Origin of the sequence: Fibrobacter sp. UWH4, assembly GCF_900142475.1 — a bacterium.
GTDB lineage: Bacteria > Fibrobacterota > Fibrobacteria > Fibrobacterales > Fibrobacteraceae > Fibrobacter.
In genome coordinates, this window is the sequence record NZ_FRAY01000005.1 from 1 (window position 1) to 115,343 (window position 115,343).

Consider the following 115,343-nt stretch of genomic DNA (forward strand, 5'->3'; position numbering starts at 1 on the left):
CAATCCCGAAGCGTAACTCAGCGGAATCAATAACTTTGACGGAGAAATTCCGAGTTTCCTCGACCATATTTTTACGACATCGTTTGTATTCTCAAATTTACAACTTTTGGGGAGGTTTGCAACCGAGACCCTTATTGACAAATCGTCAACGGCGCTTGGATTTTTTGTCCATGGGAAAAAAATTCGGGGTGTTTTTTCAGCTTTTTTTCAAGGTATCTTTATATCGGTGTTGGAAAAAGGAGTCACAATGAAAACGATGTTCTTTAAGAATTTGGCAAGGGGCTTTGTGATAGCGGGTGCTGTCATGGCCTTAGTGAGCTGCGACAGTTCTACTGCTGCGAACGACAATCAGAATACTGCAAATCCGACAGCGGCTTCCCCCGCGACGGATAATCCTGCCAATCCCGGCAATCCTACGAATCCGACCGATCCTGCAACGGATCCGGCCCAGGGTGGTGCTGGCGATCCGGCTTTGAATCCGGCCGATCCCGCTCAGCAGGGAACGGATTCTCTCGTTAATCCAGATGATCCTTGGGCGGACCCTTGTGTGGCCTCTAGCTTGCCGAACGCTTGTGGCGATGAACCCGTTCATGGTATGATAGATACGATTTTGACGCCGGTTTCCAGCAGCTCCGAAGGCATCGCTGATCCTGTTCCGCTTTCCAGTTCCAGCGCTAGCGAAATTCCGGCAAGCTCGGCGGCCGAAGTTTCTTCTTCCAGCGAAGAAGCGAAGCCCGCCGTGCCTAAAATTTTCCTCGCGAACGACAAGGAAGAAGAAAAGAACTATGTGGAAGTCGAGTACAAGACGAATACCGGCTGGGATGGGGAAGGAATCCTTGCGTACCCCAAGCGCTTGACCGACAATCCGGACCAGAAACACGCCGTCGTGGTATGGGGCCCCGGTGGTGGTACAAAACCGAGTGCTTACGAAGGCATGATTCGTAGACTCGCTTCCCACGGCTTTGTGGTGGTTGCCCTCAAGGAATCTCCGGGTAATGCGACCCAGGCTATCAAGGCTCTCGACTGGCTGGATGGGCTGAACAAGGATTCGAATAGTCCGTTGTTTGGCAAACTCGACATGAATACGGTCGGTTGCTCGGGCCACTCTATGGGTGGTCTTGAATCCGAACAGGCCCTCATCAAGGACAGGCGCGTGCTTACCGCATTCCTCAACAACAGCGGAGACTGGGACGGTGTCGGAGCCATGAAGGTGGCGACCGACCGGACTATAGCTATCCTCTACGGTGAAGGCGGCATGGAACGCGGCAACGCCGAGAACGATTACAACAACGCAAATGTCAAGGCGCCTGCATGCCTTATCCAGATGACGGGTGGCAAGGGTACCGAATGCTACGAAGTCGCTCCTGGCCGCAGGGAATGCGGTTACGGTCACGGTTCCGGTTCCTGGGACGGCATGGCCGCTACGGTTGCCTGGATGCGCTGGCACCTCGGTGGCGAGGAATGGCGCAAGGCGGACTTTGTCGGCACGAGCGGCAAGTACATCAACGGAAACATCGCCGGCCACGATGGCAAGTGGAAAGGCCAGTGTAAGAATTTTTAAGAAACTCCACACTCACTCCTTACACCCCGTCCGAATGGGCGGGGTGTTTTCTTTAAGAATGCCTTGCCATCCTTTTTGCTTTTTTTATAATTATTGATGAAAACAAACCACTCTTTACTCCTAACCGACTACTATTATGAACGCTGCAATTTTGACGAACGAATTCCCGCCTGAAATTTATGGCGGTGCCGGTATCCACGTGAAGTTCCTGACGCAGGAACTTGCAAAGCTTTGCCACATCGAGGCGCGCTGCTTTGGAGTTCAGAACGTGGACGAAAACAATATCCACGCGCTCGGCTTTTCGCGCAAGCTCGGGCTCAACCCCGAAGACGACCGCTTCCAGAAAATTTTCAAGCCGCTTGATATCGACCTCCAGTGGGCGGCTTCGCTCAAGGATATCGACGTGATTCATTGCCATACGTGGTACAGCCACTTTGGCGGCGTGCTCGCTAGCCGTCTTCTGCAGTGCCCGTTGATTTTGACGACGCATTCGCTGGAACCGCACCGTCCGTGGAAGGCGGAGCAGCTGGGTGACGGCGGTTACGCCATGAGTTGCTGGATTGAACGCACCGCTTACGAAGCTGCCGATGGCGTGATTGCCGTGAGTGAGGGCATGAAGCGCGACGTGATGAAGCTTTACGGCGTTCCCGAAGACCGCGTCAAGGTAATCTACAACGGTATCGATCCGGATTTCTATGCGCCGACTTTCGACGAAAAAATCCTTACCAAGTGGGGTGTAGACCCGAAGCGTCCTTATGTGCTGTTCGTGGGTCGCATTACGCGCCAGAAGGGCATCAGCCAGCTGATCCAGGCGATTCCGCAGATCGACAAGAGTGCCCAGGTGGTGCTCTGCGCCGGTGCCCCCGATACCATTGAACTTGCCGACGAATGTAAGGCCCTCATCGAAGAGGTACAGAAGACTCGCGACGGCGTGGTGTGGATTCAGGAAGCCGTTCCGCATGAAGAACTCCGCGTGCTTTACAGCCATGCGACCGTGTTCGCGACACCTTCCCTTTACGAACCGTTCGGCATCATCAACCTCGAAGCCATGAGCTGCGGTACTCCGGTGGTGGGTTCTGCGGTGGGCGGCATTCCCGAAATCATCGTGGACGGCGAAACCGGATTCCTGGTGCCGCTCAAGGCGAAGTCTGAAACCGACTTTGAACCGGCCGACCCGAAGGCTTTCCAGACTGATTTTGCGAACAAGCTTAACAAGATTCTCGAAAACCCAGAACTTGCGAAGAAGATGGGCGAAGTCAGCCGCAAGCGCGCCATCGACGTGTTCAGCTGGAAGTCAATCGCCCAGCAGACCTTCGACTTCTACCAGGAATGCATTGACCGCTATAAACGCGAAGGCAAGCGGTAGTTACTTTCCTACAATTTTCTCCACAATCGCTGCTGTCGTGAGCAATTCCGGCAGCACGATTTGTTTTGTGGCATCACCTGCGGGGTAGATGGCATAAGCGGGCACGCCCGATTTTCCCATGCTTTTAAGGAGCGCGTTCACCTCGGGGGTTTCGCGGGTCCAGTCGGCTTTCACGAGGGCGACACCGAGGCTGTCCATGGCATGGCGGAATTCGTCACGGTTGAGGACTGCGGCTTCGTTCGTCTTGCAGGTGAGGCACCAGTCGGCGGTCGCATCGATGAACACGGTGCGTTTCGCCTTCGCGAATTCTTCGATGAGCGCGGGGCTGTAACGGTACCAACCGTCGGCTGTCATCTGTTCCTGCATACGGGCGTTAAAGTGTTCCGTAGCGGCTGCATCGTATTGCGGGGCGATGACTGCAAACCAGACGGCCGCAATAACAACGATGCTTCCTCCGAGGGTTATGAGTTCGCGTTTAAAGGCTGCTCCCGGCGGCGCGAATTTTCCGACAATAATGCTCCCTCCGATGCTTGCCGCCACGACAACGGCGAACATCCCGACGCCTGCCATTCCCGCCTGTTCGTTTACAAGCCAAAGAAGCCATGCGACGGTCGCGAGGAGCAATACGCCCATCACCTTTTGCAGGCGAACCATCCACGCTCCCGGTTTCGGGAATACCTTGAGGATTTTCGGGAAGGCGCTCACGAGTATGTAGGGGAGGGCGAGCCCGAGACCCGCCGCCGTAAAGAAAAGGAACAGCACCGGGGTGCTGGCGGTGAAGGCGAATCCCATGGCGGTGCCGAGGAAGGGCGCCGAACAGGGCGTACTTAAAAGAACGAGCAGTGCGCCGGTAAAGAAGGCTCCAGCGAGTCCTGCCTTGTGTCCCGCGGCATCCATCCTGGTGGTGGCGTTCCACGGAAGCCAGATTTCAAAGATGCCGAAGAAGCTCATGGCAAATGCGGTCAGAATCACCACCATGAAGGCGATGAAACCTGCGCTCTGGAATTGCATGCCCCAGCCCGCGGACCCGCCGCCGGCCTTGACGGCGGCGACGACGGCGGCCAGCACCCAAAAACTCACGAGGATGCCCGCCGTCGTGGCTCCTCCCAAGGCGAGGAGCCGTCCGCGACTTTCACCAGCCTGCTTAATCAGGCTGAACAACTTAAGAGAAAGCACCGGCAGCACGCACGGCATCAGGTTCAGGATAATTCCGCCGATAAAAGCGAAGAACAACAGCGCCAATACCCCGGCGCGGTTCTCCGACGCAACACTGCCGCGGTCCCCCGACGCAAAACCGTCAAGGTCCCCCGACGCATTCCCCTCTACTTCAGGGTCGTTTTTTTTTGTGGTTCCGTCCAGAGAACTGTTGTCGGTCGCGTTCTCGATGGTAAACTTGCTGGCCGATTTCGCGGCGGTCCCGTTCCCGGCAGATTTCCCGTCAAGCCGGATCGTCTTGCTTGCCGGTGCCAAACAAATCGAATTGTCGCACGCCTGGTAGTGGAACGTCACCTCGGTTCCGAGGCTGTCGTAGCCCGCTTCCGAACCGTCGCCGTTCTTCGCGACGCCCTTTACCGGGATTTCGACGGTGAACGTCCCGCGGAATGTCAGGATTTCAAGTTCCAGCGCCTCGTTGTATTCCCGGATGGGGGCAGGCCACACGGCATCGCCGAATTCTATTCCTTCCGCCTTGACTTCAATCGAGGAGGGTTTCAGGAATTCGTCGGTCACCTCGTTCGCGTTCACGTGCCACTTGTCCGGCACGGTAATGCTTACGGTTATTTTTCCCCCGTCCTTCAGTGCTCCGGCGCTATATTCCATGAGCATGTCCGGAGGCGGCATCGAGTTCATGTTGAACTCTTCCGCTTGCACGGATTGCGGATAAATTATGCTAAAAAGGAACAAAATAAAAAAAGTGGCGGATTCTTGCAAACAGTTGTTTGCAAAATGACGATTTTTCTTTTTTATATCTTTTATTTTCATAAATTTATTCTTAACTGAAAGATTGCTGTCGAAATTCCGGTTTGTGAAATGTCCAAATCAAGAATTTTAACAGAACAGCCTCCCAATTGGGTAGAAAAGGTGTGGCGCAAGAACGCTACTCAAATTTACAAACTCTGCTGCGCCCGGAGTAAGGATACCGACCACGCAAAGGATCTTTTTCAAGAGGTAGCCCTTCGATTCTGCCGATCGGCGAATGTCCTCGATCATGAAAAACCCATTTTTCCCTGGTTTATGACGGTTATCCGGAATACGCATCGCGATCTCCACCGCAAGAACCGCCGAATAGTCCGCCTTACGGATGTTATGGAATCGGGGGCAAAGTATTCTGCAGGGAAAATCGAGCGTGAAATATGCGAGAACCGTCGCTTCCTTTTTGTGCGTAACCAGCTAGACAAGTTGATGAAGCCTCTCACCGCAGCCGAGAAAATGGCGGTGGAGTTCTCGAGCATTGGCGGAATACGTGCCGAGGAGGCGAGTCTCTTTTGCGGCACGGACAAGGGTACATTCTTCAAGCGGAAGGCGTCGGCATTCAAAAAAATGCGCGAGAAGCGCGATATCTACCTGTCGTTATTGAAAAAGAGCGATTCTGCAAGCCCAAAATTAGATGACTTGCTCGCGCGTGCGAGTGAATTTTCGTAATTTTAAAGGGTGAAGTTTTCGCTAATTGCAATCGTGCTTATATTTACGGTTCAGCTGTTCGCCGCTGACCGTTGGGGAGCCTTTTCCGACCCGTTCCCCATTTATGATGTTGTTCCCTATGGTGACAACGGAATCATGCTCGCGACCGACGGGGGACTCCGTTTTCGCACCTTGGAGGGCGACCGTGTTTTTCTCTCGCACGACGGCTTGGAAACGTCGGCGTTCTATTCTGTCGTTTCCTCTCCGCTAGGGACATTCGCCGTTTCCGAATATGGTATCGTGGTGGCCATCAATGGCGATGGCAACACATGGCGGGTCCTCAACCGATCCTATGTCAAGAATAATGTCCGCGCGGTTCCCCGCGGGGCCGTTCTGGGGAAGAACATCCTGGTTATCGCGTTCGAAGACCGTCTTGCCTTTTTTGACCTTTTCAAGTCGACATCGCTCCTGACCGTCGAACGGATCGGTAACTATCCGCTGCAGATGAACCCGCTACGGCAACTGGCTGTACACGGGGACACTCTTTATGTCAAGACGGAACGGGCATCCTATTCCCGCGTCATGGACTGGGATAATCTGGCCTCGGACATTCACCTTAGCGATGCCGCTTCCTGGAACCTGCTCGCAGCGGAAAATGCAGTTCCCGAGTTCGCACCGTGGGATTCTACCAAGGTTGTTGCGGGTGAAGAGATTCTGACGGAATCGTTCCTGTTCGACAACAACGGTTGCCGTGTCCGCTGGACCGTGCGCTCGAAGGACGGGTACTTCCTGGTGGGGCCTTACACGATTTTGTTCTTGCATGACCAGGGAACTCCGAGAATTGTGGAGTTGCCTTACGAGCGCTACACCTTGGGCGAGGCCTACGAACTTCAGGCTATGCCTATGGGCGGAATCCTTGCCGCTTCTGTTGACGGAAAGATTGGCTATGCCAAAACGACGGGCTGGCGTGAGCCCGAATATGTCTTTGGCGGGCTGGGGAACGGCTTTAATGCCTATTCGGCTAGGATGAAGGTTTTGTCGGTTCTTCCGGACGGGACGGTGTTCAACCATATATGGGGCTTTGTTTACCAGATTTTTTCCCATTGGGGAACGGAGCTGGAGTATTCCTTTAAACCGACAGACGGGTACTGTTTTGATAACTATCTCGAGAACTTCCCCATTTCCCAGTTTGTGGTTCCCGCTCCCGACAATTCGGGATTCCTGACGGCGACGGGGAGCAACTCCGGTTACAGCATCGTTTACTTTACCAAGAATGGCGATGTCCGCTGCGCGAAGAATATCGGTAAGGAGCCGGTGCCCGGTCCGATGTACGCGACGGTCGACGAGAACGGTTCCTGGGTCATCTACGTGGCAAGCAAGCAAGGGACTGCTCTTGCCGACTTGGGCGGCGTGGATATGTACGTGTTTCCTGCCCCAAGGTCGAATGGTGGGGAACTTTCGAATGGGACTTCCAAGACTTTCAGGGGAATTAATCCTGCTCCCCTGGACATGGTTTACAACTCGGTCAAAAAACGCCTCTGGATAGTTTCTATGTCGAACCTGGCGTATCTTGATACCGATCGCGATAGCTTGATCGTTCCGTCTTCTACAAACGGTCTTCGCGGTGTCGAGTATACGTCGATCGATGCGGATGTCCACGGGAATATCTGGGTGGGCACTACGGGCCACGGGGTGTACCGCTTGACGCAAAAGAAGTCGTCTCCGGACACGCTTTCGGTTGTCAATTATAATTCCCGTAACGGCTTGCTCAGCGACAATGTTTCCGACGTGGCGATCGATGCCGTCGATGGTATCGCCTGGTTTGCGCACGAAAGGGGAATCAGTTACTACCAGCGCAACGACCTCAAGGATGCGAGTGCGAACTTGACGGATTCGACTCGGGTTCTGTTCCGGGCTTATCCGGTTCCCTTCAGGCCCAAGGAACACGCCTTCTTCATTATCGAGGGCTTTACGGAAAATGCAGTCGTGAGCATCTATAACCGCGGCGGTGCGCTCATCCGGACCTTTAAGGGCGACGATGTCCTGGGAGGTCGCCTTGAGTGGAACGGTAGGGACAAGAGCGGCAAGCTCGTGGCTCCGGGCGTCTACTATTATGTTGTCAATAACGGCCCCAAAAAGAAGAAGGGCAAGTTCATCATCGTTCATTAGGTTTGAAGAGGTCTTTCATGAATCGTCTTGTATTGTGGATGTCCGTTGCCGCTGTTGCCGCGGTAGCGACTTTGGTCGGCTGCGCGGGTGAACGCCAGGGGCTTGTTTGCGACGAGATGGAATACCGTCTGAATACCATGACCTATTCGCCGGACCAGCGCGCCTACGCCGAAGAGGAATTGCGTGTCTGCCGCGAGCAGGAAGCCGAGAAAAAGGCGGCGGGTGCCGCGACGCGCCAGAGCATCTATGACCGCTTCGCCGCATCGGATTCTTCAAAATCCAAGTCCGCTGCCGCAGACAATTCGAACGGTTCAGCTTCCGAAAAGGCATCCGGTGCAAGCGATGACGTCTCCGTCTCCGAGGCGCTCAAGGATTCCTCGGGCGAAAAGACGGTGAGCATCTATGACCGTTACAAGAACGTAGAACCTTCTGCGGAAAACGCCCCGGCTGAAAGCCCTGCTGCTGAAACCGCCGCCGATACCTCCGCGGCCGACGTCGGAAACTTTCAGTAAGGTGGATGCTGTAAATGGCAAAAATTCAGACTCTTGCCGGTGAATGGTTCGAACCGGATTTGCCGGGGCGCCTCCTCAAGATTGCAAACGATATCCGCGAAGCGGGTGGTCGCGCCTATTTGGTGGGCGGCTGGGTCCGCGACGCTCTTTTAGGCAAGTCCTGCCGCGATTACGACGTGGAAGTCTACGACATGGCGCAGGACGCGCTGGTCCCGATTCTTTCGAAGTACGGCCGCACGAATCTGGTCGGCAAGGCGTTCGGCGTCATTCACCTCGCCATGAAGGGGCTTTCGCTCGACTTCTCCTTCCCGCGTACCGAAAGCAAGGTCGGCTACGGGCACCGCGGCTTCGTGGTGCATACCGACGAAAAACTCAGCTTCAAGGAAGCGGCCCTCCGCCGCGATTTTACCATCAACGCCATGGGCATGGAACTGCCGGATCTCACGCTCTGCGATCCGTACGGCGGTATCGATGACCTGAAGACGCATACGCTGCGTCATGTGGGGCCTGCCTTTGCCGAAGACTCCCTGCGCATCTTGCGCGGCGTGCAATTTGCAAGCCGCTTCGGTTGCACGCTCGCGCCTTCTACGGTAGAACTATGCCGCACGCTTTCGCTGGACGACCTTTCTGTGGAACGCCTGTTCGAGGAATTCAAGAAGTGGCTTTTAAAGCCGGGCAAGCCTTCTCTTGGCCTAAAGGCTTTTTTGGATATCAAGCTCGACGAATATTTCCCCGAAATCCGTCCGTTCGAAAATTCCTGGGACGCGCTTGGCGCTGTCCTCGACAGCATGGCTTCGCTGCGCGACGCCTGCCTTGCGAGAAATGGCCCCTGCTCCCTTTCGGAAGCGCAGACGATGGAATTCGCCTTCGCGGCGCTTCTTGCGGGTAGCGCCGAAACTTCGCTAAAGTTCCTAGAACGCATCACGAACGAGGTGCATCTCCTGAAGATTGTCCCGCCGCTCCTGAAATCGTTCCGCGAAATCGCCCCTTCGATTGTGGAAGATGCTCCTGCACTCCGCCGCCTCGCGGTAAAGCTCGGCGGCCTGAAGCTCCTTTGCCTGCTGGTCCAATGCGCCCCTCGCGAATTCTTCGCAACCGACTGTGACTTCGCCGAAAAACTGTGGCGCTCCGCCGCCGAATACGACCTGCTCGAAGCAGCCCCGCAGCCCTACCTCACGGGCAAGATGCTCATGGACCTGGGCGTGAAACCGGGAAAGCAGATGGGTGACATCATCAAGGCGAGTTTCGAACTACAACTCGACGGCAAGATTGCGAATGCCGAAGCCGCCCTCGCCTGGGCGAAAGAGATTATTGCCTAGTCATTCTCGATGCTGCCTCCAAATTTACCTATAAAAAGGGGAGAAAAGAGACTTTTATAGGTAAGCGGATTATTCTTTTTTTCTAGGCGTACCTATAAACTTTGAAAAAAATCCTTTTTATAGGTACGTTTTCTTGATTTTGCAAACAAATTAATTTCTTTGTACCTATAAAACAGCTATATTGGACCTCGTTTATAGGTGTCATTATTGCTTCAGCCATTCAATGACGCGACAAGCATTCTTTTTTTGTCTTTTTCATACCTATAAAACGACCGTAAAAGCTTTGTTTATAGGTACAAAACCTCAAAAAGTGCCTTCGCGAGACCCTATTTCAGAAAAAAACGTTTGATTACTTCCACCTGAACATGCCCGTAATGCCTGCCGGCACGGCGAACACAATCATCGGAATCTGGATGATTTCGGTGGGCAAGAACGCAAGCATCTTGCGCTTGGAATGCAACTTCCAAGAAGCGATCATCAGGAACACAAAGTCCACGACCACCTTCGGCAAGATGCTGAATACGCACCACTGCCACGGGCAATCCAAAAAGAGCACGCACCAGGGGCTAATGAACATCCAGATGTAGTAGGTGTAAATCAGCGTGAGCATCAGGATGTATGCCTTGCTTTCGTAGTTGGTGCCGTTGCTGCTCCAGCGGGCGCGTTGGTTAAAGAGCTGCTTCCAGGTGTGTACCGGGGCCGTTTCGATCACGGCGTCCTTGTCCAGGTTGTAACAGACCTTGGTGCCGGGGATTTTCATCATCTTGTGGATGAGCATGTCGTCGTCGCCGCTCGAAAGGTTCACCAAGTCGCCGAAACCGCCCACGGCAAAGAACAAATCCTTTTTGTAGGCAAGGCAGGCGGCGCTTGCTACGATGGGGTGTCCCCAGCTGAATCCGGCGGCTTCCATGGCGGTGTAGCCGAGCGTTTCCAGTTTCTGGTAAAGGTGCGGCATCGTACGGCTACCGTTGTTCTGCTTGGGCCCCTGCACAATGCATATACCGTCTACAAAGCGGCCCGCCATCGCGGTAATCCAGCTCTTGCGCGGGATGCAGTCGGCGTCCATGGTCAAAAGCACTTCGTACTTAGCAATCTTGAAAGCGCTTTCCAGCGCACGTTTCTTGGGGCTTGCAATCTGCGGTAAATCCGGCGAAAGGGAAAGCACTTTGAATTTCGGGTGGGTGGCCGCAAACTTTTCGAGAATTTCCTTGGTGGAATCCGTCGAGCGGTCGTCGACGCAAATCACTTCCCACTGGCCCATGTAATCCTGCTCGGCTAGAGCTTCCAACGTGCGCTGCGCGAATTCCTCTTCGTTCCTCATCGGCACCACGACCGTGACACTCGGAGTAGCCTTCGGGCCCCTGTAACGGTGCGTGCGGATAACTCCTATAATAAAGAATAGGAACAACAGCACGTATAATGCGGTAAGGCTCGCGATGATAATACCACCCATGTGCTTAAAGTTAGAAAAATCGGAATTCGGATTTCGGAATTCGGAATTGTATTTTCTAATTTTTAACTCTGAACTCCGAATTCTGAATTCATAAGTATGATCCATCCTTCCGCATTTGTTCATCCGCAGGCCAAAGTCCACGAATCCGCCGTTATTGGCCCTTGGTGTCTGGTCGATGCTGGTGCCGAAATTGCTGAAGGAGTCGTTCTGGAATCCCGCGTACATGTTTACGGAGGGGTTTCCATCGGCAAGAATACGCATGTGTATGACGGTGCAATCCTCGGTGGCCCTCCGCAAGACTTGAAGTATGCGGGCGAACCGACCCGTCTCGAAATTGGCGAAAACTGCACCATCCGCGAATATTGCACGCTAAACCGCGGTACGGTGCAGGGGGGCGGTTGTACCCGTGTGGCTAGCAAAGTGCTTGTGATGGCCTATTCGCATATCGCCCATGACTGTGACATCCGCACGGGCGTCGTTATCGCAAACAGCTGCCAACTGGGCGGCCACGTGCGTATCGGTGAATATGCGACTATCGGTGGCGTTACCGCCATCCAGCAGCGCAATCAGGTGGGCGCCTACGCTTTCGTGGGTGGCACGCACAAGGTGGATCGCGACGTTCCGCCGTGCGCCAAGGCGTCCGGCAACCCCATTCGCTTCGGTGCGCTGAACCTGCATGCCCTGCGGCTGCATCCGGAAAGTTTCCCCGAAGAACGCATTCAGGCGCTTTCCCGCGCCTACCGCGAACTTTACCGCAGCGGGCGCCCCGTTGCCGAGGTCATCGAGGAATTCCGGAACGGCCCGGAGCCCCTTTTCCGAGAATTTTTCGACGAACACTGGGGCGGCACCCTCGTCCGTCCCTAAACGCCAGGGCTGTCTAAATTCGGCAGAATCTTTCCCCTGGAGCCGGCCCTCTCGCTTGCACTTTCGTCATCCTGTCGGCCCCCCTCTCACGCCATCCAGGCAGCCCGTCCTCTTACGTCATCCTGGAGGTCCGCAGGACCGACGGCGGACAGCACTTGGCAACGTGTTGCCTTAGTGTGCGCATGGTTCCCGCATGGGGAGGATCCACGCGCAGTCATCCTGGCAGCCCGTCCCCTCACGTCATCCTGGAGGTCCGCAGGACCGACGGGATCCAGACGGAACATTTCTACTCGAAAACTTGCATCTTTTTGATGTACAAATATTTACATACCCGTGATATATATCACTGGGAACACTTTGAAAACGGAAAATGCCCCGGTGTTTACAGTAAGAAACAGAGTTTTTACAAAAAACGCCTCCTAAATAAAAAATAAGTGATTATTTTTACTAGGCAAGTTTTTATAAGAGGTTTTTATGTCCATAGCAAAGAAAATGACCGGCTTCCTCCTGGCGGCATCCTTGTGCTCGTTCGCGGGTCCGGTGAGCCACTTTGGCAAATTGGTGTCTTGCGGATCTGACATCTGTGGTGAAAAAACGGGTACTTCCACTCCCATTCAGCTCAAGGGACCCAGCCTTTTCTGGTCTACGGGCGATCCGGCTGTCCTTTTTGACCCGATTACGGTGGACTGGTTCACGCTCAATTTCGGAATCAGTGTCATTCGTGCCCCGATGGCTATCAAGTACTATGCCGAAAATTCTCAGCCGATTGCTGCATCCGATGGCGCCGACAAGATGGTGACGAGCTATGGTTACCTCTCTACGCCCGATGGCGGTAGCAACTATAAGCTCTTGACCAAGAATTTAATCAAGAAGATTGTGGATGCCGCTATCGAAAACGACATCTACGTGATTGTGGACTGGCATTCCCATAATGCACATTCTGAAACCTCCGAAGCCGCCAATTTCTTTAAGGAAATGGCCACGGAATACAAGGATGTCCCGAACCTGATTTGGGAAATCTATAACGAACCGGTTAGTGCCTCTGCAAGCCAGATCAATTCCTATGCGGAGACCGTAACGGCGGCTATCCGTGGTACGGGTAACGAAAACCTGGTGATTGTCGGTACGAACTTCTATTCTTCCAAGCCCAATGAACAGGCTGCACAGGGCTTGCACAATAAGTACAAGAATATTGCCTATACGCTGCACTTCTATGCTGCTGCAAACCATAACAGCTATCAGAGTAACAAGGCGTCTGGTGCTCCCACGTTTATTACGGAATGGGGCGCAACCGGTGCCGACGGTAATGGCGGCGTGAGCGATGCTTCTGGATGGCGTTCCTGGATGGACCAGAACAAGGTGAGCGGCTGTATGTGGTTCGCCGGTGCAGATGACCAGACTTCTGCCATGTTCCCGACTGGTGCCAACACGGCAAACCTGGATAACTACCTGAGCAGTTTCTCTGGAACGAGCTCCACGGCAGGCGTCTTTGCTGCCTTTATGGGGACCAACAAGTGGACTTCTTTCGTGCCTTCTTCTCACCCGATGGGTAATACCATCAAGGCTTCCATTGCCGAAGGTGCTTCCAAGACCTTCTCGACAGAACTTGGTATCCGCGGTACGATTTCCGAGGTATCCACGAATTCCGGTACCGTAACCAAGACGGACAACTCCATTACTTTCCAGAGTGCCGAATTCGGTTCTCCTGAAAAGGTTGTTATCAATTATTCTGTGACTTCCGGAGACGTTACGACCAAGGAACGCATCGTGATCACGATCACGGACCGTAAGCCGATTCTCAAGGATACTACGATTGCTGTCAGCTACAAGAAGGCTACTAAGCTCACGCTTGCAAAGCTCGGTGCTGTCAACCCGCTTTCCAAGGGTGCATCTGGTCTTTCTGTGACTGCTGCCGAAGTGACTGCCGGTCAGGCTGCCGTTGTGGGTGATACCATCGTCTTTACTCCGGCTGGCGAAGGTCAAGTGACCTTGACCTATACGGCCAAGAATGCTAAGGGCTCCGCAACGGGTAAGGTCACTCTCATTTGCGGTAACATGGCTCCGACGATTTACGCCAAGGCCAATATGGGCAGCAAACCCAATACCGCTCCTGTCGAAATTACGCTCGTGACGATGCGTGCAAACGATGTCGACGGCGATGCAGTCAAGTTCAGGATCGGTTATCTGGACCCGAACTATCCGGGTACCCTTGCCATGAGCGAAGACAGCACCAAGCTCATTTATACCCCCGATGGCGCTCATACGGGTAGTGTGACTATCCTGTCGATCTTGACCGATGGCGTTGCCGATTCCAAGATTGGTTCTGCAGTGTTCAACTTGACGGGTAGCGGTTCGCCGATTTCTGTGGTGGCCCCGACGACGATTCCTGCCGATGTGTATGTGCCGGTATCGATCAAGCAGGTCGCCGCACCGTCTATCGCTTCCAGCCTCAAGGTCGGTCGCGAAAACGTGACCCTGGGCCTCGTCAAGTCCGGCCGAGTCGTCGTGGATATCTACAGTGTCAATGGCCTCCGCGTCAAGACACTGCTTGACCAGAACCTTTCTGCTGGTGTGCACACCGTCGGTTTCGATGCTTCGAGCATCCCGGCTGGCACCTACATCGTGCGCATGCGTCAGGGTTCGATCACCAAGTCTCAGTGGTTCGTAAACCGCTAATCGGTACCCCTAGAACTTAAGAAGAAGCCCGCACTCGTGCGGGCTTCTCTGTTTATGTTACTCCTTATGTCGTCCAGTCAGCCCGCCCCCCCTCGTCATCCTGGAGGTCCGCAGGACCGACGGGATCCAGGAATGGGATAGAATCGGCGGACAGCTTTGGCAATGTGTTGCCTTAGTGCGCATGGTCCCCGCATGGGGGAGGATCCAGGCATAGTCATCCTCGCAACAAATGGTCTCCCCCCGTCGGAAATCATAAGTACGTCCTTCACTGGATCCCCTCCTTCGCGTCGCTCGGTCGAGGATGACTGAAGTGGGACTCTTATGTGTTTGTCCAGACAATTAGGATGACTTTAGGGAACTTTCCACGCAAAAAAACACCCCGGCGAGCCGGGGTGCATGTATACAAGAAGTTTTTTCTTACTTAAGCAGTGCGTTCAGGGTTTCGGTATCGGCCCAGGTTCCGAGTTCCTTGTCGAAGATTTCGTAGCCGCCCACGTTGGTGAATCCCCAGTAGTTCCAGCTGACGTTATACTGCTTGGCGAGCTTTACGAATTGCTGGACCCACTTGACTCTTGATTTGATTCCGCCGCATTCCGTTGCGCCGAATTCGCCGATGTTGATGGGGAGTCCGCCCGGATAGAGTTCGTCGGCAAGGCTGCGCATCTTTTCGAAGTCTTCCGTCATTTTGGTGATTTCGCTGGTCGTGCCTTCCCATGTTGTAATCGTTTCGGGGCACTGATAGTTTTCGCCCTGCAAGGCGTACTGTGCCGGAACGTAGTAATGCGGTGTAAAGATGATGTTGCCGTCTGCGGGGAGCTGCAGCTTGCGGATACCTGTATAGGCGTTGTAGTCGTTGCAGCCGAACATAACGGTCCTTCCGGGATTCAGCTGCCTAATAATCGGGAACACGGTCGCGATCATCTTGTTATGGGCATCCGGCGTGACGCCTTCTCTCGGTTCGTTGAACAGTTCGAATACCAGCCACTGGTCGCTCACGTCGGCAAAGTAGGTGGCGACCTGTTGCCAGATGCCTGCGATGCGGGCGATGTGCGCATCTTGGTTGGCGGCGTCCGTGTCCGTCAGGAAAGACTGGTGGTGGTGCATGTTGATAATGGCCACGAGTCCTGCGGCGTTGATCCAGCCGACCACTTCCTTCACGCGGGCGAGATATTCGGGTGCGATGGTGTAGGGCGCTTCGTTTTCAGCTTCCAGGTCCCAACGGACCGGGAGGCGGATGGAGTTGAACCCGGCGGCGGCAATCGCCTGCACCTGACTCAGTTCCACGGGACCTGCGCCCCAGCAGCTTTCGCAGGTGGCATCGAAGGTGTTGCCCATGTTGATGCCCTTGCCGATGCGGGCGTTCATCGCTTTGCCCAGGGAGTAGTCGATGGCCTGTTTTTGTGGGGTCTGGGATCCGCTAGAAATACTGCTAGAAGAGTCTTCTTTCGAATCCTTTTGGGCCGCGGTAATGTTGCCATCGCCATCGGAGCCGCCACAGGCGCTAAGCGAGAAAGCGAGCGCCGCCAATAAAGTAAGGGATGTGTTCTTGATATTCATACTCTTAATCTAAATTTATTTTTTTACAAAGGGAATGATTGGCTTTTTTTTGTGGTTTACCTGTGTAAACGCAAATGTGCTAGGCGATGATTATTTGTCGCCTTTAAAAATCTATACTTACCATGGCTAAAAGTGCGGAAATGTGGCTTATTAAAGTAATTTAACACTCGTTTATGAGAAAAATAAATTAAATTTCCGCATGATTGGAGATTTTCTATGCGAATACCATCTTTTGCTATCGCTGCAGTTTTGACATCAGTGTCCATTGCTTCGGCTAGTTTTAGTGATTACCGCGACCGTGACGTGTTGCGCTTTACTCCCAAGGAACCTAAGCCGTTCCAGCAGAATAAGGATGTCGCCTCGATTGTGATGCGCGAAGGCATTCCTCGCGGCGGTGGATACACCTACCAGTATCCCCGTGAAAACCCCGAACCGTTTATGACCGATGCCGCCGGTGCCATGGAAGGCGATCTGGCAATGCAGGTCGAACTTATTGCCAGTGACTATTCCGGCGTGGCTATCTGTATTGCGGGTTCTGTCGACCTGACCCCGTATTTCGAAGATGGTGCCCTGGAATTCTGGATCAAGGGTGCCGAAGGCGGTGAAAACGCCCTGTTTGTGCTTCTGGACGACGGCGTCAAGAGCAACGGCGAATCCCTCCAGGTGAAGCTCCGTTCCAAGAGCTTCGGTGACATTACCAAGGAATGGAAACACTTCAGCATCCCCCTCAAGACCTTCGGCGAGACCGGTGTGTACTGGGATGCCAAGAACACCCGCGAAGTCATGCTCCCGTTCAGCTGGGCAAACTTCAAGGGTTTCCGTATCGAAGTCCGTAAAGACGAAAACACCGCGTTTAAGGTCTGGCTGGATGATATCGTCATCAAGAAGACGATGCCTGAATACATGGGCCCGGCCAACTATCCGTTCCGCAATGAGTTTTAATGAGGATTTTCATGCATAAAAGAATAAGCTGCTTAGCTTTGGGCTTATTGGCCGCTGCTTCATGGGCTGTCGAAACTCCCGAAGAACAACTGGAACGTGTGGATGCCCGCATGGACTCCTTGGCGGAATATGCCGCTTCTACCGTTGTCGGTAAGGACGACCGTCCGGTTGCCATCTCGGGCGACCTGACCATCCGCCTCAAGCATTTCGACTATTACGAATCTTCCGACTTGCAGATGAACGACCGTCAGCGTACGCTCATCCAGTCTGCACTGAACGTGGGTATCGTCGTTTCCCCGTCTTCGTTCTTGACGGTGTTCTCCAACCTCTACCTGCCGTTCGACTTCTCCGGCTACTTCGAGAACAGCAACGCGACTGCTCCGAACTCCGGCGAATTCAACCACGCACAGCGCGTCCCGTTTGACCACTGGACCGACTACTACGGTGTTTCCACCAACGAAAACATGCTGGCCGGTATCGATATCCGTGCAGGCGGCTTTGGTGCGACCCTCCAGGCCGGTGGCGTTATCTGGGCGAATAGTAGCCCCCTTACCATGTGGGAACGCGAAACCATGGCCCGCTTCGCTTCGCAGTACGAAACCTTCGAAGACGAAAAGGTCGTGAGTACCTACTATAAAGAAAAGAACTTCCACCCGGTCAAGGAAGGTGGCCGTGCATTCTGGACCAACCGTTCCTTCGGTGGTATCTTCCTCGATGTGCACACCTTGCCGTACAACATGAAGGCTCAGTTCATGCTGTCCCAGCCGATGGATGCCGACATCGCGACCCGCGACGGTACCAGAATGTTGGGTGGCCAGCCGGGCGAACTGGAAATGGTCGGTACCTACGACTTTGACGGTATGGTCTATCACGGCCGCATCGCCAAGGAAAAGATCCAGGTGGCCGGTGCCGACATGACCGTCGGTGCGAACTATATGGGTGTCGATTTCGAAAATACCGCTATCTACGAACCGGAATACTCCTTCAAGGATGCCGACGGAAACGCCTACGTTGTCGACAACCATGTGGCCTCTATCGACATCAAGGGTAACCTCACTCCCAAGTTCTACTTGATGATGGACCTCGCCTTGAGCTGGGACGATTCCACGAAGTTCAAGCAGATCGAAAGTGACGAAATCTACGCCAAGAACGAAAAGGAATACTACTCCAGCGGCAGTTCCTCTCCGGCTTTCGGCCTCTACATCAAGGCCCAGGACAAGCACTGGGAACCCATCACTCTCGAAGCGGTCTACTTGACTCCGGACTTCTATTCTCCCTTCGGTATGACTGATCCGTCCCGCTACCGCACCTGGCGCCAGGACAAGTTCTATGTCGGCGCGGGTACCTTCCGCTACGGTCCGAACATGGTCGGTGCCAATATCAAGGTGGAACCGCAGATCGAACTCGGCCGTTTCGACGTGCAGTACGGCATTCATCGCCAGATCGAAAAGGGCGACGACATGATCGACTTCAAGTACAACCTGAACGGCCGTGCCATGTGGGAATCCTCCAACTCCTGGACCAAGTTCAAGACCCTTTATACGGCTGACTCCGGTAACGGTAACGACAAGGCCCGTAATGTGGCCCGCGTGGGTGCCAAGTCCACCAACAAGCTCAACAACCTCGAAGGTGGTCTCCGCGGCGGTACCTGGGAACTCTGGGAAGGCTTCGTGCCTTATAACTCCGCCGAAGAAGCTGCTACCGAAGAAGCTCCGCAGCATGTCAAGTGGAACGTCAGCCTGGTTCTCGATGCCGGTTACGAAGTGGGTCACTTCTTCGGTATCCAGCGTAATATCATGATGTCCGTCTATACGGCTCTGTCCGGCGTTTCCACCTCCTTCTCTCCGCTTGCCTACAGCGCAAACCAGAAGGACATGCTCGCTTGGGACTTGTTCATTCAGTCTGAACCGGCTGTGGCCATCACCTCCACGATTCACGGCTTGCTGATCCTCGGCCTCGAAAAGATCTGCGCCCCCAACGCCTATGTTATCCGTACGGTCGACGCCAACCTGCCGAAGCAGGGTTCGACTTACACGGCCGCTTATAAGAACGGCGCCTTCATTTACGAAGAAGCCCCGATTAACATTACACAGACAGCTCTTGGTTTCGGTCTCGACTGGGACTTCACTCCCCGCGCAGGCTTGCATTTCCGCTACAAGTGGATGACCAGCTCCGACGAATTCCTCCCGGAAAACGACTGGAAGGGCCATTACTTCGCTGTTGAAACAAAGATGTGGTTCTAGTAGAGGTTAAGTATGTTACAAAGACTCATTTTTGGTTTGCTCTCTGTTTCCGCAATCGCTTCTGCTACCGCAATTGCCGACAATCAGGCTAAGATAGACAGTACCGTGGACGCCATCGAGTCCCGCAAGGGTGTCGATATCGGCGGTACGGTCCGTGCCGTCTACAACAAGTCCAACGTGGAATCCGACCAGGACGTGAACGGTTTCAACACGCTCCCGGACCGCGAAATTGCTGAATTTGTCCAGTTAGACCTGGATATGCACTTCCGTCCGTGGGATTTTGTGGGGGCGAATATCGTGCTCCGCCTGGGTGCAGGCATGCAGGACTACTTCGCGAACTCCGCTACCATGGTGAATGCCCCCTGGATTAACCTCGAAGGCAACATCGGTAAGAATTTCCACTGGACCGCGGGTGATTTCCGTCAGCAGTATTCTCCGTTGACCGTGTACATGCCCGGCGTCGACATCATGTACGAACCGACGATTTTTGCACGTAACCGCGAGATGGCTCAGAAGGAAGCCTTTATCGAAGGCAACCAGCGCAATCTGCAGGGTCTCAACCTCCAGTTCCGTGCGGACATGGGCCCGACCTTGGGTGAACTCCGTGCTGAAGGTTTCTTTGCCCGCCTCCGCCGCGCCGAACGTCTCGATACGACCGGTGCCGAAGGCAACCTCCTCCCCGGCGAAGATATCTGGGGCGCTTCTCAGGCAGGTACATTTGACAAGTACGCCCTGGCGGCCAACTTGGAACTGTATCCTCTGAACAAGAACCTGATGCTCGGTGTGACCTTCCTGGATGTCTGGGATGACGAAGACTCCAAGGCCTACACCTACTACAAGAACGACCTTTACAAGGCTAACGGTGGTTCTGACTCCAGGTATACCTATATCAGGAAGCCGATCAACTTCCATGACTCCCTGCCTCAGTCCACCCAGGTGATTGCTGGCCGTATCGGTGCCGACATTGCCGGACTCATGGGCAACAAGAGCTTGATCGCCGACTTGACCGGTGAAGTCGCCTACTCGATGGACAAGATTTACACCGAAGCTTCGGCGGTTGCCGTTGGCATGGTGCCTCAGTATGACGAATACAACTTGCCCGTTCTCGATGAAGCGGGTAATCCCGCTATGGCCGAAGGTCCCATTGTTTTCAGGGATGAAGCCGGAAACATCTACGATACGCTCCGTACCATTACCTCCGAAGACGAAATCGAGAAGGGCCTCGCCATTAACGCGAACCTGAATGTCGGTTACAAGACGGATAGCTGGATGGCCAAGGTCTCCGTGGATTACATCCGCAACGACTCTAGCTGGTACAACTCTCTTGCTCAGTCCCCGTCTTTCATCGCGACTCGCGTCATGAACTCCGACAAGGATGCCGACTTGACCAAGTACGGTCCGTACGCTCCGCTGTATTCCACCTTCGACGCTCTCTACTTCTTTACGCCGAAGCATTCTCCCGTTTCCCAGTACCTGACGAACGATGACGCCGGTATGGAAAATGGCCAGACCAAGAGCTACAACATTGCTCCGTACTCCAAGACCTCATACACCACGGCGACCTACACCCGCAAGGAACTCGCCCTGATCGACGAACTCTCTGACGCCAACATCCAGATGGCCTTGCCCAACGGTCTTGCGACCACGAACCGTACCGGTGTCCGCGCAAACCTGGTGGCAGGTTACGGTAAGGATAACTTGGTTGAAGTTCAGGGCTTGTTCACCAAGATGGACCAGGTTGCCGGTATGGGCGGCCTCGATGCTGCCTCTTACACGGAATTCGGCGGTGGTGCCAAGATCGATGTTCTTGGCCTGCTCGGATTTAGCTTGCCGCTGGAATTGAGCGGTAGCTACAAGCATGCCGAACGTTCCATTTCCAGTGCCGAGTTCAAGACGGACTTCATCAATGCCGGTCTCTATGCCCGCTACTGGAAGCGCCTCGGTATTTCTGCCGGCTTCCAGATGATCAACGCCGAACTCAATGCGGCTGGTGCCCTGATGCAGGAACTGGCTATGAGCAACCTCAAGGTTTCCGTGGCTCCTGTGATGACGGGTAAGCAGATGCAGTGGATGGTCGGTCTCGACTACACGCTTGCTCCGCATGCCTGGTTGGCCATCAATTACGGACAGGCTACCGTCAAGAATACCTACTCGGTCGTGGGCCTGGGTGGAACCTTGCTGGGTGGCGAGTACAGTGCCAGCGACAACAGCTTTGTGCCGGCAACAGAGACGAACCTTCCTGACTATGTCGCTATCGAGAACCGCGAATCTCAGGCGACCGAACTTGAACATGAATTCACCCGTAGCATCCTTCAGGCTACAATCAACGTAGAGTTCTAAGGGAGGCAAACAATGAATAAAGATTTGAAGCTTATGGGTTATAAATCGGTCCTCCTTTCTTCGATGCTTGCTGCTTCTGTAGCTTTCGCTCAGGAAGAAGCCAAGGATACCACTTCTGTCGAAGGTCGCCAGCTGAGCCTGCTCGAAAAGCTGACGAACTTTGAGGCCAATGCGCTCGGCTTTGCCATCAACGGTAATGCCAAGGCGGGTTACCTGCACTCGACGATTTCTTCGGACGACTTGACTAAGGACTCTCAGTTGGACGAAGCGTCTGCCTACACACGCATGAACATGGTGTTCTCCGTTCGCCCCAGCTCCGAAAGCGTAGCGAAGTTCAACCTGCGCTTCCACAAGGACTGGCAGAACGCTCACCGCGAAGGCAACAACTCTCCCATTACGACTTGGTGGTCTTATGACGGCTATAGCCTCAATAAGCACATGAAGTTCAACTTGGGTCACATGCGCGTGGGTTACACTCCGTTGACCGTTTACCAGCCGATGCCGGATCTGATTTTTGAACCGACGATCCTTGCTGAACACCGTGCCGAAGTCATGGCCGACAAGAATCTGGACGGCTCGAACGACCGTCTGATGCAGGGTGCGAATGTCGAGGTGACCACGGGACAGCTCGGTGCCTTTGATGACGTGAAACTTCACGGTACCTTGGCCCGTATCCGCAACGTGGCCAAGAAAAAGGACCAGGTCTTCTTCGACTTTGACCAGTCTGACCGCTATATGACGGCCATTGCCGGTAGCGTGGACCTGAGCGGCGTTACGCTCGGCGTGAACGAAGTCTACACCTTCGACCGCGTCCGTAGCTCCCGTTCGGTCAACATGTATACCGCACTCGATACTCTTTACTACGATCTGAACAACGTGCTCAGCTTCGAACTCGGCTTTGATTCCAAGCGCCTGATGCCGGGTGATTTCCACTTCGGTATCGATGTGGAATACGCCCTGTCCTACTGGAGCGTCTACCAGGATGCATACAAGGTGACCGAGAAGAAGGCGATGTTTGTCGATACTGCCGCTGTCGTGAATCCCGATGGTTCGGTCAATGCGGACCGTGGCTACTTCAGCTACAGGACAACGACCGAAATCAAGGCTAGCATGGACCAGATTGCTACGGCTCAGAACAAGGGCGCCTTGAGGGTGAACCTCTATGCCGACGCTTCTATGGGCTCCATTGATTTCGATGCCAAGGCGAACGTGATCAAGGTCGACAAGGATTTCCAGGCTGAACTCGCCATGACTCCTGCCGTGCTGTCGAACATCCCGGTGCTCAACAGCGATGCAAGCTTCTCGACTCCCATGGCCGACGAACTGCTTTCCGGTGTCCGTTCGGGTTCTCTCGAAAACCTCTACTTCACCATGTACGAATCGGTTCCGCTGAACTCCTCGAACATGATGGTGAAGGATCCGACCATTTACGAATCCGAATACAACCGCCTCTACAACAACTTCAAGTACGCTCAGTACTATCGTAACGGATACAACAACATGACCTTGAAGCGTACCGACCTGCTCGCTACGACAACGGTGCTTGATCCGTCTACGAACATCGCGATGCCCTACGGTTACGCTACTCCGAACCGTACCGGTGGCGATATCGACCTGAACGGCAAGTGGAACGACGCTGTCGCGTTCCGCGTGGTCTTCGGCCTCTATATGGCCGACTCGGTCAACCTCCTGGAAAATCCGACTGATTTCGCTACTGGCACGCAGTATATGCGTGTAGGCGGTGGCCTCAATGTCGACGTGGCCCGCCTCGCGAACCTTTCCAAGGATCTTGGCGTCAAGCTGGGCGGTTCCTACGAGATGGCTAACGAAAAGGATGGCCTGGAACGTTCTAGCTCCCGCATCATGGCCGGTCTCGACCTCTCCTGGAAGCAGGTGGCCTTGTTGACCGGTTTCCAGATGCTGAGCCTCGATTTCGGCGTGCCGTACATGGGCGTCCTGGACAAGTCCTCCGAAATGTTGCTCCTGACTGGACTTCGCTACAAGCTGGGTGCCGGTGCCTACGCTACCGTGCAGTACGGCCGCTTGACGAACACCATCGACTATATGAATATGGATATGGCTACCGGTGCAACCAGCTCGGCTAAGCTCGATATTTCCAAGAACATTATCATGGCTGACGTGACGGTCAACTTCTAAGGGGAATTTGAATATGAATAAAAAAGTAAAATTCGCACTGATCGGAACGGCCCTGGTTCTTGGTGCCTGCGCAGATTACTCCGTAGACTCCGGTGATATGGCTGTCAAGACCTCTAACGCCGGTAACGGTGTCCATGACATCGCCTACTACAAGATGCCTTCCGATTTTGACATCGATACTTATCTCGCTTTGAATCCCGATGTCAAGTATTTCCAGATTATCGACAGGCTCCGTAACCAAGACAACAAGCCTCGACTGGATTCCATGGCAAATAACGATACCAAGGCCGAGGCTACGGCGCTCTACAATGCCGACAACGAGGCGTTCCTTGCCGACGAAGCCCTGGTCAAGAAGGCCTTCTTGATGGCCGGATACCCGGAATCCATGTGGGAAGGTGCTGCCGAACTCAACAAGGAACAGAAGGCAATCGTGCTCCGTTTCAACAAGCAGCAGATTGGTGGTGCTCCCAGTGCTGCCGAAGACGTTGCCTATCTTGATAACTTCGTGTACGATCCGGATCTTTACGCAATGCATTATGCCGCGTTCGGAATCCTTGACGGTCGCGCCTACCGTGCCTGTGCTGCCGCCGACATTACGATCCCGGCTGGTAACCCGCAGGCGGGCAAGACGGTCGTTTCGAAGGCTGCCTCGATCGAAAAGCAGGTGGCGACAATCGTGAACCTGGCCGATACCTTGGGTGCAAAGCCCCGAATCATGGACTACAGCTCCTACTACTTCTGCCAGAATGCGGCGGATGGCCAGATTTATCCGATTTGGAATGACGAAGGTGGCGAACGCCTTGTTCGTATCCGCGAAGTTCAGGACAGCCTCCTTGTAGCGAACCCTCCTGAACCCGAACCGACCGAACCCGCTGCAGAAGAGAATCCTGCTGCTGCGGAAACGGCTTCGGAAGAAACCGCTGCGCCCGCTGCGGAAGAACCTTCCACTGAAGAACCTGCTGCAGAAGAATCTGGTGAAACTCCTGCAAATTAAGAAAGGGTGACGATATGTTTAAGAAATTTATTGCAACATTAGGATGCTCCGCTGCGCTGCTTTTTGCAGCTGAATTTCAGGTAGGAACATATTTCCCGAACTGGCTCCAGTATTCCCAGTTTACCCCCGAAGATGTCCGTTACGAATTCCTGACGAACATTCATTACGGCTACTTTATTCCTAGCGAAGACGGCTCCAGCCTTTCTAACTCGGACGAAAACGACAATCCCAACTTCGAAAAGCTTGCTAGCCTTTCCAAGGAAAAGAAGGTAAGCCTCACGGTGAATGTGGGCGGAGTCGGTAACGAAGAGGTCATGAAGGCCGTTGCTTCTAGTGAAGAAGCCCGTGCCGCCCTGGCCGAAGCCGCGAAGTCCCTGGTGGACCAGTACGGCATTGCCGGCATCGAACTGGACTGGATGCCCGCCGAAGAGGAAGAATATGCCTCTTGGGGTGCCATGGTGACAGCCCTTGCCGATGCAGGCGTGACTGTTTCTGCGACGGTGGCCGGTTCTCCGGATGCCGCTAAGCTTTACCCGGCAGAAGCCCTTTCCAAGCTCGCTACGGCGATGGTCATGCTGACCGACCAGATGAGCGAAGAGGAATCCAGTGTCAAGCCCAATTCCGACTTCTCCTATGCGCAGGAAGTCCTGAAGGCATACGCCGAAGCGGGAATTTCCGCTGACAAGGTGGTCCCGGTCGTTCCCATGTACGGAAAGACCTTCCTGGGGGCTACGGGTCTCGGCTCCAGCCATCAGGGTTCCGGAAGCGGTAACGAAGGCTACCTGACCTATAAAGAATTGATGAACGTGTTCGACACTCCTGACTATCAGGTCACGTTCGACGAGGCGACCCAGAGCGAGGTGGCGGTAAGCGCCTCCGAAACGATCGTCTTCAACGGAATTCCTTCAATGAAGTCTCTGGCGACTTTTGTCAAGGACAACGGATTTGGCGGAATGGCGCTCTATGACATTTCGGGTGACCACAAGGCCCCCGTCGTCTCCCTTTTGGTGACGGTAGGTCAGGTCTTGAGGCCCGAAATTAAGTATAACGCTAAGAAAAAGTGATTTTGCCCACAAATAATCCTGTAAAGTTTTTTTTGCGAGACAAATATCCTTTTTTGAATTATATTATAGCCACATAAACAATAAACCCTAACAAAGAGAGAGAATTATGAAAAATCTTGCTATTTTCGGCCTTGCTGCCGCTAGCGCATCTCTGGCCGCAGGTTCCCTGTGGAACATGGATGTTGATGCATACCAGGTCCAGGTCCCGGAAACGGTTGCTTGCGACAAGACTGGTGACGACTACGGTGCAGCTTGCTACGAATCTACCGGTGGTTGGTGGTTCGCCTACGTTGGCGACGAAAAGGACGGCCAGGTGATGTCTTTCGATCCGATCGACACCAACCCGGATGGTACCTACAAGCTCATCACTACCGATCCAACTGATGGTTCCATCATCGCGGGCGGTAACCTCGTTGAAGGCGTTGGTCTCCAGGTGACGATGTCTGCCGCTGGTGGTGCCGCTTCTACTCCGGCTATCGCTGGTATCGGCTTCAACTGGACCAAGGCTGAAACCCCGATCGACATTTCCGCTCACGCCGGTTACTGCGTTGTCTATTCTTGGACTGGCTCTCAGGCTCTCCAGATGGAACTCGGCTGGGACGAAGCTGCTAACGGTTACGACTCCTGGTACACCTCTATGCCTGCTACTACGGGCTCTGCGACCAGCAGCCTCGATCTTCCGTGGGCAAAGTTCAAGCAGGACGGTTGGGACAAGGCTAAGCAGCCGATCACCGTTGCTCAGACCAAGGCTGTCTCTCTGAAGATCCGTCTGAAGAACTCTACTGCTGCCGAAGTGAAGGGTGCCCTCACCATCGCCGAACTCGGTTGGTCCGGTGAATGCGGCACTGGCAAGACTGATGCTATCGGTAGCGTCGCTAAGGCTTCTTCTGTGAAGGCCACCCTCTCTGGTCGCACCCTCTCCTTCTCTGGCGTTAAGGCTGCCAAGGCTGAAGTGCTGAACCTCCAGGGTCAGGTTGTTATGAGCGGTTCTACCGCTTCCGCAATGAACCTCGCTAGCCTCAACGCTGGTGTGTACATGGTTCGCGTTGCCGGTGCAAACCTCACTCAGAAGATCCTCCTCAAGTAATTTCTACTTGAAGTAGACTTTCAGGACCCCGTCTTCGGACGGGGTTCATTTTTTTGTGCCATAAAGTTCCGAGGCCTGGTTGCCGGTGTGCGATTATTCACATCGGTTCCATTTGTGTACATGCAAACGCGTTTTTACTTTATTTTTTTGCTTTTTTTAATTAAATTATAGATTGAGTGTTTTGACTTTTTTTTCGAGGCTATTTATGAAAAAGTATCTTCTGCCGGTATTGGGTGTTACTACGGCTATGCTGATGGCATGTTCCGACGAATCTTCTTCGCCGTCCAACGCGGTTGATCCCGGTATTGCTTCCAGCGCATCTGTTGATCCGGGCCTTCCCGCTGTTTCGAGCGACGCAAATCCCGGACTGGTTTTGTCTAGCGAAAGTTCTGCTCCCGTGGTGGATCCCGGCGCTTCGACTTACTATGCCGTGTTCCCGACACCGAACCAGTTGGCTGTGCAGACGATGTACAACAACTGGATTGCCAAGTTCTACGTGACTTACGAAGAGGAAGTCCCGGCCTCGGAAGAACCTTACCTTGGCGCGATGGTGGAAAAACTGAAGGGTTCCGCCCGTATCAAGTTCGACTCTCCGCTGAACACGGTGTCCGAAGGTATCGGCTACGGTATGCTGATTACCTACTTCATGAAGGACTGGGAAAAGTTCAACAGGTTGTTCAAGTATTACCAGGCGTACCCGGTGAGCGCTGCAGACGGTCTCTTCTTTATGAAGTGGATGGTCAAGGGCGACGAATTCAAGGGAGGATTCTCCGCCGACGCAACGGGTGGCTCTGCTACGGATGCCGACCTGGACGTGATGACGGCCTTGTTCCTTGCCTATGGCGAAACGGGTAATGTTGAATACCTGAATTACGCCAAGGGCATCGCCGGTGCCATTTACAACACCGAAGTCAATGCGACCACGCACCTGTTTATGCCGGGTAACGACGGCCTGCACATGAACGACGGTTATGTCTACAATACCAGCTACTTCTCGCTGATAGCCCTCCGTCTCGCTATTAAGTACGACACGGAACGCAGTGCCGCCTGGCAGCAGGTTCTCGATGCGACTTACGCCTATATGCTCAAGGTTCAGGCTGCTGGTAACGGCCTCTGGCCGGACTGGAGCAATGCGGACGGCATTCCGACGAACCCGGAGAACAACTCTTCGACAGGAAAGCTCTGCGACTACTTTGGTCTCGAAGGCGTGCGTATCCCGCTTCGCATAATGTGGGACTACAACTGGTTTGGTGACGACCGTGCAAAGACCATGGCCGAAACGGCTGCCAACTTTGCCTTTACCTCGACGGGTGGCGATATCACCAAGACTCTGATCAAGTATATCTACCAGGGTGAACAGCCCAAGGCCGGTTTGGGTGGCGCCCATTTCCGCGGTGCATTCTGCTCGCTGTGGACTGTTAACGCGGCTTTGTCTGCCAATACCGCAGCCTGCAACGATGTAATCCTTGCTACTCCGTTCAAGTCGACGAACTCGCTCTACTTCGAACCTTCGATGCAGATGCTCTACACGCTGTTCATCAACGGCTACTTTATCAAGTACTGGAATTATTAATATAAACTATAGGGTAATACAATGGTGTTGAAAAAACTTCTGATGGGTGTGCTTGCGGTGGCGATTGGGGTGATTGCCTCGCCGATTTCGGAACATGGGCAGTTGTCCCTCAAGGGGTTTGATGTGGTCGACAAGAATGGCCAGCCGTATGTTTTGCGCGGCATGAGCTTCTTCTGGGATATGCCGGGATGGGGGGGCGAACCGTTCTTTAATTCGGGTGTGGTAAATACTATTGCGAATGACTGGGGCGGAAATGTTGTTCGAACGCCAATTAGCCAGTTGAATGAATCTCGCGCGAAGGCGATGATCGACTATGCCGCTTCGGCAGGTATCTACATTATTGTGGACTACCATTCCCATTGCGCCCACAAGAATGCTTCTAGTGCGCAGTCGTTCTTTGGCAATATCGCGAGCTACGTGAAGCAGAAAAATTACGTGCACGTCCTTTATGAACTGTACAACGAACCGCTTTATGAAAACTGCAATGGTGAAACCGATACCCAATCTGGTGGAACCCTTACAAGTTGGAACACGATTAAGCAGTATGCCGAATCCGTGATTCCGAAGATCCGTGCAAACGACCCGAACGGTATCATTATCGTGGGTACCCCGAACTACTCCCAGGGTACCGAGGCGGCTCGTGCCAATCCGATTACCGGCCAGAAGAACATCGCCTATACGCTGCATTTCTATGCATCTACCAGTGGTCATGGCTCCTTGCGCTATAACCTGCTGCGTGGCAAGTGCAATGATTTCCCGATCATCATCACCGAATGGGGCGTCTCCGAATCTAGCGGCGACGGCAATTTCACGAAGTCCATGAATGACACTTGGATGTCTTGGATTGAAACCATTGGTGCAAGCTGGGCCAATTGGTCCATTATGAATAAGAGCGAGACATCTTCCGCGTTGATGGGTCATGCTAGCACCAACGGTGGCTGGAGCGACGGTGATCTGACTCCTTCGGGCAAGTATGTCAAGAACCTGATGAAGAACCTGAATGCCGGTAAGGGTCTTTCCAGCGTGGGGCTGAGCCCGGCCAATGTTGATTGCGCTCAACTCGAAGGTGGCGAACAGTATGAGTTTGTTCGAAACGGTGTGGGGAACTTCGGCTATGCAATCCAGGGTGAAAACTACATGGATTCCTCCAACGCAAAGACTGTCGAAACAGATGCCAAGGGCGTGCAGAATGAAATGTACCTGACTTCACAGAATAGCGGATCTGAAGCTTGGGCGGAATATACGTTGATGGATATTCCGGCTGCCGGTTACTATGTGTTCTATGCCAAGGTTGGTGCCAACAGCGATGGCTACCTCCGCTACAGTGTCGATGAAGGCGCAACCGTGGATTCCGTGAAATACACGTCTACGGGTGGCCTCACGACCATCAAGGGCTTCTACAACAAGATTGCTCTGCCGACTGAAGGAACTTCCAACATCCGCGTGTCCTGGAAGGGCGATGTCGCATTGGATGTGTTCTCCGTTGTCGTTGCCGATTCTGCGGATAGCACGGAGCTCGGAATCAAGGCGGGCGAACAGATTGTCTCGATCGGTTCTGCAAAGGCCTCTGTGTCGGACCAGTTCCGTTTTGATGCCAGGAACCGCTCCTTCGTGATTCCGGAAGGCTACGAACGCCTCTCCCTGTTCTCTGTGAAGGGCCGCAAGGTTTACTCGGCCGATGTGACGGGCAAGGCGAATGTGGGCCTGGATCGCTCGGTCAAGAAGGGTGTGTACATGGCTGTCCTGAGCGGAGCGAAGGGACAGACATCCCTGCAGCTTAAGGTGACAGAATAAAGCACCATAACGCGAAAAGATTGAATGCCGGGCTTACCCCCGGCATTTTTTTTCTTACGTCATCCTCTAGCACAAGTGTACCCCCCCCCTTATGTCATCATCCTCGACATCATAAAAGCACATAAGTGTCCCCCTCTTGTCATCCTCTAGCACAAGCCTGCCCCCCTACGTCATCCTCGACAGAGCGAAGCGACGGAGGGGATCCAGAGCAGAAGTCACTCGTCGTCCTCGCCATAGTTGCGCCTCGGTTATGAGCAAGCAAGCTTGCTCACAACTCTCGGCTTTTGTATATTACCCCTCGTATGGAAAATGATTCTTTGAATGTGAATGATGCTGATAGCGTGGCGACCGATAGCGCCGTGGCTGCGCCTGAAATCCAGATGCCTTCGCCCGAGCAACTCGGAATTTCGATTGTCGCGGGACCGCAGGGTGGAATGCCCGCGGTGACCGTGGGCGATACCTTTGAATTCCCCGTGACGGTCTCCTGGAGCGTGCAGGGGAGCGCCCTGCTGGTGGTGCCGACAGGTTCCGCGAACGCGAAGGGCCTCACGCAGGTGGGAATGTCGCAGGAATCGGCCCGTTCCGTCAAGGATGGCAAGGAAATCGCCTCGATTACGTTTACCTACAAGATTGTGGCCGCCGATACAGGTGACCTCCATGTACCTGCGATGCGTTTCGAGATTCCTACGCAAATGGGTCAGCCGCTTGACTTGCGTAGCGAAAGCGTGGATGTGCGCGTGAACGAACCGTTTAATCCGCTCCCGCTTGCGGTGGGCCTGATTGTGGCCGTTTGCGTGCTTTGCGCGGGCTTGTGGCGTGTAAAACGCCGTAACGCCGCCCGAGAGGCTGTCGCTGCCAAGAACGCCGCCGAAAACGCTCTTCGGACGAAAATGCTGGTGCTCAAGCAGCGCGTGAATTCGGCCGACAGTCGCGAATGGCTCCTGGAACTCGAAAGCATCTGCAAAGAATACGTGGCGAATAAGTTCCCCGAGCTTGTCGAAGGGAACGCTTCTGCTGCGGGAAACTCTGCTGGCAAGGTCCCTGAGCCTGCCGAAGGGCTTGCTGCAGGGAATGTATCCGCCGCCTCCGCGGTCAATTTGGATGCCCTTGTGAAGGACGGCAAGCTCGAAGGCTGGGAATCCCTCGTCGAAGAATTTGCGCACGCCCGCTACGGCGGCGGCAAGCGCGACGGCTTCGAAAATAAGGAAACCTGGAAAGGAGCCATGAAGCTCATGGGTATTTCCGAGGACGAAGAGTAACCGGGCCTTCAATGAAGATTGTTCGGGTTTCAAGAGAATGTGAGCGCGCTGGCGTCTACTACGTGCGCATGGCAACGATGATGCGCAAGCACCAGATTCCGCTGGATGCCGAAGTCGATTCCCATGATGGCGTGAACTGCCATTACATTCTTGCTCTGGATGATATTTACCCGGTTGCCACGTGCCGCTGGTTCGAGGTAGGCGATGCTGCTGAAGGCGTTGCCGAAATCGGGCGTGTTGTGGTACTGCCGGAATACCGCGGGCAGCATTTGGGCCGCTCCGTTGTCGCCGAGGCCGAAAAGTGGATGCGCGAAGCAGGCTTCAAGAAGGTCGAGATTTCGAGCCGCGTGAATGTCGCGGACTTCTACGAAAAAATGGGCTACCGCTTCAACGAGAGCGGCAAGGCCCATCATGACACGTTCGAGTGCGTGTATATGGAAAAGGTTCTGTGAACCTAATGGATATCCATCTTCGAAAATAGATTCAACACGGCGACGCCTGAAATAATCAGGACGAGCCCGATAATGGCTCCCAAGTCGGGCATCTGCTTGAAAAAGAAAATGCCGCTGACGGTAATGAGCGCGATGCCCAGTGCCGACCAGGTGGCGTACGCGATGCCGATGGGGATGGTGCGCAGGCAGAGGCTCAACAGGTATAGCGACGCCACGTAGCAGACGAGCGAGGCGATGGACGGGACGAGCTTGGTGAACTGCTCCGACATCTTGAGGAGCGTGGTGCCGGCGGCTTCTGCGACAATAGCGAGGATAAGGAATATGTAGTTGAGCATAGGGAAAATATACAAATTAATAGTACGGCCTGCTATCGACGATGTTTTTGATGCTTGCGCGAGAGGCTTACATACTGAATGTTTGTTTTGTGTTGATTAGTATGTAATTTTTCCCGAAAAAAGTCACTTTTTGGGGCTTTTAGGGAAGAAAAGTTGTCTGAAATAGGGAAAATGCTCTCAAAAAGGGTGTTTTGCGGATTTTTTTACATACTAGAGTGCGAAATTAGAGTTTTTAGTATGTAAGGGTGCGCGGCAAAAGTTTTTTGACCGTGCTTTATTTATATTTAAAAATATGCCGAGTTCTGAAAAATTCCGCGATCATGTTTTGGAACAGTTCAATGGAAAGCTGCTTGAAGGTGGTTTCCGCGTGACGACCCGCAAGATGATGGGCGAGTACGTCCTCTATGCCGACGGGAAAATTTTCGGCGGGATTTACGATGACCGCCTGCTGGTGAAGCCCGTGCCTGCTGCGGTGGCGATGCTCCCCGGCGCAAAAAAGCAGTTGCCCTACGAAGGAGCGAAGCCGATGCTCCGTGTGACTAACGAGCAGATTGAAGATGGCGTTTTGCTGGTTCGCCTGCTCGAAGCCATGTTGCCGGAACTGCCTGCTGCGAAAGTGAAGAAGAAATAAACGGTATACCGTCCTCGGCGCTTTACTTGTCATTCCCGCCGCTTTACTTGTCATGTCCGCGGGCATCTCCTTTTCTGAAGTGAATTTGTCTGTTTTTTTTGACGAAACCCACAAACAAGCAGATGGAATGCGCTCGAATCCCTTTGAAAAAAGGTATCATTGTAGCGTATGAGAATTGCATTCCTCATTATATTGGCGTTCCTGTTGTATGGCTGTTCCGTTCACAAGGCGAATATAACGAAGGGCACATTTGATGTGGATGTTCCCGAACCGTTTTGGGGAACTGGCGTCTGGGTGATGCCGAATACCGTCTACTTTAGGGGAAATATTGCGTATACCGTTGGGGACAAAGAAATAGTTCCACTAGACGGTCTAACAAATGAAGGGTATAGGCGACCTCGTGGTGAATCGCTTCCGGACGAAGATGCGAACATTGAATACCGACTGAAGGACAGTCCCTTTAGCGGTTCTTTGGATGTTTTTGCAAAGACATGGCTTTTCTTGGGAGGGGGCCGGGTCGAGGTTGATCCTTATCCTTCCGTTACTCTTTTTGCGGGGCTTAATTCTCTTGTCGGTGAATTTGGGGTAGGAACTCGCTTGGGCTATTCCAAGGATAAGGCTACTTATTCTGGAAAGTACTTGTACGTAGAAAATGGCAGCTTGGATGATGATGTTCTTTTCAATACCGTCGTCAAGGGAAAATTTGAAGAAACGCATTCTTACAGCAACGCCAATTTCGGATTGTACGCCTATTCAAGTCTCTTTGTGACGGAACATTTTTCGTTGAATTTTTCTACGGGCTATTATCAACCTTGGTTATTCAGGAGTTCGCTCCAATTGGATAATATCGAGGTTCCTGGGGATTACGACATAACCATAGATTTCCCGTATTTTCTCTCGCAATACGCCGGGGCGACCATATCTCTGTTTGATCATGTTCTGTTGTCTGTAGGGGAAACCTATTACTACACTCGTTCTCCCGCCTCGGCCAATAACATCTGGCAAACCCATTTCTCTTTGTCTTACATGTATTAGATGATCATTTTCTGGTAGCCGGGAAAATGATCTGTTTTCTTACCCTGTCGTGTCCGCTGCTACGCTTGTCATTCCGGGCTTGATCCGGAATCTCCTTCTTAGAAGCAAAGAGGTCTATTTTATTTGATAAAGTTTGCGAATTGGCAGATGGAATGAATTCGGGTTTTGCCTAGATATTCTATTTTGTAGATGATGGCTCGCGGAATTTTATGGATTGTGTTGATGGTGTGTGCCCTGCTGCTTGCGGGGTGCTCAAGTCATCCGCCTTCTGCGGCTGCTTTTATGAATATGAAAAATAAAAGTTTTGGCTTTGGTTCTGGAGGAACGCTGCGAACAGGTAATCTTTATGATGGAAAATGCAATAATTATGATCATAATGATTATTTTTGTGTTGAAGAAGCAAGGGATTTAGATCTTGCATTTTTTTATCGCATCCATTATGGTGTGTTCGGTTTATCTCTTGAAAATTTTACTCCCAATTTGCATGCAGGTTTTCTTAGTCAGTATGTCGGATTGCAAGGATGGGCTTGGACTGGGATGGGAGCAGTGGAAGAACGCTATGGACGCGGAGGCTCGTTTTATGGGGGTGTAATGCTAATAGAGGAACTGCCGATAACTGAAAAGTTTAGAATAGGTGCCAGTGAACATATTTCGCGTAATGTCTATAAGGTCGATGAAAATTTGGGTGGTATTAGTTTTTGGTCTGCTGATGCTTTTGGGGAATATGGAGTCGGTGCTTATGTTTCCTTCTGGGGTGCTTCGCTAGAATACCGTTATGGGCGGGAAATAGGGAAATCCAACAATCGTTTTTATTTTACGTTGAATTACTTGTTTGGTTTGAAGGAAAAAACTCCAGAAGAAAAACAACGTCGTCGGGAATTGAAAAGTGCATTGAATCGGTACGAGGCGTTGCGTTCGGAATTGAATGTGCGAAAGGAAAAAGTGAAGTGGCTTATTCGAACAAAGGAGAGTCAGGGGTCTGTTACCGAAGAAGAAATTGAAGAAGAGAAACGGCAGCTTCAGGAATTGAGAAGGGCTGCGGATCAGCAGAAAATGAAAGTTCGAGAATTAAAAAACGCAAAACGCTTTGACTTTTGATTTTTTAAGATTGGGCAAGCACTGCTTGCCCGATTTGGCAATCGTCGCTTGCCAAATTTATGTGTGTTTTAGTGTTTTGCGGGTTACAAAGGACTTGCCTTTGATGTTTTATTTGTATATATTATGGAGAGGAGTGTTTTATGCCTGAACCGATGACTTTAGATACGTATAAGTTGACGAGCATCGAAGAACCTTCGGACGAACTCCTTGCGCAGTTGATGAAGGAGGCTTTTGACGATGCCCGTAAGGCTGATGCAGAGGCAACAGCCCGTTATTTTGATGAAATCAAACGTGCTATAGCAACCATTCGATAATTATGTCACCGACAGAACATCGACCTGTACTAATTGTTATTGCTGGACCGAATGGTTCGGTGATTGGAATTCTCCGGATGCAGTCCTTAAAGCTGTAAAGTATTGTGAAGCGCTTCGTGAGGACTGTCTTAAACAGCAAAAGAGTCTTGTTTTTGAAAGTGTCCTTTCGTCGGATGGAAAAGTTGAATTTATCAAACGCGCTAAAGATTTGGGTTACTTTATTCGTGTTTTCTTTGTTGCAACGAACCATCCTTCTATTAACGCGGCAAGAATTGCCAAACGTGTGATGCAGGGCGGGCACGACGTTCCTATCACAAAAATTATTTCTCGATATCAGAAATCAATCTTCAACTGTAAGTGCATTTCGGAACTTGTCGATAGACTTTATATCTATGATAACTCCGTTGATGGAGTTGATGCTAGGTTGCTATTCCGTAAAGCGGAGGGCAAGCTCATAAAGCAGTATTCAGACGATATTCCCGAATGGGCAAAATTAGTGCTTTGATAGAGTGAACCATTTTCCCGGCGACGGGAAAATGGTTCGTTTTATTTGATGAAGCTTGCGAATTGTTGGATGGAATGAATCCGGGTTTTGCCTGGATATTCTATTTTGTAGATAATGGCTCGCGGAATTTTATGGATTGCTTTGGCGGTGTGCACCCTGCTCTTGGTGGGGTGCAGTGTTGCCATTATTCATCCGCCATCTGCTGCTACGTTTATGGAGAAAAGTGACGGAGATTATGTGATGGGGGCCTCTGCTTCGGCGTTTTTTGGAGATCTTGTCGATGATGAAGCTGGCGTTGATTATGTTGCCGACGGTATCAAGGAAGTAGAAAGGTCAGATGATTGGAATGACGAATGGTACTATAAAAGCAAGGAATGGCCCATAGGTGGCATGTTCTCTCTTCAGAGAAATAAAGGGTATTTCAAGTACGGATTGGGGTTTGATTTTTTGACGCCTTACGTGCAGGCAGGTTTTGTTTCGGATTATTTTGGTGTGATGGGTTGGAGCAATTTATGGCTGTGGCAATTGGAAAAAGTGGAACACAAATATTTTCAATGGGGCGGCGGTATATCACTTATTGAGCAATTGCCTATAGGGGATAATTCCCGGATAGGCATGACTCAGCATTTGTCTAGAAATGGTCGTGAAGCCAATACGGCTCAGCATGGGGCTATGGTTATTGGAATGGGCAGGTCGGCACCTGTCTTTTATGACGAGATTGGTTGTGGTGGTTATGCTTCCTTTATGCCGAATGAATCACTAAGGATAGGTGTAGAATTCCGCTATGGAAGGGACTTGACATATAAACGCAGGGAATATAGCAACTATCCTGAAAAGTACGAAAAATTCTCAAAAATGGACAGGTTTTCTGTAACGATAAGTATTATAAGTACGTTTGAGTCTATGGCTTTTTCAATAAAGAAACAAGAAAAAACGCAAACCGAAATGAAGGCTGCGGAAGAACGCCAAAAGGAAAGGGATTTGGAGTCCTTGGAAGAATACGAGAAAAGACAGAATGGTGCAGAAGAGTGATTGATTGCGGGGGTGTTAGGGGGTGTCCCCCTAGGTGAGGGGGTGGAGGAAGACGCGTAGCGGCTGCAACCAGGGGGAGGCTTCCCCCCTTCCTAACCACCAATCACTAATCACAAACCACTTTCTAGTCTCATTTGCCTTTTTCCGTGGAATTTTGTATCTTAAAATCCGAAAAAAGCTCTCGTCTCTCGTCTCTCGTCTCTCGTCTTGCTGACGAACGATGATATTCGAAAAACGGAGGTCGTTGAAATTTTGTAAAATATACATAGAGGTAAAATCGCATGGATATTCAGGAACTTTCGGAAAAGGTGCGCCAGCAGAGCGCTTTTTGCATGAATTTGCTGCGTGAAGTGGAAGGTACGGTGATTGGCCAGAAGGCGTTGGTCGAAAGCATTCTGACGGGTATTTTGGCGGACGGTCACGTGCTGCTGGAAGGCCTGCCGGGTCTTGCCAAGACGACTGCGGTGAAGGCTTTTGCCGATGCCGTGTCGCTGGATTTTAAGCGTATCCAGTTCACTCCTGACCTGTTGCCGGCTGACTTGCTGGGTACCACGATTTACAACGCCCGCGAGGCGAAGTTTGAAACGCGCAAGGGCCCGCTCTTTACGAACCTGGTGCTTGCCGATGAAATTAACCGTGCTCCGTCGAAGGTGCAGAGCGCCTTGCTCGAAGCCATGCAGGAACGCCACATCACGATTGGTGACGAGACGTTCAAGCTTGACGAACCGTTCCTGGTGCTTGCCACGCAGAACCCCATCGAGCAGGAAGGTACGTATCCGCTGCCCGAAGCTCAGGTGGACCGTTTCCTCTTGAAGGTGAAGGTCAGCTACCCGAACAAGGCTGACGAAATGAAGATCTTGGATGCCGTTGCCGGTGCTGGCCTCCGTCAGCCGCAGGCTGTCGCCACGAAGGAAGACATTTTGGCCGCCCGCCAGCTGGTGAAGCAGGTGTACGTGGACGAACGCGTTCGCGAATACATTGTGAACCTGGTGCTTGCGACCCGCGATCCGGGCAGCATTAAGCGTAGCGACCTGGTGGGCTTTGTGGAAGTGGGCGCCTCGCCGCGTGCATCCATCGGCCTTGCCCAGGCTTCGAAGGCCCATGCGTTTATCCAGGGCCGCGCCTACGTGACGCCCGAAGACGTGAAGGCCGTCGCCATGGAAGTGCTCCGCCACCGTATTATCCTGAGCTACGAGGCCGAAGCGGAAGAAGTCTCCGCCGAAACTGTCGTGCAGAAGATTCTCGACAGCGTCGAAGTGCCGTAACAATTAGATTGCTATGGAGTTAATTTGTTCTAAACATGCTGTAAAAAGGAGACTTGCAGAGAGTCTCCTTTTGCTTATTTTGTGTGCTTGCAGCCATTCGTCTTCGGACCCGTGCGAGAGTTCGATGTATGACGAATGTATGCGACGGACGGATGATACGCTTCTCGCCGATGTCGTCTGTTCCGAATACGCTGTGTCCGAGTGCAGTGATTAAGGGCTGTGGGCTGGGAGCGTCGCAAGTCGCGGGCTGGGAGCGTCGCGGTTCGCTTCTCGAGTGTCATTGCGAGGCCGAAGGCCGCGGCAATCTCTAACCGACATTGTCATCCCGCACTCGTTGCGGGATCTCCACTTACATAAGCCGGGCCTTGAGCTCGGCTTTCACTTTTTCCAAATCGCTGCAAGTGAGAATAGGGATGAGATTGTTGATTTCGTCGATGGGCTTGTCCCACCACTTGAACTTGAGCAGCAGTGCGGTGAGTTCGTCGTCGAATCGCTTGCGGATGAGTTTGGCAGGGTTCCCTGCCACGATGGTATAGGGCGTGACGTCGCTTGCAACGACAGAATTTGCTCCGATGGTGGCACCGTCGCCGATGTGAACGCCTGGGAGAATCGTCGCGTTCTGCCCGATCCATACGTCGTTCCCGATGACGGTATCGCCCTTGAGCGGAAGGTCGCTCTGGGCCGGGGCGGGCTGCTCCCATGTGCCGAAGATATAGAACGGGTAAGTGGTGGCTGCGTTCATCTGGTGGTTCGCCCCATTCATCACGAATTCCACGCCGGCGGCAATCTGGCAAAACTTGCCGATGATGAGCTTGTCGCCGATAAAGTCGTAATGGTGGGTGACGTGCCTCTCAAAGTCCTTGTCGGCAAAGTAGGTGAAATCGCCCACAATGATGTTTTGGTTTTTGACATCGGGCTTGACGAAGGTCAATGCCTCCACGTTGGCGATAGGCTGGATGACGCTTGGGTCGGGAGTCTTTGCAGGCATGGAAGGAATATAGATTAATTTGCGAATTTTATGTTAGCAGCGCCTTGATGTATGCCTGCACCTGCTTGACGGAGAGAGGGGTTGCTGCGCTTTCGAAGGTGGCAATGAGGGTTTTGCCGATGGTGTACCCGCTTGCGGCGTAGTGGGCGAGCTTTTGGACGGCGTTCTCGGCGTAGTCCGGCTCGCCCATCAGGCCGAAGTGTTCCCAGATGACTTCTTCGCGGGTGCTGGGGCGCAGACAGGTGAAGTCCGGGTAGAGCGTGCCCCAGCCCTTGACGCCTGTGGGAAATTCATAGCGGTAAGGGATGCCTGCACGGTCGAGGGCGTCCGCGATGATGACTTCGGATTTCGAACGGACGCGGACGCCGTTTGCGGTGTAAAACTCGGGGGCATTGATTTCGAAGGCCTTGCCCGTGTAGGGCAAGTGCCGCCACGCTTCGATGAACTCGCTATCGGGTTCACGCACCGGTGCGATGAGTGCGCGGCGGCCCGGATGCTGCTTGGTGAAGGCCTGGTCAAGTGCGTTTGGCCGATATGCCTTGAGGAAAGCGTCGATGGCCGCGAGCTGCTTCTTGATGATGGCCTCCACCGCCCTGTTGTAGTCACGCTGCGCAAGGGCCTTTGCCTTGCGGATTTCCTTGCGCGGGAGGTAGGTCCCTTTCGTGTCTCCTTTTTGCGTAACGATGTAATACTGGTAGGATTGTCTGCATTTGTCAACGCGTAGATTTCCGCTGATGTTTTTTGTCTTTCCAATCTGCGTGAGTAAGGAGAGATTTTCTTCTTGCCGCGAAATCAGCATTTCAATAAGAGGGTCGTTTATGGCGTTGTTGTCTTCGAAATGTGTTTGCATAAAATATCCTTTTGCGAAGATGGGTAATATAAAATGTTTTATTTAAAAAAGAGTCAAATGGCGAAAAAAAGTGAATTTTGCTAGCAACTGTTTGCAAAACAGGCTGTTTTCTCGATAGATAATCCCGTTTGTAGATGGATAGAGCGATTAAATGGTTGTTTTTGGGGGACGTGTACCTATAAAGCGCATAGTTGGGTGAAATTTATAGGTATGATTGCGATTGGTTGAAGTGGGGTGTACCTATAAAATGGAGCTGTTGTGCCAGTTATAGGTACCAAAACGCTCCGAATTGGGGTGCCCGCGATCAAATAAATGATAATTTGTTGTAAATTTTGGCGAAATGTACCTATAAAATGAATGAGAAAAGTCTGTTTATAGGTATGGGGCTTGAAACGATCTTCTAAATGTACCTATAAATGTGGGTGAGCGGTGGCTTTTATAGGTACGGGGTATTCAAAGTACTCTTTGGCGACCTATAAATCGGTGCGAATTGGGGAATTTATAGGTGCCTTATTTTGCCGGTGGCGTGAAAAACAAATAGGCTGGGCGTATTTTAAATGGTTTGGGCGTAATCGCTCCGTTTTTTGATTATTTTTGAATTGTGGATAATGTACGCTTCAGATTACTTTCGCTTTGTATGCTGCTGACCGCTTTATTTTGCGGGGCGTGCTCAAATTCTGTTTCGGAAATCGGCGCAGAGCGAGATGATTCAAGCTCCGCGGAAGTTACCCCTGCAGAGGATGCCCCCGTACAGGTGAAGGTCGTTGCGGATTCCGTTCATGAGGGGATGTTGCGTGTGCAGCCAATGGGTGCATCCGTTTTCCTCGGTAGCGATGACGAGCGGGCAAAAGCCTCTGAAAAACCGCAGATGAAGGTGACGCTGGATTACGTTTTTTCGCTGGGGGTTCACGAATTTACTTGCGCCGATTATGAGTTGGCGTCTCAAATGGATGATGGCTTGCTCGCGGATCTAGAATGTGTTGCGGGAAACGTGCCCAAGGTCAACGTGTCGTATTACGATGCGGTTCTTATTGCAAATGCTTATGGAAAGGCGAAGGGGGTAGACACCGCCTATACTTACTTGAATCGGCTGTTCGATCAGAATGGGAATTGCGCCTATTTGGAGGGGCTGACATTCCACCCTGAAGTTGAGGGGTTCCGCTTGCCGACTGAAGCCGAATGGGTCTTGGCGGCGTCCGTCGCCTGGAATCCAGAGCAAAGCTGGAATGTCGCGAATTCCGGTATAGTTCGGCGTGAAGTTTGTGATTTTGTGGATTCCGTCGGTTTTTGCGACATGGCGGGGAATGTGCTGGAATTGACGAATGACTGGCTCGGAAATTTACGGGATACCGCTGTGATGAATTATGTGGGGGCTCCTGTTGGGAATTCGTTGCTAGAAAAAGTAGTCAAGGGCGGATCTATAATTCAGATGGCCGGTGATATGACTTTATATAGCCGAGGAGATGTCTATACGGTGTCGGCGTCGACGACAACGGGGTATATGGGCTTTCGTTTGGCGTTTGGTGCGATTCCCCATGCGTCGTGGATGGCATCGAACGGCCGCGCCGTTGGCGACTTGGCCGTGGTCAAGGCGTCTTCTGCAGATGTCCGCCAGAAAGTTGGAACGACTCGAGTCAAGCTTGCTTTCAGGAATGACCAGACGGGTAATCTCGCTTTCGTAGATTACAAGGACGGCCACGTGAATGTGGTTGAAATTTTTGATACCTTGCCTGTGTTCCATCCGGAAATTTCTCCGGACGGGGTGAAGGTCGCCTTCTGTACGGGAATCGAAGGCGTGTCGGGAAAGTCTGCTCTTTATGTGCGCAACCTGGATGCGGATGGAAGCGGCCTCGTAAAGCTTGACGTTGAAAGTGCCGCTATTCCGCGCTGGTATGTGAATGCATCGGGGGATACATCGATTGTCTATGTGGACGACGCGGGCGACAATAGCGACGATGCGACGTTCTTTACGAAAACGACTTGGAGTGTTCCTTTTTCGCAGGGGCAATTCGGTAAACCGAAAAAGATTTTCTCTGGGGCGTATCATGGTGGCGTGTCCCGTGGTCGCGACGGCATACATCGCGCCGTGTCTGGTTCCAAGCGGCTTCGCGTGAATGTGGATGGAAAGGATGATATTTGGCTTGACGGGGTGCAGGCCTGTAATGCTTCTCTTTCGGGTGATGGCTCCGACAGGACCCTGTTCCTTGATTTTGGCAGCGCGGTAGGTAGGAATTTCGCGGGTAAGAAATATGGGACGCATGAGCGTCTGCTTGTCGCTGACAGCAGCGGAAAACTAGTGCGTGCGATTCCTGCGCCCGACGGCTATACCTTTGATCATTCCGAGTGGACTGACCGCGAAAATTTGGCGGTGGTCACCATCGTCAATTCCGTAGGTGCGCATCGGAAGATTGCGTTGGTGGACGTAGGAGATTCCAGCATTGTTGATCTTGTCGAAGGTGAAGAGTTGTGGCATCCGTGTCTTTGGACGATGTCGAAGAGTGTGGCGGGTAATCTGGAGCTGGACAGCACAGGCGCCTATCGCGATGCCGTATACCAAGAGGGCGAAAAGACGATGTCTGTGAAGATGCGTATGTTCTGGGATAACAAGGATTCTTTTGAATTGATTGCATTAGGAAGTTCTAGGACCGAAAGGGGATTTGCTCCTCTGCAGTTCTCGATACCCTCGTTTAATTTTGGCTCTGTGGGTGGGGACTTGTGGGCTGAACTTTATATGGTGAACAATTACATCTTGCCGCATGCAAAGAATCTCAAGTACCTCGTTATCGAGATATCTCCAGATCTGATGAGTAATAGCCGCAGTGCTAGGATGTTTACTTTATTTGACCAGGCTCCAGGTTATATTTATGACCGCAACCATCAATTTTGGAAAGATGGCGTTCCAGCAGAGTTTGTTCGTATCGTTGACGAGAATAACCGTTATACCGTTGAAGATTCTCTAGAATATGTTAGTACATTGGGCCTGTTGAAGCTTGAGTCGCGTGGTTGGGGGAGCGATGTGGAGGTGAGGCGCGATACGATTCTGTCACAGATGGATGAAAAAATATACAAGAGAGTTGTAGATAGCCTGACGACCTTTATTGATACGACGCAAAATAAAGGCTTTAAAATTATTGGGTTAGTTTATCCGCAATCGCCTCGGTATGCGTCTACGGGAAGCTTTGGCCGTCATGGGACCCAGAGGAGCCTCGCGAAGCAGACTCTTGATCATTTCGATTCCCTGTCTAGGGTGTATCCTCATTTTATTCTGGTGGACGAAAATAAGTTTGGAGCGCACGACTATTCGGACTCGATGGCCTACGATTTTGACCATTTGAGTGCTCAGGGGGCGGAGCGCCTGTCGGCTCGGCTGGATTCCTTGCTGAAAAATGCCCCTTGATTTGTGCAAATCGGCACTTTTGGAAGGTGTGCGATTTGTCACTCTTTGCTATCTTTATGGCGAAAAAGGGCGCAGGGAAGTCCCCTGCGTTTGAATTTCGTCGTTTAACAAGCAATCGACCTGCGGGCTGCCTTTTCGGGTTTCGTTCGCCGGGTCAAAAAAATGAAGGATATATGGCAAATCGTGTTGTAATCGGTTCCCAGTGGGGTGACGAAGGCAAGGCCAAGGTTGTTGATTTTCTGACGCTGGACGCAGACTACATCGTGCGTTTCCAGGGCGGCGCAAATGCCGGCCATACCGTGGAAGTGGGCGACAAGAAGTTCGTGTTCCACCTGATTCCCTCGGGCATTATGCACGACGACAAGATTTGCGTGATCGGTAACGGCGTGGTGCTGGACCCGGTGCAGACCCTGGCAGAAATCGCCGACTTGCATACCAAGGGCATTAATCCCGAAGGTCGCCTGTTCATTGCTGACAACGCCCACGTGGTGCTCCCGTACCATTCTACCCTCGACAAGGCCAAGGAAAAGAAGGCCGGCAAGGGTGCGATCGGTACCACGGGCCGCGGCATTGGCCCCTGCTACAGCGACAAGGTGAACCGTATCGGCGTCCGCGTGGGCGACCTGATGGACGAACGCGAACTGCGCCCCCGCGTCGAAGCGATGGCCAAGGTTCACAACGAAGAATTCAAGGTGATGTACGACGTGCCCGAAATCGACCCGGAACAGGTCATCAAGGACTACCTCGAACTCGGCCAGAAAATCAAGCCGTTTGTGCGCGACGTGAGCGCCATGCTCTATGCCGCCGTGAAGGCCGGCAAGCGTCTGGTGTTCGAAGGCGCCCAGGGTACCATCCTCGACGTGGACCAGGGAACTTACCCGTTCGTGACCTCCAGCAACACGGTCGCTGGCTACGCAAGCTGCGGCGCCGGCATTGGCCCGACTGCCATTGACCAGGTTGTGGGCGTGGTAAAGGCTTACACGACCCGCGTGGGTAACGGTCCGTTCCCGACTGAACTCTTGGACGAAACGGGTGACACGCTCCGCAAGATCGGTAACGAATACGGTGCCACTACGGGCCGCAACCGCCGCTGCGGTTGGTTCGACGCTCCGGTGGTCCGCAAGGCTGCCGTGGTGAACGGCCTCACGCACCTCGCCATCACTAAGCTCGATGTGCTTGATACCTTCGATACCATCAAGATTTGCACTCACTACGAATGCGACGGTGAAAAGATCGAGAACTTCCCGAACCAGCTTTCGAAGGTCGGCCGCTGCGTGCCGGTCTACGAAGAAATGCCGGGCTGGAAGTGTGATACCACCAAGTGCCGCAAGCTCGAAGAATTGCCGGAAAACGCTCGCAAGTACCTGAACCGCATGGCGGAGCTCGTGGGCGTGAAGATTGGCATGATCTCGATCGGTGCCAAGCGCGACCAGAGCATTATCGTAGATTTGGACTAGGATCAAAAGAAGGAGAAGGATATGGACAACAACGATATTTGTGGACTCTTGAAAGGGGTTGACCTTTTCTCTGAATTGACGGAAGAACAACTTGGCTTGCTTGCCAATTTGGTTGTTGTCCAGGACTTCAACCGCGACGAGACTGTGGTGCTCGAAGGCGACTGCTCGATGAAGGCGCTGTACCTGATTGCATCGGGGACGGTGCAGGTCTATATGACCGGCGTCGATGGGCGCGAGACGATCCTCAGTTTCTTGGAACGCGGCGACTTCTTTGGTGAAATGTCGCTCATCGACGGCGAACCGAGGTCCGCCTCGGTGCGCACCGTCACCGATGCGCAGCTGATGATTATTCACAGCGAACCGTTCCTGACGCTGATTCGCCAGACGCCTGAAATTGCGATGTCTCTGTTGTCTGAAATGTGCAAGAGACTGCGTAAGGCGAACAAACAGATCGGTTCCCTGTCGACGATGTCCGTAAGTGGCCGCGTGGCAGGCACGCTCCTGAACCTCATGGAAGAACGTGGCATGCGCATTCACACCGATAACGGCCAGATGGTGACGGTGATCCACAATCGCCCGACCCAGCAACAGTTGGCTGACATGTCGGGTACCACTCGTGAAACGGTGAGCCGCATCTGCTCGATGCTCGTGAAGGCGAATGCGATTGCTATGACCGGCAAGGATATCGTGATTTTCGACGAAAACGCCCTGCAGGAAAAGGCTACTAAAGGGTAGGTAAATTCGGCGTTCGGATTTCGGAATTCAGAATTAGTTATGGATAAAGTAAAGTCGATTTTAAACAAAGTATTGACGTGGTTCAAGACGGCTCCAGTTGTGAAGGCCGTTGGCATTTGGATTGTTCTTTTGATTGTGCTTGCCTTTGCCGTCGACAAGTTAGTGATGCCGATTTTTTCGGGTCATTTCGCCTCGACGGGAGAGGTGCCGAATTTGGAAGGCATGACGCAGGAAGCCGCCGAAAAGGCTTTGGACGAAGCGGGCTTCAAGTACGAATGGCTCGAAGAAGGCCGCTACAGTGCCCAGATTCCGGAAGGTCTTGTGTTGGTGCAGATGCCTGCTGCCGGTCGCATCGCCAAACTCGGACGCACGGTTAAACTGACCAAGAGCATGGGACTTCGCGAAGTGGAAATCCCGGATCTTCGTGGCAAGAGCCAGAAGCAGGCCTCGATTTCCTTGAGTCGCGCGGGCCTCGTGCAGGGCGCGATTGTGAAAGGCGCGCACAAGAGCATTCCCCGCGGGGTCGTAATCCGTACGATTCCTTTTGCTGGCCAGAAGGTCCGCGTGGGTGATACGGTGAAGGTTGTGATCTCGGCCGGAGCGACCCAGGGTAAAACGCTGCTTCCCGATTTTAGCGGAGAACTCATCGATAACGTTTATACGAAGGTTGAAAACCTCGGTTTCAAGGTGGGCAAGATCAAGCGCAAGAAAGATGAAGAAGGTCGCCAGCCGGGAACGGTTATCGAGACGATGCCGAAGCATGGTGACTATCTGCCTCCCGATTCCAAAATTGACTTTGTGATCGCGGACTAGGATTGATGATGAAATCCCGTTTCCTTTCGCTTGCGGTTGTGGTAGCGCTTTCGGTGATGGCGCTGTCGTTTGGCGGTTGCGCCTCGTCTGCGAAAAAAAGCGAAACCCTGACGGCCGATGATTCCGTTGCGATCGCGAAAGCGGTGAATGCGAAACTTGATTCCATCAAGAAGGTTTCCGCCGAAGAACCTGCGTTGCCGCAGAATATCGATGCGGCTCATGAATCGTTTATCCGCGCCCAGGAAATGGAATTGCGTGGGGAACGCGCCCTCGCGAACGTGTTCTGGCAACATGCCGCGGAATCTGATCCGAATAGCCGATACCTGGCTTTTAAGCTTGCCGAAATCATGGCGGCGCAGGGAGCGGATTCTGTTGCGCTGTTGCAGGCCCAGCGTGCAAATCGACTGAAAGGTCGCCCGACGGCATCGCAGCTCGGCTTGCTCGCTCATTTGTACGTGAAGGATGGCCGTGCCGATTCCGCCCGCAAGTATTTCAATGCGGCGCTCGATACCTCCCGTTATCAGGACATGACGCTCCTGTATGACTACAGCCTCTTTTTGGAAGCGGTGCAGGACGGCAAGGAACTTGTGCGCATTTATGACTTGCTCCTGCCGCAGGTAAATTATATGCCGACGCTGTTCCAGCGCCAACTGAAATTGCTGCTCGACCAACATAAGGATTCTGCCGTCGTGGAACTTTTTGCGAAGGGCCACGAGGCGACTGGCGACAAGAAGATGCTTTTGCAGATGGTGCAGGGGCTTGTGTTCCAGAAACGCCTGAAGGAAGTCCGAGCGGTTGTCGATACGCTTACGGAATCCACGCCGGAAGATGAATCGATGGTGGTGCTCCTGATGAGCTCCCTCGCCGAAACGAACCGAGATTCCGCTTACGCGATGCTCAGGAAGAAATATCTGGATGATGGCGTGCGCACTCCGATACTTGCCAATTTCTTGGGACATTACGAACATCTGTTTGGCAACTTGGACAGCGCAAAGGTCCACTTGAAATATGCTGCCGAGAACATTGTGGATCAGCGAGTCTATGTGACGGGCGCCTACCATACGCTTTCTGCGATTGCCTTTAAGGAAAACAAGCCGAAGGATGCTGTGCGTTATGCCGAGAAGGCGGATTCCGTAGCGCTCGGTGGCGACAAGGCGCAGCTGGCCTTGACCTACGGTACCGCGGGAATGTACGGCAAGGCTTACAAAATGCTGGATTCTCTGATTGCGGTGTGGGATAAGTGGACTCCGATGGAGGGCATTGCCGATTCTGCCTCGATGAAACGCATGGCTTATGACGTGGAACGCAACCGTCGCCAGTTCCGTAGCGTGTACGCGCGGATTTTGTGCGTGGAAGCGCAGGAAATTTGGCAGAAGGATATTGGTGATTCAGCAAGGGTCAAGAAGTCGCTTGCCTTGCGTGAACGTGCGGACGTGTTTTATCGGGAATTGGCAGCGAAGGATTCTGCAGATCTCGGAATTCGCGTGTTGATGGCGATGAACCTGGAGCGCATGGAACGCTACGACGAAGCCTTTGCGATGTTCGAGTACATTCTGGGTTTTGCGGAGCCGCAGGTTGATGTTGCCGAAGTCCTGAATTATTATGGCTACACCCTGATTGACTTGAACCGGACTCCCGAGGAATTGGACAAGGGAATTACTTTGGTTGAAAAGGCACTTTTGCAGTCGGCTAAGTACAAGGATTCGGAACCATCGGAGGCCTATGTGGATTCCTGGGCGTGGGGCCTTTACCGCAAGGGTAAGTTTGCCGAGGCGCTTGAAACCATGAAGCAAATCAAGAGTCCGCGTTTCGATGAAGATTTTGTCTATTGGGAACACATGGCGGCCATCCAGGATGCGCTCGGCATGACGGCCGAAGCCAAGGCGTCCTACAAAAAACTGAAAAAATTGCAGCCGCATCACCCGGCGGTGAAGAAATACTTCAAGAAGTAAAATAGAACGCTATAAAAACGGCGGCCCACTTTAAAATAATATATATTACGGATATGGCTTAAGGCTGTGTCCGTTTTTTATTAGGGGGTGTCGATGAAGAAAATTTCTGTGATTACGCGGAATGTCGTGCAGATTGCCGTGCTCGGCATTTTCTTGTTTGCGACGGCTCCGCTCTTTGCGGCGGGTCTCGTGAAACAGTCTATCGATACGACCGACGCGATGGCGACGCTTGACAATTTCGACCGCGGGTTTTATACGCCGCAGGTTCTGCATTTAAAACCTTCGGGCGGGATGCCGATTGAAAAACTATCAGGCAAGCTGTTGCACTTGCGTGCGGAGATTTCGGAATTCAGCAGCAATGCAATGCTTGGCGTTGATACGACAGGCGGAAAGCGCGATACGGTGCGCGGCGTGAGCCAGGACTTGACCGAAGATGCCCTGAACGTTTTGCAACAGACCTTCGACAACATTCGCGACTATGGCGGACACGTAATCGTGCGCATCTGTTACGACCCGTGGTACAATGGCCGCAGCAACGTGACTCCGGCCCACGAGTGGGTACTCAAGCATGTGAAGCAGTTGGCGCCCGTGCTTTCGAAAAACACCGATGTGATTGTGGCGCTCGAGATGGGCATGCACGGTGCCTACGGCGAGATGCACAGCGATACAAGTATTACCTACGACCGCGTAGCCGAAGCGGTGAACTTGATGCTTCGCAATACTCCGCCGGAACTGAAAATCCTCACGCGCACAGGGAACTATTCGGCAAAGGTTTTGGGCTTTGACAACTGGGGAGTCGACTTCCACATCGACGGCGAGACGTTTGCGGAGATTGCGAAGGCGAAGGGTGACACCATGTACCGCGTGGGAATGTTCAACGACGGCTATCTCGGAACGCAGTACGATTACGGCACCTGGGGCGCGGACTGCAAGACTTCTATCTGCCGCGAAGAAGGCGTAGCCTGGCTCGAAAAGTACAGCATCAACACTCCTTATGGTGGCGAGGCGCTTACGACGGCGGATGGCTACCAGGTCATCAATACGCCGGAATTCTTGGCGTACGAGGGTTTCCGTACGCATACGAGCTACCTGAATATCCAGTGGAACAACAACCTGATTAATAGCTGGAAAAAGACGCTGTTCAAGCAGAAAGATTTTGATTATGACCCGGCGCGTGTCGATTCGCTTTCGGGTTTCAAGTACATCAACGACCACCTGGGTTACCGCTTCGTGCTGCGCGAATCGTGGCTGAGCGATACGGTGGGCGCCGACGGAATTTTACGTGCGAAACTCCGCATCCAGAACGTGGGCTTTGGAAATTTGACGTGGAACGCTCCGGTAAGGCTCGCCGTTTTAGAGGATTTGGAAGGGAGCAATTTGGCCATGTGCCCGATGCCGACTTATTATGAGCTGCCGGACGTTGATTCCCGCAACATCCATAGCCGCACCATCTCTATTGCGGGCGGTGATACCGTGATGACGTTTGACGGAAACAATGAAATTGAAATTTCAACCAAATTAAATAAACGGGGCAAAGGACGTTACCAAGTGTACTTGAAAATCGGTGAAATCGAATTTGCCAACCGCGTACCTACTGGCATAGGGTCTTGCGGCGAAGAACAGCCTGCCGTGTATTTGGGCAAGGTCTATTTTGATGAAAGCGTGAAAACTTCCATTCGTCCGCACGCCTTCCCGGCTGCGGTACAAAAGAAAAACGCCCCCTTCGTTCAGAGGGAGCGCAATAGCGTGGTTATCCGTGACAGCGAAAAGCGTTATAAAGCAAATGGAGCTACGCTTAGGTAGATTTTTTTTCGATGGCGCTTAACGGCGTTCGTCTATTTGGTAGGCTCCTACCTTGACTGCGAATTCGTGGCAAACGGCTTCGGGATCGCTCTTGCCGAAGATGGCGGAACCGACCACAAAGATATTTGCGCCGGCTTCTTTGCAGGCGAGGATATTGTCGAGCTTGACGCCGCCGTCGATCTGGATGTTGAGTTCCGGCTTCATGGCGCGCAGTTCGCGAATCTTGTCGAGGCAATAGGGGATGAGACTCTGGCCGCCGAATCCCGGGTTCACCGACATCACCAAAACCATGTCCACGATGTCGAGCACGTACTTAATGCTTTCGAGCGGAGTTGCCGGGTTGATGGCCACGGCGGGCTTGACGCCGAGTTCTGCAATCTGGTGCAGCAGACGGTCGAGGTGGTTCGTAGTTTCGGCGTGCACGCTGATGATGCTTGCGCCGGCTTTTGCAAATTCGCCCACGTAGTTCTCGGGGTTTTCAATCATCAGGTGGCAATCGAGCGGGAGCTTGGTTCCCTTGCCCACGCAGGCAGAGATTCCCGGGCCGAAGCTGATGTTTGGGACAAAGTGTCCGTCCATGATGTCGAGGTGAACGAGGCCTGCACCACCGTTTTCGATGGCCTTGAGGCCGTTACCGAGTTCGAGGAAGTTTGCGTTTAAAACGCTAGGGGCGATAATTTGCTTGAGCATGGCCCAAATATAGAAAACCTTCATCACCCAAAATTGCAGGTTGGTCGGGAAAGTAAACTTTTATTAGACAAAATATTTTTTTTTTGCTATCTTTGCGCGCAAAAACAATGCAAGGAGATAAATATGTCCAAAGGAACAAAGACTGTTGTAGCTAAGTCCGCTACCAAGAAGGCTGCCCCGAAGGCCGCTCCTAAGGCTGCCGCAACGCCCGCCGAAAAGAAGGCCCCGGCCAAGAAGGCTGTTGCTGCTAAGCCGGCCGCTGAAAAGAAAGTTGCTGTAGCCAAGCCGGCTGCTAAGAAGGCCGCTCCTAAGGCTGTCGCTAAGCCCGCCGCTCCGAAGGCTGCCGCTAAGGCTCCCAAGAAGGTGACGGTTGTGTTCGAAGCCAACTGCCCGCTTGCAACGACCGTGTCCGTTGCCGGTTCCTTCAACAACTGGGCTGTTGACAAGGACATGCTCAAGAAGGACAAGAAGACCGGTCTTTGGACTGGCAAGATCACTCTCGATGCTGGCGATTACGAATACAAGTTCGTTTGCGACGGTCAGTACTGGGATGAAGGCGACAATAAGGTCAAGCACGTCTAATCGCTTTTATCGCAATTGAAATGATGCCGGGCTGATCGCTCGGCATTTTTCATTTTGTGTAAAGTCAGCACAAATCCCACGCCATCCATTTCTCTTTCCCCAAAGCGAAGCGACCTCAAAGCGCGTCAGTGCGACCTCATACCTCATAGCCATTTTCTAAATTTTCTCCGTATGACAAATTATTCCATCCCTCAAGAAGTTTTTGTGAAGGCTGCCGAACAGTACGGCACGCCGCTCTGGATTTATGACCGCGCCACGATTGAAAAGTGCGTGAAGGATGTCCAGGTTTTCGACACCGTTCGCTTTGCCCAGAAGGCATGCCCGAACCTTTCTGTGGTTTCGCTCATCCGCAAGCTCGGCTGTGTGGTCGACGCTGTTTCGGCCGGCGAAATCGTCCGCGCCCTTAAGGCCGGATTTAAGGGTGGTCAGCAGAAGGGCAAGGCTCCCGAAATTGTCTACACCGCAGATATCTTCGACAAGGATGCTCTTGAACTCGTCAAGGAACACAACATCGCCGTGAATGTGGGTTCGCCGGACATGATCCAGCAGCTGGCCGATTTCGGCGTGAAGTCCGAACTCACTATCCGCGTGAACCCGGGTTTTGGCCACGGTCATTCTCGTAAGACCAACACCGGTGGCGACCTCAGCAAGCACGGCATCTGGCACGAACAGATCAAGGACTGCATCAAGCTCGCGCAGGCGAACGGCATGTGGATTACGGGACTGCACATGCATATCGGTTCCGGCACGGACTTTGAACACCTCGCTCAGGTGTGCGACGCCATGGTCGACGCGAGCCGTCGCCTGGGCTCTCATTTGCGCACCATCAGTGCAGGGGGCGGCCTCCCGATTCCCTACCACGAAGAAGACAAGGGCAACCGCATCGACGTGAACGCCTACTACAAGCTGTGGGACGATGCCCGCAAACGTATTCAGCAGAGCATCGGCCACGAGGTACACCTTGAAGTGGAACCCGGTCGCTACCTGGTGGCCGAAAGCGGTTACCTGATGGCTGAAATCCGCGCCGTCAAGAAGCAGGGCGACAACTTGTTCTACCTGGTAGACGCCGGCTTTACCGATCTCGTTCGTCCGAGTTTTTACGGTAGCTATCATGCCATTTCGATTATCGCCCGTGACGGCCGCGAACTCAACGAAACGGTCGATGCCGTTGTCGCTGGCCCGCTCTGCGAATCCGGTGACGTGTTCACGCAGGAAGAAGGCGGCTTCGTGGTGACCCGCAAGCTCCCGAAGGCAAAGGTCGGCGACCTTTTGATTCTCCATGATGCAGGCGCCTACGGTGCTGCCATGAGCAGCAACTACAACAGCCGCCGCTACGCCGCCGAAACCATGTACACGAACGGCGAACTCAAGGTCATCCGCGAACGCCAGACGTTCGAGCAGCTTCTGCAGAACGACAGGATTATTGATTTATAAACGGCGCATTACGGCGTTTCCCCAAAGGGGATAACTCTCACTAAGAGGCTACGCCTCAAGTGTCGTATAGCTCGCTCCCTCACGTATGTTTTAGTACGCTACGGGAGCTCGCGCCTTGTCCTGCTTGTTTCTAAATCAATATCAAAATGTGAGCATCATTTTATTTTTAAGGCTTTCGTCAAATAATGGCGAAAGTCTTTTTTTTGAAAAGTCGCCTATTGTAAGACAGCCTTGAATTCGGGTATTGAATTATTCTATATTTGCCCATACCAAATGGTTCAACCCTCAAATCAAGGCTACAAAATGTCAGATCGTTTTATCGTGACCGGTAACTTCACCGACGATCCGTTCGCCATCGACATGGCGCAGTACATCGGACTCCGTGAAGATATTTCCGACATGGTCTCCCTGAAGACCTTCGCTAACTCCGAATTCTGCCCCCGCTACATGCTGGACGTGGACGATATGGAACATATCGGCCGCCGCCTGGAAGGCAAGATCGTGCTGATTTGCTCGGTTTCGAACCATGAACGCAGCCGTAACGACTACGCCATGCGTAACTGCATTTTGGCCCGTGCCGCCAAGGACAACGGTGCTGAACAGGTCGTCCTGGTTGAACCGGACCTTTTCTACAGCGCCCAGGATCGCGGTCCGCACCGCATCGGTGAACTCGAGAAGGATCGCCCGGACATCGACTTGAAGAAGTTTGACGGTCAGGCCTTCACGAGCCTTCTTTATGCCGAACTTTTGAAGAAGTCCGGAGTCGATGCCGTGGTCACGGTGCACAACCACAGCATCAAGGTGCAGAACCTGTTTGCCGAAATCTTCGGCAAGGACAATTTCCATAACCTGATTCCGACGGACGTCTACGCCCACTACATCAAGAACAGCAACTTTGTTCAGACTGGCAAGGACGGCAACAACCTCGTAATCGTTTCTCCGGACAAGGGCGCACGCCCGTTCATGAACGCCGTTTACGAAGCGCTCGACCTGCCCGAATGCAAGCGTGTGGTGATGGACAAGGTGCGTACCGGCGAACGCGAAATCAGCATGACCTTCAACCCAGAACTTTCCGACATCAGCATCGAGGAAATCGAGGGCAAGGACGTGATCGTGTTCGACGACATGGTGCGTACGGGTACCACCATCGTGCAGTGCTGCGAACACATCAAGAAGGGTAACCCCAACCGCGTGTGCTTCGGCGTGACGCACTTCCACACGAGCCCCGAAGCCCGTGAAAAGCTCAACAGCCACGCTATCGACGAAATCCTCACGACATCGACTCTCCCGGATATCATGAACCGTGACTGCCAGGGCCGCCTCCGCAAGAAGCTCACCGTGATGAAGCTCGGCAAGTGGATCGCACGCCACGTGATGCAGATGTACGGCTTGGATGACGGTCGCTTTGAGAAGGACTTCTACAAGATCGACATGAGTTCCAAGAACCCGCGTTGGCCCCCTCAGTTTTTCTAATAAGATTTAAGTGACGATTTAAAATCCCCTGGTGAATGCCGGGGGATTAATTTGTATACGAATGTTTGCAAAAATATCGCTTGCAAAAAAATGTTGTTTTGTGATACAACAAAAGTCAATTTTTTGTTAGAAAAAAGTCCCTTTTTTTAAAAAAAAAGATTTATATTAGGAACAACCTAATTAATTACAAGGAGACAAAATGTTTACTAAAAAAGTGATTCTTCCTGTTGCTGCTCTTGCTATGACCGCTCTCGTGGGTTGCGGTGACGATAGTTCTTCTAGCCCGTCTTCTAAGGAAGCTCCGGCTACCCTTAAACAATTTTATAACACAAAGGATGTCGCTTGCTCCGCAACGGACAATATGTGTGCCAAGATTTATATTGAAGAAGACTTGAAGGACACCGTCCAGTGCAATGGTACTTCTTGGGAAATGATGCTTTTCGGTAAGCCGGTTGCTGGTTGCGAAAATGCTGCTCCGGCTGCTGAAACCCCGGCTGATCCTGCCGCAGAAACTCCGGCAGACCCTGCCGCAGAAACTCCGGCTGATCCTGCTACTGGTACGGTCGGCTGCATGAAGGCTGGTATTTGTTCTGAAGGTCCTGCAGCTATGGCTTCTGAATGCACTGCCGAAGAAGGCGAAGAGCTTCTTGCTGCTTGCCCGGCTGGTGGCGAGGCCTGTGATATTGGCGAAGAAGGCATCACGATGTATTTCTACGCAGACGCACCAATGTCTTGTGCTGACTATAAGGCGATGATCGCGGCTTTCTCCAATATGGGTCAGTAATTCCCTAGCGAAAGCTAAAGGTAATTCAGCGAAGGGCTCCCCGAAAAGGGGAGCCTTTGCTGTTTCTAGGTGGAGTACTTTTAAAGGTTTAAAGACCGTTCGGCTATTCGTTTCGCCTACATCGCCTGTAGCAGGAGTATGGCGAGCACTTGTCCGCTCAGGATTCGTAGCAGCATGGTGAGCGGGTAGACCGAGGCGTAGCCGATGTTCACTGCTTCGCTGTCAGCCTGGCTGTTCGCGAAGGCGAGGGCGGGCGGGTCGGTGGTGGCGCCCGCGAGTACGCCGCAGAGCGAAAGGAAGTTGACTTTGAAGACCAGGTGGCCGACGGTAGCCATGATGGCGAGCGGGACGAAGGTGATGATTGCGGCGAGTCCCATGTAGTAGAGTCCGTCGCCGTTCAGGAGCACGTCGAAGAACTTGATGCCTGCGTTCAGGCCGACGCAGCTGAGGAAGAGCGTGAGGCCGAATTCGCGGAGCATGAGGTTTGCGCTGTTCGCCATGAAGAAGTTCAGCGGGCCAATCTTGCGTTTGCGGCTGAGGAGGATGGCCACGATCAGCGGGCCTCCGGCGAGACCGAGCTTCAGCGGTGTCGGCATTCCGGGGAGGGCGAGCGGGATGCTTCCGACGATGACTCCGAGGAAGATTCCCAGGAACGCGGGCAGTATTTCGGGGTGGTCGAGCGCGGTGAGCGAGTTGCCTAGTTCCTTCTCGACGGCTTCGATGCCTTCGGCGGTACCGACGACTCTTAATTTGTCTGCGAACTTGATGCGTAGATCGAGGCGCCCCGTGAACTTGAATCCGCTGCGGACCACGCGGCTGATGTTGACTCCGTAGCGTTCCGCGAGTGCGAGCGATTCAATGGTGCGGCCGAGAATTTTCTTGTTGGTGACGAGGATCGTCTTGACGACTATCGGCTTGTCGGCGTTGCTCGTTACATGCGTGATGGGCTTTTCGAGGCGGTGTCCGATAATCTTTTCCATGGCGGCGACCGCTTCGGGCATGCCCACGATATGCAGCTTGTCGCCTTCCACGATGACGGTATTTCCGTTCGGGGTAGTGATGTTCCCGTTGCGCAGGAGGCGCGTGACCACGACTCCGCTCGAAATCAGGTCGGGGATATCCTTGAGCGTCACTCCGAACAGGTTGGGATTGTCAACCGTAAGGCTGCAGGATTCGATTTCCTTGGCGTTCGCCGCGATTTCCTTGGCGTAGTTTTCGGCAGCCTTGGCCGGATTCTGCCTAAAGATGACGCGCATCAGGATCATTACTAGAATGATGCCGATGACGCCGAACGGATATGCAACAGCGTACCCGATACCCGTAAGGGATGTGTCCACCCCGGCCGCGGCAAAGGCTGAGTTAGCGGCTCCAAGGGAGGGCGTATTCGTGACGGCGCCACAGAGCATTCCGATGAGCACGGGTACGTTGTTATGCATATCAGTAAAGAAATACAGGCAGAGCGTCGTGATGACGCCGAGGAGAACGATACCTGTCGAAAGGACGTTCAGCACCAGGCCGTGGCGGCGTATGGAATCCATAAAGCCGGGGCCTACCTGCATGCCGATGGTGTAAACGAAGAGGATGAGGCCGAATTCCTGGATAAAGTGGAGAACGTTGCCTTCAACGCGGAGGCCGAGGTGTCCGAGCAGGATGCCTACGAAGAGAGCTCCTGCGCCCCCGAGGCTGATTCCCTTGACCTTGATCTTGCCGACCATGAGGCCGATGGATGCCGTGAGGGCGATGGCGATAACTTGCTGGGCGACGGAGGGCTTTGTGAATAAGTCGATGAGCCAGGTCATTATTTCCTCTTTCCGAATGTTTTGAAATAATATTACTTTATTTCATCTAATTCTGATTCTTGAATTCCGAATTATTTCTTAATGCAGCGGACAGAGGCGAAGATATTCTTGTTGTAATGTTCGAAAGTCGTGCGGGTGTCGGTGACGCGTGCAAGATAAGCCCTGGAATCGTCATACTTGTCGCTGGTCCAGAAACTTGCGCTGGCATCCTTGTCGGCGAATTTGCCGTCGTAGTACTTGAATCCGGCGAACTGGAGATTGAATCCGGCGGCGTCCTTGAGGGCATCGGCGTTCTTGTCGGCGAAAGCGGCCTTGTAGTCTTCGAGGGTCGGGAGCGTCCAGCCGGTGGGGCAGAGGTTGTTATTGGCGGCGTTCCAGGTGTAGAGTCGGCCGGTCGACTCGCAGTTTGCGTGGTTGTTGTCGTAGCAGGAGCTGGAATCGGGAACGTAGACGGCCATGTTTTCGGCGGTCCAGATCTTGTTGGCTATCTTGACGGTTTTGTAGACCTTGTCGGGGCACGAAAGCGTGTTGGAAGTTTCGTCGTAGTTGCAGGTGTTGGCCTGTTCGCAGGCGGTAAAGGTGGCTACGGCGCACAGGGTGGCGGCGATGGTCGTGATGGTCTTGAAAATCTTTTTCATAAGTACTCCTTTGTTTTCGCGAGCAAATTTAGAACTGTCGATTCATATTGTCTAATAGATTATTTATATTTAATTCATCAATAAAATTGATGAATTCTTCTTGGTAATAAAATCGTATGGAACTGACGCATCTCAAGTATTTTCTGGAAGTCGCCCGTACCGAGCACGTGACGCAGAGCGCCAAAACCCTTTGCATTGTGCAGCCTGCGCTTACGCACGCCCTCCACAAGCTTGAAGAGGAACTTGGCGTAAAGCTTTTCAAGACGCAGGGGCGAAACATCAAGCTGACCGAAATCGGGGAATATTTTTATAAGAAAGTCAATCCCCTTTACGAGGATATTGAATCGCTTCCGGCACAGCTCCGTGCCATGGAAAACGAACAGTCCGCGACGGTCAACTTGAATGTGCTTGCGGCGTCTTCTTTCGTGACGAACGCGGTGATTCTTTACAAGCGGAACGATCCTGATTTGCGTTTTAACCTGGTGCAGAACGAAGAAACGACACTGTACGATATCTGCGTGCGCACCTACGCCAATTACAAGGCTTCTGTTCGCCACTACGGTGGTGAAGATTCCGAAGAGGAAAATTTCGTCTGCACCGAGAATATCTACCTGGCGGTGCCGAATACGGCCCAGTACCGAAAGCGCGACAGTATCAGCCTCAAGGAATTGCAGGAGACTAATTTTATCGGCCTTTACGGTTCCAAGCAGCTGCGCAGTATTTTTAACGAGTATTGCGAACGTATCGGATTCAAGACGCACATCACCTTCGAAAGCGACAATGCGCTTGCCGTGAAGGATGCCATCGCGAGCGGCATCGGTGTGGGGTTCTGGCCGGAGTTTTCGTGGGGGCGCGTCAATAACCGCCGCATTCGTCTCCTGAAGATTACGGATGCCGAATTCAAGCGCGACATCGTGATTACGCTGCGTAAGAACAAACAGGATAATTCCCGCAGCGAACGCTTTTACCAGTTTTTGACGGGGCTGTTAAGGCGCGCCTCCAGCCGCAGGCGCGGTTAGGCGGAGCGTCGGTATTTGCTATCTTTGCCGATATGGATAGAGCACGTCGCCGTAAGTTTGGTCAGAATTTCTTGGATGTTCCTACCGCGCAGATGATTGCGGGTGATTTGCCTGCGCAGGCGGGCGAGGCCGTGCTGGAGATCGGCCCTGGGCACGGCGCGCTGACGGAACACTTGCTCGACCGCGCCGTGCAACTCACTGCTGTCGAAATCGACGAGCAGTGTGTCGAATTTTTGGAACAAAAATTCCAGGGCCGCGAGAATTTCCGCATCGAGAACATTGACTTTCTCAAGTTCGACCTCCAGGCATTCCTCGAGGCGCACGAAAAACCGTGGGTGACGGGGAACCTCCCGTACAATGTGTCGACCGCCATTATCGCGGGGCTTATGCCGAAACTGCATCTGACCAAGGGTTTTATGGGAATGGTGCAGCTCGAAGTCGCCGAACGCATCTGTGCCGCTACGTGCAGCAGTAACTACGGCAGTTTGTCTGTACTCGTATCCGCTTACGCCGACACGCAGATTTTGAGGAAGATTGGCCCCGAACATTTTACGCCGCGCCCGAATGTCGATAGCGCCACCATGCTGCTTACGCCCAAGGCGGATGCGCTGCAGGCCCCCGAAGGCTTCTTCGACTTTGTCCGCGCCGCGTTTACGCAGAAACGCAAGACGCTCGCCAATTCGTTCGGCCGCGCCTACGACAAGAAAAAAATCCAGGAAGCCATCGAGCTGCTGGATTATCCGACGACGGTCCGCGCCGAGGAACTTTCCCCCGCGCAGTTTTTGGAATTCTATAGGGTAATAGGAGACAAAGAAAAATGACAATGTCAAAATATCTCGCGAGTGCCGCATTGGTATTCGCTTTTACTTCTGACGCTTTTGCGCAGTATGGCGGAGCGCCTGTATACACCACCCAGCAGGTCCCGTATACGCCGGCGCCCACGGTAGAACGCGAATCCAAGGTGTCGCTGTTCATGGGTGCCGATCTCGGCTACAATATGACATGGCAGAGCTATGACGAGGATAGTGATTACGGGGATGGCGAAGGAAGGATTGTCCAGTCGTCTGAATTTGAAGGCAGCGGTTTTTTCGGTGAATTTTCTTTAGGCATCTTGATTAAGGATGTCGTGGGTGCCCGTGGATTTTTAAATATTGGAAGTCAGTCGGGTGAAAGTTCCTATAAGGGCGATGAAATTGATTCCGTTTGCAAAGGCGTAAATACGGATGTAACGGATATCCGTTTCGGTATCAAGGGGACGTTCTTCCCTCTGAACGGTTCGGACTCCCCGCTGTATAATTCGTATATAGAAGTCTCGGCTGGCGTCGGCCTGCATTACTACGATGATAACTACGCTTCTTTGGTGGATCACGAATTTTCGGGGCCGTTGTTCCTGAAGTTTGAAATGGGAAAACTGTTCCCCATCGGCAAGACATGGAATGTCGGCGTGGGTGTTGCCTGGTCGATGGATATCGAAGGGCAGTGGGAATCGTCCGATACCCAGGATGTCAGCAAGTCCGATATTGCCAATACGTTGTGGTTTGGCGTGAAATTTGCCCGCAAGAAGAATAAATTCTAGCCAAGAAGAATAAATTCTAGCGAGTTGTCAAGCGGACCTGTCATGGGACGCCCAGATTTTATTATTTTCTTTGTATGAAAAATTTATCCTTAATTTGCGCGTTAGGTTTTTCCTTCTTCCTGTTCGCTTGCGGTGGGCACAGCGGCTCGACCGGTAGTGACGAGGTCGATTTGTCCAGTTCTTCGGTTGACGACTTCAATGTCGATGACTATCTGGATACCGCCGCTATCGGAAAAGGATTCGTTTCGGGAATGGGAACCTCGACAATCGTCAGGGGCGTGCTGAACGATATCAGAACCGGAAGGGATTACAAGACAATCCAGTTCGGTCCGTATGTATGGATGGCCGAAAACATGGATAACGGAAGCCGTTCGTCCTTTGGTGATTGCTATGACAGGGACTCGGTTTATTGCGAAAGTTACGGCGTGCTGTACAAGGAAGAACACATTGCCGGTGTCTGCCCGCGGGGTTATGACTTGCCTATGGAAGATGACTACAAGTACATGGTCCGGTTTGCGGGATCGCTTACGGATCCGGAATTCGGATTCAATCCGCAGATGGGTGGAAGCTGCGTCGAAGAGAAGGGAGAGTTTGTCTGCTCCAACCTGGGCTTGTCCGCGGACTTGATTACGGGTGATTACAGCTATATCCGAATCAAGAAGAATGCGGGTGCGATTTTTGGTAAGGTCAATCCGAAAGGCTACTATTCTCTACGTTGCATGAAGTTCACGTATTTTGTGGAGACCAAGAATCTTTTGCCGGATTGCGATTCCTCGGCTTACAGGTTTGGCGATATTTTTGTGGCGAGCGAAGGAAGCAATTTCCGTTGCAAGGACGGCAAGTGGGTGGATGTCGTGGATTCCTATTGCCCGAGTTCTGAACGGGGACAGCGTTATTACTACAATGACATCCTGTATGTTTGCGACGATTCCTGGAAAGAAGCGTCCATGAACGATCTTGACGAAAAGTGCGATAGCACGAACGAGTGGACCGTCAAGAAACTGAACGGGAAAAGCTATATCTGCGAAAACAAGGAATGGCGCCTGCCGACATCTATCGAAGACACCCTTGGCCTCTGCACTCCGGAACGCCTCGGTAAGATCGATTCCCTGGTGAGTTCGGATACGGTTCTGTACTTCTGCAGTGTGAATGGCTGGCGAAAGGCTCAAGTGACGGACTTTATCGGCGAGTGCGACAGTACCCGCTATTACAAGGTGGACAACTACAGGGGCCGCCGTTATACCTGCCGCACGACGGATAAATGGGGGCTTCTGGATTCGAAGGAAGATAGCCTAGGCGTGTGTTCTCCCAAGATTGCAGGGAAGATGGATACACTCAAGATGAAATTCGACACGACTCTCTACTATTGTGATACGACGTCCTGGCGAGAGGCGACTCTGGTTGATGTGCACGGCGAATGTGATAGCACCAAGTCTTACAAGGAAGCGGAGTTCATGGGAAGCTCCTATGTCTGCCGCAAGAATGGCCGCTGGGAATCGCTGACCACGACCGAAAAGGATATCGGCGTATGTACGCCTAGCCGATTGGGAAAGATTGACACGACGACCTCCAAGACCGATTACTACTGCGATACGACCGGATGGCGCTCGACGGTTGTCGAGGACTACTTCGGCGAATGCACCGAGAAGCAGAAATACACGACGCTTTATTTCAAGGGAAGCGACTATGGCTGCGAAAAGGGCCCGAAGTGGACGCGCCTCAGTTTCCCCGAGAGCGATCTCGGCTACTGCATCCCCTCTATCAAGGGCGAAATCAGGATCGACCGGTATGCGAAGGATTACATCTGCGATTCCGTATGGCGCGCCGCGACGCAGGCCGAGGTGCTCGGAACATGTACTGAAGCCCGCGACGGCGAGAAAAAGTACTTCGGGACAACGAAATACATCTGCGCGTTCGAGGAATGGCGCAAGTCGACGGTTTTGGATGATTCGCTCGGAGTCTGTACCAAAAAAACTTTGAAGAAGATGGGAACGTACAATTCGAAGGAATATATTTGTATGAAAGAGGGGTGGGTCATCCCGACATTGATTGCGGTGCATGATTCTTGTACCGCGGCGCGCGAATACGAAGTCGTCGAGTTCAATGGTGATAAATATGGTTGCCGGAATAAGACGTGGTACCGACTGTCGGGGATAGCTGCGAAGGCGGGTTACTGCACTCCGGAAAGGGAGGGCGAATTTTACCTTGATCACGATGAATATGGTTACAAATGTGAGAAGGGGTCGTGGAACTCGGCCGCAGCGAGGGATTTCCTCGGTTCATGTGAATCTTCGAACTATGGGGAAAAGAAGATTCTCCAGGGAGTAACTTTCTTCTGCTCGAGATCTGGTTTGTGGCAGAGATTTACCGAATTGGAAGAAAAGTATGGGGAGTGCTATTCTGCGGTTCGCGGAGAAATTGTAACGCATAACGGTAAAAAGTATGGATGCTCGCCTTACCGCTGGAGAGAAGTGACTACACTCGACGAAGCCCTGGGCTTCTGCGATGGTTATGGCTTTACGTGGAAAGAATATGCTGGCCGTGATTATGTCTGTGGCGATGGCTTCAAGACTTGGACGAACTCTTCGGATTGGGCGATGTATGGTTCTTGTGATGATCGCTACAAATGGAAATATGGGCTTATCGTTGGTTACGAGGGAAAACGTCTCTATTGTGACAACGACTTCTCTCTTTCTAATACGACGACTGCTTGGCATACGATTTCTCCGATAGATAGCGCCGCAGCAAAGGGGAAGAAATCCATTGTTGACGGAATTTGCAAGGGAGCCCATGTCGGCGATACCGTATCTTATCAGGACACGCAATATTATTGCGGTTTGAATAAGAACAATGTGTATGTGTGGATTGCTGCGACTCGGCCGGATCAGTATCTTGGTAAATGCGATGCCACAAATGCAGGTGCCGTGGGCAAGTTCCAGGGCTATAATATGGAATGTTATGATGGTAACTGGCGCAGGAGTCCGTCTGATTACGGAAGCTTGACGGATTCCAGGGACGGGACGAAGTACAAGACAATTAAAATCGGAGAACGGACGTGGATGGCGGAAAACCTGAAACTTGAAGTTTCAGGTAGCTGGTGCGCAGGAACCCAGAACGGTTGTTCGGAATACGGTCGCCTTTACAACTGGCATACGGCCATGAACCTTCCGGCGAGTGCCAATACGACTGTGATTGATATGAAGGATTCGGCATCGTATCAGGGCCTGTGTCCCGACGGGTGGAGACTGCCGCTGCAGTCGGAATGGAATGAACTTTTTGGAGAATGCATTGTTGGCGGGTTGAGCAAGAAGATGACGGGGTACGATACCCTGCATACGGATGCTTGCGGTTTCTCGTCGATGCCGGTAGGCTATATCAAGATTTTCTACAGGAACGGAATAGACTATACTGAAGAACTCAACATGGAACTTACGGGATATTGGACCACGGTGCAGCCTGCCGATACTACGGCCGAAGCATTCATCTTCTGGGAAAATGGTAGCGGAAAGAAGAGGGTAGAGGCGAAGAAGAACGGCTATCTTGTCCGTTGCCTCAAGAAATAGCTACTCTAGGGGCATTGGCGCCACCTAGGGCCTGTTGAGTTTTTTTAGGGCCAAATGGCGCTTTGGGTGGCAGGAGGCTCGAAACAGTAGCCCACGATTTCGTTTACAGTGCTTGCGAAGTGCTGGAGAGCGACCTCGGCGTCGGATGTGCGACGGATATAGCTCAACCTATTGTGGTGTCCGAAAATGTTGTAGCGGGGGCCGCCCTTGCCGTGGTTGATTTCGAAACGGATGGAGGTGTCGGTCGGAATGCCCGCGATGTTGACGGTGTGCCGCAGGATGGTCTTGTCGTCGGTCTTGACGATGTTGATCAGGTTGCTTGTATCGATGTCGCTATGGCTTGCGGAAAACATGTAGGCGCAGGTGGTTGACGAACGGAGCGATTCCACGATTTCTTCTTCGCTAAGGTTCTTTTCTTTGCCGAATTGGGTGTTGGTTGCTTGATTTTTCATATGACGTTTCCTTCTTTGTTACGTCTATATATCGATACGAGTGGGAAAATTGTCAAATGATTCAGGAAATTGTTTTCTGCGGCTTCGATTGCGCTTGCCGCTTCCATGGCACTTGTCGCCTGCGGCGACGATTCCTCGTCTGCGAGTCCCGATGAAACACCGGTTTCGTCAAGTGAAGAAACTGTCTTGTCCAGTTCCTCGAATGCTGCCGAAGAGGAATCAGACCGAATTGAGGCTCAGTGCACCCATGAAGATACGAAAATCGGCGATGTTTGCAGTATCGTTTCTGGCGGAGACGTGTCTGCCGGGATAATGCCCAACATTCTGAATTGCTATGTCTATACCGAAGAGGAATGGGTTTCGAAGGCTAGCGGCAGTCCCTATGGATCGTCTTGTGAGGAACTCGTGAATGCTCCGGCGGATTCTACGGAAACACCTGCGGATTCTACTGCCGCGGAAGATTAGAATTAGCCATAAAATGAGAATCTTTTTTTTTAATTATTTTTAAAAAACTGCCTAAATTCGCTCAAAAAGGCCATTTCTGTTTTTAAAATAGTATTGCGCTACGTGGCGCGTTTTTTTATTTTTATTATCATGCAGCCTGTTACCGAATACAAAGATTATCGTGAATATTTGTTGGATTATTATCGCGAACGAAAGCGCAGTTCCGCGTTTACGTGGCGCGAATTTGCAAAATTGGCGGGTTTTGCTTCGGGGGCTCATTTGAAACTTGTTTGTGATGGCAAGATGCGGCTTCGCGAAGAAGGGGCGAAGAAAACCGCACAGGCAATGAACTTATCCGCGTTTGAGCAGGAATATTTTGTCTTGATGGTGCGTTACGAACGGGCGAAAACGGATCTCGAGAAGAAGAAATGTTTTGAAGAAATGCAAGCGCTCTGTGAAGCCAATCGTGTGAAAATTCTCGGAAGCGAACTTTATTCCTACTATGAAACATGGAAACATTCTGTCGTCCGTGAGCTTGCTGTAGCGATGCCGGGGGCAAAGCCGAGCGAAATCGCCAAAGCATGCAAGCCTCCGATTTCTGCTGCAGATGTCAGCGAAAGTTTGTATTTCCTGGTGAAGTCTGGGCTTTTGACGCGCGATATCAAGGGGAACTATCACCAGACAAATCAATCTCTCTCGTCTGGACGCATGAACGTTGTCGCTGTGGCGGTTCACTCGCTATTGCGCCAGATGGGCGAATTTGCTCTCGAGGCATTGGATAAATTGCCTATTTCGGAACGAAACTTTAGCGGTATTACCATGGGCGTGTCTGCGGAAGGTTATGCTAAAATTGTTGAAGAACTTGCCCAGTGTCGCAAACGCATTGTCTCGATTGTCACAGAAGACAAGAACGTGGAAAAAGTTTGTCGTTTGAACATGCAGCTTTTCCCACTGACGGAAAATATTTGCAAAGGCACTTCTGTAAGAGGCCCAAAAATAAATTGATTTTAAACGAGCGAGTGAGAATATGAAATATTTGTTTTTATTTTCAATTATAGCTTTATTTTTTGCCTGCTCCGAAAACAATACCGCCGGCGGGACGAGCGAAGAAGCTGAAGGCATTGTTGCGATTAAGAACCGTGAAATTACGGGTGTAACGCAGAAGGGGCCTTTCTTGGTGGGGTCCTCGGTGGCGATTCAGGAACTTGATGGCGAAACCTTGGTTCAGACAGGTAGGAGTTTCAAGACTAGTGTAAAAAGTGATCTTGGCGATTTTTCTGTCAAGAATGTGAATCTTGCATCGCAGTATGCTTTGCTTGAAGTAACCGGCTATTTTTATAACGAAGTTACTGGAAAAAAATCTGAGGGAATGATTTCTTTAAACGCCCTTACGGATTTGACGAATCGTAACAATGTCAATGTTAATGTGCTTACGCATTTAGAGGCCGATCGTGTTCTTAACCTCGTTCAGAAGCAGGGGCTGTCTTTTGCTGAAGCGAAAAAACAGGCCGAGTCAGAAATTTTTTCGTCATTCGGTTTCACGAGTGTTTTGGAATCTCCAGAAGATATGGATATTTTTTCTGAAGGAGATTATGGTTCAGACGCGTTGTTTGCTTTGAGTGTGCTGATGCTGGGGAATGGCTCTGTTGCGGACTTTTCTGAACGCCTCGCTTTGGCAGCACGTTCTTTTGCAGAACGTGGTGAATGGCACGGCCCAGAAAAGGGCGAAGTTGCGGATTGGGCTTATCAACTTGAAAGTGAAGAATATAAGGAAGATGTAGAGCATACAATATTGTCAAAAATCTATGATAATGTGGATTCGTGGAATTTACGTGATGAACCGCCATACTTGTACGCTCCTTATATAAATGGTCTTCTTTATGTATTTTGGACAAAGGAATACGATCTTGGGCCGTGTGATAGAAATCATTCTGGAGATATGAAAAAAGTTACCAATATTCATAGCAAATACTATAATAAAGAGTTTGTATGCTACTTTAATAATGATTACAGATGTACTGATGATGGTATCGGATGCCGATGGTATCTTGCGGAGGATCCGGTTAAATATGTGGAAGAAAATCGCGAAAATCTTCCTGATATGGAGATTGGGGATGTTTTTTGGGCGACCGAAAATCTAAAATACGATTTTCATGATACCGTTAATGCTAAAAATGCATGCTATCGCGATGTGCCTAGATATTGCGAAATGTATGGAACGCTCTATGATTATAGAACAGCTTTGAAAGCGTGTCCGGACGGATATCGTTTGCCTAAATATGGTGAGGTTGAAAATCTTTTGCAATATTATGGTGGCGCGGGCAAGAATGCCGCCGATTCTCTGCTTGTGATGAACGATTATGAACGTGGTATTTCTGGTTTTCAGGCTTTGCTTGGGGGGCATGGCGAATATGAAGGCTTGAACGAAAATACGGCGTTGTGGATTTCTTCGGACGATTCTATTGGTACAAGATATGTTTTATGGATTGATTCATCTACGGCAGAAATTAGGCCGTATTCCTCTGAATTAGCTTATGTTCGCTGTGTTTTTGATGTCGATAGCCTTGCGGCTATACAAGAATATGACGTTATGAGTGATTCACGAGATGATCAATTGTATCACTATACTAATGTTTCATTTGACTATATCGATAATGAAATGGTGACTACCCGTATGCGGCGAATTTATGTCCTTGTTGAAAATGTGCATTATGACGGTGATTCGCTCTATTCTTGGAACGATGCTGTGGAAGTTGCTTGTCCTGAAGGATGGCGACTGCCTAATATTTATGAATGGATAAGTATTTTCAGGTCGCACGGGGATGATCCTTCTTTCGTTCTTTCTGAGGATAGTTTGCAGACCGTGGTGTATTATAATGTTGGCAGAACGGATTATCCATATTACCAATTGTTTGGGAAAGACAAAAAAAATACTTATTGGACAAGTACTGAGGGTGTCATTGTAAATTCATTGGGGGAGAATGTCTCAGCCGGACAAGTGGTGAACATGAATACTGCAGAGCATAATAGATATGACGTGAGAATGCTTTTGGATGATAAGTTGGAAAAACATTCTGTTCGTTGTGTTAAAGATGCGGATTTGTACAACTATTAAGGAGCGCTAAGAAAATGTGTTACAAAAAATTTATTGTGTCTAGATTGATTCTTCTTGTTGGAACATTCTTTTGGGCATGTTCGTCCGAAAGTGCTTCTGGCGGTAACGAGCCCTTTGAGGGCTCAATTAACGGTGTTTCTCAGAAGGGACCTTTCTTGGAGGGTTCGTCGGTCGTGATGCAGGAACTTGAGGGGAAAACGCTTGCCCAGACAGGTAAAAGCTTTAGAGGGAAAGTGATAAATGACAGGGGCGATTTTTCTATTGAAAATATTGCCTTGGATTATCCTTATGTTTTGCTTGAAGTGAACGGTTATTACCGTAATGAGGTTACTGGGAAAAAGTCAAAAGGCTCAATATTCATGAAGGCTATTGCTGATGTAAGTGGCCAGTCAAAAGTGAATATAAACTTGCTTACGCATCTTGAATATGAACGAGTTCAGACTTTAGTGGAACAAAATAATATGTCCATTGAAGAAGCAAAACGACAGGCGGATCGCGAAATTTTTGCAGCTTTTTATGCTGATGTCGATTATGATAAGGTAGAGCACTTGAGCATCTTTGGAAATGGCGATGGGGATGCTGCGCTCTTAGCAATCAACGTTCTTTTACTTGGAAACGAATCGGAAGCTGATTTCATGGCGCGTTTTGCTACGATGGGCCAAGATTTTGCTGCAGATGGCGTTTGGAATGATTCCTTGCTCAAGATTAAAATTGCGGATTTCGCTTGCGAAGCGAGCCGTTCGGGAAAGCTTGCGGAGATTCGTCAAAATATTGAATCGTGGAAAATTGCCGATGTCCCGCCATTTGAGACCTATGTGAATCGCTTTTGGGTGAACCAGTATGGCCTCGGTGAATGCAATACGTCAAATCTTGGAATGAGGAAGTTATTTGTTGATGGTACAGAGAGTTCAGTTTTTCGTGATTCTGCGTTTAAATGTACTGAAAACGGATGGGCTCCTTATTCAAATAATGAAGTCTATTCTAAATCAGTTGAGGATGAATGTACTGCAGAAAATGAGGGTGAGGTCAAGGTTGTATGGGTGGGGAACCCCAAATACGGATACGATACTTACAATAGGTGTGAAAGCGGCTTGTGGGTTCGTGGGAATATTAGCCTTACTTGCGATACCACTGGCGTGCAGGTGGGGGACCTTTGCCGAAAAACTGGAACGATAAACATATTTCAAGCTGGTATGAATGCCGCATTGCCTGAATATGTGTTTGTATATGCTGGCAATGGTATTTGGGAGGATTTTGACGGTTTGGCCAAAATGACCAAGCAGTGTACTGCCGAAAACGAAGACGATATGGAAAAAATCGTTTATGGCCGTGGTGACAATACATTGACTGTGTTTTATAAATGTACAGGCGGTGCGTGGACCTGAATAGACGAGCCTGCTTTTTACAACTGTGCGGATTCCATCTCTACCGGTGGAACCTGCTCATTTGAAGTAGATGGAAAAATGGTGTACTATAAATACAATGATGAAGAATTCTGGGTTAATGGCAAGATGGTGGATAGCGGCTGGGTGAAAGCCAGCTACGATCCTGAATTAGGTTTTTGTCCAATGTACTATTCTTTGTCTTCCTCATATAATCTGCCAAAATTGCTCGATTCCGGTTATTACTATTGCTGGGCCGGGCAATGGGAAAAAGTAAATCTTGTACCGAAGCAATATACGGACCCTCGAAAAGAAGGCTTGACAGACGAGGAATACGATGTCCTGGATTTGCCCAAGGATGCCAAGGTAGGCGACCGTGCCGGTGGTTTGCTGGAAAAATGCGAGTATAATCAGGATTTATATACGGTAAATGGTTGGGAAGTGTATGATTATTGCATATCTCAAAATTATTACCGCTATCATGAAGATGGTTCTTGGGCAATAGAAACGACGGATGAATTTTTTGACGATATAAATTCCTCTAGTTTTGAATGTAACGCAGAAACAGAAGGCCAACAGAGGATTAGAATGCCGGACGAAGATCAACCAGGTGTAGTTTTGCAATGTGTTGCCGTTGATAATGGGACTATTGTTGATAATGGGACTATTGAATATGAAGAAGTAATTGTTGAATACATCTTTAACCAGTACGAAAAGAAATGAATCCCCCTCTTTTAAGGGCTTTGAACATCGGGATGGCTGACCGCCATCCCTTTTTCTTGCTATCTTTACCCCCGAAAAATTATAGAGCTATGAGGTATGGGCTCGGCGACCTCAAACCTCATACCTTGCAGCTCCTACTAGAGGTATAAAAAATGGCTAAGTACAATCCGCAAGAGATCGAAACCAAGTGGCAGGCCTACTGGGAAGAACATCAGACTTTCAAGACGGGCACCGATAAGTCCAAGCCCAAGTATTACTGCCTGGACATGTTCCCGTACCCGAGTGGCGCTGGCCTCCATGTGGGCCACCCCGAAGGTTACACCGCTACCGATATCATCTGCCGTTACAAGCGCAGCCGCGGTTTCAACGTGCTCCACCCGATGGGTTGGGACGCTTTCGGCCTCCCTGCTGAACAGTACGCTATTCAGACCGGTACGCATCCGGCCATTACTACCAAGAAGAACTGCGACAATTTCCGCCGCCAGATCAAGCGCCTCGGCCTCTCTTATGACTGGAACAAGGAAGTCAACACCACCGACCCGAAGTATTACAAGTGGACGCAGTGGATTTTCAAGCGCCTTTACGGCACCTGGTTCGATGAAGACCAGCAGAAGGGCCGCCCCATCGAAGAACTCCCGATTCCTGCCGACGTGGAAGCCAAGGGCAAGGAAGAAGTCCGCAAGTACAAGGATTCTAAGCGCCTCGCTTACTACGCCGACGCACAGGTGTGGTGGTGCAAGCACTGCAAGATTGTTTGCGCAAACGAAGAAGTCTTGAACGACGGCTCTCACGAAAAGTGCGGCACCAAGGAAGTGGAACGCCGTAACCTCAAGCAGTGGCTCATGCGCATCCCGCTGTATGGCGACCGCCTGCTGAAGGGCCTCGACAAGCTCGACTGGCCGCAGGGCGTGAAGGACATGCAGAAGAACTGGATTGGCAAGAGCTACGGTGCCGAAGTGGATTTTGCCATTGCCGATGCTGAAGGCAAGCCGACCGAAAAGAAGCTCCGCGTTTACACAACCCGTTGCGATACGTTGTTTGGTGCCACCTACATGGTGGTGGCTCCGGAACATGCGATGGTGCCGGAGCTCACGACTGCCGAACAGAAGGCAGCCGTGGAAGAATACGTGCACGCCGCTGCCTTGAAGAGCGACCTCGACCGTACCGAACTTGCGAAGGAAAAGACCGGCGTGTTCACCGGTAGCTACGCCGTGAACCCGCTCACCGGCACCAAGATTCCGGTGTGGGTCGCCGACTACGTTCTGACCGGCTACGGCACCGGCGCCATCATGGCTGTGCCCGCTCACGATACCCGCGACTTCGATTTCGCGAAGAAGTTTAATTTGCCCGTCATCTGCATCATGGAACCCGATGCTAGCTGCCCCGAAGACGTTCGCCCGAAGGTTCTCGCAGGGGAAGCCTGCTGGGCAGCCGACGGCACCTACATCAACAGCGAAAATGCAACGCTCTGCCTGAACGGTCTCAACAAAAAGCAAGGTATCGCCAAGGTCATCGAATGGCTCGAAGCGAACAAGATCGGCAAGGCCACCGTGAACTACAAGCTCCGCGACTGGCTCTTCAGCCGCCAGCGCTACTGGGGCGAACCGTTCCCGATTATCCACTGGGAAGATGGCGAAATCTCTACGGTGGACGACGCTGAACTTCCGGTGCTCTTGCCGGAACTCAAGGACTACAAGCCGGGTGACGGCGGACAGTCTCCGCTCGCAAACGCCACCGAATGGCTCCAGGTCACGGACAAGAACGGCCGCAAGGGTATCCGCGAAACGAACACCATGCCGCAGTGGGCAGGTTCTTGCTGGTATTACCTGCGCTACATCGACGCTTGCAATGGCGATGCATTTGTGGCAAAGGAACTCGAAAAGTACTGGATGCCTGTGGACCTCTACGTGGGCGGTGCCGAACACGCCGTGCTCCACCTGCTCTACAGCCGTTTCTGGCACAAGGTCTTGTTTGACCTCGGTCTCGTCTCTACCGACGAACCGTTCCAGAAGCTCTTCAACCAGGGCATGATTCTCGCCTTCGCTTACGAAGATGCCGCTGGCTCCAAGGTCCCGACCGACGAAGTCGAAGAGAAGAACGGAAAGTTCTTCAAGAAGGGAACCGACATCGAGCTCAAGCAGATCGTGGCGAAGATGAGTAAGTCTTTGAAGAACGTGGTGAACCCGGATGACGTCGTCCGCGACTACGGTGCTGACAGTCTTCGTTTGTACGAAATGTTCATGGGCCCGCTGGATGCCGTGAAGCCGTGGCAGACCAAGGGCATCGAAGGCATGAACCGCTTCCTCGGCCGCGCCTGGCGTTCTGTTGTCGGCGACAGCGATGAAGCCCCGGTCTTTGTGGACGAAACTGCTCCCGAAGCTATCGAGAAGGTGATGCACCAGACCGTCATCAAGGTCACGAGCGACATCGAGAACATGAGCTTCAACACCGCGATTAGCCAGCTGATGATCTTCAACAACGAAATGATGAAGATGGACAAGCGCTACCGCGAACCGTGCGAAACCTTCGTCAAGCTGTTGCACCCGTTTGCCCCGCACATCGCCGAAGAAATGTGGAGCATCCTCGGACACAACGAATCACTCACGAATGTTGCTTGGCCCGAAGCCGACCACTCCAAGGCTGTGGAAAACACCGTCGAGGTCGTGTTCCAGGTGAACGGCAAGGTCCGCGCGAAGGCATCTGTCGCGAAGGACATGGACAAGGCCGCCCTGGAAAAACTCGCCATGGACAACGACCGCGTAAAGGAATTTACCAAGGGCATGACTGTCGTCAAGTCGATTGTTGTGCCGGGTAAGTTGGTCAACATCGTCGTCAAGCCGGCATAATATTGAGCCTGCCCCGGACTTGTTCCGGGGTGGTTCCCGGCAAGCTCGTGAACATCGTGGTGAAGTAATAGTGGTTAGTGGCTAGTGGTTGGTGGTTAGGACTGCCGCCACAGTGTCATCCTGAGCCCATTCGACAAGCTTAGGGTAAACTCCGCAACGAAGTTGCGAAGTCGAAGGATCTAGACCCGAATGTCATCCTGGAGCGTCCGTGAGGATGCGATTGGATCCATAGAAATTCAGACCGTAGCCTAACCGCTGCGGTCTTTTTTAGAAAATACAATCAAGAATCTCTTTGCAAGATTCAATTGTCGCTTCAAATGGAACATCTTTTGCAAACGAAGTTTTTTTCGCGTAATTCTTCCAGCGGGTTTGAAGAATATCGCTCTTTGAAATTTCATCTAGAATCGAAAGAGATTCTTCTTTTTCGAAGGGAGTCTTGCGGTATTGGCAAGTTGTTACAAAAGCTTTCTTCAAGTCGGGAATGCTGATATTCTTCCGTTGCAATTGATTGATGATATAGATGTCGTAATAATCTTTACAACGGCTATTGAGCATGCCTCGGGAAAGAATGGTTTGAAGTTTTTCTGCAACGACCGTTTCCAGGTTATATGCTCGGAACGCGATGGTTTCGTTGCTGATGAGGCTTTGGTAGGAATACTCAATATCTGTCGGAGTGATTGGGTCGCCCGTAGCGACATCGACATGGAAACTTTGTCTGACATTCTCTAAGTGCCCTGTCAGAAGGATGGAAAAACCGCCGTAGGCATCTTCGTCGCGTATTGGAGAGATATCGGCTATTTCGAAAGTTATTGAATCATCGGCATTGGTTGCAATGATGTCGGAGAAAATTTCTCTCAATCTATTCTCGGCCATGGATTCCTTTCTCAGAAGGAAATCTATGTCGGCAGTATAACGGTTCTTTACGCCGAGCAATGTGGCAAGATAGAAACCACCCTTGAAAACGAATTTGTCTGCGTATATTGACTTGGCTAATCTAGAAATGAACGCATCGAAGAAGAATGATACCAGCAAGACGTTGGCATGGACGTTCAATTCTTTGGAGAGGTTGTTGATTCTCGCTTGCAGAGAGTTCTTGTTAATCTTCATTCATTACCACCGTCATAAGTTCCGCAGCTTTATTCTCTATTTTCAAAACCTGCGCATAGTGGAGCAGGTTGCGAATGCTCTTGCCTTTTGACTTTGCGTATAGTCTGAGCGCCTTGCCGAAAATTTCGGCATCGATTTTTCGGCTGTTCTTGATGATGTCGCAAAGTGTTCGTTCCATGTTGTAGCATTCCACCAGATGCCCAAGCGAAGTCTTGATTTTGCAAACCCCAAGTCTGTAGGATTCGTCGTGGGAATCCGTATGGATGGTGACGGAAGGCTTCGGAGAAAAAGGTCGATAGTTCTTGGGGCCGGTCACTTCGAAGTAATCCGGAAGTTGGTCCGTCAGTCCATGCAAAAAGAGTGCGGAAACATGCGAAAAGATGAATTTGGGATATTTGTATTGAAACACAAGATAATCGTCCCGAGTCCATTGTTCTTGGGCGTAGAACCCCTTGTCTATCTTGACAAGACGTTGCTTTCTCACGAAATCGGTCAAGAACCACGAGGGAATCCCGTGGCTATCAACTTGCTTCCGCGTGATATAGCCTCCGTTCGCGTTCAGTATTTTTTCCAGTTTTTTCTCGTTTGTTTCTTGCATTTCAAACCAAATATATAATAAAATGGTTGAAAAGGCAAGTTCTTGTTTCTTTTTACCCGCTACAGAACATTAAAGACGCGAAAATCCCCACGAAAATCAGGAACGGCAACACTTTCAACAGCAAGGTAATGGCGCAGGCGTCTCCTGCGTCGCCAGCCCCGAAAAGGGCCAAAATCCCCAAAACTATAAGGAAAGTTGTCAGCATAGAACCTCGTCCTTACAAATATACAAACGCAAAATGTCATATTTTGTCGCTGCAATGGATGTATATTTTATGGTGATACGGAAAACATCGAAGGCAGGGCATATATGGAAAACGACATCTTAAAAACCAGCTACCCTAACGGAAATCCGAAACTTGAATGTCCAATAGTAGATGGCAAAAGAAATGGACTCTGCATTCTCTACTATGAAAATGGGAATATTTGCCGCAAGGCGATGTTTAAGGATGATTTGCTTGATGGAGTTGAAGAAACTTACCACGATAACGGAATGCTACGCTGCAAAATTTTATTTCAACAAGGTCGCCCCGTAAATGGAAACGTTGTTGTTTTTGATGAAAAAGGGAAACCTGCTTTAACTGAATTTTGGTCAAATTGTCGATGCAAAGCGTTTGATTCTCAAGATAGATTAATTCTTGAATACGGGCTTTTCAGCACTAGCTATGAAGGCTTATACAAAAGTTATTTCCCAAATGGCAACATCAAGGTTTCTTGCGAATACAGCCAAGGCAAAATAGAAGGCTCATATAAGTCTTTTTATGAAAATGGATGCGTTCGAGAAGAAGTGTTTTTTAGGAACGGTATGCGGGATGGTTTAGAAAAGAGATTTTATGACACAGGCGATATAATGTTTGAAACGCCATATACGAACGACAAAATCGAAGGAATACAAAAGAAATACAACAGAAACGGGCATCTTATTTACGAATGTCCTTACAAGAACAACGAGAAACATGGTACAGAAAAATTCTTCTATGATAACGGAAGAATTCGGATTGAAACACAACTAAAAAACGGAAGGCCTGAAGGATTTGAACGAGAATACTACGAAAGTGGCGCACTAAATTGGACTTCCTCTTTCAAATACGGACATAGGGATGGATTACAAAACGAGTTTTACGAAAGTGGAGCCTTAAAACGGAGTCGTTTTTTCAAAAACGGTTTAATGTATGGCCACGAATACACCTATACAGAAAGTGGGACCACTATTCTCGATTGTACTTATTATGCAGGTGCGTTAATTGGAGACGAAAAGCAGTTTTATGAAAACGGGCAACTCCGGACATGCCGTCCATACAACTACGGTGTCGTTGCTGATGGAATTGTCGAGGTTTATAGCGAGAATGGAAACGTCCTAGAACAGGAACATTGGGAAAATGGTCTTTGCTCGGTCTTTTTTGAAAATGGGAGCTTAAAAAAAATATTCGGCCTGAAAAATGGTGTTTATGCGGGAGTTTTCAAAGGATACTTTGAAAGTGGACAACTTGCTCGCGAGTGTTTCTTTAAGGGAGGCTCTCTTGAAGGAGAACGGAAGGACTACTTTGAAAACGGGAATTTAGCATTTGAATGCACATTCAAGGACGGCAAAAAACATGGTCTGCTGCATGTCTATTACGAAAAAGGAGGCCTTAAGGAAGAAAGCCTGTTTTTAGACGATCTTATTCTTGGCCCGTCAAAAACATATTATGAGGACGGAACACTGGCGCAAGAAACTTTCTTTGGCAAATATGGTCTTGAGGACGGCGCAGAACATTCTTATTATAGAAGCGGAACCATGCGAAGCGAGACCTTTTATATTCACGGAAAAAAGGATGGCATTGAAAAATATTTCTTTGAATCCGGAGCCATGATGAGCGAAACTCCTTATCGTAATGGTGTTCCAGAAGGTATTGCGAAAGAATATAAAGAAGACGGGACTCTAGAAAAAGAGATCCCTTATGAAAATGGCGTCAAGCAAGGCTTTGAAAAGACTTTCTCTGCCAACGGAGCTGTCGTAAGATCAACAATGTATATTGACGGTGATGCTTGTGGCTCTCATATTACACAGTATTACGATGACGGCTCTGTATGTCGCGAAGTTGACATGAATGGTTTCTTACCTGACGGGATGGAGTTCGTCTATCACGAAAACGGAGCATTACAATCCAAATCACAATATAAGAATGGACAAATCGTAGATGGCAAATATGAAATTTTTGACGAAAACGGAATTCTTCTAGAATCATTCATTTGCAAAAATGGAATAGCCAAATTTTATCATGAAAATGGCTGTATAAAAAGGCAGATGTATATATTTAGAGACCAATTTAACGGTTTATGCCAAGAATTTGATACCGAAGGGAATGAAATTTGCTGCTCCTATTATTGCGATGGCGTAGAGTGCGAGTCGGAAGAAGACTTTTTAGACGGCACATTCGAGGAATTGGCCGATTCAGTCTTCTTTTATTATGATAGACAAAGACCAGATTTGGATGAAACATCGTTAAAAATATTCTTCCGAGAAATTTACGAATGGGTAATGTCCCTCCCCGAAGCACAAAAGGAATACAACGATTACACTGAAATTCTGGAAAAACTCACCGATGAGGAAATCCCTTTGGAGCTATTTGTCAGGCGTCTCGTTAGGGAATTCATATTGCGCCTGAGATTGCCGAATGAGCCGTTGATTGAAGCGGAATTGGTCGCCAAGTTGATCAAATATTTGAAGGACGAACAAAACCCTAGAATTTGAATGTTTTTATTTACCACAAGCGGTTATCATCTAAATTCAATTTTTTCGATAATTTCTTTCTTCTGGTAATGAGGATCTTCCCAAAACTTTTTGGGAAGTTTATGATAATTCGGAACATCATTTTCAAGATTAAAAACAAAAATGAGTTCATATCTTTCTCCATTTGCTTTTGCGAATTTCATTTCATCAGGGGACACAAAAAAAGATTGAGAATCACCTGTTTTCACTTCCACATAAAATTCGTTTCCTGCTGAATCTTTGTAAGAAATATCATAATCGCCTGAAATGGCCTGTCCAGGCTTTAAAATATCTAAATCAACATAAGCCTCCGATCGGGGGAAAACGTTTTCTTTCCCATAATTTTGGCAAAGTAAGTTATATACCAACAACTCACCTTTGTTTCCCGCAATCTTTTGGTTTCTTTCCTTTCTGTCCTTACCCTTATTCGTTACAGAGCCTTGTCCCTTTTTCCCATTTTTGGATTCCGTAAACAAAGTTCCTTCTCTATAGCCAATCTCGGTTTCTTCTGGAGTAACACTTCTTAGTTTCGCGTATATATCGTTCTTTTTTTGTTCTGTTTGAGATAGTTCTCGTTCTTTTGAATTCATCCATTCGTTAAACTCATCAATTTTATTGAAATAAATCATTGTTTGCGCTATTGCGCTAGACGAAATATCATCCCCAAATTTATTTTCAGGATTCAATTTCCCGTAATTTGCAGAATATTCATCATCCGCATTCAGAAGAACTTCTAAGCAATCCCAGTCGCCAAATTCTTCTTTTATCTTTGCTCGCACATCAAAAGAAGTACTATTGGGGATTTCTTTAATAACAAACGATTCGAATTTTCGAACTTTATCAATAAATTTATTTTTTAACTCCTCTACCGAACATTTCTGCGATCCTTCATTTTTTATTGTTGTGAATAAATAGTTCTTGTATTTTCTTGATTCGTCTTGAATCAGTTTTCTTGACAATGTTTTGTAATATGGTATTAAATCGATAGAATAGACAAATCCTTCTCTTTGAAATTCTTCAACATTTTTTCCCAGTACCTTTAGAACTTGAATCATTTTTTCAGCATTTAGCACACTTTCAAAGTGTTCGAAATCTATATCTAACGCATCAACATCGTATTTAGAGTCTATTTTATTTACAGTCTGAATAAAATTATTCCTTATTTCTATTTCATAGTTCGTATCATCTATGACATCTAAGGAACCAAATTCCTTTTCAATCAAGAATTCTCGTCCTAATTTATCAGATTCTCTAAACAGTTCACCGATTTTTCCAGATTCAAATTGAGCAGTATTCGCAATATTCTCATAAATTTTTTCAATTGCAATTGAAAGTTTTTTGTTGTCAAAATTTTCCTCAAAGCATGTCACATACCAACAAGATACAGTCTTACGAACAGGCGTATATTCTTCATCAATTGTTGCGTGGTCTCCTCCAATTAGGATTTCTACTTGATTTGCCAATTGTATCGTAAGCTTAGGCCCGTTTTTCGCGATTTTATTGTTTCTAATTGAATACGCTTGTGCATACTTTTTAAATTCTTTAAAAAACTCTTGAAATTTATCATCGCAAACAGCAGGCGTTACTTTTTCTATCTCATAAGATTTGTCATATTCTTTACATCCAAAAAGGCATTTGAAATTTTCATTGCCTGTTCGTTGCCCCTTTACAACTATCGGCAAATTATGCGTATTTACAATTTTAGAACTAGGCAAAAAAGCCTCTTTTGCATCATAAAACTGAAGGATTCCCTTGTATCTTACAAGGATTTTTCCCTTTTCTTGGTAGTTCTTGAAATTTTGAGAATTCTCATATTTTCTATTGAATTCTGACCGTTCAATAATTCCGTATATTGTACGTGACAACGCCTCCGCCTCACCCATATTCAAAGATGGTATTTTGAGCATCAATCCGTAAAATTGATCTGACGGTAATTCTGTTGGATTTTCACACAAATCGAATTTGTTGAATATTTCACCGACAACATCAAATTTAAGATTAAGTTCTTCTGCGATTTTTGATACATATTCAGAATCAATGATTGGTAGGAGTTTTGAAAATTTAGAATTAATTCTAGAACCACTATTTTTCAGCACTTCTCTCGGAGAATAGCGATTATTCCCGATTTGAATCCATGGGATTTCATTGAATGTTTCCAAAATATAGTTTCGTACGGAGCATTTTAAATCACGAAAATTCTTTTTTAGAGCAAATTTGTATTGAACTCTAGCTTCAGATTCATTATAAAGGGAATTACTTACATAGGCTAATAAATTACGGTCTTTTGCTATCCATTCTATCACATTAATAGTTTTTATTCTCTTTAAAATTTCATCTAATCGTTCAATAAAAGGTACCTCATACGCACACGAAACATAATCCTTCGATTGAAGCCCTTCTTTCTTTCTCACTACGTCTTGATAATAGCTATCAAATTTTTGTGTTGCCGAATAAAGCGTTTTCTTTGCGATAATAGGAAAGAAGACTACTCCGAATTTGTGTAGAAATTCAGTAAAATCAGCCTCACCATCTTGCTTTATGTCAAATTCAGATGCGTTTGGAAGCCGTCTATAAGAATCATCAAAAAGTAATTCTGCTAAACCATTTCCATAATCATCTCCAAAATAAATTTTTTGAGGAGATTCTATTTGTTGCTTACCATTATTATTGGCCGCAGGGAAACGGAAACTGACGTTATCAGGAGGTTGCCATCCGTTATCATTATATTTTTTCCAAAGCCATTTAACAAATAAAATCGCCGTCTCATACGAATCAACAGATGAATTCACAAGGCTGATAACAGTACTTCTGTCAATATAATGAAATGACAAACAAGGGAATACTACATTTTGTGCTATAACACGGTGAGTCGGTTGTTTATCAGCTCCATTTATTTTGGCAGAGATTTGAGGCAGTAATTCAGCCTGTAAAAGAAGTTCTTCCTGATAATCTTTATTCAAGGCAGGGATTTTTGACCATTTTGGAATAAGGTTTTCATCGATGTCACCCACCAAAAAATAACAGTCTTGCTTATATTTCAACCATTTATTTTCACCATCTTTCAATAAATTAGGTAATGACGCATATCGCTTTTCATTCCACCAAATAAAAACATTTACTTGATCAGAAATCCCCCAATATTCACTTTGCTTATTTATTACTTCTAATAATTCAGAATCAGAAATATCAAATTTGGTTTTATACTTGTCAGAATACCTTTTTATTAATTCTAAAATATTTTGATTTTCAATAGGCTCTATAAGCGATTCAAAACCCGGTCCTTTGAATTTTTTCGGATATTCGCCTTTAATAATTTTAGGTTTATCCTCCAAGGAAACCAACAAACCATTTACAGTTCTAAAAATCTTTGATTTACCAAAAAGTTCTAAATAGTAATCATCTATTCCAAACTTTTCAAAAACAAAAAAAGGCTGTTTAAATATATAAAAACTTCCTAATTCAGGAACAATTATTTCATATAATGTCTTATAATCTTTTTGTTCTATAAAGTAGTTTGCAACATCGTTGAACAGAAAACAAAGTTGTTCTTTGATGAGGTTATAATTAATTTGGTTGTCCTGTAAATTATTACGTTGGTCATCCAATTCATATGTGGCATGAAACAAGCATTTAAACGGTGAAGACGCTTTTAATACCGGGAAAAATGAATACAATCGAGCATTTTCCATTGAATCCATAGACTTTGACACCGCAATAGATAACCTTGCATCTCGGAATTCGTTATCTACTATAGCAAAGTTTTCCAATTTCTTTTCAAATAGCAAGAAATCTTCTTTTGCAACAATTTCTCCATTTACCTTCTTTTCTAACAAGACTTCAGGAGAAGAATCATCTTTGACTCGTTCATAAATAATGATTTTATCTTCTGTTTTTATCTCAATCCTGTTGGTATTAGGCAAGAAAAGAAGTATTCGCAGATCTAATTCGTCTATCTGTTTTTGTACACTATATTCATCTTTTGATTTATCGGGATTGATTAAAATTTCAATAGTAGTTCTATCATCTATTTTTGCATTCTTCTTATTTTCGGGAACTGCCAACATTGGAATATACAGTTTAGGTTCCTTTTCTAACTGCTTTTGTATCTGAGGCATATTGCGAATATCTTCAAATATACGATTGGCAATTTCTTCCGAAAAAAAGATGTGAAACTCACCTGAGTCGATTGACACAGCTTTCGCCCAATTCAAAATAGATCTAAAGCCAGTTCCTTTATTTCCTATATAGCCACCTCTTTTGGGACTATTATTGCCTTGAACAATTGCCTTAACTCCATCAGCATCAAAAAATGTCCCAGTATTACTTATTGTCAATATATTGTTAATATATGAGATGATTATTTCTAATTCACAATCCGGAGTCTTTCCGCTATTTATCAACTTTTGATAAGCATCGTCAGCATTTTGCAACAATTCAAGAATTTCGCGACCATGGTAGCCTTTAACATCACGTTGTTCAACATGATTAACAACAATAAGATTTTCTCGTTCTTGAGGCCTTATATGTTCTTCAATGAATTCGTTTCGTAGAGTGTCAATTAATTCATTTGCAGTCATTTGTTTCGTCCGTATAAAAAAGAACAAAAGTGAATATTCTAAAAATCTAAAATAACAAAAACAGGTATTTGTCAAATATACTTTTTGACATAATGTTGAGATGATTCGTAATTCTTGTTATGGCAATTTATTTGTTGCTTATTCCGGTTTTTTGCGTTAGGGATAGTGACCCCTTGGGGCGGAGACTCGCGGCAGTCTTGTATTGTTGTTTATTGGAGCGAGGCTCCGTTTTATGAGGTTGGGCGGGAACGGAGTGAACCGGGCAACCCATAAAATATAGCCCGATCCACGCCAGTGGGAAACGCCCAAATGCAAAGGGGCGAACCGTTGCAGAAACCTCCTCGGCTCGGTCATGGGCAAGCGAGCTTGCCCGCGACTCTCGCCTTGCGGGTTTTTCCCGATTATCCACTGGGAAGATGGTGAAATCTCTACCGTCGATGATTCCGAACTGCCGGTGCTGTTGCCGGAACTCAAGGACTACAAGCCGGGTGACGGCGGACAGTCCCCGCTTGCAAACGCAACCGAATGGCTTCAGGTTGTCGACAAGAACGGCCGCAAGGGTATCCGCGAGACGAACACCATGCCGCAGTGGGCAGGTAGCTGTTGGTATTACCTGCGCTACATCGACGCTTGCAACGGCGATGCATTTGTGGCAAAGGAACTTGAAAAGTACTGGATGCCGGTGGACCTCTATGTGGGTGGTGCCGAACACGCTGTGCTCCACCTGCTCTACAGCCGCTTCTGGCACAAGGTACTCTTCGACCTCGGTCTCGTCTCTACCGACGAACCGTTCCAGAAACTCTTCAACCAGGGCATGATTCTTGCCTTCGCTTACGAAGATGCCGCAGGCTCCAAGGTCCCTACCGACGAAGTTGAAGAAAAGAACGGAAAGTTCTTCAAGAAGGGAACCGACATCGAGCTCAAGCAGATTGTGGCGAAGATGAGTAAGTCTTTGAAGAACGTCGTGAACCCGGATGATGTGGTGCGCGATTACGGTGCCGATAGTCTTCGTTTGTACGAAATGTTCATGGGCCCGCTGGATGCCGTGAAGCCGTGGCAGACCAAGGGCATTGAAGGCATGAACCGCTTCCTCGGCCGCGCCTGGCGCTCCGTGGTGGGTGATTCTGACGAAGCCCCGGTGTTCGTTGACGAAACCGCTCCGGAAGCGATCGAGAAGGTGATGCACCAGACCGTCATCAAGGTCACAAGCGACATCGAGAACATGAGCTTCAACACCGCGATTAGCCAGCTGATGATCTTCAACAACGAAATGATGAAGATGGACAAGCGCTACCGCGAGCCGTGCGAAACCTTCGTGAAGCTCTTGCACCAGTTTGCCCCGCACATCGCCGAAGAAATGTGGAGCATCCTTGGCCACAACGAATCGCTCACGAACGTCGCCTGGCCGGAAGCCGACCACTCCAAGGCCGTCGAGAACACCGTGGAAGTTGTGTTCCAGGTGAACGGCAAGGTCCGCGCTAAGGCCTCTGTCGCCAAGGACATGGACAAGGCCGCCCTCGAAAAACTCGCCATGGAAAACGACCGCGTGAAAGAGTTCATGAACGGCAAGACCGTCGTGAAGTCCATCGTCGTGCCGGGCAAGCTCGTCAATATTGTGGTGAAATAGCCACAAGCCGGCGTAATTCCGCGAATGTCATCCTGGAGCGTCCGTGAGGACGCGATAGGATCCATAGAAATTCAGACCGTAGCCTAACCGCTGCGGTCTTTTTTGTATAAAGGGGGTAGTCTCCGCCTGCACGCCCTGAAACAAATCAAAAACAGCAACCTTAACAGTTGCGATATTTCATGTGAACAGTTCTGGCAAATAGTTAGACCGTCATAACACAGGGCTCGTTATATCCTGCTAATAACGAATCGTGTGTCAGCAAAATTATCCCTTCTGCTTTTGCTTGGGCAATGAGCATTCTGTCGAACGGATCTTTGTGCGATGGTGCGTTCTCGTCTCGTTTTAGTTTTTCGACTTCCAGAACGTGCTCTTCGTAAATCATCAATTGCAGGAACCCTGCCTGAGTGCAGTAGTCCAAGAATTGAGCACCAGTGATTGGCATTTGGTCTGGATGAATTGCGTGCTTGATAGCAATCTCCCACATGGAGATTAGGCTAAAAACAGGTTCTACATTTTCTTGGTTAATGAGGTTTCTTGCTTCAGTTGGCAGTTTTTCGCTGTCAAGAAGAGTCCAAAGAGCGATGTGCGTGTCCAGTAAGACTTTCATCCGTTCACCCCGAACATTTCTGCGATTTCGTCATTGCAGGAATCGATATTGTCGGGGATGGAAAACTGGCCTTTAGCGATACCGAACTTTTTTACATTCCGTTTGACGGACGTGTTTAGCGATTTCTGGAGAATGAAATCGATAAAATCAGAAACTTCCCCTACATATTCTGCGGGGATGGCCTTGACTTTTTCTTGCAGCAGTTCGATAGGCATAAGAGGAACCTCCTTTCTAAATATACCTTTTTAGTTGCTCAAAATGCAACCCCTTCCAAGTTGGATTAGCCCGTTGGCTTTACAAATTGCGCCAAATTTGAAAAAATCCCCCTCCACAGAACGTCAACGACGCGAAAATCCCCACGAAAATCAGGAACGGCAGAACCTTCAACAGTAAGGTAATGGCGCAGGCATCCCCTGCGTCGCCAGCCCCGAAAAGGGCCAAAATGTCCCCAAAGGGGACCATAGCTACTAAACAGCAAAGCTGCAAGTAGCTGGAGGCCTAGCACGATAAGGAAAGTTACCAGCATAGAACCTCGCCTTTACAAATATACATACTGTAAATGTCAGATTATGACAAACGACTGTTTTGACGTATTTGTGGCGATTTTTGAATATTGAGGGGAAGTCTCCGCCTCGCCTAGGGGAGTACCCCTAAGCCCCCTTTTTTTTGCGTCATTGACACCTTATGTCATGCGATTTTATTTATTATTGCGTAGTAATTATATTGGTAGAATTATACCCTATGGCCCCAGTTCTTTACAAAGCTTCCTTGACCAGGGAACCCTTTCTTTTCTACGAGATGCGCACGGTGTGCCGTCTCTTGGAGAAGGGTATGGAAAAGACTGCCGTTGTTGATTCTGTCGTAAAAAAGAACTTGTTCCAGTACCCGACTGAAAAGTCGGTCCGGCGTATGGCTCGGGCCTGTGTTGCCCGTGCTGGCGGTCTGGGAACTTCCAATCTTGTTTCTGTTTTGGCGCATGGCTCTGTGGAAGAGGCTAAGCAGGTTTGCCTGTATGCGTTGATGAAGGAGCATCGACTGGTGCTGGACTTCATGGTTACTGTTATTGGCGAAAAATTCCGTACGATGGATTTTTCGTGGAATACCAAAATTGCGACGAATTTTTTGACGCGTCTTAAAGAACAGAATGAATCGGTGGCGTCTTGGAGCGATTCCTCGACAAAAAAAATCCGAGGAGTACTGGTTGGGCTCTTGGTCGAAAATGGCTATTTGAAAAATCCACGGGCAAGCAAACTTGAAACGGTTTATTTGTACCCGAATTTGGAAAATGTAATTCGAGCAAATGGCGAAAAGAATATTCTTCCTGCATTCAACTGTTTTTCGTAGGTGATTAGATGAACGATATTTTGCAAAGGCTTGACCGGCTACGCACTAAATTGCAAGATGACGATTTCCTGCATGGGCGCGGTCTTGGCAACGAAGTGAATATCAGTATTTTCTGTTACGAACCCGAAGACGAAATGGTAGTTCGCCACTTTGTTGCTCAGACGGTTGCCGACTCATCGGTAAAATGCAACTTGATTGAACGCAACTTGTACCGCATATTCCTTTCGATTTGTGAAGACGAAGGAATTATGGATGAGATTGCAGGCATTGAAGCCGAAGATGGCCGCGATTACATGCTCGAGAACTTGCAACGTACTGCTGACAACAAGATGTTCGTTCAAAAGATGCAATACGATAATCACAAGATAGGCGATGTATTGCTCTTGACGGGTATAGGCGAAGTTTATCCGTTCATGCGGGTGCATGCGCTTTTGGAAGCGATTCAACCTGAATTTTCGGACATTCCTGTTGTGGTAATGTATCCGGGTAAATTCGACGGACGCAACTTGAAACTTTTCAACCGTTTTGAACCGAATTCCTACTACCGCGCGTTCAATATCATTTAGTCGGGAAAATCTTATGGCGATGATTATCAGGGACATGTTCAGGGACAATATCAACCGAATCATTGGTGGTGTTGTCAAGGTTGGCGAAAAGACGGATGCAGTTCTTGCCCAGGAACTGGAAGAATACGTCGTGACCCGCGAACTCCGCAAGCATTTTGCCAAGTTCTTTGGGGCCTATGCCGATGCGTTTAACGAACCGACCGATAATATCGGCGTCTGGATATCGGGCTTTTTCGGTTCCGGTAAATCTCATTTCTTGAAAATGCTTTCGTTCATTCTTTCGAATGTCGAGTTTGGCGGCAAGAAGGCTGTAGATGTTTTCCGTAGCAAGTGGGAAGATCCGGCGTCGTTCATGGATATGGACAGGGCATCAAAGGCCCCTACCGACGCGATTCTTTTCAATATCGATGTCGAAGGCTTTACGAACAAGGACAGGACTGCCGTCTTGCGCGTTTTTGCCAAGATGTTCTACAGTTTCTTGGGCTTTTATGGCGAAGACTTGAAAGTTGCCCGCTTGGAACAATACATAGAATCCGAAGGCAAGACGCAGCAGTTCAAGGACACATTTGAAAAGATTGCAGGCAAGGATTGGGATTCTGCACGTAAGTCGGCTCTTGCGTTCAAGCGTAAGGCTGTTGCGCAAACGATGTCTCAGGTTCTTGGCATGTCCGAAGACGAAGCGTCAAAATGGGTGACCGACAAGACGGAAACGGAGCTCAGCATCGCTGCACTTGTCAAAGAAATCCAGGAATATGTTTCTCAAAAGCCCAAGGATTACCGCCTGCTCTTTATGGTCGATGAAGTCGGCCAGTATGTGGGCGCGGATACCGATTTGCTTTTGAACTTGCAATCGCTTGTCGAAGAAATCGGGAGCAAGTGCCAGGGCAAGGTTTGGGTGGTTTGCACCGGGCAAGAGGCGATTGACGAAATCATCAAGGCTCGCGAAAACGAATTCTCCCGAATCCAGGCGCGTTTCAAGACCCGTCTTTCGCTGTCGTCCAGTGCGGCAGACGAAGTCATTCAGGAACGTATCCTGAAAAAGACTCCCGAAGCGGCCGAAGCGTTGCGCTCTATTTACGAGACGAACGATTCTGTTTTGCGAAACCTGTTCTCGTTCAAGGATTGCGTGCTTGACATCAAGGGATTCACCGGGGCAGAAGATTTTGCGAGAAATTTCCCGTTTGTTCCATACCAATTCAGGCTTTTGCAGAAGGTCTTCGGTGAAATTCGCAAGCACGGGAATTCCGGCACCCACTTGGCTGGCGGCGAACGTTCGATGCTTTCGGGTTTCCAGGAGGCGGCTCAACGTATTCAGAAAGAAAACGAATTTGCACTTGCCCCGTTCTACCTGTTCTACGACACGGTTAGCAGCTTCTTGAATAGCGATATCCGTCGCGTGATAGAACGCTGCCAGGAAGCATCCGAAAAAGGCAATGGAATTGAGGCGCAAGATGTTGACGTTCTTAAGTTGCTATACCTTATCCGTTATGTAGATGACGTGAAGGCAAACCTCGATAACATTATCATCTTGATGGCGGATAACATCCAGCTTGATAAAATTACCAAGCGCGACGAGGTGCAAAAGAGCCTTGACCGCCTGCTTTCGCAGAACTACATCGGCCGCACGGGCGAGACCTATAACTTCCTCACGAACGAGGAACAGGATATCCAGCGAGAAATCAAGATGACTCCCGTGGATACTTCTGATGTCGTAGGCAAAATCGGTTCCATTATTTTCGACCAGATATACGACATCCGCAAGTTCCGCTACGGTAATGGCAAATACGATTTCGATTTCGACCGCTTTGTCGATAACCAGGCGATTTCGAACGGGTCCGGCGGCATGGTGTTGCAGATTCTGACCGCCGCGACCGATGTGCTTGAGAAGCGTGACAACATTTTGATGAGCTCGTCTAGCGGCAGGGCAGTGGTAGTGCTTGCCGATATCGACTACTACAACCGCCTTGAAAATGCGATAAAAATCCGCAAGTACATAAAGCAGCGCAACGTGACCCAGCTGCCAAAATCCATGCAGGATATTATCCGCAGCCAGAGCGACATTGCCGCAAGCCTTGAGCAGGAGGCGATGGAGTATATTTCGGAAGCGATTGAAAAGGCCGTTTTCTTTGTCGATGGCAACCGTATCGAATGCACCGGAGATGCCAAGAAAAAACTGAACCAGGCGCTCGATGTATTGGTCGGTCATGTTTATAGGCATCTTGGGCTGATTGAGCACAATTACGATTCCGATTTGGACTTGCTTTCTATTCTTGAAAACCCGACATTCGAAGGTTCTTGCCCTAACGCGGCGGCTGTGGCGAAGGTCGAGGAATTCCTCGAAATGAAGGACCGCCAGAAGATGACGGTCTCCATGGCAGATATTTTGCGTCAATATGGCGATAAGCCTTACGGTTGGCGTGAAATAGACATCGCAGCAATTGTTGCGACTCTGGTGTCTGCGCAGAAGGTGACAATTAAGTATGCGGGCAACACGGTGCAGCCCGACGAACTTGCTCAAAAGCTGGACCTGCTTCACCGCAAGAGCGAAGTAGGCAAGACCGTTGTGAGCAAGCGCATTTCAGTATCGGGCGTGAAAATCAAGAATGCCGTTGCTTTTTTGCGCGATTATATGCATGCCATGTCGGTCCCGAACGACGAAGATGGGCTCGTGAAGTTCATCATAGACAATATCGACCTCAAGAAAAATTTGTACGACCGCTATAAAGACCGCTACATCGGCCATAATTACCCTGATCGGGGCGTTGTGAGCAAGGCTTGCGATTTGATGGAAGATATCCTTTCGCAAAAGTCCGACAACATCGCGCTGGTAGATTGTCTCCTGAAAAAACAGGAAGAGTTGCTGGACTCCCGCGAAAACATGGAGAAGGTCGTCAACTTCTTCAATAGCCAGGTGTCGGTGTTCGATTCCGCGGTCAAGGTTGCAGATGACCTGAAAGACGATGCGGACTACATCGCCGAAAATGCGGATGCCCGCCACGCCATGGAAGAACTCAAGTCCATTATTGAAATTCCGGCAAGCGGCCCCTATGCATACGGGCGCATTCCCGAACTGAACGAACTGATATCTCGCATAAAGACGGCCCATAGCGAAATGCTCAAGGCAAAACGTATGGCCGTGCTCAACACCATTGCCGAAAATGCGAAACTGATTGATGACGCTGCCCAGGGCAATAGCAAGGTGGCACACCTTGTAAGCGAGGCGAAAATATTCCTGGATGCTCGCAAGCAAAAGGTGGAAACCCTCAAGAATCTAGCCTTGATTGACTCCCTGATTCCCCAGATTACATCGCGTGTGGATGATTACCGTTTGCGGATTGAAGAGGCTTTGAAACCCGCTGCAGCCCCCACGACGGAAGGCGGAGAACCGCTGAAACCCGCAAAAAAATATGTGCGAGTGTCCCGCCAGCAGGTGTTCCGCCCCAAGCGACTCGAAAGCGAAAGCGAAATCGATGCCTACGTGGCCGAAATCCGCAAAAAGATGCTCGAATTGCTGAAAGGCAACGATGGAATTGAATTGAACTAAAAATATTTAATATAGGTCCTATAATGAAAAGTAAAGATTTGCCTCAGCCCAAAAAGAAAGGAAGCGTTGTAACACAGCCAGTACGCGGGCCAAGACTCTTATATCGTAATGTTTCTTTGGATATAGAAAGTCTTAAGGGAATAAAAAAGGCTAAAATAGATTTGACATCAAGATTGACCGCGATTATGGGAGTGAATGGTGCAGGCAAAACCACCGTCATACATGCTTTAGCTTGCCTTTATAGTCCTGTAGATGAGAAGGGAACTAATTACAGATTTATGAACTTTTTCATTCCGACAACGGATGCTACATGGCAGGGTAGCAAGTTGACATTACACTATGAGAGTAAAAGGCCTGGAGATGGAGCCCAATGGGTTGCAGAAAGTAAAGAATACAAAAAAGAAGCAGACCGGTGGACAAGATATGAAGGCCGTCCAAAGAGAAATGTGACCTATTTGGGAATAAATACGTGCTTGCCTGAAATTGAATGTACAGAGACGAATTGTACAATCAATTATACTTCTACTAAAAAAACAGAACCGAAGGATGCTAAGGTTGTTGAAACTGCAAGCTATATTTTGGGCAAACCATACATTGCGTTAACAAGCAACACTACTCTTAAAAAGCATAAAGAATTAATGGGGGTTGAGACTTCTAGTGGTTTGAAATACTCTTCTTTAAGCATGGGAACGGGAGAACAGCGAATAAAGGGTCTATGATTCTTATAGATGAAGTGGACCTTCTTTTGCATGTAACAGCTCTCAAGCGATTAATCGTCAAATTAAATGAAATTGCTGAGTCAAGAGACTTGCAAATCGTATTTACCACTCACTCTCCTGAAATATTGAAGTTTGACTTTGTTAAGGTTCAGTATTTATCGCAATCGCCGAATGGGAAAAAAACTAATGTCTATGATCGAGTGAGCTATGATTTAATGACGGAATTACTCGATGAAAAAAATCGACCTTTAAAAATATATGTAGAAGACACTTATTCGAAATGTATTGTTAGTGCGGTTGCATCATCATTAAATATAAAGAAAAAAGTTGATATCGTATCGTTTGGTTCAATACAGAATGCTTTTACAATAGCTTGTTCTAAAATAATGGAAGAATGCGACGTGGAAAATACGATATTTCTTTTGGATGGTGATGTTTTGCGAAAAAAAGATGAAAAAATGATTTTTATTAAGGAAAGAATGACTGGGAACGAGCCCTATCGAAAGGATATGCAAAACAGAGCTTTGAATCTGTTTGTGCAATATGATTTGCCCGAAGGTGTTGGACCAGAGAAATTCCTACATGATTTGGTTGTTAAGTGCGGAAATAAAAAATCAGAACTTACTAAGATTGCATCAAAAATTGTTGCTGTCGGAGAAAAGCACCAATGGATAAATTCCATCATTGAGGAAATAGGTTCGCCAGAAGAAGTTGTTGTGCCTCAATTAATTGGGATGGTTGCTAAATCTAGAGAGTGGAAAAAATATGTTAAACCTATTGCAGATTGGTTGTCTTCAAGAAAATCTGTTTAAATAGGAATGGTTATAATCATGGACAAGAACGCTATTAAGAATTACGCTATTTGGGCTCGTAACGAACTGATTGCACGCGTGAACCAGAAGGCCTTGCAGTATGGCATCGAGAACGGTTCCGTGGGCGACCCGAACGCGAGCACGGTGAACGGGCGCGTGCTTACGAATGTCGAAAAGCAACAGCGTTCTGCCCTGATTCAGAAAATCCGCAGCGAGAGTTTTGAGCAGGTGATAGAAGAAGTGGCCTACACCTGGTTCAACCGCTTTTGCGCGCTCCGCTTTATGGAGGTGAACGACTACCTGCCGAGCCATGTTCGCGTGTTCAGCGACGATGCCGGAGCCTTCAAGCCGCAGATTATGGCCGAAGCCATCAACTTGGAGATGGACGGGCTCGACATGCAGAAGGTCTATGCGTTCAAGGAAAACGACCAGGACGGCGAACTCTTCAAGTACCTGGTGATTACGCAGTGCAACGCGCTGAACAAGCTGTTGCTGGGCATGTTCCAGAGGATTGCGGACTACACGGAACTCCTTTTCCCAGATTACCTGCTGGAACCGAACAGTGCCGTGGGCAGGCTCGTGAACGACATTCCCGAAGAGGACTGGAAAGATGCCGTGCAGATTATCGGTTGGCTTTACCAGTATTACAACACGGAACCCAAGGCGAAAGTATTCAAGGATCTTGACGATAACATCAAGATTACCAAGGAAAAAATACCTGCGGCAACGCAGCTTTTTACGCCGGACTGGATTGTTCGATATATGGTGGAAAATAGCCTGGGTCGCCTGTGGCTTGAAGGGCACCCCCAGCATGCAAACTTGCTCAAGCCCAAGTGGAAATATTATTTGGACGAGGCCGAACAGGAAGATTCTGTAAAAGAAGAACTTGCAAAAATTCGCGAAGAATATGCGAAGGTAAAGCCGCAGGATTTACGTTGCATTGACCCTTGCGAAGGGAGCGGCCACATCGTTGTTTATATGTTCGATGTGCTGGTGCAGATTTACATGGCGTATGGCTACACGGCGACCGATGCGGTGGCAAGCATCGTGAAGAACAACCTTTATGGTTTGGATATCGATGACCGTGCGGCACAGCTGGCCTACTTTGCCGTGATGATGAAGGCAAGGCAATACGACAGTCGATTCTTGAATCGCGGAATCCAACCGCATATCTATTCCATCATGGAGAGCAACGGGTTTGACCGTAACTTGGTGGAGTATTTCGAGAACGGCGACGAAAAGTTGAAGAAGGCGATGGACCGTTTGGTAAGCGAGTTGCACGATGCCAAGGAATACGGTTCCATATTGAATGTGACCAACGTGGATTTTGAGGCTCTCTATGCCCGATTCGAAGAAATCAGGACGGATGCGAGCATCTACCAGTTGCCTGCCATCAACACGCTTTTGCCCTTTGTGCAGATTGCACAGACCATGGCCCAGAAATACGATGTGGTGGTGACCAACCCGCCGTATAGAGCAGTTTGTGATTGTAGTGATAAATTACAAAACCTTGCGAGAGAAATTTATCCCGATAGTAAGAATGATTTAAGCACAATCTGCATGGAAAAGACTTTGGATATGTGCAAGCAATATGGTTTTATGTCGATGATAAACATTCCTGTATGGATGTCGAAAAGTAGTTTTGAAAATCTACGTTATAAACTACTTAGTAATCATTCATTTATTAATATGTTGCATTGTGGACGAGGGGTTTTTGGGTCTGATTTTGGTACAACAGCTTTTACTATTGCCAAAAAACATACCTATATGTATTGTGCGTCGTTTAGGCGACTTTTTGAACAAATGGGTGATGTTGACTCAATTGATCAAAAGGAATCTTGGTATTTGTCTGGTTTTGGGAGTTTTGTAGCTTATCCAGATAAATTTTTAAGCATAGCTAGCTATCCGATTGCTTATTGGGTAAGTGATAGGTTTTTGACTATTTTGCATGACGAACATCCGCTAAGTTTTTATGCTGCACCTCGAAAAGGCTTGACTACGGGTGATAATGATACATATGTAAGACTTTGGTATGAAATTCCCTTTAATAAAATGGGATTAAATGGTGACCGAACGAAAAAATGGTATCCTATGACGAAGGGGGGGGATTTTAGAAGATGGTATGGAAATAATGATTATGTTGTAAATTGGGAATACGATGGTGCATCAATAAAAAACTTTAAAGATAAAAATGGAAAACTTCGTTCAAGACCTCAGAATACTCAATTTTACTTCCATGAGGGAATTTCTTGGAACGATACGACTGCTACTGGTAAAATAGCTTTTCGATATCAGTCTGCGGATTTTATGCCTAATGCTTCTGGGCCTTGTGTGTATGCAGAAACGGGATTATTTTATCTTTTTGGTTTGTTAAATTCTAAAGTATCTCAAAAGCTTCTTGAAATTCTAGCTCCTAATATGAAATTTGAAGTGGGACAAATGGCTCTTGTTCCTATCATTAATAGGGAAAATGAAGATGTAGTGAGTATTGCTAAAGAATTGAAAGAGCTTGCAAAATCCGATTGGGATTCCTTCGAAACTTCCTGGGATTTCAAGAAACATCCGCTAGTTCCGTCTAGGGATGATATCGCAGAAGCTGCCAAATCTCAGTTTGCCTCTGATCGACTTGCCAAGCTGGGTTCCATTCAATGGAACTATGAGCGGTGGGAAAATGAATGCGAAACTCGTTTCAACACGCTCAAGGCCAACGAAGAAGAACTCAACCGCATCTTTATCGACATCTACGGCCTGCAAGACGAGCTTACCCCCGATGTCGAAGACAAGGACGTGACCGTCCGCAAGGCCGACCTTGAACGCGATATCAAGAGCCTTATCAGTTATGCCGTGGGCTGCATGTTCGGCCGCTACAGCCTCGACGTTCCTGGCCTTGCCTACGCCGGCGGCGACTGGGACGCCACCAAGTACAAGACCTTCGAGGCCGATGCAGACAACATCATCCCGATATGCGACGATGAATACTTCGAAGACGACATCGTCGGGCGTTTCATCGAGTTCGTCAAGGTCGTCTATGGCGAATCTACACTAGAAGATAACTTGCAGTTCATCGCGAACGCCCTGGGCGGCAAGGGGTCTTCCCGTGAAATCATCCGCAAGTACTTTTTGGACGACTTTTTCAAGGACCACTGCAACACCTACCAGGTTACGGGTTCGGGCAAGCGCCCCATCTACTGGCTGTTCGACAGCGGCAAAAAGAACGGCTTCAAGTGCCTTGTGTATATGCACCGCTACAGGCCCGATACTATCGCCCGTATCCGCACCGACTATGTTCACGAACAGCAGAGCCGCTACGACACCGCCATCGAGGGCATCAATTCGCGCCTGAACGAGGTCATCAGTTCTAACGAACAGGTACGCCTCAAAAAGCAACTTGCCAAGCTGGCAGGCCAAAAAGAAGAAATCCACACCTACGAAGAAAAAATCCACCACCTCGCCGACCAGATGATATCCATCGACCTCGACGACGGAGTAAAGGTAAACTACGCCAAGTTCAAGGACGTTCTGGGCAAAATTAAGTAGGTTTGTTGTATGGCATTACCAATAGATGTAGAAGATTTGTTGAACCGTCGGAAAATTGAGGGCCCCCGTGTAGAATTTAAGGCGGGTTGGAATCCTGATACAATTTATCATTCTATTTGCGCCTTTGCCAATGATTTGGATAATCTTGGCGGTGGATATATATTGGTCGGCGTTGAAGAGGAAAATGGCGTTGCAAAGAGACCTGTATTGGGCATTTCCGAGGATAGATTGGACTCTATTCAAAAGGAAATGGTTGGTTATAATAATAAATTTAATCCCTATTATTTGCCTCGCATTTCTGTTGAAGAAGTTGATGATAAATATGTTCTTGCAATATGGGTGCCATCGGGAGCAAATAGGCCGTATGAAATTCCTACGAATGTAACTGTAAGTAAAGGGTGCCCAAAGGCATTTTATGTTCGATCAGGAACAAGTTCTATTGAGGCTAAAGGTGAAGTCCTAGTAGAACTAAGGGATATGGCCAGTCGCATTCCCTTTGACGAACGGGGTAATGCAAATATAACTGTTTCCGATATTTCGCCAGTTCTTGTATATGACTATCTTCGCAAAGTGAATAGTAAACTTGGTGCTACTTTTGAATCTGCCAAAATGAATGAGGTTCTGGAACAGATGAACCTTTTTGATGGCCCTGTAGAAAATCGAACCATCAAAAATGTTGCGGCCATGATGTTTTGTGAAAAACCCCAGAAATTTTTCCCTGTTTCAAGAGTTGAAATAGTGATTTTCCCTAATGGTCGCGAAGATGATCCCGACACTATCATTGAACTCCCTCCGATTGAAGGTCCTGTACCCAAGATGATTCAGGACTCCTTGGCTTATCTCAAAACAAATGTGGTCAAGGAGGCTGTAGTCAAACAAAAAGATAGCGAACTTTCTCTCCGGTATTTTAATTATCCTTATCAGGCTTTGGAAGAAGCTGTAGTTAATGCTCTTTATCATCGAGACTATCAAGAGCGTGAACCTGTCGAAATTACGATAGAGCCGGATAAAATCAGTATTTTGAGTCATTCTGGACCGGATAGGTCTATTTCAAAAGAAGCGATTCTTGAGGCCAAAGTTCTCCGGTCCAGAAGGTATCGAAATCGAAGACTCGGTGAATTCCTCAAGGAACTGGATTTGACAGAAGGGCGTGCCACGGGAATTCCTACGATACAGAAGGTTTTGTCTGTTAATGGTTCGGCAAAAGCCAAAATAGAAACGGATGAGGAACGTTCCTATTTCTTGATAGACATTCCGTGTCATCCGGAGTTTTATAAGGCCTATCTGTTGGATAAGAATCGCTTTACCCGCGAGCGTTTGCAGACGTGCTTGAAAAATTACATTTTGAGTGATAAAGGTTCCATAGAAGATATTGCTGGTATGGTTGATGTGATTTATGCCATGGAAGGGCCTCAACCAATATCAAATTTGATGCATGCCGCTCACGAATCCAACAGAAGCCGTTTTAGAAAAAAACTGCTTTCTCCGCTACTCTCTTTGGGCTTGATTGAAATGACTATTCCTGATAAGCCGAATAGCCGATATCAACAGTACAAAGTGAAGGACTCAACTTATGAATTGCTGGCTCGCTTTGAAAAGGTTGATAAGTAGCTGTCCCAAGTCGTGTCCCAAGTTAATCTTATTTGACGGTTATTTGATAGAAAGGCTCAAAAAAATGAAAAAATGGCGAAATTTGCATAAAAACGGCACTTTTTTATTTGATGGTTATTTGATAGAAGGCTAAATTCGACCGATTTGTCCCAAGTTGTGTCCCAAGTTAAATTTAGAGTTTAAATATGGATATTGAACAGATTGTACAGGAACTGAAGAAGAAGTTCGCCCAGCCTCTGCCGGAATTTTACCGCCGGCGTATTGTTGTGTGGTACGATGCCGACCGTGAGTTCGAAAATGATGTTGATGGCTTGTCGCTGGATGCTGTCCGCGTAATCAAGCTTACCGGCAGCAACAACTTCGAGGTCAAGAAGATTATTGCCGTCGATGATACGGAAGGCGATATCCTGCTGTACAATCCGATTACATACGAACGCCCGGATGACAACTGGCTCATGGATGTGGAGCTTTATAGCGAAGAATTCCGTGCGGACATGGTTTCGATATGGATGGAAGAGCTGCATATCGAAGATTCGCCGAACTTGCGCGAAATCGTCAAGCGTTACCGCAAGTTCTTTGCTGCCAAGGAACGCCGCGAGCGAGTGTCTAAGCTCAAGGTCAAGCTCAATTCTTCGGGACAGATTATCCTTGCCATTATAGCCGCTTTAGGCAATATGGATTCCTGCAATGCCAAGAATATCTTCCGAAAGGTCCTGATTGCGGGCCTCGACACCGCGAACAATGCGTTCTATGCGGATTTGGTCAAGCTTGGTGCGGAAGCTGACTTTGCGCGGATAGCAAATAGTGCGGGCTACGGCGAAACGGAAATGGATTTACGCCATCTGGCGACGCAACTGTTGCTCACTGCGGCAAGCCACGTTTTGAGGGCCGAAAATATGGCTGGGCTGGAGCAGTATATTTCGGAGGCGCACCAGCAGCTTTGCCACGAGATTGTGACGGAGTGGATGCATTCGGATGATGTCGATTCGTTGAAGATTATCGCCGGCGAGATAGAAAAAGATGTTAAGCTTACCGAAGTTCTCCGGAAACTCGATATAAGCGACTTGCTGCGTGTCGAGTGCCTCCCGTGTGTAAACGAGGTTGTCCTCGGCAAGCTGATGGCCGATATTGCTGACAGCAACATTGATTCTGAACTTATTCGTCGTACGGTAGAAACCAGGCGGACACTGACTTGGTTTGACGAGTGGGAACCGATGTACGAAGCTCTGTTCCAGGTGGCGAATATGCAGGACTTTTACATGGCGCACTGTTCGGACGGTTTCCATGTCGTAGAGCCCAAGGCCATCTGGGAGGCCTATACCAGTGAATACTATAAGATGGATGCGTGTTACCGCCAATTCATGGCGAGTTATGCGAAATATTCCTACAATGCTGAATTGGATGACTTGTTCAAGCGTGTCGCGACACTTGTCGAAAACTTGTACAAGAACTGGTTCCTGGGTGAGCTGGGGACTAACTGGAGCAATTCTGCGGCGGAACAGCTGCAAAAGCTTGGCTACATTGACGGCATTGAAAGGCAGAGCGATTTTTACGACCGATATGTCTCCCCGGCAAAGAATCGCGTGTTTGTGATTGTTTCTGATGCGCTCCGTTACGGTGTTGCGACTTCTCTCGAAGAATCCTTGAAAAAAGAGGCTCTGTGCCAAGTGAAATTGCACAGTATGCAGGCGGTATTCCCGACCATTACCAAGTTCGGTATGGCGGCATTGCTCCCGCATAAAAAGCTTTCTGTAGAACTCAAGGGAAACGACAAGACCGAGCGGTTGGTCGTGCTTGCCGACGGCATGGCGACAGATGCCGGGAACAGGGAAGCCGTCTTGAAGGCGACGAACCCGAAGAGCGTAGCTATCAAGGCTAGTGAATTCAAGAGCCTAAAGCGCGAAGAATTGACTCCGAGATTAAATGGCATGGATGTCGTGTATATCTATCACGATACCATAGACGAAGCTGGGCATAAGGGCGATGTCTTTACGGCTTGTGATACTGCGGTCCGCGAAATCATGGACCTGATGAAGCGTGTAATTAACATGTTCCGTGCGCCCAACGTGTATGTTACGGCGGACCACGGGTTCCTTTATACAAGGGACGCTCTGACAGAAGACGAAAAGGTGGACAAGACCACCGACAGTTCCCAAGATATTGAATATGGCCGCCGCTATGCCATTATGCAGAAGGGTTCCACGCCGGAATACCTGATGCCGGTGAAATTCCTTTACAACGAGGAAATGGATGCGTTTGCTCCGCGCGAAAATACACGAATCAAGATGCGTGGCAACGACGGGAATTTTGTCCATGGCGGCATAAGCCTGCAAGAAATGGTCGTGCCGGTGGTGGAATGCTATTTCCTCCGTGGCGACAACAAGGAACTCTTGCAGAACCGCTCCAAGTACGAAACAAAGCCCGTGACAATAGGATTGCTTTCCACGGGCCGCAAGGTGAGCAACCTTATTTTCAATCTGGACTTCTTCCAGGAAACGCTTGTTTCGGATAATCGCGAGAAGGCCGAATACCAAGTGTATTTTACCGATGAAATCGGCAACAAGATTTGTGAGCCGAGACGCATTATTGCAGACAAGAAGACCGAAGAAGACAAGCAGAAACCGTTCAAGATTAGGTTCAACCTGAAGCAGGGGAAATACAGCAATACGGATGTTTATTACTTGGTCATTGCTGACGATAGCGGACTGGAAATCAATAAAATTGCATTCCAGATAGACATTCCTTTTGCAACGGACGACTTCAACTTTTTTGCATAGCGGGCTGATGTATGGAAAACGAAATGAATGACGAACGTGAAACCATAAAGGCGAAACTCCGCGAGAATTTCGCAGGGAAGATTGTCCGCAAGGACCTGACAAAAAAAATAAAGGAAGGTGCGAACGTCCCGGTTTACGTGCTGGAATTTCTTCTGGGCCAGTACTGCAGTTCCGATGACGAATCGGTGATTGAACAGGGCGTGCAGCAGGTCAAGAAAATCCTCTCCGATAATTTTGTTCGTCCCGACGAATCGCAGAAGATTCTTTCCCTTCTCCGTACAAAAGGGTCCTACACCGTCATCGACAAGATTTCTGTCGCGTTGAATACTCGTGATGACCGCTACCATTCCGAATTTTCGAACCTCGGGTTGCGCGACATCATAATGCCGGATGAATACCCGCAAAAGTATGATCGCTTACTTTGCGGCGGTATTTGGTGTATTGTTCAGTTGGAATATGAATTTATTGAAGAAGAGCGTGGCGAATCTCCCATTCATGTCCGTAAACTGACGCCTATCCAGATGCCGAGCGTCGATATCGGCGAACTCAAGAATGGCCGCAAGGCGTTTACCAAGGAAGAGTGGATAGACGTAATGCTCCGTTCTACCGGAATGGAACCCGATTCATTGAAACCGCGTGAAAAGTGGCTCCTGATGGCGCGAATGATTCCGCTTGTCGAAAACAACTACAACCTTTGCGAATTGGGCCCGCGAAGTACAGGCAAGAGCCATATCTACAAGGAAATTTCGCCGAACAGTATTCTTGTTTCTGGCGGCCAGACGACTGTCGCAAATTTGTTCTACAACATGGGCCGAAAGACGGTAGGGCTTGTCGGCTTGTGGGATTGCGTCGCCTTTGATGAAGTTGCTGGAATCAACTTCAAGGATAAAGACGGCGTCCAGATAATGAAGGACTACATGGCATCGGGTTCTTTCGCTCGCGGCAAGGAAGAAAAGGCCGCGAGTGCGTCCATGGTTTTTGTGGGGAATATCAACCAGAGTGTAGATGTCTTGCTCAAAACTTCTAGCTTGTTTGATCCGTTCCCGCCCGAGATGGGAACGGATACGGCGTTCCTCGACAGAATCCATTGCTATATTCCCGGCTGGGAAATCCCGAAGTTCCGTCCTGAGCATTTTACGGGCGATTACGGCTTTATTACCGATTACCTCGCAGCATTTGTGCGAGAATTGCGCAAGGAACAATACAGCGATGCGTTAGACCGTTATTTCCATCTAGGCAAAAATCTGAACCAGCGCGATACTATCGCCGTCCGCAGAACCGTGGATGGGTTAATCAAGCTAGTTTATCCGAACGGCGAATTCGAAAAAAGCGATGTCGAAGAAATCCTCAAGTTTGCCTTGGAAATGCGCAGGCGCGTCAAGGAACAACTCAAGAAATTGGGCGGCATGGAATTCTATGACGTGAATTTCTCGTACATCGACAACGAAACATTTGAAGAGCATTACGTCTCAGTCCCGGAACAGGGCGGAGGCAAACTCATTCCCGATGGCGTATGCAGCCCAGGGCAGGTCTATACCATAAGCCAAGGAAAGTCTGGAATGATTGGCGTTTTCCGCCTGGAAAGCCAAATGCTTCCCGGCAATGGCAAATTCGACCGCACAGGACTTGGAAGCGATCGCGATGCCAAGGAATCGTCGGCAGCGGCTTTCAATTTCTTAAAGGCCAACGGGAATCGAATAAGCGGTTCCATCAGCACGACAACCAAGGACTACATTATCAACTATCAGGATTTGCAGGGTATCGGCATGACGGCTACTTTGGCTCTGTCGTCATTGGTTGCGCTCTGCTCTATTGCACTGGATAAGCCGACTTTGGGCTCGCTCGCCGTGCTTGGTGATATCAGCATGAGCGGCACGCTGATGAAAGTTGAAAACTTGGCGAACGCCTTGCAGGTATGCCTCGATAGCGGAGCAAAGAAAGTGTTGCTGCCCATTACATCTGCACCCGACTTGGGAAGCGTGCCGTCTGAACTCATCGGAAGTTTCAACCTCATTTTCTACAACTCCGCCGAAGATGCCGTGTTTAAGGCTCTGGGCGTGGAGTGAAAAGTTATTCTTTTCTTACTTTGTAGCAAATGCAGGTAAAATAAGTTATTTTACCTGCGTTATTGTATATGAATTAGAAAAAAGGAATGGAAAATGTCTATAGAAGAGTTTGTTAAACTGAGAGAAGCCGAAGCAGCAATTCACCGAGTAAAGCCCTGCAATGAAAAATGGGAATTTTATTATGATGAAACAGGGAATTGTCGGAAGTTTCGTCTAAAAGAAGGTGGAAATTTCAATAATCGCGAGGCACTGAGTCATTATTTTATTTTAGGTGGGCTGGTATTTGATTCTAAAGATGATGCGTTGAACTGTAATCCACAAGCTTTGATAAGTTCTTTGGGGTTGCAAGCGAATGTCGCAGAACTGAAGTCACATCATCTTTGCCCGACGGATTGGGATTTTGAACATTTTATTAGGCAAGATAAAGTCACGAAGATTATTCGGTGGATTTGCAACTCAAAAGCGAACATACAGTATTCTATAGAGAATAATTTGTATTTTGCTCTTGTTGATATTGTTGATTCTCTGAATAAACCAGAAATGGGCGAAACGCTTTTCTCTTTAAAAGATGCTTTATATAGAGCCGCGAACGCGCACTTAGATGATTTTGCTTTATTTTTATCAAATTATGGATTCCCTGATATAGTTCAGACGGAGGATTTTTGGCTAGATTTGACTTATACTCTTGATGATATAGCGCGGGAAGATAACACTTTTGGAGATGATTCTTGGTTCAGCATTTTAAGGAATATGGTAAAAGACAATGCGAGACATCCCGCACAGCAAGAAAATATTCTCATTACGGACAATAAAAAATTTGAATTGCAAGACACGTATGTTCCTTTCTATATGAGACCTTGTTATACATTTCTTTATGCACATCACAATTTTGATGAAGAAAAACAAATTATTCCGCAGATGTCTGGACTTGCTTTAGATAATTATTGCTTCGTCGATTCTGTAAATGAGCCTTTAATTCAAATTTCGGATTGCTTCGTTTCGATTTTGTCCAAAATTCTATTTTTCTTTGATTCAAAAACTCTAAATGAGATTGAAGAATACTCAAAAAATATGGATGCAACTTCGAAGCAAAATTTCAAAACGATGTATTCATTAATTGTTCGAGCAGACGCAAAGCATAAGTTTCTAATTCATAATGTAAATGCAATTTCGGTTCTTGCCGACCATGAAAAGAAATGGAATATTGTGGTAAGTTAAGCGAATTTAATGTAAGATTACATTATGGATAAATCCAAGTTCATAAAAACCATCAACCAAAAAGGGTTGCGCAATAGCCTAATCTCTATCTATTACAACATAGGTCGTGCGTTGCCGTTCCGTGCGCAGCGCTTCCCTGATGGTCGTGTTTCTGATTGGTACCGTTCACAGTTTGTAGAAGTTTACCATGTAAAACCCAGTGGTAAAGGTGGGAAATACGGTCATGCCTATGGATTCTACTACAGAAATGGAGAAAGGGCTGATGCTACGGAAAATAATCCCGAGCAAAGTTGGTGCAAAATGAGTGATACCGAGCCGCAGGGGATTCCGTGTGCTGCTTGTGGTTCATGGGTGCTTCTAGACATTCTGGGAGAAGCGACGGCGGAGCCGACAAAAATTTATGGTGTAAACGATGTCTTGGAGGTCGGCAAGCATAAGGGAAAAACTTTGGCCGAAGTTATCCGCTCTGATTGGGGGTGGGTAAAATGGGCTAAAGAAAATGCGGAGCATATCTTTTTTGATATGGATGAAGTGATGGAGGAAAGGAATAAAAGCATTAAGCCCCTTCATCCAGAAGATGTGTTGACCTATGGAAAATATAAAGGGCAAAACATCAAAGAAATCGCAGAGATTGACATGAACTATCTAAGATGGCTTTCTGCGAATAATGATGATTTTGTCTTTGATTTTAAGGAATTGTCGTAATACATTTTGATGCTCAATTCCGCGTTAGGCCTCCAGCCACTTGGCAACTTGTTGTTTAGTGCGCATGGCCACCAAGGTGGGGAACGCCCCCAAAAAGGCGATATTAAACGGTTGGTTTAAAATTGTCCACTAAGGCAGGACCTCGCACCTTTTGAGTCTGTCCACTAAGGCAGGACCACTCGCCTTTTGTTTCTGTCCACTGAGGCAGGACCACGCACTTGTTGCCGATATCTCGACAATAACCAAGATACATTAATTTCCTGAGAAAGTCAATATCGTGTTGCCAGGCCATAGCCTGAATATACATCAAACGGCAAAATCCCGCAATAGGGGTGACTTTCCAACGTATCAATTCTTTTTTCATATCAACTCCATCTGCTTACTGGCGAAAAACAGAAAATTATCAAATCTGTCATTTTATGACAGTTGGATGAATGTACATTTCCTGTATAGGCCCAAAAACACAGGAGGTCCCTATGAGCGTTGTCATTTTGAGATGGAATCCTGAAATTTCAAGCTATGGCATGAACCGTTTCAAAAATGCCATAGAAGAAGCTCGGAATACGCAAAATTATATGCTGAACTGGAGTGTGTGGGAGCACGAAAAGGTTCACTGCGGGGACCGCTTCTTTATGCTCCGTGTCGGCAAGGGGAAAACCGGCGTGGTCATGAGCGGAAGAATCGTGTCCGACCCTTATCATGACGAAGACTGGTCTGGCAAGGGCCGGATGACTTATTATGTGAATATCCAGCCTGATTTCCTGGTGGATACGGAGTGTGGCGCGCATCTCAGCATTCGGGATCTCGAAAAGGCGTTCCCTCGATATGTATGGAAAGAGGGCCATTCGGGGATGGTGCTGAACGACTCTCTCGGGACAAAACTGGAATGGCTGTGGGTCAATTTTCTCTATAACGCTTTTTCGGCCTCTGCGAAAAAGAATTTTGCTTCTAATTTGTGTGAAACAAATACGGAAAGTGTCCCTAAAACATATCATTACAGCATGATAGTGCCTCTTCAACTGGATCTTGTGAAGAAAAGGGGTGCTGCGTGTGAGATCTGCGGCTATGATTACGAAAAGGTTTTTGATTTGGCGTTCCTAAATTACGGTGGTGTCCAGAACATCTATTACTTTTTCCCGAGCAAGCGCCCGGTAAAAAATGTTCGTCAGAACTTCCACTGCATTTGTGCCAACTGCAGAAACATATACAACGACCTCCGCAACGACACAAACGGCGGGGAATTGCTACCCTTTGAAAGCTTGGCTAAATTGAAACGGTAAAATATCATCCTTACAAAAATGTAAACAGATGGTGTCGTAATATGATAATCTGGGGCTTGGAACAATAGTTTGGCCTTTTCTGATTGTTTTTTAGGAAATCTTATACGGGGTGTATTTTTGTGTGTGCCGGATGACGCGGTACAGGCCTTTAACTATATTTTCCCCGCTGATTTTTACAAAACAGAAACCCAAAAGAATGGATTGAATCCAATATGAACGAAACACAGACCAATGCACCCGAAGCTCAGGAAGTGGCTCCCGCCGCAGCCCCGGCCCAGGATGTGCAGCAGCCGGCTCTCGTTGCACCGCAACCTGAAGCAAAGGTGAAGGGCAAGTTCGACGAACAGCTCGGACTCATGCTCCCCTCCGATGCCGCCCAGGTTCAGGCGCAGCTTTCTATGCCGGGTATGAATGACGACATGGTTTACAAGATCGTGGAAAACCACGCTGGTAACCATTCGGTTCTCTATAAGACCTACGATCAGGCAGTTCTTGCACGCGACGTTCGCGATTCTATCGAAAACGCCGGCGGCCACAAGGTGTTGCCCATCGCCAAGGCCAAGCTGGGCTCGACCTACTGCAAGGGCGAATTTTCGACCGAACAGGGCTGTAAGGGCGACTCCGACACCTTCGGTATCGGCTCCCTGATCGAATTCCAGGCAACCGGTCTTATCGTGGTGATGGTGGTTATCGTGGGCCTCACGGTGCTCTGCTACCTCACGAACTTCATCATGGCCAAGCTCGGCCTCAACAAGGACAAGGCTCCGGCACCTGCAGTTAAGGCTGCCCCGGCCGCCGCTCCCGCCGCCGCAGCTCCGGTAACTATCGGTCCTGCCCACTGCGACTGGGATCCGAACGCAAAGAGTGTCCATCCGGGCTTCACCAACAAGCAGCTCCAGGCCTTCCTCGGCATTGCCGCCGTGGCAGCCCTCGAAGAACACCCGGGCATGAGCAACGACCAGTTCCTCGCCCTCGTGACCGCAGCGGCGACCCAGGCTATCGGTCAGCCCTGCCGCGTGACTGCTTACAGAAACATCAACTCTCCTGCTTGGACGATCGTCAAGTAAGGTAAACTTTTAAAACTCAACAGGCTTTTAAGCCAGGAAATATCAAAATGAAGAAAACCGTCCGTATCAGTTTCGAAGGCAAGACCTACGATGTCGAAGTAGAAGTTCTTGATTCCAATGCCGCCGTTGCCGCTGCTCCTGCTGTAGCCCCCGCTGCCGCTCCGGCTCCTGCCGCCGCTCCTGCTGTTGCCGGTGGTACCGAAGTCAAGAGCCCGCTCGCTGGCTCCGTGTTCAAACTGAAGGTCAAGGTCGGCGACACCGTTGCTGCCAACCAGGAAGTGGCTATCATCGAAGCTCTCAAGATGGAAAACCCGGTCGTCGCTCCGTGCGCCGGCACCGTGAACTCCATTGCCGTCAAGGAAACCGACACTGTCGTCGACGGCCAGACTCTCATGACCATCGCCTAAGAGGTACAGATAAATGAGTTCTCTTATAAATTCGGTCGTTGAGTTCGCAGGCGACACCGGATTCGCATACGTCACCCCTTCGATGATCGTGATGTGGATCGTGAGTTTCGTCCTGATGTACTTGGCGATTGTCAAAAAGTATGAGCCGCTGCTGCTCTTGCCGATTTCGCTCGGCGCACTGGCGGTGAACATCCCGAGTGCGGGATTCTACGATGGTGGCTGGAGCATCGAAGGTATGTTTACCCCGACGGCCGGTCTCTATTACTACATCAGCCAGGGTATCCACCTGGAACTCTTCCCGCCCATCATCTTCTTGGGCGTGGGTGCCATGACGGACTTCGGACCGCTTATCGCTAACCCGCGTACACTGCTTCTTGGCGGTGGCGCTCAGTTCGGCGTGTTTGCGACCATGTTCTGCGCCGTGGCTTTCGGTGGCTTTACTCTCGGTGAAGCAGCCTCTATCGGTATCATCGGCGGTGCCGACGGTCCGACCTCCATCTTTACTGCAAACAAACTAGCAAAGCACCTCATCGGACCTATCGCCGTGGCAGCTTACACTTACATGGCTCTCGTTCCGCTGATCCAGCCGCCTATCATGCGCCTCATGACCAACGACAAGGAACGCAAGATCCGTATGAAGGCTCTGCGCAAGGTGTCCAAGGCCGAACGCATCGTGTTTGCCGTGATGGTGATGATCGTGTGCATCCTCGTGGTGCCCGATGCTTCTGCTCTTATCATCATGCTCATGCTCGGTAACATCTTCAAGGAAGCCGGCGTTGTCGAACGCCTGGTGAAGACCTCCTCTAACGAACTCATGAACATCGTGACTATCTTCCTCGGTACTTCCGTGGGTCTCACGATGTCTGCCGACATCTTCCTCCGTCCGCAGACCCTCATGATTATCGCTATGGGTGTGGTGGCCTTCGGTTTCTCGACCGCAGCAGGCCTCTTCCTTGCCAAGATCATGAATAAGTGCACTCCCAACAACCCTGTGAACCCGCTCATCGGTTCCGCCGGCGTGTCCGCCGTGCCGATGGCCGCCCGTGTTTCCCAGGTGGAAGGTGCCAAGTATGACCCGCAGAACTTCCTCTTGATGCACGCTATGGGCCCGAACGTGGCTGGCGTGATCGGTACCGCAGTCTGCGCCGGTTACATGATTTCTCGCTTGAGCTAGTCGCTAATGTGTCATCCTGGAGCAAGGCGAAAGCCGCGCGACGGGATCCATAATCGAATATAAGGAAACCCTCGGCAGTGCGCCGGGGGTTCCTTTTTAATTTGTAGTCCCTAGCTTGGTAGGTGGTCGGCTTTTTTTGTTAAATTTGTATTGAACGCGGTTGGCTTGAAACTGTTTGTTTTTAGGAGGATCTATGAAAAAGTTCTTGTTCGCGTTGCCCCTTGCGATTGGTTTGTGCCTTTCTGCCTGTAGCGAAAGCTCGAGTACGGCGTCGGAAGAATCCGGAGGCGGCTCGGGCGGCTCCTCGGTGAATGGGGGCAAGCTGGTTGCCGGTGCATCTACTATTGTGGACCCGCGTGACGAGCAGGTCTATACCGTCAAGAAAATCGGCGATTTGACCTGGTTCGTGGAACCGTTGCGGTTTGCCGATTCTGTTACCTACAGCTCGATGGCGGGCTATACGGAATGCGATGTGGATAGCGTGAGCGGTAAGGTGCTGGGCTGCGGTTATAGCTGGAAGGCTGCGCTGGAAGGGCGTGAGTATCCTGACGATACCTTGGAACTGGGTATTTGCCCGCCGGGTTGGCACGTCCCCAATATGAGCGAGTTCAATGAACTGAAATCTGCGCTGAAAGAATCTTGCGATACGGCTGGAAAATGCCTGAAGGAAAAGCAGGGCTGGGAACCGGGGGCGTTCTGGACTTCGACGCCTTCTCGCGGGGTTAGCCTCACGACACCGACCGGTGGAACGCGAATCGAAAGCAACGACTACAATGCGGTCTCGTTTGTCCTGTATGCGGAAAAGCCTGCTGGTGGCAGCGATTACCTGTATCCGGTGTTTGCGGGGCGCTCCAGTTTGCTCTATCTGCATTGTGTGCAGGGAAGTGTCGATTCCGTGGCGGAGTTTGAAGCTTATCAAAAGTCGAAGGAAAGCGTGCTGAAGGCCAGGGCTGAAGCTGAAGCCGCCGAGGCGGCCAGGCAGAAAAAGTTGAAGGATGGTGCCAAGGCCTATTTCAATCCGGATTTGCACTACAAGAATTTCGTGGATGCCCGCGACGGTAATGAATACGGGACGATCGTTATCGGACAGCACCGCTGGATGGCCGAGAACCTGCGTTATAATCCGCCTGCCCGCGAAGACGAGAATGTTTCGGTGTGGGTTTATACGAGCGATCGCACCTTTGAAGATTCTCTTCGCGCCGTCGTTATTGGAAGGGCCTACAGCCTGGATCAAATCTCTCCCGATAGCGGTGCCGCCAATCCTTGCCCGTCCGGTTGGCACATTCCCTCGATTACGGAGTGGAATGACCTGTTGAAGGAAACGGAAGCTCCTGGCGACTTGTTGGCGACGAACGGCTTGTGGGAACGCGCCGGCGCGACAAACCGTCTGGGATTCTCTGCAATCGGCACACGATACGACGAAGTGAGTGTGTTTAACGAAACCTGGTTCTGGACGAAGGAAGAAACCAAGTTCGGTTACAGCTGGTTTAGCAACAATTTCCAGGAGGACGATACTGAATATGCCGCCTATATCCGCTGTATCGAGGACTAGCGAACTCCTTTAGCATTTTTTGCGAATGTAATCCCTGCCGTCGGCGGGGATTTCTTTTTTTGTATGGACGATTTGTTTTATACCGCACCTATTTTGTTTTATAGAATCGAAATTTCTTCAATATGAAAATAAATATGGCGAAATTTTCAAAATTTCGCAATTTCTGTTTTTTAGAAAATGTTGCATGGAATGCTTCAAAAATCTATCTTATAGTCATCATGAAATCGGTTGTTGAATACAAGGATTACCGCGAGTACGTACTCGATTACTACCGCGAACGCAAGCGGACCTCGGCGTTTACATGGCGCGAGTTCGCGAAGATTGCGGGTTTCGCATCGGGGTCGTACCTCAAGCTGGTTTGCGACGGCAAGACGCGTCTTCGGGAAGAAGGAGCGAAGAAAACGGCGCTTGCAATGGGGTTGCTCGGCTTCGAGTATGACTACTTTATTTTGATGGTGCGTTACGAAGGCGCGAAGACGGACCGTGAAAAGAAGAAGATTTTTGAAGAAATGCAGGCGCTGAGCGACGCACACCATGTGAAGATTCTCGGAAGCGATCTGTATACATTCTACGAAACATGGAAACATTCCGTGGTGCGTGAACTGGCGGTTGCGATGCCGGGAGCAAAACCGCACGAGATTGCGAAGGCCTGCAGGCCCGCGATTTCTGCGGCCGACGTGAGCGCGAGCCTGAGCTTCCTTATGAAGGCGGGGCTCCTTACGCGCGACATCAAGGGCAATTACCACCAGACGAACCGTTCGCTTACAACGGGGCGCCTGAACGTGGTTGCCGTTGCGGTGCATTCGCTGCTCCGCCAGATGGGCGAGTTCGCGCTGGAGGCTTTGGACAAGTTGCCCATTTCGGAGCGCCACTTCAGTGGAATCACCATGGGCGTGACGAAAGAAAGCTACAAGAAGGTCGTGGAGGAATTTGCGCGGTGCCGCAAGCGCATCGTGTCGATTGTTGCGGACGACAAAAAGATTGAAAAAGTTTGCCGCTTGAATATGCAGCTTTTCCCGCTCACTGAAAATTTAAATTGTGACCCGACTGATTTGGGTAAAGGAGTATAAGATGATTTACTTTTTTAAACGAAAAAAAGACACTGACTTTCTGGGCTCTTGCTTTGACGGCGTTACTCGGCGCCTGCTCCGATATGGAGACCTCTGGCACGAGCGAAGAGGCGGAAGGCGTTGTCGCCATTTCGGATAAGAAAATTGCGGGCGTTTCGCAGAAGGGCCCGTTTGTAAAGGGCTCCGACGTGACGCTCAAGGAAACCTCGAAAAATGGAGATTTCGAACCCACCGGTAGAGAGTTTACTACCAAGACTATCAGCGGCAAGGGCGATTTCAAGTTTGACGGTATCGATTTGGAAAGCCAGTATGTGCTTCTTTCTGTAGAAGGTCGCTACGAGCGAGAATACACGGGTGAAGTTTCTAGCTGCCCGATGCGTCTCGATGCGGTTTCTAACTTGGAAAAGCGTGAAACGGTGAATATCAACCTCTTGACTCATTTTGAATACAAGCGCGTGCTGAATCTGGTCAAGGAGGGCAAGACCTTTGCCGAGGCCAAAAAGCAGGCCGCAAAGGAAGTTCTTGGCGCGTTCGGTGTCAAGATCGATGTTTCTTCTGCAGAAGATTTGAACATCTACAATTCTTCGGATGGCGACAGAACGCTGTACAATATCAGCCGAATTATAGATGAACAGCCTGAATGGAATTATTGGCACGATTGGTATAATGCTGATGACGATATCGATTGCTCCAAATTGCAAGCTTACGTTGATGGATTTGCCGATGACTTTGCCGATGATGGTGTTCTCGCGGATTCGATTATGCAGGATCTCGCCGGAGAGGGTTATAGCTCTGCCAAGGAATGGAGCAACATGATGGATGTCGATGAGGACGATGTCAAGCGAAAGGACGGGGCAAACCCGGGTGAATTAAGCATCCGTTTCTTGAAGAGTGAATACGATTTCGGCATTCTAGTCTTCTTGAATTATATGGATTTGGAACTCTGTACCGCCGACCTTTGGGGCGAATACAGAAAACTCGATAGGGCCATGGTGCTTGACGGCGAACGGATTGAATCGGGCTACTTCCTTTGCAACGGGTATTATTGGGACTTGACGACAAAAGAACATATCGATTCTCTCAAGATACCGGTTGAACATGAATCGGGAACTATGACCGACCCGCGCGATGGGCGTAAGTACCAGACGGTCAGCTTTAATTACGAAGGGAAAAAGTATGAATGGATGGCGGAAGATCTCAAGTATGATTCCAAAGGACTCTATACCTGGACGGATGCTATGCAAATCGATGACAAGTATATGACGGACGTGGTTGAAGATAGCGTGGTTGACGAAGTTCACCAGGGAATCTGCCCCGATGGCTGGCATGTCTCGAGTACCGAGGAATGGGATATCTTGGTGGATTATGTCGGTGACGTTAAAAACCTGCTTAACGAAAACTGGAGGACTTCCGATTTGGACGCGGCCTTTGGAAAAGATTTGATTGGCGTGTTCTACAACAGGTTTGATTTTAACCTTATGCCGATGGATACGGTTTACTTGGAAGTCTATTACCATTCTTACAGGCAGGGCTCTTACCATATAGAGGAACTTGATGAGTTCATGAAAGAGCACTATCAATGGGAACTTGAATATGCTAAGAATGATGAGGAACGCGAAGAAATTGAAAAGTACCTTTCTCCAAGAGCTGTCGGTGACTATTACGTGCAAGTCTCTCCCTACGATTATCGTGTTGAAGAAGAACCTTTGAAAGAAGGCAAGGTGCGTTGCGTCAAGAACTAAAACAAACAAAGTAAAATACATTTGATTCCCTCAAAATTTGGACCCGGCAGTGTTCGGACTGAGGGAAGGTTAGGAAAGAATCCTGCGAAATAGCCTGCAGGGTTCTTTTTTTATGTTCAATTGCATGTTCTCAGAATATGTGTTTATGTTCTAAAATTACTCTATTTTGATAAATTTAGCCAAAAGTTGTAAAATTTCGCTAAAATCGCAATATTTATATCCTAAATTTAGCGAAAGTAGGTATATTTGTACCCATGAAGGAAATCGTTGAATATACGGATTACCGTAAGTATATCCGGGACTACTACGAAGAACGTAAGCGCTGTTCTGTGTTTTCGTGGCAGAAGTTTGCCCAGGATGCCGGATTTTCGTCGGCGGTGTTCCTGCAGTACGTCTGCGAAGGGAAAAAGAATTTGAGCGTCGGCTCGGCGGGCTCGGTGGCAAATGCCATGGGGCTTGTCGGTTTTGAATACGAATATTTTGTCTTGATGGTTTCGTACGCGCATGCAAAGAGCAACGAGGCTAAAAAGGCTGCTTTTGAGGAACGCTGCGCTTTGGCCCATGCCCACAAGGTTCGCGTGCTGGGTGACGAAGAATTCAAGTATTTCAAGTCCTGGAAAAATTCCGTAATCCGTGAGTTGGCGCCGCACATGCCCGGCGCAAAGCCGCTAGAAATGGCGCATGCCTGCAAGCCGAAGATTTCGGCGGCAGAAATTTCCGAAGCGCTCGACTTTTTGGTGAAGGCGAAGCTCCTGAAGAAGGACAGGAGTGGAAACTACCAGCAGACAGACAAAACGATTAAAATGGCGCCTGTGGAGGCCGTGCCGCTGGCGGCTCGCGATTTGCAGCGCCAGATGGGGGAATTTGCCGTCAAGGCAATCGACTTGCCGATTTCGGAGCGCATGATGTCAGGTTATACGCTTGGGCTTACGCGCCGTGCGTACGAACGAATCAAAAAAGAGACTGAAGATTATTTCCGCCGTGTGGTGGCGATTGCAACAGAGGACGATGAAACGGAACAGGTCTACCGCCTGAATGTGCAATTGTTCCCGCTGAGTGAACGACTTGAACCTAAAAACGAGACGATGAATAAAAAGGGAGAAACGAAATGAGGAGAGAGAAGAATCGCAATTTAGGGATGCGCCTGGTGTCGATTTGTGCGCTTGCGTCTATGGCATTCTTGGCTGCATGTTCCAGTTCCGACGACAAGAGTGTTGCAGGCGGCGCTTCGGGAGATGCGGGCGTTGTTGCCGTCAAGGATTTGGACGTGGCAGGTGTTTCGCAGAAGGGCCCGTTCGTGAAGGGCTCTGCGGTGACGGTGCAGGGAATCGACTGCAAGACCATGAATTTCACGGACGAAGTTTTTGAGGGCGAAGTCAAAAACAACATGGGCGAATTTGTTGTAGAAAAAGTGAACTTGTCTACAACCTGTGCTGTTGTTGCAGTGACTGGCGAATATCGCAGCGAAATGACCGGGAAGAAGGTTTCGGATAAATTGACGCTCCGTGCGTTGACGAATCTCAAGGACCGTACGCATGTGAATGTCAACTTGCTTACGAACTTGGAATACGAGCGCGTGATGTACTATGTGGCTGAAAAGGGCAAGACTTTCGACGAGGCGAAGGACTTGGCTGAAACCGAGGTGCTTGCGGCGTTCGGTATGGCGGGCGATACGACCGAGTTTGAAGCTTTGGATATTTTTGGAACGAGCGATGCCGATGCGACTCTCCTTGCCATAAGCGTGCTGATGCAAGGCGATGCCGATGTGAAAACGCTTACGGAACGTATGGATAAATTCAATGAATCCTTTGCAGAAAGCGGCAAGTGGAACGATGATGATACGAAAAAAGCAATTATCGACTGGATTGCAAATGCCGTGGCGAAGGCTGTGATGGATTCCATTCGCAAGAATATGGAAAATTGGGGATTCGCAAACGAAGTTCCCGATTTTGAGACGGCGGTTGATGCGTTTGCCACTAACGTTTCAAAGGAAAAAAATAGCGACAGCGTCAAGACAGATGGGTGGAGCTGGGATGTGCCGAAGGAAGCTCGCTTTAATCCGAATATCAAGTACGACTCGATAATCGACCCGCGCGACAAGCAAGTGTACAAAGTTGTAAAAATCGAAGTGAAGGATAAGAATTATTCACAAGTGTGGATGGCCGAAAACCTGAACTATGCCGATAGCGTCAAGACGCCGAGCTTGAAAGGCCAAAACTGGTGCTACAATAATGATGAGAAAAATTGTAAGGTAAGCGGTCGCTATTACACTTGGGCGGCGGCGATAGACTCTGTGGCTTTGGCAAACGATTTAAAGAATCCGCTGAATTGCGGTTATGGCAAGACATGTGGAATTAATCGCGGAGTGCAGGGAATTTGCCCTGACGGCTGGCATTTGCCGACGCTCCATGAATGGGGATTGTTGAGCGTAGCTCTGGGGAACGCTGGCGTGGCCGGAGATAGCCTCAAGGCGCTGACTGGCTGGGATTACGCCGGAACGGCTGACAATAACGGCGTAGATGCCTATGGATTTGCGGCGCTTCCGACCGGAAGGATGGTTTCTACATCTAGCTGGAGCAATGTTGGTTCTAATGTTTATTATTGGAGTTCCGAAGAGGATGGTACGTATGAAGCGCGATATTCGAATATAAACAACATTTATACTAAATTTTATTTGTTCCAAGGTTCAAAAAAATATGGACAGAGTGTACGTTGCATCAAGGGTGATCCTTCGACTGCAGCGATTAAATCTTCTTCAAGTTCTAGTGTTGACGACGCAAAGTCTAGCAGCAACTCTGTGGAGTCTTCAAGTTCTGAAGCATCTTCCTCGTCACAGTCGAGTAGCAGCGAGACAAGTGTGTCCAGCAGTTCTGTAGAGTCTTCTAGTTCTTCGGATGGTTTTGATTGGAGCTTGCCGAAAGAAGCTTACTTGAATCCAGACATTGAATACGATTCCATCGTCGATTCTCGTGATGGCAAGGTTTATAAAACAGTGAAGATTGGCGACCAGACTTGGATGGCCGAGAACTTAAACTTTGACCCTGGTCAGGGTGGTTCTGGCGATGCAAAATACGATTGGTCTTGGTGCAGGAACTGCGAAGTGATTGGCTACCTGTACACTTGGGCGGCGGCTATAGACTCGGTGAAGTTGGCGAACGATGCCGAAAACCCGCAGGATTGCGGCTATGGCAAGGGATGTGGTCTTACCGGCAAACTTCAGGGGATTTGCCCCGCTGGCTGGCACCTGCCTAGCAAAGCGGAATGGCAGGTTTTGTTCGATGCTGTGGGCGGTCGATCGACTGCGGGCGAGGTTCTTAAGTCGCAGACCGGTTGGTATGGTAATGGCAACGGTACGGACGCTTTCGGGTTCTCCGCGTTGCCCGCCGGCGACAAGAGCAACAATGGTTACTTCTACCACGCAGGCGACATCGCTTACTTCTGGAGTGCTACTGGGAACAGTGACCACTTCGCCTACCTTATGTACTTGGGCTACGGCTACAAGTATGCGGACCTGTACGACGACAACAAAAACTACGGATATTCCGTCCGCTGCGTGAAGGACTAGTTTCAAGAGTTCTCGATATCGATGGGTGCCCGTAGATGCCGTGCCCGTGGCTGCCCGCAATCTGCAACGCCAAATGGGCGAGCTTGGGGTAAAGGCGCTGAGCCTGCCTCTTGCGGAACGCGATATGTCGGGGATTACCATGGGACTTACGCGGCGTTCCTACGAACGTATTAAGAAGGAATTGGCCGCTTGCCGCCGCCGCATTGTGGCGATCGCATCCGAAGATGACGAAACAGAACAGGTGTATCGCCTGAACTTGCAGCTGTTCCCGGTGAGTGAACGGTTGAATGATAAAAAGGGTTTTAAAGGAGAAGAAAAAGATGAAAAATAACTTGTATAAAATGATGCAGGGCGGTATTGTTTCCGTTGTGTCATTTGCGGCTGCCTTTATGGTGGCATGTTCCAGCTCAGACGACAAGGGCGTTGCCGGCGGTATTTCGGAAGACGCGGGAATCATCGCGGACTTGAACGTGGCTGGCGTGGCGCAGAAGGGACCGTTCGTGAAGGGCTCTGCCGTGACGGTACAGGGCATTGACTGTAAGACGATGGAGCGGACGGGTGAAAGATTCGAAGGCGAAGTCGATAATGA

The 115,343-nt window shown here is 49.6% G+C and carries 87 protein-coding genes and 1 pseudogene (1 of these 88 running past the window's edge); 71 read left to right on the plus strand and 17 right to left on the minus strand.

Annotated features, from left to right (window positions below):
• Window positions 1-247: 247 nt before the first annotated feature.
• The gene (locus tag BUA93_RS09890) at window positions 248-1,561 is read left to right on the plus strand and encodes a poly(ethylene terephthalate) hydrolase family protein (RefSeq protein WP_254793936.1); all 1,314 of its coding nucleotides are present in this window, start codon (window positions 248-250) and stop codon (window positions 1,559-1,561) included.
• 136 nt (window positions 1,562-1,697) lie between these two features.
• Window positions 1,698-2,927, plus strand: a complete 1,230-nt coding sequence (glgA, locus tag BUA93_RS09895) for a glycogen synthase (protein WP_072979013.1) — start codon at window positions 1,698-1,700, stop codon at window positions 2,925-2,927.
• Here the strand turns inward: glgA and BUA93_RS09900 are convergent, their stop codons facing one another.
• Window positions 2,928-4,775 carry a protein-disulfide reductase DsbD family protein gene (locus tag BUA93_RS09900; protein ID WP_072979513.1) on the minus strand — a complete coding sequence of 616 codons (1,848 nt, stop codon included), beginning with the start codon at window positions 4,773-4,775 and terminating at the stop codon, window positions 2,928-2,930.
• 180 nt (window positions 4,776-4,955) lie between these two features.
• On the opposite strand from BUA93_RS09900, the gene BUA93_RS09905 reads away from it, so the two are divergent.
• From BUA93_RS09905 to BUA93_RS09920, 4 genes are read left to right on the plus strand one after another with little or no spacing between them, the layout of a single operon-like run.
• Window positions 4,956-5,567: an RNA polymerase sigma factor gene (locus tag BUA93_RS09905; RefSeq protein WP_072979014.1), complete on the plus strand. Its 612-nt coding sequence runs from the start codon at window positions 4,956-4,958 to the stop codon at window positions 5,565-5,567.
• 9 nt (window positions 5,568-5,576) lie between these two features.
• Entirely contained in the window at window positions 5,577-7,715 is a 2,139-nt protein-coding gene (locus BUA93_RS09910) for a T9SS type B sorting domain-containing protein (RefSeq protein WP_072979015.1), read from the plus strand.
• Window positions 7,716-7,732: 17 nt separating this feature from the next.
• Window positions 7,733-8,227 (plus strand): hypothetical protein, encoded by a 495-nt coding sequence (locus tag BUA93_RS09915; protein ID WP_175547419.1) that lies wholly within the window; start codon window positions 7,733-7,735, stop codon window positions 8,225-8,227.
• 14 nt (window positions 8,228-8,241) lie between these two features.
• The gene (locus BUA93_RS09920) at window positions 8,242-9,546 is read left to right on the plus strand and encodes a CCA tRNA nucleotidyltransferase (protein ID WP_072979017.1); all 1,305 of its coding nucleotides are present in this window, start codon (window positions 8,242-8,244) and stop codon (window positions 9,544-9,546) included.
• Between the two features lie 349 nt (window positions 9,547-9,895).
• Here BUA93_RS09920 and BUA93_RS09925 read toward each other — a convergent pair whose 3' ends face one another.
• Complete coding sequence (locus BUA93_RS09925) at window positions 9,896-10,999, minus strand: glycosyltransferase (protein WP_072979018.1); 1,104 nt, start codon at window positions 10,997-10,999, stop codon at window positions 9,896-9,898.
• Between the two features lie 96 nt (window positions 11,000-11,095).
• On the opposite strand from BUA93_RS09925, the gene lpxA reads away from it, so the two are divergent.
• The gene (gene lpxA, locus BUA93_RS09930) at window positions 11,096-11,863 is read left to right on the plus strand and encodes an acyl-ACP--UDP-N-acetylglucosamine O-acyltransferase (protein WP_072979019.1); all 768 of its coding nucleotides are present in this window, start codon (window positions 11,096-11,098) and stop codon (window positions 11,861-11,863) included.
• Window positions 11,864-12,337: 474 nt separating this feature from the next.
• Entirely contained in the window at window positions 12,338-14,539 is a 2,202-nt protein-coding gene (locus BUA93_RS09940; RefSeq protein ID WP_072979021.1) for a cellulase family glycosylhydrolase, read from the plus strand.
• A gap of 417 nt (window positions 14,540-14,956) precedes the next feature.
• Here BUA93_RS09940 and BUA93_RS09945 read toward each other — a convergent pair whose 3' ends face one another.
• Window positions 14,957-16,096 (minus strand): glycoside hydrolase family 5 protein, encoded by a 1,140-nt coding sequence (locus tag BUA93_RS09945; RefSeq protein WP_072979022.1) that lies wholly within the window; start codon window positions 16,094-16,096, stop codon window positions 14,957-14,959.
• A gap of 216 nt (window positions 16,097-16,312) precedes the next feature.
• On the opposite strand from BUA93_RS09945, the gene BUA93_RS09950 reads away from it, so the two are divergent.
• The 11 genes from BUA93_RS09950 (at window position 16,313) to BUA93_RS10000 (ending at window position 32,001) form a co-directional block, all read left to right on the plus strand.
• Entirely contained in the window at window positions 16,313-17,038 is a 726-nt protein-coding gene (locus tag BUA93_RS09950; RefSeq protein ID WP_072979023.1) for a CIA30 family protein, read from the plus strand.
• An 11-nt stretch (window positions 17,039-17,049) separates the two neighbouring features.
• Window positions 17,050-19,281, plus strand: coding sequence for a hypothetical protein (locus tag BUA93_RS09955; protein WP_072979515.1), 2,232 nt, complete (start codon window positions 17,050-17,052; stop codon window positions 19,279-19,281).
• Window positions 19,282-19,293: 12 nt separating this feature from the next.
• Window positions 19,294-21,621, plus strand: coding sequence for a hypothetical protein (locus tag BUA93_RS09960; RefSeq protein ID WP_072979024.1), 2,328 nt, complete (start codon window positions 19,294-19,296; stop codon window positions 21,619-21,621).
• A 12-nt stretch (window positions 21,622-21,633) separates the two neighbouring features.
• Entirely contained in the window at window positions 21,634-23,778 is a 2,145-nt protein-coding gene (locus BUA93_RS09965; protein WP_072979025.1) for a hypothetical protein, read from the plus strand.
• Window positions 23,779-23,791: 13 nt separating this feature from the next.
• Window positions 23,792-24,772 carry a hypothetical protein gene (locus BUA93_RS09970; protein WP_072979026.1) on the plus strand — a complete coding sequence of 327 codons (981 nt, stop codon included), beginning with the start codon at window positions 23,792-23,794 and terminating at the stop codon, window positions 24,770-24,772.
• 14 nt (window positions 24,773-24,786) lie between these two features.
• Window positions 24,787-25,836, plus strand: coding sequence for a glycoside hydrolase family 18 protein (locus tag BUA93_RS09975; protein WP_072979027.1), 1,050 nt, complete (start codon window positions 24,787-24,789; stop codon window positions 25,834-25,836).
• 106 nt (window positions 25,837-25,942) lie between these two features.
• On the plus strand, window positions 25,943-26,923 hold the full coding sequence (locus tag BUA93_RS09980) for a T9SS type A sorting domain-containing protein (RefSeq protein WP_072979028.1): 981 nt from the start codon (window positions 25,943-25,945) through the stop codon (window positions 26,921-26,923).
• A gap of 205 nt (window positions 26,924-27,128) precedes the next feature.
• Window positions 27,129-28,496, plus strand: a complete 1,368-nt coding sequence (locus tag BUA93_RS09985) for a glycosyl hydrolase family 8 (protein ID WP_139257966.1) — start codon at window positions 27,129-27,131, stop codon at window positions 28,494-28,496.
• 21 nt (window positions 28,497-28,517) lie between these two features.
• A complete protein-coding gene (locus BUA93_RS09990; RefSeq protein WP_083597333.1) occupies window positions 28,518-30,290 on the plus strand; it encodes a cellulase family glycosylhydrolase in 1,773 nt (590 codons plus the stop codon).
• 302 nt (window positions 30,291-30,592) lie between these two features.
• The gene (locus tag BUA93_RS09995; protein WP_072979031.1) at window positions 30,593-31,549 is read left to right on the plus strand and encodes a BatD family protein; all 957 of its coding nucleotides are present in this window, start codon (window positions 30,593-30,595) and stop codon (window positions 31,547-31,549) included.
• Between the two features lie 11 nt (window positions 31,550-31,560).
• A complete protein-coding gene (locus BUA93_RS10000; RefSeq protein ID WP_072979032.1) occupies window positions 31,561-32,001 on the plus strand; it encodes a GNAT family N-acetyltransferase in 441 nt (146 codons plus the stop codon).
• A 2-nt stretch (window positions 32,002-32,003) separates the two neighbouring features.
• Here BUA93_RS10000 and BUA93_RS10005 read toward each other — a convergent pair whose 3' ends face one another.
• The gene (locus BUA93_RS10005) at window positions 32,004-32,336 is read right to left on the minus strand and encodes a DMT family transporter (RefSeq protein WP_072979517.1); all 333 of its coding nucleotides are present in this window, start codon (window positions 32,334-32,336) and stop codon (window positions 32,004-32,006) included.
• Between the two features lie 292 nt (window positions 32,337-32,628).
• On the opposite strand from BUA93_RS10005, the gene BUA93_RS10010 reads away from it, so the two are divergent.
• From BUA93_RS10010 to BUA93_RS15965, 8 genes and pseudogenes are all read left to right on the plus strand, one after another.
• Complete coding sequence (locus BUA93_RS10010; protein ID WP_072979033.1) at window positions 32,629-32,967, plus strand: TfoX/Sxy family protein; 339 nt, start codon at window positions 32,629-32,631, stop codon at window positions 32,965-32,967.
• 168 nt (window positions 32,968-33,135) lie between these two features.
• Window positions 33,136-34,002 carry a hypothetical protein gene (locus BUA93_RS10015; protein WP_072979034.1) on the plus strand — a complete coding sequence of 289 codons (867 nt, stop codon included), beginning with the start codon at window positions 33,136-33,138 and terminating at the stop codon, window positions 34,000-34,002.
• Window positions 34,003-34,191: 189 nt separating this feature from the next.
• Complete coding sequence (locus BUA93_RS15960) at window positions 34,192-35,100, plus strand: hypothetical protein (RefSeq protein ID WP_175547420.1); 909 nt, start codon at window positions 34,192-34,194, stop codon at window positions 35,098-35,100.
• 140 nt (window positions 35,101-35,240) lie between these two features.
• Window positions 35,241-35,414: a hypothetical protein gene (locus BUA93_RS16300; RefSeq protein WP_175547421.1), complete on the plus strand. Its 174-nt coding sequence runs from the start codon at window positions 35,241-35,243 to the stop codon at window positions 35,412-35,414.
• 160 nt (window positions 35,415-35,574) lie between these two features.
• Window positions 35,575-35,919, plus strand: a pseudogene (locus tag BUA93_RS16775) (AAA family ATPase); the annotation flags it as partial.
• A 114-nt stretch (window positions 35,920-36,033) separates the two neighbouring features.
• Complete coding sequence (locus BUA93_RS10030; RefSeq protein ID WP_072979036.1) at window positions 36,034-36,951, plus strand: hypothetical protein; 918 nt, start codon at window positions 36,034-36,036, stop codon at window positions 36,949-36,951.
• Window positions 36,952-37,232: 281 nt separating this feature from the next.
• Window positions 37,233-38,216 carry an AAA family ATPase gene (locus BUA93_RS10040; RefSeq protein ID WP_072800351.1) on the plus strand — a complete coding sequence of 328 codons (984 nt, stop codon included), beginning with the start codon at window positions 37,233-37,235 and terminating at the stop codon, window positions 38,214-38,216.
• Between the two features lie 128 nt (window positions 38,217-38,344).
• Window positions 38,345-38,527, plus strand: coding sequence for a hypothetical protein (locus tag BUA93_RS15965; RefSeq protein WP_139257969.1), 183 nt, complete (start codon window positions 38,345-38,347; stop codon window positions 38,525-38,527).
• A gap of 38 nt (window positions 38,528-38,565) precedes the next feature.
• On the opposite strand, the gene BUA93_RS10045 is transcribed toward BUA93_RS15965, so the two are convergent.
• Both BUA93_RS10045 and BUA93_RS10050 read right to left on the minus strand, forming a co-directional pair.
• The gene (locus tag BUA93_RS10045) at window positions 38,566-39,204 is read right to left on the minus strand and encodes a CatB-related O-acetyltransferase (protein WP_072979038.1); all 639 of its coding nucleotides are present in this window, start codon (window positions 39,202-39,204) and stop codon (window positions 38,566-38,568) included.
• 28 nt (window positions 39,205-39,232) lie between these two features.
• Window positions 39,233-40,054: a hypothetical protein gene (locus tag BUA93_RS10050; protein WP_072979039.1), complete on the minus strand. Its 822-nt coding sequence runs from the start codon at window positions 40,052-40,054 to the stop codon at window positions 39,233-39,235.
• A 637-nt stretch (window positions 40,055-40,691) separates the two neighbouring features.
• On the opposite strand from BUA93_RS10050, the gene BUA93_RS10055 reads away from it, so the two are divergent.
• The 6 genes from BUA93_RS10055 to BUA93_RS10080 all read left to right on the plus strand — a co-directional run bounded on the left by BUA93_RS10055 (window position 40,692) and on the right by BUA93_RS10080 (window position 50,211).
• Complete coding sequence (locus tag BUA93_RS10055; RefSeq protein ID WP_072979040.1) at window positions 40,692-43,451, plus strand: TIGR02171 family lipoprotein; 2,760 nt, start codon at window positions 40,692-40,694, stop codon at window positions 43,449-43,451.
• 173 nt (window positions 43,452-43,624) lie between these two features.
• The gene (locus BUA93_RS10060) at window positions 43,625-44,908 is read left to right on the plus strand and encodes an adenylosuccinate synthase (RefSeq protein WP_072979041.1); all 1,284 of its coding nucleotides are present in this window, start codon (window positions 43,625-43,627) and stop codon (window positions 44,906-44,908) included.
• Window positions 44,909-44,929: 21 nt separating this feature from the next.
• Window positions 44,930-45,643: a Crp/Fnr family transcriptional regulator gene (locus BUA93_RS10065; protein ID WP_072979042.1), complete on the plus strand. Its 714-nt coding sequence runs from the start codon at window positions 44,930-44,932 to the stop codon at window positions 45,641-45,643.
• 39 nt (window positions 45,644-45,682) lie between these two features.
• Window positions 45,683-46,456 (plus strand): PASTA domain-containing protein, encoded by a 774-nt coding sequence (locus tag BUA93_RS10070; protein WP_072979043.1) that lies wholly within the window; start codon window positions 45,683-45,685, stop codon window positions 46,454-46,456.
• A gap of 5 nt (window positions 46,457-46,461) precedes the next feature.
• Window positions 46,462-48,408, plus strand: coding sequence for a tetratricopeptide repeat protein (locus tag BUA93_RS10075; RefSeq protein WP_139257971.1), 1,947 nt, complete (start codon window positions 46,462-46,464; stop codon window positions 48,406-48,408).
• Window positions 48,409-48,501: 93 nt separating this feature from the next.
• Window positions 48,502-50,211 carry a DUF4832 domain-containing protein gene (locus BUA93_RS10080; protein ID WP_072979044.1) on the plus strand — a complete coding sequence of 570 codons (1,710 nt, stop codon included), beginning with the start codon at window positions 48,502-48,504 and terminating at the stop codon, window positions 50,209-50,211.
• 18 nt (window positions 50,212-50,229) lie between these two features.
• Here BUA93_RS10080 and rpe read toward each other — a convergent pair whose 3' ends face one another.
• Window positions 50,230-50,901: a ribulose-phosphate 3-epimerase gene (gene rpe / locus BUA93_RS10085; RefSeq protein ID WP_072979521.1), complete on the minus strand. Its 672-nt coding sequence runs from the start codon at window positions 50,899-50,901 to the stop codon at window positions 50,230-50,232.
• A 123-nt stretch (window positions 50,902-51,024) separates the two neighbouring features.
• Here rpe and BUA93_RS10090 point away from each other — a divergent pair, with 123 nt between their 5' ends.
• The 4 genes from BUA93_RS10090 to BUA93_RS10105 all read left to right on the plus strand — a co-directional run bounded on the left by BUA93_RS10090 (window position 51,025) and on the right by BUA93_RS10105 (window position 55,174).
• The gene (locus BUA93_RS10090; protein ID WP_072979045.1) at window positions 51,025-51,483 is read left to right on the plus strand and encodes a glycogen-binding domain-containing protein; all 459 of its coding nucleotides are present in this window, start codon (window positions 51,025-51,027) and stop codon (window positions 51,481-51,483) included.
• A gap of 138 nt (window positions 51,484-51,621) precedes the next feature.
• Window positions 51,622-52,917: a diaminopimelate decarboxylase gene (lysA, locus tag BUA93_RS10095; protein ID WP_371359325.1), complete on the plus strand. Its 1,296-nt coding sequence runs from the start codon at window positions 51,622-51,624 to the stop codon at window positions 52,915-52,917.
• Window positions 52,918-53,220: 303 nt separating this feature from the next.
• Window positions 53,221-54,390: a ribose-phosphate diphosphokinase gene (locus tag BUA93_RS10100; RefSeq protein ID WP_072979047.1), complete on the plus strand. Its 1,170-nt coding sequence runs from the start codon at window positions 53,221-53,223 to the stop codon at window positions 54,388-54,390.
• Window positions 54,391-54,589: 199 nt separating this feature from the next.
• Window positions 54,590-55,174 (plus strand): hypothetical protein, encoded by a 585-nt coding sequence (locus BUA93_RS10105; protein WP_139257973.1) that lies wholly within the window; start codon window positions 54,590-54,592, stop codon window positions 55,172-55,174.
• A gap of 116 nt (window positions 55,175-55,290) precedes the next feature.
• On the opposite strand, the gene BUA93_RS10110 is transcribed toward BUA93_RS10105, so the two are convergent.
• Both BUA93_RS10110 and BUA93_RS10115 read right to left on the minus strand, forming a co-directional pair.
• On the minus strand, window positions 55,291-56,973 hold the full coding sequence (locus BUA93_RS10110) for a putative transporter (RefSeq protein WP_072979049.1): 1,683 nt from the start codon (window positions 56,971-56,973) through the stop codon (window positions 55,291-55,293).
• 71 nt (window positions 56,974-57,044) lie between these two features.
• Entirely contained in the window at window positions 57,045-57,611 is a 567-nt protein-coding gene (locus BUA93_RS10115; protein ID WP_072979050.1) for an FISUMP domain-containing protein, read from the minus strand.
• 116 nt (window positions 57,612-57,727) lie between these two features.
• On the opposite strand from BUA93_RS10115, the gene BUA93_RS10120 reads away from it, so the two are divergent.
• From BUA93_RS10120 to BUA93_RS10135, 4 genes are all read left to right on the plus strand, one after another.
• Window positions 57,728-58,630, plus strand: a complete 903-nt coding sequence (locus tag BUA93_RS10120) for a LysR family transcriptional regulator (RefSeq protein WP_072979051.1) — start codon at window positions 57,728-57,730, stop codon at window positions 58,628-58,630.
• A 32-nt stretch (window positions 58,631-58,662) separates the two neighbouring features.
• The gene (rsmA, locus tag BUA93_RS10125) at window positions 58,663-59,451 is read left to right on the plus strand and encodes a 16S rRNA (adenine(1518)-N(6)/adenine(1519)-N(6))-dimethyltransferase RsmA (RefSeq protein ID WP_072979052.1); all 789 of its coding nucleotides are present in this window, start codon (window positions 58,663-58,665) and stop codon (window positions 59,449-59,451) included.
• Window positions 59,448-60,206 carry a hypothetical protein gene (locus tag BUA93_RS10130; RefSeq protein ID WP_139257974.1) on the plus strand — a complete coding sequence of 253 codons (759 nt, stop codon included), beginning with the start codon at window positions 59,448-59,450 and terminating at the stop codon, window positions 60,204-60,206. The genes rsmA and BUA93_RS10130 overlap by 4 nt, the downstream gene beginning before the upstream one ends.
• 74 nt (window positions 60,207-60,280) lie before the next feature.
• On the plus strand, window positions 60,281-63,769 hold the full coding sequence (locus BUA93_RS10135; RefSeq protein ID WP_083597335.1) for an FISUMP domain-containing protein: 3,489 nt from the start codon (window positions 60,281-60,283) through the stop codon (window positions 63,767-63,769).
• A 44-nt stretch (window positions 63,770-63,813) separates the two neighbouring features.
• Here the strand turns inward: BUA93_RS10135 and BUA93_RS10140 are convergent, their stop codons facing one another.
• A complete protein-coding gene (locus BUA93_RS10140) occupies window positions 63,814-64,221 on the minus strand; it encodes a hypothetical protein (protein ID WP_072979055.1) in 408 nt (135 codons plus the stop codon).
• A gap of 69 nt (window positions 64,222-64,290) precedes the next feature.
• On the opposite strand from BUA93_RS10140, the gene BUA93_RS10145 reads away from it, so the two are divergent.
• The 6 genes from BUA93_RS10145 to leuS all read left to right on the plus strand — a co-directional run bounded on the left by BUA93_RS10145 (window position 64,291) and on the right by leuS (window position 72,731).
• A complete protein-coding gene (locus BUA93_RS10145; protein WP_072979056.1) occupies window positions 64,291-64,686 on the plus strand; it encodes a hypothetical protein in 396 nt (131 codons plus the stop codon).
• A gap of 102 nt (window positions 64,687-64,788) precedes the next feature.
• On the plus strand, window positions 64,789-65,670 hold the full coding sequence (locus BUA93_RS10150; RefSeq protein ID WP_371359326.1) for a TIGR02147 family protein: 882 nt from the start codon (window positions 64,789-64,791) through the stop codon (window positions 65,668-65,670).
• Window positions 65,671-65,692: 22 nt separating this feature from the next.
• A complete protein-coding gene (locus BUA93_RS10155) occupies window positions 65,693-67,780 on the plus strand; it encodes an FISUMP domain-containing protein (RefSeq protein WP_072979057.1) in 2,088 nt (695 codons plus the stop codon).
• Window positions 67,781-67,824: 44 nt separating this feature from the next.
• On the plus strand, window positions 67,825-69,165 hold the full coding sequence (locus BUA93_RS10160) for a hypothetical protein (protein WP_139257976.1): 1,341 nt from the start codon (window positions 67,825-67,827) through the stop codon (window positions 69,163-69,165).
• A 78-nt stretch (window positions 69,166-69,243) separates the two neighbouring features.
• Complete coding sequence (locus tag BUA93_RS10165; protein WP_072979059.1) at window positions 69,244-69,885, plus strand: hypothetical protein; 642 nt, start codon at window positions 69,244-69,246, stop codon at window positions 69,883-69,885.
• A 152-nt stretch (window positions 69,886-70,037) separates the two neighbouring features.
• Complete coding sequence (gene leuS / locus BUA93_RS10170) at window positions 70,038-72,731, plus strand: leucine--tRNA ligase (RefSeq protein ID WP_072979060.1); 2,694 nt, start codon at window positions 70,038-70,040, stop codon at window positions 72,729-72,731.
• Between the two features lie 267 nt (window positions 72,732-72,998).
• On the opposite strand, the gene BUA93_RS10175 is transcribed toward leuS, so the two are convergent.
• From BUA93_RS10175 to BUA93_RS16305, 3 genes are read right to left on the minus strand one after another with little or no spacing between them, the layout of a single operon-like run.
• Window positions 72,999-73,838 carry a nucleotidyl transferase AbiEii/AbiGii toxin family protein gene (locus tag BUA93_RS10175; RefSeq protein ID WP_083597337.1) on the minus strand — a complete coding sequence of 280 codons (840 nt, stop codon included), beginning with the start codon at window positions 73,836-73,838 and terminating at the stop codon, window positions 72,999-73,001.
• Window positions 73,828-74,436, minus strand: coding sequence for a type IV toxin-antitoxin system AbiEi family antitoxin domain-containing protein (locus BUA93_RS10180; RefSeq protein ID WP_072979061.1), 609 nt, complete (start codon window positions 74,434-74,436; stop codon window positions 73,828-73,830). Before BUA93_RS10180 ends, BUA93_RS10175 begins: the two co-directional genes overlap by 11 nt.
• Window positions 74,437-74,488: 52 nt before the next feature.
• A complete protein-coding gene (locus tag BUA93_RS16305) occupies window positions 74,489-74,641 on the minus strand; it encodes a hypothetical protein (RefSeq protein WP_175547422.1) in 153 nt (50 codons plus the stop codon).
• A gap of 104 nt (window positions 74,642-74,745) precedes the next feature.
• Between BUA93_RS16305 and BUA93_RS10185 the strand changes: the two genes are divergently transcribed.
• Window positions 74,746-77,169, plus strand: coding sequence for a toxin-antitoxin system YwqK family antitoxin (locus BUA93_RS10185; protein ID WP_072979062.1), 2,424 nt, complete (start codon window positions 74,746-74,748; stop codon window positions 77,167-77,169).
• A 26-nt stretch (window positions 77,170-77,195) separates the two neighbouring features.
• Here the strand turns inward: BUA93_RS10185 and BUA93_RS10190 are convergent, their stop codons facing one another.
• A complete protein-coding gene (locus tag BUA93_RS10190; RefSeq protein ID WP_072979063.1) occupies window positions 77,196-81,764 on the minus strand; it encodes a sacsin N-terminal ATP-binding-like domain-containing protein in 4,569 nt (1,522 codons plus the stop codon).
• Between the two features lie 352 nt (window positions 81,765-82,116).
• Between BUA93_RS10190 and BUA93_RS10195 the strand changes: the two genes are divergently transcribed.
• On the plus strand, window positions 82,117-83,391 hold the full coding sequence (locus BUA93_RS10195) for a class I tRNA ligase family protein (RefSeq protein WP_072979064.1): 1,275 nt from the start codon (window positions 82,117-82,119) through the stop codon (window positions 83,389-83,391).
• 202 nt (window positions 83,392-83,593) lie between these two features.
• Here BUA93_RS10195 and BUA93_RS10200 read toward each other — a convergent pair whose 3' ends face one another.
• Both BUA93_RS10200 and BUA93_RS10205 read right to left on the minus strand, forming a co-directional pair.
• A complete protein-coding gene (locus tag BUA93_RS10200) occupies window positions 83,594-83,998 on the minus strand; it encodes a type II toxin-antitoxin system VapC family toxin (RefSeq protein WP_072979065.1) in 405 nt (134 codons plus the stop codon).
• Entirely contained in the window at window positions 83,995-84,213 is a 219-nt protein-coding gene (locus tag BUA93_RS10205) for a DUF2281 domain-containing protein (RefSeq protein ID WP_072979066.1), read from the minus strand. Before BUA93_RS10205 ends, BUA93_RS10200 begins: the two co-directional genes overlap by 4 nt.
• A gap of 526 nt (window positions 84,214-84,739) precedes the next feature.
• Between BUA93_RS10205 and BUA93_RS10210 the strand changes: the two genes are divergently transcribed.
• The 11 genes from BUA93_RS10210 (at window position 84,740) to BUA93_RS10260 (ending at window position 102,897) form a co-directional block, all read left to right on the plus strand.
• The gene (locus BUA93_RS10210; RefSeq protein ID WP_072979068.1) at window positions 84,740-85,342 is read left to right on the plus strand and encodes a DUF1819 family protein; all 603 of its coding nucleotides are present in this window, start codon (window positions 84,740-84,742) and stop codon (window positions 85,340-85,342) included.
• Window positions 85,343-85,350: 8 nt separating this feature from the next.
• The gene (locus BUA93_RS10215) at window positions 85,351-85,908 is read left to right on the plus strand and encodes a DUF1788 domain-containing protein (protein ID WP_072979070.1); all 558 of its coding nucleotides are present in this window, start codon (window positions 85,351-85,353) and stop codon (window positions 85,906-85,908) included.
• A gap of 13 nt (window positions 85,909-85,921) precedes the next feature.
• A complete protein-coding gene (gene brxC, locus BUA93_RS10220; protein ID WP_217650997.1) occupies window positions 85,922-89,452 on the plus strand; it encodes a BREX system P-loop protein BrxC in 3,531 nt (1,176 codons plus the stop codon).
• Between the two features lie 23 nt (window positions 89,453-89,475).
• The gene (locus BUA93_RS10225) at window positions 89,476-90,171 is read left to right on the plus strand and encodes an AAA family ATPase (protein WP_072979072.1); all 696 of its coding nucleotides are present in this window, start codon (window positions 89,476-89,478) and stop codon (window positions 90,169-90,171) included.
• Window positions 90,168-90,983 (plus strand): AAA family ATPase, encoded by an 816-nt coding sequence (locus BUA93_RS10230; protein ID WP_072979074.1) that lies wholly within the window; start codon window positions 90,168-90,170, stop codon window positions 90,981-90,983. Before BUA93_RS10225 ends, BUA93_RS10230 begins: the two co-directional genes overlap by 4 nt.
• Window positions 90,984-91,001: 18 nt before the next feature.
• The gene (pglX, locus tag BUA93_RS10235; protein ID WP_072979076.1) at window positions 91,002-94,520 is read left to right on the plus strand and encodes a BREX-1 system adenine-specific DNA-methyltransferase PglX; all 3,519 of its coding nucleotides are present in this window, start codon (window positions 91,002-91,004) and stop codon (window positions 94,518-94,520) included.
• A gap of 9 nt (window positions 94,521-94,529) precedes the next feature.
• Complete coding sequence (locus BUA93_RS10240; protein WP_072979078.1) at window positions 94,530-96,131, plus strand: AlbA family DNA-binding domain-containing protein; 1,602 nt, start codon at window positions 94,530-94,532, stop codon at window positions 96,129-96,131.
• A 185-nt stretch (window positions 96,132-96,316) separates the two neighbouring features.
• Entirely contained in the window at window positions 96,317-98,908 is a 2,592-nt protein-coding gene (gene pglZ / locus BUA93_RS10245) for a BREX-1 system phosphatase PglZ type A (protein ID WP_072979080.1), read from the plus strand.
• Window positions 98,909-98,919: 11 nt separating this feature from the next.
• Window positions 98,920-100,974 (plus strand): protease Lon-related BREX system protein BrxL, encoded by a 2,055-nt coding sequence (brxL, locus tag BUA93_RS10250; RefSeq protein WP_072979082.1) that lies wholly within the window; start codon window positions 98,920-98,922, stop codon window positions 100,972-100,974.
• A gap of 93 nt (window positions 100,975-101,067) precedes the next feature.
• Window positions 101,068-102,192 carry a DUF3800 domain-containing protein gene (locus BUA93_RS10255; RefSeq protein ID WP_072979084.1) on the plus strand — a complete coding sequence of 375 codons (1,125 nt, stop codon included), beginning with the start codon at window positions 101,068-101,070 and terminating at the stop codon, window positions 102,190-102,192.
• Window positions 102,193-102,216: 24 nt separating this feature from the next.
• A complete protein-coding gene (locus tag BUA93_RS10260; protein ID WP_139257980.1) occupies window positions 102,217-102,897 on the plus strand; it encodes an exodeoxyribonuclease X C-terminal domain-containing protein in 681 nt (226 codons plus the stop codon).
• A gap of 103 nt (window positions 102,898-103,000) precedes the next feature.
• On the opposite strand, the gene BUA93_RS10265 is transcribed toward BUA93_RS10260, so the two are convergent.
• Entirely contained in the window at window positions 103,001-103,261 is a 261-nt protein-coding gene (locus BUA93_RS10265; RefSeq protein ID WP_139257982.1) for a hypothetical protein, read from the minus strand.
• A 112-nt stretch (window positions 103,262-103,373) separates the two neighbouring features.
• On the opposite strand from BUA93_RS10265, the gene BUA93_RS10270 reads away from it, so the two are divergent.
• From BUA93_RS10270 to BUA93_RS10320, 11 genes are all read left to right on the plus strand, one after another.
• Window positions 103,374-104,177, plus strand: coding sequence for a hypothetical protein (locus BUA93_RS10270; RefSeq protein WP_072979089.1), 804 nt, complete (start codon window positions 103,374-103,376; stop codon window positions 104,175-104,177).
• A 212-nt stretch (window positions 104,178-104,389) separates the two neighbouring features.
• Window positions 104,390-105,244 carry a hypothetical protein gene (locus BUA93_RS10275; protein ID WP_072979091.1) on the plus strand — a complete coding sequence of 285 codons (855 nt, stop codon included), beginning with the start codon at window positions 104,390-104,392 and terminating at the stop codon, window positions 105,242-105,244.
• Between the two features lie 47 nt (window positions 105,245-105,291).
• A complete protein-coding gene (locus tag BUA93_RS10280; protein ID WP_072979093.1) occupies window positions 105,292-105,651 on the plus strand; it encodes a biotin/lipoyl-containing protein in 360 nt (119 codons plus the stop codon).
• Window positions 105,652-105,664: 13 nt separating this feature from the next.
• Window positions 105,665-106,825, plus strand: a complete 1,161-nt coding sequence (locus BUA93_RS10285; RefSeq protein WP_072979095.1) for a sodium ion-translocating decarboxylase subunit beta — start codon at window positions 105,665-105,667, stop codon at window positions 106,823-106,825.
• A gap of 193 nt (window positions 106,826-107,018) precedes the next feature.
• Window positions 107,019-108,377 carry an FISUMP domain-containing protein gene (locus BUA93_RS10290; protein ID WP_072979097.1) on the plus strand — a complete coding sequence of 453 codons (1,359 nt, stop codon included), beginning with the start codon at window positions 107,019-107,021 and terminating at the stop codon, window positions 108,375-108,377.
• 215 nt (window positions 108,378-108,592) lie between these two features.
• Complete coding sequence (locus tag BUA93_RS10295) at window positions 108,593-109,447, plus strand: TIGR02147 family protein (protein WP_083597387.1); 855 nt, start codon at window positions 108,593-108,595, stop codon at window positions 109,445-109,447.
• 53 nt (window positions 109,448-109,500) lie between these two features.
• Window positions 109,501-111,189 carry an FISUMP domain-containing protein gene (locus BUA93_RS10300; protein WP_072979099.1) on the plus strand — a complete coding sequence of 563 codons (1,689 nt, stop codon included), beginning with the start codon at window positions 109,501-109,503 and terminating at the stop codon, window positions 111,187-111,189.
• A 254-nt stretch (window positions 111,190-111,443) separates the two neighbouring features.
• Window positions 111,444-112,301, plus strand: a complete 858-nt coding sequence (locus BUA93_RS10305; RefSeq protein WP_072979101.1) for a TIGR02147 family protein — start codon at window positions 111,444-111,446, stop codon at window positions 112,299-112,301.
• Window positions 112,298-114,754: a fibrobacter succinogenes major paralogous domain-containing protein gene (locus tag BUA93_RS10310; protein WP_254793937.1), complete on the plus strand. Its 2,457-nt coding sequence runs from the start codon at window positions 112,298-112,300 to the stop codon at window positions 114,752-114,754. The genes BUA93_RS10305 and BUA93_RS10310 overlap by 4 nt, the downstream gene beginning before the upstream one ends.
• Window positions 114,755-114,779: 25 nt before the next feature.
• Window positions 114,780-115,085 carry a DUF4423 domain-containing protein gene (locus tag BUA93_RS10315; protein WP_072979105.1) on the plus strand — a complete coding sequence of 102 codons (306 nt, stop codon included), beginning with the start codon at window positions 114,780-114,782 and terminating at the stop codon, window positions 115,083-115,085.
• Window positions 115,075-115,343: the 5' end (the start) of a fibrobacter succinogenes major paralogous domain-containing protein gene (locus BUA93_RS10320; protein WP_139257984.1), read on the plus strand. Its footprint extends 2,728 nt past the window's final position; only the first 269 of its 2,997 coding nucleotides appear in the window; it begins with the start codon at window positions 115,075-115,077; the stop codon falls past the right edge of the window. Before BUA93_RS10315 ends, BUA93_RS10320 begins: the two co-directional genes overlap by 11 nt.

Bases quoted from the DNA above. Each gene is read 5' to 3' on its own strand.
- BUA93_RS09890 (WP_254793936.1), top strand. From the start codon at position 248: ATGAAAACGATGTTCTTTAAGAATTTGGCAAGGGGCTTTGTGATAGCG.
- glgA (WP_072979013.1), top strand. From the start codon at position 1,698: ATGAACGCTGCAATTTTGACGAACGAATTCCCGCCTGAAATTTATGGC.
- BUA93_RS09900 (WP_072979513.1), bottom strand. From the start codon at position 4,775: ATGAACTCGATGCCGCCTCCGGACATGCTCATGGAATATAGCGCCGGA.
- BUA93_RS09905 (WP_072979014.1), top strand. From the start codon at position 4,956: ATGTCCAAATCAAGAATTTTAACAGAACAGCCTCCCAATTGGGTAGAA.
- BUA93_RS09915 (WP_175547419.1), top strand. From the start codon at position 7,733: ATGAATCGTCTTGTATTGTGGATGTCCGTTGCCGCTGTTGCCGCGGTA.
- BUA93_RS09920 (WP_072979017.1), top strand. From the start codon at position 8,242: ATGGCAAAAATTCAGACTCTTGCCGGTGAATGGTTCGAACCGGATTTG.
- BUA93_RS09925 (WP_072979018.1), bottom strand. From the start codon at position 10,999: ATGGGTGGTATTATCATCGCGAGCCTTACCGCATTATACGTGCTGTTG.
- lpxA (WP_072979019.1), top strand. From the start codon at position 11,096: ATGATCCATCCTTCCGCATTTGTTCATCCGCAGGCCAAAGTCCACGAA.
- BUA93_RS09940 (WP_072979021.1), top strand. From the start codon at position 12,338: ATGTCCATAGCAAAGAAAATGACCGGCTTCCTCCTGGCGGCATCCTTG.
- BUA93_RS09945 (WP_072979022.1), bottom strand. From the start codon at position 16,096: ATGAATATCAAGAACACATCCCTTACTTTATTGGCGGCGCTCGCTTTC.
- BUA93_RS09950 (WP_072979023.1), top strand. From the start codon at position 16,313: ATGCGAATACCATCTTTTGCTATCGCTGCAGTTTTGACATCAGTGTCC.
- BUA93_RS09955 (WP_072979515.1), top strand. From the start codon at position 17,050: ATGCATAAAAGAATAAGCTGCTTAGCTTTGGGCTTATTGGCCGCTGCT.
- BUA93_RS09960 (WP_072979024.1), top strand. From the start codon at position 19,294: ATGTTACAAAGACTCATTTTTGGTTTGCTCTCTGTTTCCGCAATCGCT.
- BUA93_RS09965 (WP_072979025.1), top strand. From the start codon at position 21,634: ATGAATAAAGATTTGAAGCTTATGGGTTATAAATCGGTCCTCCTTTCT.
- BUA93_RS09970 (WP_072979026.1), top strand. From the start codon at position 23,792: ATGAATAAAAAAGTAAAATTCGCACTGATCGGAACGGCCCTGGTTCTT.
- BUA93_RS09975 (WP_072979027.1), top strand. From the start codon at position 24,787: ATGTTTAAGAAATTTATTGCAACATTAGGATGCTCCGCTGCGCTGCTT.
- BUA93_RS09980 (WP_072979028.1), top strand. From the start codon at position 25,943: ATGAAAAATCTTGCTATTTTCGGCCTTGCTGCCGCTAGCGCATCTCTG.
- BUA93_RS09985 (WP_139257966.1), top strand. From the start codon at position 27,129: ATGAAAAAGTATCTTCTGCCGGTATTGGGTGTTACTACGGCTATGCTG.
- BUA93_RS09990 (WP_083597333.1), top strand. From the start codon at position 28,518: ATGGTGTTGAAAAAACTTCTGATGGGTGTGCTTGCGGTGGCGATTGGG.
- BUA93_RS09995 (WP_072979031.1), top strand. From the start codon at position 30,593: ATGGAAAATGATTCTTTGAATGTGAATGATGCTGATAGCGTGGCGACC.
- BUA93_RS10000 (WP_072979032.1), top strand. From the start codon at position 31,561: ATGAAGATTGTTCGGGTTTCAAGAGAATGTGAGCGCGCTGGCGTCTAC.
- BUA93_RS10005 (WP_072979517.1), bottom strand. From the start codon at position 32,336: ATGCTCAACTACATATTCCTTATCCTCGCTATTGTCGCAGAAGCCGCC.
- BUA93_RS10010 (WP_072979033.1), top strand. From the start codon at position 32,629: ATGCCGAGTTCTGAAAAATTCCGCGATCATGTTTTGGAACAGTTCAAT.
- BUA93_RS10015 (WP_072979034.1), top strand. From the start codon at position 33,136: ATGAGAATTGCATTCCTCATTATATTGGCGTTCCTGTTGTATGGCTGT.
- BUA93_RS15960 (WP_175547420.1), top strand. From the start codon at position 34,192: ATGATGGCTCGCGGAATTTTATGGATTGTGTTGATGGTGTGTGCCCTG.
- BUA93_RS16300 (WP_175547421.1), top strand. From the start codon at position 35,241: ATGCCTGAACCGATGACTTTAGATACGTATAAGTTGACGAGCATCGAA.
- BUA93_RS10030 (WP_072979036.1), top strand. From the start codon at position 36,034: ATGGCTCGCGGAATTTTATGGATTGCTTTGGCGGTGTGCACCCTGCTC.
- BUA93_RS10040 (WP_072800351.1), top strand. From the start codon at position 37,233: ATGGATATTCAGGAACTTTCGGAAAAGGTGCGCCAGCAGAGCGCTTTT.
- BUA93_RS15965 (WP_139257969.1), top strand. From the start codon at position 38,345: ATGACGAATGTATGCGACGGACGGATGATACGCTTCTCGCCGATGTCG.
- BUA93_RS10045 (WP_072979038.1), bottom strand. From the start codon at position 39,204: ATGCCTGCAAAGACTCCCGACCCAAGCGTCATCCAGCCTATCGCCAAC.
- BUA93_RS10050 (WP_072979039.1), bottom strand. From the start codon at position 40,054: ATGCAAACACATTTCGAAGACAACAACGCCATAAACGACCCTCTTATT.
- BUA93_RS10055 (WP_072979040.1), top strand. From the start codon at position 40,692: ATGCTGCTGACCGCTTTATTTTGCGGGGCGTGCTCAAATTCTGTTTCG.
- BUA93_RS10060 (WP_072979041.1), top strand. From the start codon at position 43,625: ATGGCAAATCGTGTTGTAATCGGTTCCCAGTGGGGTGACGAAGGCAAG.
- BUA93_RS10065 (WP_072979042.1), top strand. From the start codon at position 44,930: ATGGACAACAACGATATTTGTGGACTCTTGAAAGGGGTTGACCTTTTC.
- BUA93_RS10070 (WP_072979043.1), top strand. From the start codon at position 45,683: ATGGATAAAGTAAAGTCGATTTTAAACAAAGTATTGACGTGGTTCAAG.
- BUA93_RS10075 (WP_139257971.1), top strand. From the start codon at position 46,462: ATGATGAAATCCCGTTTCCTTTCGCTTGCGGTTGTGGTAGCGCTTTCG.
- BUA93_RS10080 (WP_072979044.1), top strand. From the start codon at position 48,502: ATGAAGAAAATTTCTGTGATTACGCGGAATGTCGTGCAGATTGCCGTG.
- rpe (WP_072979521.1), bottom strand. From the start codon at position 50,901: ATGCTCAAGCAAATTATCGCCCCTAGCGTTTTAAACGCAAACTTCCTC.
- BUA93_RS10090 (WP_072979045.1), top strand. From the start codon at position 51,025: ATGTCCAAAGGAACAAAGACTGTTGTAGCTAAGTCCGCTACCAAGAAG.
- BUA93_RS10100 (WP_072979047.1), top strand. From the start codon at position 53,221: ATGTCAGATCGTTTTATCGTGACCGGTAACTTCACCGACGATCCGTTC.
- BUA93_RS10105 (WP_139257973.1), top strand. From the start codon at position 54,590: ATGTTTACTAAAAAAGTGATTCTTCCTGTTGCTGCTCTTGCTATGACC.
- BUA93_RS10110 (WP_072979049.1), bottom strand. From the start codon at position 56,973: ATGACCTGGCTCATCGACTTATTCACAAAGCCCTCCGTCGCCCAGCAA.
- BUA93_RS10115 (WP_072979050.1), bottom strand. From the start codon at position 57,611: ATGAAAAAGATTTTCAAGACCATCACGACCATCGCCGCCACCCTGTGC.
- BUA93_RS10120 (WP_072979051.1), top strand. From the start codon at position 57,728: ATGGAACTGACGCATCTCAAGTATTTTCTGGAAGTCGCCCGTACCGAG.
- rsmA (WP_072979052.1), top strand. From the start codon at position 58,663: ATGGATAGAGCACGTCGCCGTAAGTTTGGTCAGAATTTCTTGGATGTT.
- BUA93_RS10130 (WP_139257974.1), top strand. From the start codon at position 59,448: ATGACAATGTCAAAATATCTCGCGAGTGCCGCATTGGTATTCGCTTTT.
- BUA93_RS10135 (WP_083597335.1), top strand. From the start codon at position 60,281: ATGAAAAATTTATCCTTAATTTGCGCGTTAGGTTTTTCCTTCTTCCTG.
- BUA93_RS10140 (WP_072979055.1), bottom strand. From the start codon at position 64,221: ATGAAAAATCAAGCAACCAACACCCAATTCGGCAAAGAAAAGAACCTT.
- BUA93_RS10155 (WP_072979057.1), top strand. From the start codon at position 65,693: ATGAAATATTTGTTTTTATTTTCAATTATAGCTTTATTTTTTGCCTGC.
- BUA93_RS10165 (WP_072979059.1), top strand. From the start codon at position 69,244: ATGGTGTACTATAAATACAATGATGAAGAATTCTGGGTTAATGGCAAG.
- leuS (WP_072979060.1), top strand. From the start codon at position 70,038: ATGGCTAAGTACAATCCGCAAGAGATCGAAACCAAGTGGCAGGCCTAC.
- BUA93_RS10175 (WP_083597337.1), bottom strand. From the start codon at position 73,838: ATGAAGATTAACAAGAACTCTCTGCAAGCGAGAATCAACAACCTCTCC.
- BUA93_RS10180 (WP_072979061.1), bottom strand. From the start codon at position 74,436: ATGCAAGAAACAAACGAGAAAAAACTGGAAAAAATACTGAACGCGAAC.
- BUA93_RS16305 (WP_175547422.1), bottom strand. From the start codon at position 74,641: ATGCTGACAACTTTCCTTATAGTTTTGGGGATTTTGGCCCTTTTCGGG.
- BUA93_RS10185 (WP_072979062.1), top strand. From the start codon at position 74,746: ATGGAAAACGACATCTTAAAAACCAGCTACCCTAACGGAAATCCGAAA.
- BUA93_RS10190 (WP_072979063.1), bottom strand. From the start codon at position 81,764: ATGACTGCAAATGAATTAATTGACACTCTACGAAACGAATTCATTGAA.
- BUA93_RS10195 (WP_072979064.1), top strand. From the start codon at position 82,117: ATGGGCAAGCGAGCTTGCCCGCGACTCTCGCCTTGCGGGTTTTTCCCG.
- BUA93_RS10200 (WP_072979065.1), bottom strand. From the start codon at position 83,998: ATGAAAGTCTTACTGGACACGCACATCGCTCTTTGGACTCTTCTTGAC.
- BUA93_RS10205 (WP_072979066.1), bottom strand. From the start codon at position 84,213: ATGCCTATCGAACTGCTGCAAGAAAAAGTCAAGGCCATCCCCGCAGAA.
- BUA93_RS10210 (WP_072979068.1), top strand. From the start codon at position 84,740: ATGGCCCCAGTTCTTTACAAAGCTTCCTTGACCAGGGAACCCTTTCTT.
- BUA93_RS10215 (WP_072979070.1), top strand. From the start codon at position 85,351: ATGAACGATATTTTGCAAAGGCTTGACCGGCTACGCACTAAATTGCAA.
- brxC (WP_217650997.1), top strand. From the start codon at position 85,922: ATGGCGATGATTATCAGGGACATGTTCAGGGACAATATCAACCGAATC.
- BUA93_RS10225 (WP_072979072.1), top strand. From the start codon at position 89,476: ATGAAAAGTAAAGATTTGCCTCAGCCCAAAAAGAAAGGAAGCGTTGTA.
- BUA93_RS10230 (WP_072979074.1), top strand. From the start codon at position 90,168: ATGATTCTTATAGATGAAGTGGACCTTCTTTTGCATGTAACAGCTCTC.
- pglX (WP_072979076.1), top strand. From the start codon at position 91,002: ATGGACAAGAACGCTATTAAGAATTACGCTATTTGGGCTCGTAACGAA.
- BUA93_RS10240 (WP_072979078.1), top strand. From the start codon at position 94,530: ATGGCATTACCAATAGATGTAGAAGATTTGTTGAACCGTCGGAAAATT.
- pglZ (WP_072979080.1), top strand. From the start codon at position 96,317: ATGGATATTGAACAGATTGTACAGGAACTGAAGAAGAAGTTCGCCCAG.
- brxL (WP_072979082.1), top strand. From the start codon at position 98,920: ATGGAAAACGAAATGAATGACGAACGTGAAACCATAAAGGCGAAACTC.
- BUA93_RS10255 (WP_072979084.1), top strand. From the start codon at position 101,068: ATGTCTATAGAAGAGTTTGTTAAACTGAGAGAAGCCGAAGCAGCAATT.
- BUA93_RS10260 (WP_139257980.1), top strand. From the start codon at position 102,217: ATGGATAAATCCAAGTTCATAAAAACCATCAACCAAAAAGGGTTGCGC.
- BUA93_RS10265 (WP_139257982.1), bottom strand. From the start codon at position 103,261: ATGAAAAAAGAATTGATACGTTGGAAAGTCACCCCTATTGCGGGATTT.
- BUA93_RS10270 (WP_072979089.1), top strand. From the start codon at position 103,374: ATGAGCGTTGTCATTTTGAGATGGAATCCTGAAATTTCAAGCTATGGC.
- BUA93_RS10275 (WP_072979091.1), top strand. From the start codon at position 104,390: ATGAACGAAACACAGACCAATGCACCCGAAGCTCAGGAAGTGGCTCCC.
- BUA93_RS10280 (WP_072979093.1), top strand. From the start codon at position 105,292: ATGAAGAAAACCGTCCGTATCAGTTTCGAAGGCAAGACCTACGATGTC.
- BUA93_RS10285 (WP_072979095.1), top strand. From the start codon at position 105,665: ATGAGTTCTCTTATAAATTCGGTCGTTGAGTTCGCAGGCGACACCGGA.
- BUA93_RS10290 (WP_072979097.1), top strand. From the start codon at position 107,019: ATGAAAAAGTTCTTGTTCGCGTTGCCCCTTGCGATTGGTTTGTGCCTT.
- BUA93_RS10305 (WP_072979101.1), top strand. From the start codon at position 111,444: ATGAAGGAAATCGTTGAATATACGGATTACCGTAAGTATATCCGGGAC.
- BUA93_RS10310 (WP_254793937.1), top strand. From the start codon at position 112,298: ATGAGGAGAGAGAAGAATCGCAATTTAGGGATGCGCCTGGTGTCGATT.